We start from the raw sequence: 115,343 nt of genomic DNA on the forward strand, positions 1-115,343 counted from the left end.
CCGCCTTTGCGGTTGCGACGTTGCTGGCGCTGCTGGCGCTGGTCACCCTCGTCTTGAAAACGGCGCTCGAGCTTCGCTACAGCGCCGAGATCGCCGCCAGCCGCAGGCATTGAAAGGTCCGGATCGTCATGGAAGTCCGCGTTCAGAACATACGCAAGGAATTCGGCCGCTTTCCAGCGCTCGACGACGTCTCGCTCGACATCCGCTCGGGCGAACTGATCGCGCTCTTGGGCCCGTCCGGCTCGGGCAAGACGACGCTGTTGAGGCTGGTCGCCGGTCTGGAAAGCCCGACCGCCGGCACGATCTTCTTCGGCGACGACGATGCCTCGCAAAAGACCGTGCAGCAGCGCAACATCGGCTTCGTCTTCCAGCACTATGCGCTGTTCCGTCACATGACGGTGCTCGACAACGTCGCCTTCGGGCTGAAGGTGCGCCCGGCCAACCGCCGGCCGCCGGCCGCCGACATCCGCAAGCGCGCCCTTGACCTGCTCGATCTCGTCCAGCTCTCCGGGCTGGAGAAGCGTTACCCGGCGCAGCTGTCGGGCGGCCAGCGCCAGCGCGTCGCGCTCGCCCGTGCCATGGCGGTCGAGCCGAACGTGCTTTTGCTCGACGAGCCTTTTGGCGCGCTCGATGCCCAGGTCAGGAAGGAACTCAGGCGCTGGCTGCGCGAGATCCACGACCGCACCGGCCACACCACCATCTTCGTCACCCATGACCAGGAAGAGGCGCTGGAACTGGCCGACCGGGTCGTGGTGATGAGCAAGGGGGCGATCGAACAGGTCGGCACCCCCGACGAGATCTACGACCATCCGGTCTCGCCCTTCGTCTACGGCTTCATCGGCCAGTCGAACGCTTTGGCCGTGACGCTGTCGAACGGCGAGATCTGGTTTGAGGCCCGGCCGATCGGCCTGCGCGCCCCGACCGAGCCCGATGGCCCCGCCACCCTCTACTTCCGCCCGCACGACATCGAACTGATCGACGGCTGCGGCGGCTGTCTCGCCGGCCTGGTCACCGCCAGCCGCCGCGTCGCCGGCACCCGCCATCTCGAACTCGACCTCGGCCGCAACCACCCGCATGCCGAAATCGAGCTGCCGCCCGAACGCTCCACAGCCCAGGATCGCGCCAGGGTCGCCTTCCGCCCGACAAAGTGGAAATTGTTCAGGGAAGGGCAACCCCTTGCGAAGCCGAAGCAGAATGAAGCCGAGGCAGAGAAGCCGCGGCTGGTGGCGCAGGCCTGAAACGCGAGGGCGCCGGTAGTACCGGCGCCTCCGCAGTTGATGCTTGCGTATTGCTTCGGCTCTTACTGCCCGACGGGCAGCGACAAGGGCGCGAGATCGCGCATCGGCCGTTTCGCCGGGTCGTTTTCCGGCGCCTTGCGGCACGCATAGTCCTGAGCTTCCTGCAACAGGGCAACAGCTCCGTCATAATCGATCAAAGTCGGGCGGCCATGGCGCACGACGCATTGTCCATCGACGTAGACCTCCTCGATGGCGCGTTCGGCCGCGCAATGAAGCAGATTGCGCAAGGGGTCGTAGACCGGCTGCATAGCGTGATGCTTCAGGTCGACGACCAGAAAGTCCGCTTTCGCGCCGACGGCAACCCGGCCGATATCGTCTCGGCCGAGGGCCCTGGCGCCCGCAAGCGTTGCCGTTCCTAGGATGTCTGCGGTCGACACGTCGAACACGGATTTTCCTGAGAGCCGAGCACAGATCATCGCCTGGCGCATTTCTTCCAGCATGTTGAAGGGATAGCTGTCCGTGCCGAGCGCGACATTGACGCCGGCGCGACGGTAGCGCCCGACCGATTCCAGCGCCATGCCGCTGCGCGAGAAGGTGACGGGGCAATGGGCCACGGTCGTGCGCCGCGCCGCCAGCAGGCCGAGATCGATATCGGTGCGCTGGCGCGTCCAGGAATGGCTGTCGACGAAGATGCAATGGCCGAGGATCAGGTTGTCGTCGAGGATGCCGAGGCTTTCGAGATACTGTACCGCGGTCAGGCCGGTCCGGCGCAGCAGTTCCTCGTGTTCCGCCATCGTCTGGGCAGAGTGGATGGTGATCGGCATGCCGCGCTTGCGCGCCTCAGCTGCCGCATCCTGCAGCAATTCCGCCGAGCAGGTCTCGATCTGCGATGGCGCCACCACGCCACCAAGGCGGCCCGAAGGATGGGCCGCGGCGGCGTCGACGACGTCGAGCGCCCGGGCAAAAGCCTCGCGGCCGCGCGCCTTGTCCCAGATGAAATCCAGGCGATGGCTGTCTTCGACATGCCATTGCGCTTCTCGGAAACCGGGGGCGACAAAGGCGCGGGCGCCGCTTCGCGCCAGGGTTGGCAGCCAGCTTTCATGCGGTCCGGCAATGTCCAGCAGGGTAGTCACCCCGCTGCGCATCAAGTCGCCCAACATCACGGTCAGCGATGCCTCGATCGCGCTGTCGTCGATCTCCAGCAGGTTGGAATATTCATAAAGGGCATTGCCCCAAAGCGCTGCGGTACCCGCGTCTTCGAAAATGCCTTTGGAGATCGGCTCCTCGCCGGAGTGGCAATGCACATTGACGAAACCCGGCATCACCATCCGGTCAGCGCCGGAGGTTTCGCTGGCAAAGGCACCATCGTAATGTCCGCCGACATGGACGAAACCTGCATCGTCATAGGCGACATCGGCGTCGTTGAGGTAGACATGGCTTTTCGTTTCGGTGTCGAAGCCGACGACGGTATGCGCCTTGCGGATAACGTGAATGTTCTCAGTCATGCGTGGTCCTGAAATATTGCTCGAGGAAACGGCTGTAAGCGCCCATAAGAGCACTGAAAAAGAAGTAGACGACGGCAGCAAACACATAGCCTTCAAGCACGGCGATGCCCTGCCATTGCGGATCGCGCATTGCGGTCCGCACGGTATCGAGAAAATCGAGCAGGCCGACGATCGTCACCAGCGTCGTATCCTGGAAGAAGCCGATGAACAGGCCGACGAGCGGCGGGATGACTTTCTTCAAAGCTTGCGGCAGCACGATCTTTCGCATGATCTGCCAGTAGTGCAGCCCGAGCGAATGGCCCGCTTCGATCTGTCCCTTGGGAACCGCCTGCAACCCGCCGCGGACGATCTCGGCGATATAGGCGGCGGCAAAGAGAATGATCGCCACCTGGGCCCGCAGCAGTTTGTCGATGGTGACGCCATCAGGCATGAACAGCGGCAGCATGACGGTTGCCATGAACAGGATGCTGATCAACGGCACGCCGCGGACGATTTCGATGAATCCGACGCCAAGAACGCGGATCGCCGGCAGGCTCGAAGCACGCGCAAGCGCAAGTGCAATCCCGAGCGGCAAGGCGCAGGCGAGCCCGACGAAGGAGAGCATGAACGACAGTGGCAGGCCGCCCCATTGCGTGGTCGGCACGACGGTCAGACCGAACAGGCCGCCGGCCATCAGCGTGTATAGCGTCGGCAGGATCACGACGATCCATGTGACCGCCAGTGCCCTGCCCCAGTTGCGCGGTACCATCGATACGCCGCAAGCGCCAAGGAACAGAAGCATCGCCGTAAGCGGTCGCCACTGCTCGTCGAAGGGATAAAACCCGAAGAAGATATATCGCAGCTTGGTCGACAGGAACGGCCAGCAGGCGCCGCTGGAAGCCTTGCACTCCGCTGGCGTCCCAGAAAAGATCGCGTCGACGAACAGCCAGCCAATCGCGAGCTTGGCGAGCCCGAAGATCGTGCCGAGGCAAAGGATGGTGATCAGCGCGTTGCCCGGCGTTCCGAAGTAGGAGGAAAGCCAGGTGTGGTTGCGTGCTGGCGGGCGCGCGGCCGGCGCCATCAGGGTCGGGTCGGCAACGAAGCCTTCAAACTGGGCCATGGCTCAGCGCTCCCTCAGCGCAACGCGCGCGTTGTACCAGTTCATCACCAGCGAGATCAGGATGGACAGTCCGAGATAGACGGCCATGAAGATGGCAATCGCTTCGATCGCCTGGCCGGTCTGGTTCATGATCGTGTTGGAGACCATCACGAGATCGGGATAGCCGATGGCAATTGCGAGTGAGCTGTTCTTGAAAACCGTCAGATAGGTGTTGGTCAGCGGCGGCACGATGATGCGCAGCGCCTGTGGCAGAATGACGAGCTTCAGCGTGCGGGAGCGCGGCAGGCCGAGGGCCGTGGCCGCTTCCCATTGTCCCTTGCTGACCGCTTGAATACCGGCGCGGACGATTTCGGCGACGTTTGCCGAAGCGCTCAGCGTCAGGCCGATCAGCAGTGCCACGAATTCCGGGCGCACGTGATAACCGCCGGTCAGGCGGAACCGGCCGAGCTCAGGAATATCAAGAGAGACCGAGATATCGGCGAGCAGCGATGTAGCCACGAGGGGCAGCAGGAAGGCGAGCGCCGCGATGGTGGCGATCGGCATCTCCTTGCCCGTGGCGATCCGGCGACGCGCAAGGACGCGTTCGATTACGACGGCGGCGGCGGTGCCGACGAGCAGGGCGATGAGCAGCGCTTCGAAACCGCTTGCCCACCGCATGGCCGGCATGACCAGGCCGCTATTGGACAGGAACACGCCCGGCAGCATCTCGATTGCCTGCCGCACCGGCGGAAACACGGAGATGATCAGCGAATACCAGAGCAAGAGATAGAGGAGCAGCGGAACGTTGCGCAGCGCTTCGACATAGCCAAGCATCAGACGCGACAGAACCGGATTATGCGACAGACGGCCGATACCGACGAGTACGCCGAGGATCGTACCGAAAAGAACCGCGAGCGCCGAAACCTTCACGGTATTGGCGATGCCGACCAGAATGGCCCGGCCGAACGTGTCGGTCGGCTCGTAGGCAATCGCAGTCTCGGTGATGACGAACCCCGCCTGGCGCGCCAGGAAGCCGAAGCCGGTGGCAATATCCTGCTTGGCAAGGTTGGCGCTCGCCGTGCTGAACATCGCCCAGGCGACGAAGACAACGGCGCCGATCGCGATTGCTTGGTAGAGGAACGCGCGGATGCGCGCGTCATAGAACAGGGTCATGGCGACACATCTGCCGGGCAAGGGGAACATCGAAGACGGAAAGGCCCGCGCCAGGGCGCGGGCCGACAACTATCAACGGAACGGCGGTGCGTAGAGCAGACCGCCCTCGCTCCAGCGGGTGTTCGGCCCACGGGTCAGGCCGAGCGCCGTCTTGGTGCCGAGGTTGCGCTCGAACACTTCGCCGTAATTGCCGACGCCCTTGACGATGTTGTAGCCCCACTTGTTGTCGAGGTTGAGCATCTTGCCGAGCTCTTCGCTGACGCCGAGCATGCGCTGGATTTCCGGGTCCTCGCTCTTGGCCATTTCGTCGACATTGGCCTGGGTGATGCCGCGCTCTTCAGCCGCCATCAGCATCCAGACGGACCAGGAAACGATATCGCGCCAGTTGGAATCGTTCTGCCGGACCGACGGAGCAAGCGGCTCCTTGGAAATGGTCTCGGGAAGAACGACGTAGTCGTCGGGATTGTTGGCAACCGCACGGATCGACGCCAAGTCAGACCGGTCGGACGAGATTGCCTCGCAGCGGCCCGAGAAGAAGGCGTTGCGGTTCTCATCCGGGCTTTCAAAGACGACCAGCTCGAACTTGCCGCCGATCGTGCGGAAGAAGTCGCTGAGGTTCTGGGCCGTCGTGGTGCCGGGCAGCGTGCAGATCGCGGCATCCGTCAGTTCCTTGGCGCTGTTGACGCCGAGCGACTTCGGCACCATCAACCCCTGGCCGTCGTAGAACACCGTCGGGCCGAAATCGAGACCGAGCGAGACTTCGCGCGAGAAGGTGTGGGTGGTCTGGCGCGACAGCATGTCGATTTCGCCGGACTGCAGAGCCTGGAACCGGGTGTTGATGTTGGTCAGAACGAAATCGACCTTCTCCGGATCGCCGAAAACCGCCGAAGCGACAGCACGGCAGACATCGACGTCGAAGCCCTGCATATGACCCTTGGCGTCTGCGGTGGCAAAGCCTGGCGTGCTCATTGAGACGCCGCAGATCAGCTTGCCGCGCGCCTTGACCGTTTCGAGCGTGGTGGCGGCGCTTGCAGTCGATGCCATGAGGCCGACGGCAATGCCGGCTGCCGTGGCGCAAAGTTGCAGAATTCTTTTCTTCATTTTCCCCTCCCGATGACTACGACAATCTCGACCCAGCATGGGTCACGCGATCCTCGTCGCATGCCTCCTCCCGCACGGGCCGGCGCCGGGGATGTACCACCAGCGCCAGCAATTGCATACGACAGCCGGATACAAATGGCAACATTATTGTATACAATATTGTCGCGCATATTGAATGGCGCCATCGAGGCTACCGGACATGTTTTGCCGATCCTTTCGGCTTACCTGGGGGGGAGGCAACGTTGTCTGAGAGACCAAGCCGCAGCGAGGTCGTCCATCGGCTGTCGCGCCAGGCCATCCTGGCGCAGCCCCGGAGTCTTCGATCCCGACACGGCGATCTTCGCTGCCCGCGGCGAACTGGACGAGGCCAAACGCAAGGCGATCTATCGCCAGGCGGCAATGATGTTGCGCGACGACGGCGGCGTCATCGTGCCGATGTTCAACAACTACATCGACGCCACCAACGACAAGGTCGGCGGCTGGGTCGATGATCCGAACGGCGAACTGATGGGCGGCCACGCCTTGACGAAATGCTGGGTCACGGCCTGAGCCGAGAGACGGAAAAGCCGGAGCCTTTGATCGGGCGCTCCGGCTTTCATCAGCTTCTCGACGCAGCGCCGCCGATACGGCCCGCGTCGATCAATAATAGCGTTCAGCGACGGCGGCGCAGCGACAGCATGCCGTCGTCGGCAACGCCCGCCTCGATGTCGCTGTAGCGGGCGAGCGTCATGTGCGGCGTGTCGGCGGCTGCGGCATGTGCGCCGGTGATCACGATGATTTCGGCGCCGGCGGCCTTGCCCGCCAGAATTCCGGCGGGAGCATCTTCGAAGACGATGCAGTCTTCCGGCCGCACGCCAAGCCTCTCGGCGGCCAGCAGATAGCCTTCGGGATGGGGTTTTCCGACCGAGACATCTTCGCCGGTAATCATAAGGTTCGGCGTGGGGATGCCTGCGGCGGCGAGGCGGCGAACGGCGAGGTCGAGCGGCGCCGATGTGACGATCGCCCACTTTTCCGGTGGCAGCGAATTGAGGAAGGCGATAGCGCCCTCGATCTCGATGATACCTTCGACGTCGGCGATTTCAGCGAGCGCAAGCTCGTGCGCTTCATGCTCCGGATCGACACCCGGCAATTCGAGCGTGCGGATCGTATCGACGGCACGAACGCCGTGTACCGTCTTCATCATTTCCACGGGATCGAGGCCATTGCGGACAGCCCAGGCGCCCCAGACACGTTCGACGACGGCCATGGAGTTGAGCAGTGTTCCGTCCATATCGAACAGGAGAGCGGCGAAGTTCTTGGCAAAAAGAGAAGAAGGCGCGGTATCCAACGGTAATCCCCTGAAGCTGCGATGATGGGCGAGAAAGCCCGCCCGACAGTCCCGGCACACCTACAGGGTGGGGCCCGGGGGCACAATGCAATTCGGCATGCCGACGATCATCTTCGGCAACGGTTAGTTACGAATGGTCAGCGCCAGGCCCGGTGCTTAGAAAGCCGATCGGACCACCCGGGACGTCATCGTCAAAGATCGCGCAGGAAAGACTGCCGCCGAACACCGCGGCTGAATCGACATTTGTGCGGTTGCCGACAGTGCGCGGGTTGGATCGACTCGGTGTATGGCCATGGCAAAGATGCTTGCCCCAATAGTCGCCCGAGTAATTGTCAGGCCGTCTGATCCAGAGGAAGATTTCGTCGCCCTGTCGCTCCAGCGGCATGGTTTCATCGACGCCCGCGTGGACGAAAATGCGAAAGCGCTCGACGATAATGGAGGGAAGCTGGATCAACCACTTCAGATGCGTCCCCGGAATGACATTGTCGTAGGATGCCAATGTTTCCACGCCGCCGTTGACGAGCCACCAGTCGACATCGCTCTCGCCGCTCCGGGCGCCGAGCAGCATTTCCTCATGGTTGCCTTTCAGCGTTAGCCAGGACCAGCCTTCCTTTTGGGGGCCGGCCATGATCAGTTCCACCACGCCACGGCTATCGGGGCCGCGGTCGATCATGTCGCCGAGAAAAATCACCCTGCCTTCAGGCGCATAGGCTTCGATCTGCCGTAGAAGCGCCTGAAGTTCGGCCAGGCAACCGTGGATATCGCCGACGGCAAAGGTCAGGTGCAGCGCGCTCATGCGCCAGTCCTCCGGAACTCGACGAAAGGGTTGACGCCGTAACGTATGTTCGACGTTTGGATACGAGCGCCGATAGACTGCACGGATGGCGGAAACACGGCAAGGCTGGCAATGATCAAGCCCACACAACAGGCAGCGCGCCGATCTGGGGCAGCGCGTCGCGTTCGGGCCCGAACCGGATCGCGAAACCGCGGCGATTAGCGGCGGGAATTTCCCTTGGCGATCGCCGAACTGGCGATGGAAACCGGATCACTTGCCGGAAAGGTATCTTCGAGACCTTCGTCGAGCTGTTCTTCCATCGTTTCCCGATCATGCGCGGTCCGCGCATTGGGCAGTGGGTGCATCCCGGCTGGGTTCGCGCGCCGCTGATCGGACGCATCCAACAACTTTTCGTCGGCGCCAAGTGCCGCCGACAGAATGTCCTTTGCCCTGGCCACGGCATTCAACCTGTTCAAGGACGCTTCCGCGTCCTGCGGACATGTGACCGTGACGACCTCGCCCTCGGCGCCGACGAACTCGACCGTGAAGCCGGCCTTGCCGGCGCGTTCAGCGGAAACCTGTATTCCGACGACCTGCATCAGTCTCTCCCTCCGCGAAAGGATAGATCGCCGGCGCCGATTGGCGCTGGCGCCTCTACCAATACTCGTTGGCGTCCGCCTTTGCGGACGTAAACAAGTATACATGCAAGGAAGTCTGCAGACCGATGCATTGTTCCGAAAGCCGATCAGATTTGTGCTGGATCCAACAGTCGAACCATTCGTTAGAGCGCCTTGGCGCCCGGCATGGCCGTTGCCGGGACGACCGCTGCCGGCAAGTCTTTTGCCGTATCGGCGGCCTGGAATGTTGACCCGTTTGGTTTGCCTAGCGGGCCTTGCCGGGTGCAGTTGGCAAATGCATCAAGGTCGCGATTGTAGACCTTCGTCTCGACATCCATCATGCCAAGCACGGTGTGGAACAGGTTGTCGTGCGATTTCGGCCGATCCGTCTCTTTGGCAAGGCAGCTCGTGTCGATGCCCATTGCCGCCTGATACGGCTTCGAAAACCAGGAGACGAAAGGAACCTGCGTCTGCTCGCGCGGCGCTATCGCATAGGGCGCTCCGTGCAGATAGATGCCGTTCTCACCGAGGGATTCGCCATGATCGGACATGTAGATCATCGCGCCCGAGATGTCATTCTGATGCTTCTCCAGAAGGCGGGCAACGCTTGCCAGAACATGATCGGTGTAGAGGATGGTGTTGTCGTAGGCGTTGGTGATTTCCTCGACCGAGCATTTCATCAGCTCGGCGGTGCGGCAATCCGGCTTGAATTTCCGGAATTTCTCGGGATAGCGCAGATAGTAGGACGGGCCGTGGCTGCCGAGCTGGTGCAGGACGATGACGCTGTTCGATTTGGTCGCCGCCAGCTTCTTGTCCAGTTCGCCCAGAAAAATCTCGTCAAGGCACTCGCCATTGTTGCACAACGGGCTGTTCTTCTGGTTCGTCATGCTCGCAAAGCTGATGAGATCGGCGATGCCCTTGCTGCCGGTGTTGTTGTCCCACCACGATACGGAAACGCCGGCGCGTGTGAGAACGTTGACGAGGTTTTCGGTCGAGCGGGCCTTCCAGTCCGTATACTCGTTACGCGGATAGACCGAGAACATGCAGGGAAGCGAAATCGCCGTCGCCGTGCCGCAGCTTGTCGTGTCGGTATAGTTGATCACGCCGAGTGATTTGAGTTCCGGATTGGTTTCTCTGTCATAACCGTTGAGCGAGAAATTCATCGCCCTGGCGGTTTCTCCCGCGACGACGACCACGACGACCGGCTTGCCTGCAGCAGCGACACGCGCGCCCTGCCGGGCGTCGGTGCCCAGCGGCTGCACGACAATATTGCGCTCCTTGTAAGTCGACGAAGCATATCGAACGGCAGCGGAAACCGGCCCGGTCGGATTGAACCGCTTCATCAGATCCTTGTGCTCGCGGATGACATAGGCAACGCTGGCGAAATCCGAATAGATCAATCCGCCGCTGATGAGCAGGCACGGAATGATCATGGCAAGATTGATAGCCGCCTTGGGCAGGAGGCGCCGATGGCGGACCTTGACCCAGACCACAAACACTGAAGGGATGACTGCGTAAAGCAGCAATTGCAGCATCAAGCTGCCGGTCAGAAGATGGCTCGCCTCCGCCTGGGTGGTGACGGCTGCATTGCCGATCATGTCCTTGTCGATGATCACGCCGAAGTAATCGACGAAATAGGCAGCGGACGCTGAAACGACGATGAGGAAGATCAGTACCGGTTTCATGACGTATTTGACCGATGCCAGCGTCAAAACCGCAAAGGTGGTGAGCGCCAGTGCGGCGCCGAAGGACAGAAGCGACAACCGCGAATGATCGAAGTAGGTGGCGGCGTGCGACCAGAAGGAATTGTTGGTGATAGCGAGCAAATAGATGCTGACGATTGCACTGAGCGTAATGCTGCCGAGTTCTGGCCGGCGAATTCTTCTGACCATCAAAACAGTCTTCTCCTGCTGCAACTGCCTGACCGTTTTTGATTTGCGGCCAGAGCTGTCGCGGGCATCCGGTTGAGGCGGAGGGCCGCGTCATGCGGGGTCGCCGGTTCGATTGCAGCCTCCCCCTGCCCCGTCGAGATACGCCCGGTAAGCTGTCGAAACCCCGTCAAGATTGCTCATTGCCTGCCCGGCACCCGCTTTGGTTGGCCTGCGCGAGGGAGTTGGCAGCCTCTGAGAAAGCCCATATGGTCGAACCAAGAATGGTCATGCCGAGACGACTCGATGCGCCTGCTCCTGGTTGAAGACAGTCCGCGACTGGTAGAACTGGTCGGAGAAACCATGCGCGATGCGGGCTGGCGGCTCGATGCGGTGTCGAGCGTTTCGGACGCCGAGGCAGCCATCGCGGCCCAGGAACACGATCTGATTCTGCTCGATCTCGGCCTGCCCGATGGCGATGGCCTGGCGCTCTTGAGCCGCGTTCGCCAGGAATATTCGGGCTTGCCCGTCTTGATCATCACTGCGCGCGGATCGGTCGATGAGCGCATCGCCGGACTGGATGCCGGCGCCGACGACTATCTGGTCAAACCCTTTCACCACCGGGAGCTCTTGTCGCGATGTCGCGCGATGTTGCGGCGAAATCCGCAAGCGGTGCAGCCGGTGCTTGAGGCAGGCGCCCTACGCTACGACCCGGCAACCGCAGACCTGACATGTGACGGCATCGTCGTGCCGCTGCCGCCGCGCGAACGCTCGCTGATCGAAATCCTGATGCGGGAAGTCGGCCGCGTCGTTCCCAAGCGCAAGCTCGAAACCGCACTTTCGGAGTATGGCCAGGAGATCAGCCCCAATGCGCTGGAGCTTGCCGTGTCCAGGGTCCGCAAACGGCTGCAGACCCACGAAACCGGCATACAGATCGAGACCGTCCGAGGGATCGGCTATCTGCTCAGGCGAGCCTCATGAAGAGGCCGAACCCATCGCTGATCGGCATCGTCGCCCGTCGCATCGTGGCGTTCTCGCTGCTCGCCATGGCAATCCAGATCGGCGTCGTCTTTGCGGATTATTGGTTCGACGATGACAAGCTCAGCGTTCTCATGCTGCAGCAGGAAACGGAAACGCTTGCGAGCGCCATCCGTGTCCGCGACGGCATTGTGAGTTTCGAGCCGGATCACGAACTGAGCGAGCGCTACCTGGATCGCCATAACCGCGATGGCTCGATCTTCCTGCGGGTGAGAACGGAATCCGGAACGTCGCTCTATTCAAACTGCACGACGGAATGCGCCGAGCATTTTCTTCCACTGAGCATTGACGCGCCGAACTTCTGGAAGCGCGAAATTCAACCGGGTAAGCCATTCAGTATCGCCGGTGGACAAACCTTCGAGTTGGCCGGGGCAACTGTTCTGGTCGAGCTGGCGATTCTGAAGGATCCGAACGGCTTCATGTACAGCGCACTGCTGCACGAGATGTTCGATTCGATGATCGTGCCGATGACGTTGATGTTTTGCCTCGTCATCGGCGCGACGATCTGGTCGATCCGCAGTGCACTAAAACCGGTTGCCATGGCGGCTGCGGCAGCGGACGGGTTGGATCCCCGCGACAGCGCTGCTCGCCTACCGCTCACCCGCATGCCCGAGGAGATCGCCCGCCTGGTCAGTGCCGTCAACCGCATGCTGGCGCGTGTCGCTGACCTAATCCAATCCCAGAAACTGTTCTCCTCTTCCATCGCGCACGAGATCCGGACCCCGGTTTCGATCGCAAAGATGGAACTCAGCCACATCGACGACCCCCGCGCCCGCAATGCCGAGCGTGACCTCGATGCCCTCACGCATATTCTCGAACAATTGACCTCGCTTGCCCGGGCCGACGCCGTCGATCCGTCAGCCTATCAGTCGGCCAGCCTCTCGCAGATCGGCGCGAGCCTTGCAGAGGCGATCGCGCCCTTTGTCTTCGATCACGACAAATCGCTGGAATTCGTCGACGAGGGAACGCCTGCGGTAACCGTTATCCCGGCGCTCGTCGAGAACATGCTGCGCAACCTGATCGAGAACGCGGTCAAGCATAATCCGCCGGGCACCCGCATTGTGCTGACCTGCGGTCCCGGTGCGCTCGTCAGCGTCGAGGATGACGGCAAGGGGCTCGTCGATCTGCCAGAGCATCATGAAGATCTCGGTTACATCAAGCGATCGGGCCAGCTCGGCCTCGGCTTGAAAATCGTCCAGCGCATCAGCGAGCTGCATGAAGCCCCGATCACAATGGAGACCGCGCCGGATCGGGGCACGAAGATTACCATCGACTTCTCTAGCGCGCGATCAGACGGCGTGCAGACGTGACGCCCGATCCGCGGGAGGTCTACGCCATCAATGCTTCCGATGCGGGCGCCGTGCATATGTTTTAATCCGTAGCGTTTTTTTGGATGCAGATTTCCTGCCCAATTCAGCGGCATGTGCTATTGGCCTGGGCAATCAGTCATTCTGCCGCCCGCGAGATTCCATGTCGAAGGCCAGCGCCTACCTCAAGCGTTTCATCCCATCGCTCGTTCCCGTCAGCCATATTGAGCGGCTGCGCGCGTCGCTTGGCGCCCTTGTCGGCATTCTTCTGACCGGCCTCGTCAGCACTCTGGCGCTTGGCGCCGATGCCAGCCTGCCGCTGCTGATCGCGCCGATGGGCGCTTCTGCGGTCCTGCTGTTCGCCGCGCCGTCCAGTCCGCTGGCGCAGCCCTGGTCCATCCTCGGCGGCAACATCGTCTCGTCTCTGATCGGCGTCACCTGTGCGCTTCTCATTCCAGAGCCGGTCGTTGCGGCAGCCGTTGCCGTCGGCCTTGCGATCGCTGTCATGCTGTTGCTGGGCTGCCTTCATCCTCCAAGCGGCGCGGTCGCGCTGACTGCCGTGCTCGGCGGCACGTCTATCCATGAGGCCGGCTACTGGTTCGTGTTGTCGCCGGTCGCGATCAACTCCGCCCTCATCCTCGTCGTCGCGCTGCTGTTCAACAACGCCACCGGCCGGCGCTACCCGCATCTGGCGCCCGCCGGCAATACGCACCGCACCGATGACCCACCGCCGATGCAACGTCTCGGCATCGTGCCGGAAGACTTGCAGGCCGTGCTGGCGCAGTATGGCGAGGTTGTCGACATCAGCCCGGATGAACTCGACGCCCTTATTCACCAGGCGCAGATCCGCGCCTTCAATCGGCGCTCGGGCGAGATCACTTGCGGCGAAGTCATGTCACGCGACGTCGCAACTGCCACGCCGGAAACCACGCTGCGGCAGGCGTGGCAGACTTTGCTGGATCACAACATCAAGGCTTTGCCGGTGGTCACGGAAAAGGACGGCATCGTCGGCATCGTCACCCAAACCGACTTCATCAAACATACCATGCTGGCGCCAAATACCGGGCTGCGGCAGCGCATCGGCAATGTCATCGGCTTGGGACCGAAGGCGCCCCGACTGGTTTCCGAGATCATGACGCCCCGCGTCCAGTCGGCTCTACCGGAGACGATGATCGCCAAGCTCGTCCCGCCGATGGCCGACATGGGGCTGCACCACATGCCTGTCGTCGACGCCAACAATCGGCTGGTCGGAATCGTTACGCAGTCCGATCTGATTGCCGCACTCTTCCAGCGCAGGCTGGAAAATGACGACGAGCGCGACGTCGCCTAGGGCGGCCGTCTATCGAACCGCCCTCCCCGAGCGGCGCTGCCAAGCCATATCTTAGAAAGTGCATTCCGACCTCGCCGGCTGGTGACGTTTCTTGAGTCGCATCACGCCAATTCATTCGATTGACTTAATCGACTGAGTGACGTAATATGCGCACATGATGAAAAACGAAAATTCCCAATCCGCCCCCAGACCCGATCGCGGCGACGCCACGAGAGCGAAGCTGCTTTCAGCGTCCATCGACATCTTCGGACGTTACGGCTTCGATGGCGCAAGCACGCGCAAGCTGGCCGATGCGGCCGGCGTCAACCTGCAGGCGATCCCTTACTATTTTGGCGGCAAGGAAGGTCTCTACATCGCCGCCGCCGAACATCTGGCCGCGATCATCGGCGGACATGTCGCCGATCTGCGAACGTTGATCCTGGAGCGCCTGGCACGACTTGATGCGGAAGGTGCCGCGATGGGCCCGAAGGAGGCACGCGCCTTGCTGACGCAGATGGTCCAGCGCATGGTCGGGCTCTTCGTCAGCCGGCAGTCCGAGAGTTGGGCCCGTTTCATCATCCGCGAACAGATGGAGCCGACGGAAGCCTTCGCACGCGTCTACGAGAATATCATGGGTCCGATGATCTCAATGGCCGGCCGGCTGGTCGGCACGATCCTTGGCGAGGACCCGGCGTCGCAGCAAGTCCGGCTCAGGACGCTGTCCTTCGTCGGTAGCATCCTCGTCTTCCGCATGGCGCATGCCGCACTGCTGCGACAGATGCAATGGGAAGCTGTCGGCCCGGCCGAACTCGAGACGCTGCAGCGCCATGCCGCCAACCTCGTCGAAGTGCTCGGCGAAAATGCGGAGCGCCAGCCATGAGCCGAAAGATACTCATTCCCGTCGTCCTCGTCGCCGGAGCAGTCGCCGCCGGCTGGTGGTTCGAGCTTCCCTCGCGGCTCGGCTGGACCGAGCAGCGACCGGCCTCAGTGCTTTACGGAAATGTCGATATCAGGCAGGTCTCCCTCGGCTTCCGCGTCAGTGGCCGCATAGACAAACTGGCTGTCGACGAGGGCGACCCGGTCAAGGCCGGTGATCTCCTCGGCACGCTCGATGCCACGCCTTTTCAGCAGGCGGTCGATGCGGCCGAGGCGGATCTCGGCGCATTGCGCGCCAATCTCGACAAGCTGAAAGCCGGCGCACGCAAGACCGAGATCTCTCAGGCGCGCGCCGTCCACGAGGAGCGGCTCGCTGAACTCCAGAATGCCGATCTGGCCTATGAGCGCGCTCGGCAATTGCGGCCGAATGGCACGATTTCGCAGGCGAACCTCGATGAGGCGAGCGCCGCGCGGGCCGCGGCTGCCGCACGCACCACCTCCGCTCGCGAAGCGCTCGCACTCCTTGAGGAGGGAAGCCGGGTCGAAGACATCGCCGCTGCAGCTGCTCAGGTTCGGGCTGCCGAAGCCCGGCTCGCGAGCGCACGCACGTCGCTTTCCGATACGCGGTTGCTGGCGCCGAGCGACGGCATCGTGCTTTCCCGCGTCCGCGAGCCCGGCGCCATGGTCGCGCCATCGGATACGGCCTATGTGATTTCGCTGAGTGAGCCCGTCTGGGTTCGTGCCTATGTCGCCGAACCCGACCTTGGGCGTGTGCATCCCGGCATGAAAGTCGAGATCGTTTCGGATACCGCCCCGGATCGGCCGTATGAGGCAACGGTAGGCTTCATTTCTCCCGTTGCCGAATTCACCCCGAAGTCAGTCGAAACGCCGGAACTGCGCACTGATCTCGTCTACCGCCTGCGTATCGTCGTGACGAAGCCGGGAGCGGATCTGCGTCAGGGCATGCCCGTGACCGTGCATCTGCCAGAGACTGAAAGAGGCGCATCATGACTGACGAGCCCTTCGTGCGGATCTCCGGCGTCGTCAAGCGTTTTGGCAAGGGAGCACCCGCGCTCGATCATATCGACGGGGAGATTCTTGGTGGTCGTATCACCGGCCTTGTCGGCCCCGACGGCGCGGGTAAGACGACGCTGATCCGGCTGATGACCGGTCTGATGCTGCCAGACGAGGGAAAGGTGGACGTACTGGGCTTCGACACCGCGAAGGATCCCGCCGGCATTCAGGCGTCTATCGGCTACATGCCGCAGCGCTTCGGCCTCTATGAAGATCTGAGCGTACAGGAAAACCTCGATCTTTACGCGGACCTGCGCGGCCTTCCGCTCGCCGAGCGCACGGCGACGTACGACGAACTGCTCGAATTCACCGACCTCAAACGCTTCACATCCCGGCTGGCGGGCAAACTTTCCGGCGGCATGAAGCAGAAGCTCGGGCTTGCCTGCGCATTGCTGCGCAAACCGCGGCTGCTGTTGCTCGATGAGCCGGGCGTCGGTGTCGATCCGATCTCCCGCCGCGACCTTTGGAAGATGGTCGAAAACCTGACGGCCTCCGGCATCGGCGTCGTCTGGTCGACAGCCTATCTTGACGAGGCGGAAGCCTGCGACGGGGTGCTGCTTTTGAATGAAGGCAAGCTGCTTTTTGCCGGTGCGCCCTCCGAACTCACGGGACGCGTCGCTGATCGTGTCTTCAAGGTTTCCGGCGTCACCGGACGCCGCCGCGAGACGCTCGCGCGCTTTCTTGATAAGGACGGCGTCGTCGATGGCGTCATCCAGGGTGAGGCTATTCGCCTGGTCATGGCGCCCGGGGCAACACCGCCGTCTGCGCCGTCGGAGAATGCGGGGGTCACGCCACAAGCGACTGTGACGCCACCACGTTTCGAAGACGCGTTCATCGACATGCTGGGCGGCGGTCCCGGCGGCCATTCGAAACTGGCAGAGGCACAGAAGCCGTTTGCGAACGAGAGCGGCAAGCCGGTGATCGAGGCTCACGGGCTGACAAAGCGCTTCGGCGATTTCACCGCTGCCGACGATATAACCTTCGACATTCCGCGCGGCCAGATCTTCGGACTTCTAGGCCCCAACGGCGCCGGAAAATCGACGACGTTCAAGATGCTCTGCGGATTGCTGAAGCCGAGCGCCGGCGAAGGTCGGGTTGCCGGTTTCGACCTGCGCCGGGATGCCGCCGAAGCCCGCAACCGCCTCGGCTACATGGCGCAAAAATTCTCGCTCTACGGCGATCTGAGCGTCGCGCAGAACCTGAATTTCTTTGCCGGTGTCTATGGCTTGTCCGGCGAGCGCAAGAAGGAGCGGACACAGCTAATGGTCGAGATTTTCGGTTTTGGCCGCCTGCTGGCTATGTCCGCCAAGGACCTGCCGCTCGGCCTCAAGCAGCGCCTCGCCCTTGCTTGTGCCGTTCTGCACGAACCGGAAGCCCTGTTTCTCGACGAGCCGACTTCGGGCGTCGACCCGATCACCCGGCGCGAGTTCTGGACCCATATCAATGGCCTCGTCGAAAAGGGCGTGACCGTGCTGGTCACCACCCATTTCATGGACGAGGCGGAATATTGCGATCGGATCTCGCTCATCTATCGCGGCCGATCGATCGCACTCGGCTCGCCCGACGACTTGAAAAAGCAGGTGGCCGATGCGGCCTGTCCCGACCCAACGATGGAAGACGCCTTCATCGCCCTGGTGCAGAGGTCGGAAGAAAGGCAGGCGGCAGCATGAGTTCGCCCGCACCGATCGCAGCGCCGACAACCGGGCGCGGACGCCGCTTTGCCGCGCTGGTGCGCAAGGAAAGCTACCAGATCGTGCGCGACCCGAGCAGCATTCTGATCGCCTTCGTCCTGCCGCTGATCCTTCTGTTCCTGTTCGGCTATGGCGTATCTCTCGATACCACGCAAACGCGCATCGGCCTCGTGGTGGAACAGGAGACGCCACTCACGCGCGATCTCGCCGCTGGCTTCCAGGCATCGCGCTACTTCTCCGTCAGCCTTGGGCGCGACCGCCGCGATTTCGAAGACGATCTCGTGCTCGGGCGTATCCGCGGCCTCGTCATCATCCCAGCCCGCTTTGAGGCCGATCATGCGGCGGGCCAGCACCCCACATTGCAGGTTCTCGTTGACGGCTCGGACCCGAACACGGCCAACTTCGTGCAGAACTATGCGCAGGCGACAGTCGCCAACTGGGAGCGCCAGCGGCTCGAACAGGACGCCGGTCGTCCACCGGCGATCTCTACCGAACAGCGTTTCTGGTTCAATCCGGAGCTGACGAGCCGGAATTTCCTTGTCCCCGGTTCGATCGCCATCGTCATGACCCTCGTCGGCACGCTTTTGACCTCATTGGTCGTGGCGCGCGAGTGGGAGCGCGGCACAATGGAAGCGATGATGGCAACGCCGGTATCGGCCGCTGAGCTGCTGGCCGGCAAGCTCCTGCCCTATTTTCTCCTCGGTCTGACATCGATGACGCTCTGTGTACTCCTCGCCGTTTTTCTCTTCGGCGTGCCGTTCCGGGGCTCGGTTGCCGCACTTTATGCGCTGTCAGCAACGTTCCTGATGCCGGCACTCGGCCAGGGCCTGTTGATTTCCGCGGCGACCAAGAACCAGTTCCTGGCCTCGCAGCTTGCGCTGATCTCAGCCTTCCTGCCAGCGTTCCTGCTGTCCGGCTTCCTGTTCGAGATCAACTCGATGCCGACGGTCATCCAATGGATCACCTTCATCGTGCCGGCACGCTATCTCATTCCGAGCCTGCAGACGGTGTTTCTGGCCGGCGACATCTGGCCGATGTTCCTGCAGTCGATTGCCGTCATGCTGCTGATCGGCTGCGTCTTTTTCGTGCTCGCGGCACGAAGCACCCGCAAGAGGATCGGTTGACATGTGGTGGACTCGGCTCAAGGCGCTGATCGTCAAGGAACTGCTGGCGGTGCTGCGCGACCCCAAGGGCCGCGCAATCCTGATCGGGCCGCCGATCGTGCAGCTGCTGGTCTTTTCCTATGCGGCGACGCTCGAGGTGACGAATGTCGACGTCATGGTTCTCAACCGCGACAATGGCCATTGGGGCCAGGAGCTCGTCGAGCGGATTGACGGCTCTCCGACGTTTCGAAGTATCGCATTCACCGACGATCAAAACGAGGTTCGCGACGCCATCGACAGGCAACGCGCCATAGCCGCCGTGGAGATCGGCCCGACCTTCTCGCGCGACATCGAAGCGGGCCGGCCGGCTGAGGTCCAGATCATTCTCGACGGGCGTCGGTCGAATGCATCGCAGATCGTCTCGGGATATCTCGGACGCATCGTCGGCACGCTCGCCGCCGATACGCCGGCCGGCGAGCGCACGGCTTCCGAGACCATTGCAGTCGTTGCGCGAAACTGGTTCAATCCCAACCTCACCTATCAGTGGTTCATGGTGCCCAATCTCGTTGCCAGCATCGCGCTGTTGATCGGACTGATCGTCACTGCGCTTTCGATCGCGCGCGAACGGGAGCTGGGCACCTTCGACCAGTTGATGGTATCGCCGTTGCGCACGCATGAGATCCTGATCGGCAAGCTGATACCGCCGATGATGATCGGGCTGTTTCACATCACGGTCTATATTCTCGCCGCCGTCTTCATCTTCGGCGTGCCGCTGCGTGGTTCGCTGTTCCTGCTCTACGGCAGCGCGGTGTTCTATCTTGCAGCGGTGGTCGGGCTCGGCCTGTTCATTTCCGCACTGTCGATGACACAGCAGCAGGCAATCCTCGGCGCCTTCCTGTTCATGGTGCCGGCGATGTTGCTCTCCGGTTTCGCAACGCCGATCGAGAACATGCCGACCTGGCTGCAGCCCGTGACGTTGGTCAATCCGCTGCGCTACTTCCTGGTGATCGTGAAGGGGGTGTTCCTGAAGGATATCCCGCTGGCCGAGGTCGTGCGCCAGACGATTCCGCTTTGCGTCATCGCCCTCGTCACGCTCTCGGCCGCGTCATGGTTGTTCCGTCGTCGGCTGGAGTGAACATCAACCTTTGATGAAACGTTCGATCGCGGAGATTTCATTCTGCCGGATGTCATGCCCGCCGGCATGCCATTCGAGATCGGTGCTAGTGCCCTGTGCATTGAAGTAGTCCGCCAGGGCCTGTGTTTGCGCTGCCGGGCAAATCGGGTCGCGCTCCCCGGCCGTGATCAGCACATGGCGCCCCGTAAGTGCTGCATTGTCTCTGGGGCGGAACGGGATCAGCGGATGCATCAGGATCGCCCTGTCGAAAAGGCCGTTCTCGAAAAGCACATTGGCAAGAATGTTCGCCCCGTTCGAGTAGCCGAGGCCAATAATCTCCGAGGCCTGATGCTCCTCGGCCAGGACCTTGACGAAGCCGGCCATCTTTTTCGTTGCTCGGGACAAGTCCGCCATGTCGTAAACGCCTTCGCCGGTCCGCTTGAAGAAGCGGGCAGCGCCATGCTCCGACACGTCACCGCGCGGCGATACGACCGTTGCTTCGGGCAAAAGTTGCGTGCCGAAGGTGAAGAACTGGTTCTCGTCACCGCCCGTGCCGTGGAAGACGAAGAAGATCGGATTGCCGGGTTGGCCGGCCTTCAGTTTGTGTACGTAGCCGTGATCGGCCATGGAAATCTCCTTGTTGCTTGCCGGAAGTGGCGGCGGGGGGTCGCCCCGGCCGCCGTGCGCTTTAGGCTTCCAGCTTCTGCAGATGGCTTTCGAGAACCCGGCGCAGGGGCTTGTGCTGCTGCGGCAGCTTCAGCGCCTCCCCGGGGTGGGCCAGATCCTCGTCGCGATTGAAGCCCGGTTCGTTGGTGGCGATCTCGAACAGCACCCCGCCCGGGGTGCGGAAGTAGATCGCCCAGAAATAATCGCGATCGATCACCGGCGTGACCTGATAGCCGGTGTCCATCAGAGCCTTGCGCACTTCGAGCTGTTTTTCGCGATTGTCGACGGCAAAAGCGATGTGATGCACGGAGCCCGCTCCCTGGGCAGCCCGGTTGACGTACGGCATGGTCTCAAGGTCGATCAAGCCCGCGCCATTTCCATTGGGCATGACCAGGCGGGTGACGCCGTCCTTGCGGTCCAGTTCCTCGTAGCCCATGAACTTCAGAAGCTCCGCTGTCGCCCCTTCGTCGCGCAGCCGCATGGCAGCCGAGTGGAAACCGCGGATCGCATGATCTTGCGAAACGCCGCCTTCCGCCCAGGGCGCCCGCGGATCGTCGCGCACTTCGACAAGTGCAAAGCCGTCGCCGTCCGGGCCTGCGAAGTTCAATCGTTTTTCACCGAAGGTCTGTTCGTCCTTGAGCCCGGTGACGCCGAGGTTCGAAAGCCGTTCGCGCCAAAAGCCGAGTGAGCCCCCGGGAACGGAAAAAACCGTCGTCCCGACTTCGCCGGTACCCGCACGTCCGCGCGGCATCTGCGGAAAGGGAAAATAGGTCATCACCGTGCCGGGAGTGCCGGCTTCATCGCCATAGTAGAGATGATAGACATCAGGGGAATCGAAGTTCACCGTCTTCTTGACGCGGCGCATGCCCAGCGTCTTGGTGAAGAACTGGTTGTTGGTGAAGGCGTCGTCCGCCATCGACGTAACGTGATGCAGGCCTTTGATCTGATTGAGCATTGCCGTGATCCTTTCCGCCCGCCAAGACCGGGCTTTGTCATGACGCATAGATGCGCTCATCCGGACCGTTGCGAAAGACGGCCGCGACCAAACGCATTGTCAACGCATTATTGACGATCGAACAAAATCGTTGAACGAACAATGAGCAAAGACGCCCTGCCTTGTGGGCGGAGCGGGCGCTGCTTAAGATCGGTGGAGCCAAAATGCTGGCTGTCGGGAACGTGCGGGAGGAGGAGCCCAGACATTCCGTGAAGTACCGCCTGGTCGTTGCTGTCATCCTGTTGCCGCTGGCGGTTGCCGCGCTCGCCTGGCAAGGCAATGCCGTGGCCACGCGCAGCTATCTCGACGAAGCCTCGGCACAGGCAAATACGGCTCTCCGGCTCGCCGTGGCGGCCCTGGACGGCCACCTCAACCGCTACCAAGCCCTGCCCGCCTTAATCGCCGATCACGACGACATCCAGGAGCTTGCCACCCGCCCGCGCGACCGGCGGCTGAGAGAGGCCGTGAACGCTTACCTCAAGGATATCAATGCGCTTCTCAACTCATCCGATATCTATGTGATCACGCCTGACGGCGACACGATTGCCGCCAGCAACTATGACGGTCCGACGAGCTTCGTCGGGCAGAATTTCAGCTATCGGCCCTATTTCCAGGAAGCTCTGCAGGGGCAGCAGTCCCGGTTCTATGCGCTTGGCACGACCTCGCTGAAACGCGGCTACTATTTCGGCTCGCCAATCCGCGTCGGCGAGGACATCCGCGGCGTCATCGTCTTCAAGGTCGACATCGAGAGCATCGAGGCATCCTGGCAGGGAGGTGAGTACAAGATCTTCGTTTCCGACCCGGAGGGCATCATCTTCATGTCCGGCACGCCGGAATGGCTCTATGCATCCGTCCTGCCGCTGACGCCGGAGCGGCTTACACGCACCGAGACATCGCGGCGCTACGCCAATGCGACGTTGCGAGCGCTGCCTATGACGCCCGGCCGCCTGACCGATCACGACCTGATTACGATCGCTACCGGCGATACGAGCCGGGAGTATCTGCTTCTGTCGCATTACATGGCCGATGCCGACTGGACGGTGAACGTTCTGACCGACACGGCATCCGTTCGGACCCAGGCGCTGACCACCGTCATCGCCGCCTTGCTGCTCCTATGCCTCACCGGCCTTGCAGCCGCCATTCTCTGGCAGCGCCGCGCCCGGCTTAACGAGCGCATCTCGATGCAGGCGGAAGCGCAGGCCGAACTCGAGCGACGCGTCGACGAACGGACGGCCGACCTTGCTCGCGTCAACGTGCAGATCGAAGAGGAAGTCGCCGAACGGCGCCAGACCGAGCAACAGCTGCGCCGGACCCAGGCCGACCTCATCCAGGCGGGCAAGCTCGCCGGCCTCGGGCAGATGTCGGCAGCGCTGTCGCACGAATTCAACCAGCCGCTGGCGGCGGCAAAGACCTATGCCGACAGCGCAGCCTTGCTGATCGAGCGCGGGCGCGCCGAAGAGGCGAGCGACAACATCCGGCGCATTTCCGGTCTGGTGGACCGCATGGCGGCAATCAGCCGGCATCTGCGCAATTTTGCGCGCAAGCCGAACGAGAAGCTGGGGCCGGTGCTGATCGAGGATGTCGTACGCGACACGATGGAGATCGTCGCTGTCAGGCTCAAGGCGGCGGCGGCCGAAATCGACATCGATCTCGGTGACGTGCCGCTGGTGGTTCGCGCCGGGTCAGTTCGTCTGCAGCAGGTTCTGGTCAATGTAATCTCCAACGCTGCCGACGCCGTCGAGGGCCTGGACGATCGCCGCATTCGCCTTCGCGCCAGGAGCGAAGGCGACAAGGTTGTGCTTGCGATCAGCGACCGTGGTCCCGGCGTGCCTGCCGCAATCGCCGAGCGCATCTTCGACCCGTTCTTTTCAACCAAAGGCGTCGGCAAGGGACTGGGTCTTGGCCTGTCGATTTCCTATAATATCGTCAAGGACTTCGGCGGCAGCCTGATTGCCACGAACCTCGCTGAGGGCGGTGCGGAATTCCGCATTGAGCTTCCCGTCGCCGATGACCTGGGCCAGGAGGCCGCCGAATGATCGAAAGCCGTGTCCTGCTCGTCGACGACGAAGAGGAGTTGCGCCATTCGAGTGCGCAGGCGCTGGAGCTCGCCGGCTTCCGCGTCGAGACATTCGCCAGCGCCGAACATGCCCTGGAGTTCATCGGTTTCAGCTTTCCCGGCGTGGTCATCAGCGACATCCGCATGCCTGGGATGGACGGGATGACCTTCCTCCAGCGCATTCGCGAAATCGACGTCGAGGTGCCGGTAATCCTTGTCACCGGCCACGGCGATGTGCAACTGGCCGTCCGCGCCATGCGCGAAGGTGCCTATGATTTCGTCGAGAAACCCTTCACCGCGCAGATGCTCGCCGGCACCATACGCCGCGCGCTCGACTGGCGCGCACTGGTGCTCGAAAACCGTCGCTTGAAGGCGGTTGCCGGCAAGCGCGACGACATCGAACAGCGCTTGCCCGGTCGCAGTCAGGTGATGGTCGATCTTCGCTATCGGGTGCGCGCGATCGGCGCCTCCGACGCCGACACGCTGATCATCGGCGACACCGGCGTTGGCAAGGAGGTCGTGGCTCGCACACTACACGATCTGAGCGGCCGGGCGAACAGTCCCTTCATCGCCATCAACTGCGCCGCACTGCCCGAAAACCTGATCGAGAGCGAGCTTTTCGGGCACGAGCCCGGGGCATTTCCCGGCGCGATCCGTCCACGCTACGGCAAGTTCGAACATGGCCGCGGAGGCACCATCCTGCTCGACGAGATCGGCTCGATGCCGATCGACCTGCAGGCCAAGTTTCTGCGCGTGCTGCAGGAGCGCGTGATCACGCGGCTCGGCTCCAATGAAGTTGTGCCGCTCGACGTTCGTTTCATCGCCACCAACAAGGTGGATCTCGAGCAGGAAGTGGCCGCCGGCCGCTTCCGGCCCGACCTTCTCTATCGCCTCAATGTTGCGACGCTGCGCGTGCCGCCGCTGACGCAACGTCGTGCCGACATTCCGCTGCTGTTCCTGCAGCTCGTGCGGGAATCCGCGGCTCGTTACGGCCGGGACGAAGTGGACGTGTCACAGAACCTGCTGGCCGAGATGGCGGAACGCAACTGGCCGGGTAACGTGCGCGAATTGCGTAACGCCGCCGAAAGGCTGGTGCTCGGGCTCGATACGACTTCCTACGAGATCGCTTCGTCCGAGCCGAATGGTAGCCGTCTGGCGGAAAAGGTCGCAGCTTTTGAAAAGGGGCTGATCGCCAACGCCATAGCCACCCATGGCGGCGCGCTGAAGCCGGTCTACGAGTCGCTCGGCATCTCCCGCAAGACGCTCTACGAAAAGATGCAGAAATTCGGGCTCGACAAGAAGCTCATTGCGACGGACCTGTCCGGCGAAAGCGACGGGCGGTAGCGTCGCGTAGCACAGCAAGCCTGCTCGAGAGAAAAATGACCGCGGCATCCGGTCCCAAACGAAAACAGGGGCGCGGATGCCGCGCCCCTGGAAAGCAATGATCGAGGCTCTCGCCTTAGACGTTGAAGGCCGCCCCGATCAGCGTCTTGGTGTAAGGTTCCTTCGGAGCATCGAAAATCCCGTCGGTATGGCCTTCTTCGACGATCTTGCCGTTCTTCATGACGATCACGTAGTCCGACATCGCCTTCACCACCGACAGATCGTGGCTGATGAAGATGTAGGACAGGCCATGCGAGCGCTGCAGATGGCGCAGAAGCTCGATCACCTGGCCTTGCACCGAGCGGTCCAACGCCGATGTCGGCTCGTCGAGAATGACGACCTTCGGCTTCAGGATCACCGCCCGCGCAATCGCGATGCGCTGCCGCTGGCCACCCGAAAACTCGTGCGGATAACGGTTGCGCGACGCAGGGTCGAGGCCGACTTCCTTGAGCGCCTCGATGGCGCGACGGTCGCGATCGGCACGGCTCAGCCCGGGCTCGTGCACCTGAAGACCTTCGGTGATGATTTCACCGACGGTGCGGCGCGGCGAAAGCGAGCCGTAGGGATCCTGGAAGACGAGCTGCAGCGCACGCCGCAGCGGACGCATCTGGCCGCGGTCGAAGCCGGAGATGTCGGTGGTACCGAAGCGGTAGTAACCGCTGCTCGGCAGAAGCCGCAGCAATGCACGCCCGAGCGTCGATTTTCCGGAGCCGGATTCACCGACCACGCCGATCGTCTGGCCTTCGCGAAGCCGCAGGTTGACCTTGTCGACCGCCCGGAAGACCGCGCTGCCTCGGGTGAAGAAGCCGCCGCCAATCGCGTAGTCGACCGAAACGTCCCTGCCTTCAAGGATGATCGGCGCGTTGTCGGCCGGAGGTGCCTTGCGGCCGCTCGGTTCCGCCGCCAGAAGCATCTTCGTGTATTCGGCCTGCGGCCGCTCGAAGATGTCGGCGGTCGCTCCCTGCTCCACCACTTCGCCACGGCGCATCACCGCAACACGTTCGGCAAAATGCTTGACGATGCCGAGATCGTGCGTGATCAGCACGATCGCCATGCCGAAGCGCTGCTGAAGCGACTTCAGCAGATCCAGGATCTGAGCCTGGATCGTCACGTCGAGCGCCGTCGTCGGCTCATCGGCAATCAGTAGATCCGGTTCGTTGGCAAGCGCCATCGCGATCATCACACGCTGGCGCTGACCGCCCGAAAGCTCGTGCGGATAGCTGTCGATACGTCGACCCGGTTCCGGGATGCCAACCAGTTCCAGCAGTTCCAGCACGCGTTTGCGTGCCTGTTTGAACGTGCCGCCGCGGTGGTGCACGATCGGTTCGGCGATCTGCCGGCCGATCGTGTAGAGCGGGTCGAGCGACGTCATCGGCTCCTGGAAGATCATGGTGATCTTGGAACCGCGCACGCCGTTGAGCGCCTTGGGCGAAAGCCCCACCAGCTCCTGACCGCGGTAGCGGGCAGAACCGGTAACGGTGCCGTTCTTGGCGAGCAGTCCCATGATGCCCATCATGGTCTGGCTCTTTCCCGAACCGGATTCGCCCACGACCGCGAGCGTCTCGCCGGTGCGCACATCGAGATCGATGCCCTTGACCGCTTCGACTGTGCCGTCTGGCGTCGAAAAATTCACCTTGAGGCCGCGAACGGCCAGAATGGTTTCGTTGGTGTCTGCCATATCAGCGGTCCTTCGGGTCGAGCGCGTCGCGCAGGCCGTCGCCGACGAAGTTCAGCGAGAACAGCGTCAGAACAAAGAAGATGGCCGGGAAGATCAGCAGCCAGGGTGCCGACTGGATGTTGTTGGCGCCTTCCGAGATCAGCGCGCCCCAGCTCGTCAGCGGTGCCTGGACGCCGAGGCCGAGGAAGGAGAGGAAGCTCTCGAGCAGGATCACCTTCGGCACAACGACGGTGACGAAAACGATAACCGGCCCGATGGTGTTCGGAATGATGTGCCGGCGAATGATCTGCCAGTCCGTCAGACCGAGCGCCTGCGCTGCGCCGACGAATTCCCGTCGTTTCAGTGCCAGCGTCTGACCGCGCACGATACGGGCCATATCCAGCCATTCGACCGCGCCGATCACCAGGAAGATCAGGATAAACGAGCGTCCGAAGAAGACCACGAGAACGACGACGAGGAAGACGAAGGGCAGAGAATACATGATCTCCACCAGTCGCATCATGACGTTGTCGACGCGGCCGCCGATGTAACCCGAGGTCGCGCCGTAGACGACGCCGATGCCGAGCGACACCAGACTTGCCAGCAGACCGACGGCAATCGAGATCTGGCCGCCGAGCATGACGCGCACCAGCAGATCGCGGCCGTTCGAATCGGTGCCGAATGGGAAATACTCGCGGTTCACCTGGCCGGTCACCTTGAGCGTACGACCTTCGTCCTCGGTCGCCACCACCTGGGTGTCGCGGAACTCGTTGGCACGGTCGAAGTAGCGCGTTGCGCGCGCATCGATCGGCTGCTCCGAGGTAATCGTTGCGGTGAAGGTCTCACCGTCGATGTTGAACTCCTTGAGCGTGACGCGTGCGCGTGTCGCGATCCCTTCCATCACCCCTTGCAGGGTGGACGTATCCGGACGCGGCTCGAGGCTCGGGCCGATAGAGACGTAGGACGGGAACACCTGATCGTAGGTGTGCGGCGAAAACAGCGGGCCCAAAAACGAAAATATCGCGATCAGGGCCAGCATGACGCAACCGGCCATGGCGGCGCGGTTGCGCTTGAAGCGCATGGCCGCCAGTTGGAAGAGGCTGCGCCCCTTGGTTTCCGGCGTTGCCGCCGGCGTCTGGGCGATATCAGTCATGGCGAACCCTCGGATCGAGCAGGCCGTAGAGAATGTCGACCAAAAGATTGAAAACGATAACGAAGATGGCGACGAGAATAACCGTGCCCATCACCAGCGTATAGTCGCGGTTGATCGCCCCAAGGACGAAGTAGCGGCCGACGCCCGGAATGGTGAAGATCGTCTCGACCACAGCCGAACCGGTGAGCAATGCCGCCGCGCAAGGCGCCAGATAGGAGACGACCGGCAGCATCGCACCGCGCATGGCGTGCGTGACGACGACTGTCCTGGCCGGCAGGCCGTAGGCCTTGGCGGTTCGGATATGGTCGGTATGCAGTGCCTCGATCATCGAGCCACGTGTAAGGCGTGCGAACACCGCGAGCTGCGGTAGTGCAAGCGCGATCATCGGCAGAATCAGGAAGCGCATCGAACCGTCGCCCCAACCGCCGGCCGGCAGCCAGGCCAGGACAATGGCGAAGACCAGCGTCAAGACAGGACCGACGACGAAATTCGGCACGGTGACGCCGAGCGTCGAGACCGACATGATCGTGAAGTCGAGGATGCTGTTTTGCCGGAGTGCGGCGATCGTGCCGGCGATGACGCCGCCGATCACTGCAAACAGCAGCGCATACAGGCCGAGCTCCATCGAATAGGGCAAGCCCTTGCCGATCAACTGCGCGACGTTGTTGTCCTTGTAGATATAGCTCGGGCCAAAGTCGCCGGTCACTGCATTGCTGAGATAGTGAACGTATTGGCGCCACAGGGGCTGGTCGAGCTGATACGTCGCCATCAGGTTCGCCATCGTTTGCGGCGGAAGGGGACGCTCGAGGTTGAAGGGGCCGCCAGGGGCAAACCGCATCAGGAAAAAGGAAATGGTGACGACGATAAACAAGGTCGGCACCGCACTCGCCAATCGGCGAAGGATGAAGGAAATCATGGACGTGCTCCGGAGGCGACGCGCGGCCTTTTCACCGCGCGTCGTCCCTGTTCGTTATTCGGCGACGCTCAGGAACCGGCTCAGGTGCTGGTTCGGCGAGTTGTCCTGCCAGCCCTTGACGCGGTCGGAGACCAGCCACAGATCGGCCTGGGTCAGAAGCGGAGCGATCGGCTGTTCCTTCATCAGCAGAGCTTCGGCTTCATGCAGCAGCTTGGAGCGAGCTGCCGGATCCTGCTCCTCGTAGGACTTCTTCATCAGGCCGTCGAAGTCAGCGTTTTCGAAGTGGCCGTAGTTGAAGGTCTTGTTGGAGCTGAGGCTGAGAGCCAGGAAGTTCTCGGCATCGGCGTAGTCGGCAACCCAGCCGGCGCGCGCAACGTTGAACTTGCCGCCTTCCTGCAGATAGGCGTAGTGCGAGGACACGTCGAGGTTCACCAGCGACACCTTGGCGCCGAAGGTGTTCTTCCACATGTCGGCAACGGCCGTTGCAACGCGCTCGTGGTTCGGGTTGGTGTTGTAGCGCAGCTCGATTTCGAGCGGCTTGCCACCTTCGCCGTAGCCGGCTTCCTTCATCAGGGCCAGCGCCTTGTCTTCGCGATCGAGCTGCGACACGGTGCCGAACTCGGCCTTGGACGGCTCACCGTAGCTCTCGATGCCCGGAGGCACCATCGAGTAGGCCGGCAGCTGCGAACCAGCGTAGATTTCCTTAGCGAGGAAGTCACGGTCGACGGCCATCGACAGGGCCTGGCGAACGCGAACGTCGCTATAGGGCTCCTGGCGGGTGTCGAAGGCGTAGTAGTAGGTCGCGAGCGTCGGCGAAACATGGACCTGGTCGCCATGGGACTTGCGCAGACGATCAAGCTGATCGGCCGAGAAGTTGTAGGCGAGGTCCATTTCCTTGGCTTCGAAGCGGCGAACCGAGGCGGCCTGGTCGTCGATCGGGTAGAAGATGACCTTGTCGAGCTTGACGTTAGCGGCATCCCAGTAGTTGGCGTTCTTGACGACGGTCAGGCTGTCGTTCGGTACGTGCGCGGCGAGCGTGAACGCGCCGTTCGAAACCATGACGCCCGGCTTGACGAAGTCCACGCCGTTCTTCTCGACGCTTGCCTTGCTGACCGGAAGCGCGGTCTGGTGCGCCAGCAGTTCCAGGAAGAACGGGGTCGGGCGCTCAAGCGTGATTTCGAGCGTCTTTTCGTCGACCGCCTTCATGCCAAGCTGATCGACCGGCACTTCGCCCTTGTTGACCTTTTCGGCGTTCTTGATCGGGAAGAGAATGTTGGCATAGCCGGCGGCGACCTTCGGGTCTTCGACACGGCGGAACGAGAAGACGAAGTCTTCTGCCGTTACCGACGAACCGTCGGACCACTTCGCGTCAGCGCGCAGCTTGAAGGTATAGACCGTACCGTCGTCCGAAAGCTCCCACGTTTCGGCAGCACCCGGGACAATCTTGCCCGAGGCGTCATAGATCGTCAGGCCTTCGTAGAGATCCTTGAGGATGAACTCTTCGATATTGATCGACGTATGGGCCTGGTCCAGCGTCTGCGGCTCACCGGCGTTGCCACGATGCAGGACAGCTTCGGCAAGAGCCGGGCTTGCTCCGATGAGCAGCGAGCCGATCAGCGCGGCGGCGCTAAGGTTGAGTTTCAGTGAGGCCATTTCGTTTCTCTCCTTCCCCTTTTTTGGGTTTGTGATCGCAGGAGAGAAGTGCAAATCTTTCTCAAACGCAAGGCGGATTCTGCAACCCGCTGCATCTTTATCTATAGACCCGCAACTTTGCGAAATCAAAAGTTGTATTTCGTTTGCGATCGTTTTCGTCGTTTTTGCGACGCGGATGTGACAACCGGGCGGCAATCCACGCGTTTCTACTGTAACGTTTTAGGTGCAAGCTCGGCCTTGCCGGCTTGCCGCCCGGAATCAACCGCCATGCAAACTTCGTGAATTCCACGCGCAGTTTACGTAATGTGCGGAAAGAAAAGGAGGCTTTGCCGCAATCTTCTTGCAGAACGTTCATCGCGCGATGACACAGTGTTTCCCTATAGCCCGTTTTGACCCCGGTGCAAGCCGCCATCCGTGCACGGGAAAGTGGCATTTGACCAACTCGGCCCGCCGGTCGGTGACGCACCACTAGAAAGCGAAACGGTTAAATCCACCCTGTTGCATCCAGTCCACAGTAAAATCGATTGAAGCGGGTTCGCCACCCCTCGCACCCGGCCTCCGGGCCGTTGCCAAACCACTTTGATGAACTATTGTGCGCCAGACTTCGGTGGGCGCGACCATTTCGCGCGCGTTGTCGCGTCGCACAGCAAATCCGGCCATCGACAGGCGTCGATGAAACCATGTGCGGCGTCCTGGCCGGACCATTTTTCGTGGCGCACCAAGCTGTGCCGAAACACTAAAGGGAGATATCGAATGGCATTGATCACATTGCGGCAACTGCTCGACCATGCGGCGGAGAACGACTACGCGCTGCCGGCGTTCAATGTGAACAATCTCGAATACATTCAGGCCGTCATGCGCGCTGCTGACGCCACTGATTCTCCTGTGATCCTGCAGGCAAGCCGCGGTGCTCGCTCCTATGCGGGCGATGCCTTCCTGCGCCACCTCATCCTGGGTGCCGCGGAAGAATATCCGCACATTCCGGTTTGTCTGCATCTCGATCACGGCGATCAGCCGTCGACCTGCATCTCGGCAATCACCAACGGCTTTACCTCGGTCATGATGGACGGTTCGCTCGAGAAGGACGGCAAGACCGTCGCCAGCTATGAATACAATGTCGCCGTCACCGCCGAAGTCGTGAAGATCGCCCATGCGGCCGGCGTTTCGGTCGAAGGCGAACTCGGCTGCCTCGGCAACCTGGAAACCGGCGCCGGTGACAAGGAAGACGGCCACGGCTTCGAAGGCAAGCTGTCGCGCGAGGAACTGCTGACCGATCCGGAACAGGCTTTCGATTTCGTCACCAAGACCGGTGTCGATGCGCTCGCCGTCGCCATCGGCACCAGCCATGGCGCCTACAAGTTCACCCGCGAGCCGGACGGCGAGATCCTGTCGATCGAAACGATCGCCAAGATCAACAAGCGCCTGCCGAACACCCACCTCGTCATGCACGGATCGTCCTCCGTTCCGAAGGACCTGCAGGACCTGTTCAACACCTATGGCGGCAAGATGAAGCCAACCTGGGGTGTACCGGTCTCGGAAATCCAGAAGGCGATCCCGCTCGGTGTCCGCAAGGTCAACATCGACACCGACCTGCGCCTGGCCATGACCGGCACGATCCGCAAGAACTTCGCCGAAAACCCGGAGAATTTCGACCCGCGCACCTATCTGAAGCCGGCGACGGCTCTCATGACCGAGGTTTGCAGGGAGCGTTTCGAAGCCTTCCGCACCGCCGGCAAGGCATCGAAGATCCGCACCCTGCGCCTGCCGGAGATGGCAAAGCGCTACGCAGCCGCCTGATCCGCGAACCGGCCCGCCCCTCTTCCCAATGGAACGAAGGGAAGGGGGTGGCCTGTTCGAGCGCTTGGCGACAGACAACAGTCGGCGCGCGGCCCGTGATCAAGCGGACCGCGCGCCGATTTCGTTTCGATCACGATGGCTGGTTCGGCGAGCGGACGCAAGGCCACGCGATATCCAAGTGCGCGCTCAGGCCCAGCGCTCACTTGGGCCCAGTGCTCATTCAGGCGCGGCGCTCGCCCGCCGCTTCGTGCTCGTAAAGCTGATCCATGCTCAAGGTGGCCACGTCAGCGAAAGGCGTCTGGCTTTTCACCCGGCCACCGCCGAGGATGACGACCTCGTCGCAGAATGAAATCGTGCTGCGGTGATGGCTGATGACTATGGTCGTGCGGTGCCCGGCCCTCGATTTCAGCGTCTCGACGATGGCCGCTTCGGACAGGCCGTCGACCGCGTTGGTGGCTTCGTCCAGGATCAGGATCTCGGGGTCGCGCACGAGGGCTCTGGCCAGCGCAACCCGCTGCCGCTGCCCCGCCGAGAGGCTGGCGCCTCTGTATCCGACGACGGTTTGATAGCCCTGCGGCAGGCTTTCGATGAAGCCGTGTGCTTCGGCCATCCTGGCCGCGTGCTCCACTTCTGCGGTGGAAGCCTCCCGGCCGTAGGTGATATTCTCCAGGATCGTACCATCCACCAATTCCAGGTCCTGGCTGGCGAGCGCGATCTGGCTCCGCCACTGAACCGGGTCTATCCGGTTCAGGGGAATACCATCGACGAGGATCTGTCCCTCGTCCGGTTCGACGAAGCGGCATAACAGATTGACGATCGTCGTTTTCCCGGCACCGGACCGGCCGATGACCGCCGTCGAGCAGCCGCCACGGATTTTGAATGTCGCGGCATGCAGCACCACGGCACGCGAGCCCGAACTCGGATATCGGAAGGTCACCCCATCAAATCTCAGCTGCTGTCGCAGACAATCGAATGGCTCCTCCCCCTCGGGAGGCTTTGGCTTGTCGGATGCGTCCAACAGCCACCGCACCTCCTCCAATGACCCACTCCAGCCCTGGATCTGGCTCCAGGACAATTGCAGCGCACGCACGTGCGGCTGCAAGCGATAGAGCAGGACCACGAAGGCAACGATGACGGGAAAGCTGACGCCGACAGACCAGGCGGCGACAACCACAGCCAGGAAGAGGGCGGAGTGAAGCGTCTCGGTGAGTGGCGGCAGCACGCTTTGACGGGCCTGTAGCGAGAACCCGGCGCGTCTGACGGCATCCGACGCCGCATCGAACACGGCCTTCTCCCGCGCCTCCTGGCCGAATATCCGTATCAAACGGCCGGCATGAACAAGATGAAGCATTCGAGCCGCAAGCTCGCTGTTGAAGGAGGTGACTTCTCGGCTCGGCCCCTTGAGGGTTGCAGACAGGGCGTAGTGCACGAGCTGGACGAGAACGAGGCCGAGGGCCACGAACAACGTCATCTGCCAGGACAGAAGTAGGAGGAACGCCAGGAGAATGACGGCGGCCGAGCCATTCACGAGCGCCGCAAGAACAGTCTGTATTGCATCGGAGGCCCGCCAGGATTCATTTGAAATGATGTTGAGCAGCCGCCCCGGATTCTCCTTCATGAAGAAGGGAAAACCGACCCGCAGGAGCTGACCCGACAGGGCGCTGCGGATCGAGTGTCCTGCCTTGCCGTAGATGAAGGTCGCGAGCACGGTGTTGGCAAAGGCGAGGACGTTCTTAAGGCCGATCAGGGTAAAGGCAGCGCCGGCGATGACAATCAGCCGCTCGCCGTCATCCAATCCCGATCCGACCTGTTGGAACAGCGAGGAGACGCCGTTCAGTGCCGCCGGATCCTGATCGCCGGCAATGATGCCGAGCATGGGGATGATGAGGCCGATACCAACGCCCTCGAGTGCTGCGCTGCAAAGGCCGAGAATCACCACGGCGGGAAGCAGACGCATTTGTCCGCCCAGCGCATCGCGCAATAGCTGCAGGCCCGGCAAGAAGATTCTGAACATGGCGACCGTCCTCAGCGGTGGAGTTGCTCTTCGGCCCGTTGCTCGGCCGGACCTGGTGACCGCTCGGCGACGAACAGGCCCACGAACTTGAGGGCACCGAGCAGGTTCATGAAAACGATCGGCCAGTGCGACAGGTGCAAGACGGGGTCGAACCGGGCGCCACCGAAGATTTCCCCGAACGCCGACCTAACGGTCCAAAAGAAATGCCGCAGCAGCCACGGCGCGGTGCGCAGGTGCTTCAGGCAAAGCGCGCCATTGCCGAAGCTGTAGTTGCAATGAAGCGTCTCGATTGCCGCCCGTGCGCGACGGCCGTGATGATGGAAGACGACCATGTCGGGGACATATTCGACGGGGATACCAAGCCGATCGGCGCGCACGAGATAATCGGTGTCCTCGGCCGACAGCAACGGCGCGCCGGCGCCAAACCGTTCGTCGAAGGGGCCAACGCGCGATGCGACATCACGATGCATCGTCATGTTGCACCCCAGCACGAAGCCGCCTGGATGAACCTCATGCGTCAGCCGTTCGCGCACGTTCGACCGTTTGATGGTGAACGGCAAGTCGGCGGGGTTGCCGAGCTCGACGCGGCCGCCGCGGATCACCCCGCCCTCGCCGCCTGCACAGTGGCGTTCCAGATCGCGCAGATAGCCGACGTCGACTTCGCAGTCATCATCGATGAAGATCAGGATCCTGCCGCGCGCATATGCCATTGCCGTATTTCGGGCGACAGCCAGGCCCGGTCGGGTCTCGACGGCATGCGTGATCGCCATGGGTGACGCGGCCGCAATCCGGCTGATGCGATCGGGCGTGCCGTCTGTGGAGCCGTTATCCACCACAACAAGCTCGCATCGACCTACGGCATGGGAGCGGCACGCCGCCTCGATCGATCGGATACAGGCATCGAGCGCCTCGACGCGGTTGCGCGTGCAGACGATGAAGCTTGCGAAGGTCTCTTCGCGCGCGGCCGACGTCGGCACCCACGGCATGTCCGTCGCGTTCGCGCGTTCCGTTGCCGCCCATGCCGGGCGTTCGACTGTCATACTAGAACGGGCCATGACGGGGAAGGACGTTGGATGCCGGCACGGACTGCAGGTATCGCGACAGGGCATCCATGCGCCTCATCGCAGCCAGCGACAGGCTGCTGCACCAGGGCGCATGAACGCCTGCGATGAGGCCGTATCGCTCCCGGCGCCGGATAAGCCCCCATTTTCCCGTCCGCGTCAGGAACTCATGGGTGAGCTGCGGCCGCCGCTCGTCGCTGACAAGCTGGTAGAGGAAATAGAAGAGGTTCAAGGCGCCCTCCTCATAGCCGGCGCGGCTTTGCTGCGGGTACCTGGAAATCCTGTCTTCGAGCGCCAGTATGCAGTTCGCGGCATTTCCGATCGTCTCGGACGTGACGGCAAGGCCGATGTCATTGAGCGCCTGGGGATCGTCGCAAAGACGTTCGCGCTCGAGGTTTTCAGCAACAATCTGCAGGTGGGTGCGGCGCATTTGGCGCTTGTGCTTGTTCGTCACGCTGTTGCCATGGATACGATAGGCGACCATGGCCTCGTCGATCATCATCGCCGGAAAACGGTCGGTGACGCGCCGGAAGAGATCGAAATCCTCCGCATGCACATAAAGCGCGTCATAGGTGAGCATATCCTCCGGAATGACATGCCTGTTGTAGACGACGGTCGAGTGCATGAAAATCGTGAAGAACATCGACAGCGCCTTCAGGTTCTCCGGTCGATAGATCGGATTGGGCGTGCCGCGGACGATACGATCGCCGATGAGCGTATCGATGCGGGTGCCGCACAGCGCGAGCTGCGGCTGTTGCATGAACAGCGACACCTGCCGCGACAGCCGTGACGGATAGGAAATGTCGTCGGCATCCATCCGGGCGATGAGATCGCCCTTTGCCAGAGCGAGACCTTCGTTCAAGCTCGCGATCAAACCGCGGTTTTCGCGGGAGATGATGGTGACGCGGCCGTCGGCCTTTTGATAACGCCGCATGATTTCCAGTGAGCGATCACGCGAACCATCGTCGATGGCGATGATCTGCAGCCGTTCGTAGTCCTGCCTCAGAATACTCTCAAGCGCCGCGGCGAGATAGGACTCGGCGTTGTAGACGGGCAGCAGGACGGAAACCAACGGAACGGTCATGAACAATCTCGAACGTTATTGCAGATCTGAGGCTTGAAGCGCGTTTCCCCGGCCAGCGGCGTCCGCGCGATGAGCCGGATGCGGCAGCTCGTCCCTTCGCCCTTGAAACCAGTCGACAGTGCTTCTAGCGCTCGCGGCCGGTGCACTTGGCCGACCGTTGGCACGAAGATAGGGAAAGTGCCGCTTCAAGGCGTTGAGCGGCTTCTCCAACGCCAGCCAGGAGAACGCCGCCACGACCAAAGTGGCGGCACCTGCGACGACCAAACGCCCGACGCCCTGTTCCGAAACGTTGACCGGTATCCACCCCTGCGCCTTGACGACCAGCGCCAGCACGACCGGATGAAACAGGTAGACGCCATAGCTGACGCGCCCGAGCGCCGTCAGCGGCGGGAATTCCAGCAACCTGCCGAAATCGCCACGAAACCCGGCGGAAGCGCTGCCGACCAACATTGCAAGCGGGACGAGAGGCAAAACTTCGAGACCGATCCAAACGACCCAATCGAGCACCGGCCCCACCGGCATCGATCGACCCCAAAGCAGCACGAGGGATAATATGGAAAGCGGCAGCCAACTGACTGTCATCCATCGCGGCCAGGCCGTGGCCGTCAACCGGTGAACTGCCAAGAGGGCACCAGCCGCCAGCGCATCCATCGATGCAGGAGGCAGAAGGTCTCGTGCAAGCGAGGGCTCCCCCGTGAGCGGCCAATAAAAGCGGTATGCCAGCGAACAGGCGATGACGCCGACGCAGAGCCGCCCGATCCAGCGGCACGGCGTCAGCAGAATAAGGAGCGGCCAGACGATGTAGAATTGTTCTTCAATGCTCAGGCTCCAGGTGTGGCAGAGCACCCACGGCGTCCACGCATCCTTGAGCGCGTACCAAAAGTTCGAGAGATAAAGCGCGTGCCATGCCCAGCCTTCCCTGGCGCCTTCCAGATTGACCAGCCACACGAGGCCCAGCATGCCGAAATAGGGTGGGAAGATGCGCAGGGCACGGCGAATATAGAACGACCTGAGGGCCGTCGCTGCTTCGAACTGCGCCGCGGAACGCGCGTCGAGGAGCAGCCGCGTTATCAGAAAGCCGCTGAGCACGAAGAACAGCCGCACGCCGACATGCCCCCAATGGGAATCGTCGGCGGCAAAGAAATGCGCGTACAGCACCATCGAAACGGCAGCGGCTCTCAATCCGTCCAGTTGCCGGTCGCGCATAGTCAGCATTAAATGTCCCCTCGGAGTTCCGACCGCTGCGGTCTACTTCCTGTGGAGCCAACTCCGTGGTCAGCTACGATTTTTGCCGCGAGGTTGCCATTTGCTTCCAAGAAGCGCGAAGGGTCCGGTCGGTCGCAAGACGCGTTGAGGGCGGCCCCCAAAACCTTAGGGCCGATTAGGGCCAAACTTTGACCGCTCGATTGGCAACCGCGCGCGTATACCGTCGGCTGACGGCTGACGCGACGCCCGCGAATTCGATCGCTGCTGCAGAACCGAACCGCAAGCGCTTGTTTCGTTTCAGAAACAAACATCCTCAAGTCAGCCCGAGGCTCAGAATGTCGGCGGCGTGTTGATCCAGAGGAGAACCGTTTCGCCGTCATGCCGGTTGGTCCAGGCATGGCGGCGTTTACTTTCAAAGTAGAGCGAATCGCCGACGCTCAGGTCGTAGAACTGGTCACTGTCGAGAATGAACTCGACGCGCCCCGAAAGCACGTAGACGAATTCTTCCCCGTCATGCCGATAGGCGCCTTCGCTCGAAGCACCCGGCTCGAGCACGAAGCGATGGCAATCCATCTGGTTACGACCATCGGCCAGGAGCTGCACGGTGACGCCGGGCGTCGTCTTCGGCCAGCTTCGCCACTCTCCCGCACGGACGACGGCCCGGGCATCGGCCTCTTCCTCACCGGAAAGGCTCGAAACCGTCGATCCGAAATATTCGGCGATATTGTGCAGGACGGCGACCGAAACCCCCTGCGAGGTTCTTTCGAGCGTCGAGAGGACGGAAGCGGCAATGCCAACTTCGCCTGCAACCTGCTCCAGCGTCCTGCCGGCGGCATGCCGCAGACTGCGCAACTTGCGGCCGACCTGATTGTCAATACCGCTCTCGCCCGCTGCAGGCGCGTCGTCATCCCCGACCCCTTCGGCTTCGAGTGCTTCTCTGATGGCAGCGGGATTGAGACCGCGCTCGACCCGGAACCAGGAGATGCGTTTCAGCCGGGCAAGATCACCTTCGGTGTATTGCCGGTGGCCGGTCGGCGAGCGCTCGGGCACCACCAGTCCTTGCGTTTCCCACAAACGGAGCGTCGAGGCGGATACACCCGCCAATCGTGCAGCCTCGGCAACCTTGTAGCGCACGCCGCCCATTTTCTGTTTCCCTGTTTCGATCGCGGGTGCCGGCGCGAATCTGCGCCGCGCCCGCGCATTGGCGAACTTACCTGCCGGGCATGACCTTTTACAAGAATGCGTCATCAGCGCCGGTGTTCTCTCGATCACCAAATTTGATTTGCATTCCATTTTGAAAGATGTACCACTTCCCAAACAATCTTGCAGAAAAAATGCAATATATTGCCTCCGCCAGCAACAGGACACGCGCCATGACTAGCCTCACCGATCGTAAGAACGCTGCCATTTCCCGTGGCGTCGGCATGACCACGCAGATCTACGCCGACCGTGCGGAGAACGCCGAAATCTGGGACAAGGAAGGCAACCGCTACATCGACTTTGCCTCCGGCATCGCCGTCGTCAACACCGGCCACCGCCACCCCAAGGTGATCGCTGCCGTGAAGGCGCAGCTCGATCGCTTCACCCACACCTGCCATCAGGTCGTGCCTTACGAGACCTATGTGCATCTCGCCGAACGCCTCAACGCGCTTGCGCCCGGCGACTTCGCCAAGAAGACGATCTTCGTTACGACCGGCGCTGAAGCCGTTGAAAATGCGGTGAAGATCGCCCGTGCGGCGACTGGCCGCCAGGCCGTGATCGCGTTTGGCGGCGGCTTCCATGGCCGGACCTTCATGGGCATGGCGCTCACCGGCAAGGTGGTGCCGTACAAGGTCGGCTTCGGCGCCATGCCGGGCGACGTCTTCCACGCCCCCTTCCCGATCGAGCTACACGGTGTCACCGTCGAGCAGTCGCTAGCAGCGCTGAAGAAGCTCTTTGCCGCCGATGTCGACCCGGGCCGCGTGGCCGCCATCATCATCGAGCCCGTGCAGGGCGAAGGCGGTTTCTACCCGGCTCCGCCGACTTTCATGAAGGCATTGCGCGAAATCTGCGACCAGCACGGCATCCTCCTGATTGCCGACGAAGTCCAGACCGGTTTTGCCCGGACAGGCAAGATGTTCGCGATGGACCATCATGAGGTTGCGCCCGATCTGATGACGATGGCAAAAAGCCTGGCCGGCGGTTTCCCGCTCGCTGCCGTCACCGGCCGCGCAGAGATCATGGACGCGCCGGCGCCGGGCGGCCTCGGCGGCACCTATGGCGGCAACCCGCTCGGAATTGCTGCGGCTCACGCCGTGCTTGACGTCATCGCCGAAGAGAAGCTTTGCGAACGCGCCGAGCAACTCGGCGGCCGCCTGAAGCAGCGCCTTGCGGCGATCCGCGAGCAGGCACCCGAGATCGTCGACATCCGCGGCCCCGGCTTCATGAACGCCGTGGAGTTCAACGATGTAAAGACCAATCTGCCGAGCGCCGACTTCGCCAACAAGGTCCGCCTGATCGCGCTCGACAAGGGCCTGATCCTTCTGACCTGCGGCGTGCACGGCAACGTCATCCGCTTCCTGGCGCCGATCACCATCCAGGATAACGTCTTTGCCGAGGCGCTTGATATCCTTGAGGCCTCGATCCTCGAAGCGCGTGGTTGACGCTTCGCCGGGCGACCGCTAACGCGGTTGTCCGGGCCGATAAAACGGCTCCGGGTGTCGGGAGGATCGACACCCGCAAAAACAAGGAAAAAGCGAGCCTGCCGGGATGCGCCAGGCATCGCTGGAGGATGCCCACCATGACCCTGACGCCGGCTTTGACGAAACACCTGCGCGCTGCCGATCTGTTTTCCGCATTGGACGGAATTGCGCATTCCGCCACGACCTGGGTGGGCGAGACCTTCGACGTCTTCAATCCGTCGACGGGAGAGCTTCTGGCGACGTTGCCGGATATGGGCATCGAACAGGCGAGTGCCGCCATCGATGCCGCCGCCGCCGCGCAGACCCTTTGGGCGGCAATGCCCGCCAAGGATAGAAGTGCGGTGCTTCGACGCTGGCACGACCTGATCATCGACCATGCCGACGATCTTGCCGCCATCCTGACCGCCGAAATGGGCAAGCCGGTCGCCGAATCGAAAGGCGAGGTGCTGCACGCAGCCGCCTATGTCGAATGGTATGCCGAGGAAGCCAAGCGCATCTACGGCGAAACCTTCCCGGCGCCGGCCAATGACCGCCGCATGCTGGTCATCAAGCAGCCCGTTGGCGTCGTCGGCACGATCACACCCTGGAATTTCCCCGCCTCGATGGTGGCACGTAAGATCGCGCCGGCACTTGCCGCCGGCTGCGCCATCGTTTTGAAACCTGCCGAGCAGACGCCGCTCGTTGCCGGAGCCTTGTTCGTTCTGGCGGAGAAGGCCGGTTTCCCGGCCGGCGTCGTCAACCTGCTTTACGCCGCAGAAGGTGCCGCGATCGGGCGCGAGCTCTGCAGCAACCCCAAGGTTCGCAAGATCAGCTTTACCGGCTCGACGGAAGTCGGCCGCCTGCTGATGCGCCAGTGTTCCGATCAGATCAAGAAGGTCAGCCTGGAACTCGGCGGCAACGCGCCCTTCATCGTTTTCGACGATGCCGATATCGACGAGGCGGTCGATGGCGCCGTTCAGGCGAAGTTCCGCAATGCCGGACAGACCTGTGTTTCGGCAAACCGCATCTACGTGCAATCGGCCGTGCATGACGCCTTTGCCGAGAAATTCGTCGCCCGCGTGGCCGAACTGTCCGTCGGCGACGGCTTTTCCGCCGGCGTCACGATCGGGCCGATGATCGACCGGCATGCCATCGAGAAGATCGAAGCCCATGTCGCGGATGCCGTGTCCAAGGGCGCCGAGGTGCGCAGCGGCGGTCATCGCATCGGCACGTCAGGAACCTTCTTCGAACCGACGGTACTAACCGGCATTTCGACCGACATGCGCGTGGCCCAGGAAGAGACATTCGGCCCGATCGCCCCGATCATCCGCTTCGAGACCGCCGAACAGGTGATCGCCGAGGCGAATGATACGATCTATGGCCTGGCCGCCTATTTCTACGCCGAAAACCTCAAGCGTGTGTGGCATGTGGCCGAAGCGCTGGAGTACGGTATGGTCGGCATCAACACCGGCCGCATGTCTTCGGAAGCCGCCCCCTTCGGCGGCATCAAGCAATCCGGCATCGGCCGCGAGGGCTCCCGCCATGGGCTCGAAGACTATCTCGAGATGAAGTATCTCTGCATGGGCAACATCTGAGCGTTGCTTTCCGTTAGAATGTCTCAACCTCTTGCTTCGCCGCCGATTGCAAAGCTTTGTGGACTGCGGCCGGCGTCATGCCTGCCAATGCCCAGCCTGTCATAAACAGCACTTGAAATTGTGAAGCGCGCTTGCCAATTGGGGCACGAACCAGGGACAAGAACCATAGGAGTTGCCACCGCGATGAGCGAAGTTGAAATGTCCGTCGAGAAACATGTCTTTGAAGCCGATGTAGCCAGGCTGCTCCATCTCATGGTGCACTCGGTCTATTCCGACAAGAACGTCTTCCTCCGCGAACTGATTTCGAACGCCGCGGACGCCTGCGAGAAGTTGCGCTACGAGGCGATCGTCTCGCCGGAACTGCTGAACGGCGACACGAGCCCCAGCATCAAGCTGACGCTCGACGAGGAAAACAACCGCCTCGTTGTCGAAGACAATGGCATCGGCATGAGCCGCGACGAACTCGTCGAGGCGCTCGGCACCATCGCCCGCTCGGGCACGCGCGCCTTCATGGAGCGCATCGAAGCGGCACAGGGCAAGGACGGCGCGCAGCTCATCGGCCAGTTCGGCGTCGGTTTCTATTCCGCCTTCATGGTCGCCGACAATGTCGACGTCGTCTCACGCCGCGCCGGCTCGGAGCATGCATGGCTCTGGTCGTCGGACGGCAAGGGTAGCTACACGGTCGCAGCCGCCGATCTTGCAGACGCGCCGGCGCGCGGCACGCGCATCACCCTGCACCTGATGGAAGATGCCAAAACCTACACCTCGCGCTGGACGGTCGAGCGCATCGTCAAGGACCAGTCCGGCCATGTCCCGGTTCCGATCTCGATCGTCGAGAAGCCCGGCGCCGAACCCGTTTCCGTCGGCGATGGCACGGCGCTCTGGACCAAGCAGAAGAGCGAGATTTCCAAGGAAGACTACGCCGATTTCTACCGGGGCGTTTCGGGACAGTACGACGATCCCGCATTGACCGTGCATTTCCGCGCCGAGGGTCGGCACGAATATACGGCTCTCGCCTTCGTGCCGGGCTCCAAGCCTTTCGACCTCTTCGACCCGGACCGCAAGGGTCGGATGAAGCTCTACGTCAAGCGCGTCTTCATCACCGACGAGGCCGAATTGCTGCCGCGTTATCTGCGTTTCGTTCGTGGCCTCGTCGACACGTCGGACCTTCCGCTCAACGTCTCGCGCGAGATGATCCAGGAGAGCCCGCTTCTCTCCAGCATTCGCAAGGGATTGACCAACCGCGTACTGACGGCGATCGAAAAGCTGGCGGAGAGCGACCGCGAGACCTTCGACAAGGTCTGGGAAAACTTCGGCAGCGTGCTGAAGGAAGGCATTTACGAGGACTTCGAACGCCGTGCGCAACTAATCGCGCTTTCCCGCTTCCGCACGACCACCTCGGAAGAGGGCCACCGCAGCCTTGCCGACTACGTCAAGGACATGAAGGACGGCCAGTCGGCGATCTACTACCTCACGGGTGACAACCTCGCCCAGCTCAAGGCATCGCCGCAGCTTGAAGGTTTCCGCGCACGCGGCATCGAAGTGCTGTTGTTGACCGACCCGGTCGATAGCTTCTGGGTGACGTCGGCGCCGGACTTCGAAGGCAAGCCGATGAAGTCGATCACCCAAGGCTCGGCCGATCTCGGCAGCGTCACAAAGCCGGAAGGCAGCGCCGATAGCGCGCCCGAGGCGAGCCAGGCGGTGACCGACTTTGTCGCCTTCGCCAAGGAAACGCTCGGGGAAGCCGTATCGGAGGTTCGCACCTCCGACCGCCTGACGGAAAGCGCCGTGTGCCTGGTGGCGCCGGAGCATGGCCCCGACCGTCAGCTCGAAAAAATGCTGCAGGGCGCCGGCCGCCTCGACAGCGCGGCAAAACCGATCCTCGAGATCAATCCCGGCCACGCGCTGATTGCGGCGATTGCCGCCTGCCCGGCCGATGATAGCGCCTTTCGTGCCGACGCCGTTCAGCTTCTGCTCGATCAGGCCCGCGTTCTCGATGGCGACAAGCCGCAGGACCCGCGCGCGTTTGCCGAGCGCCTGTCACGCGTCTTCAACCGGGCGCTCAAGGTTTAACGCAGCGATCTAACTGCCTGTAATTGCAGAGATGAAGGGTGAGAGGGAGAGATCCCCCTCACCCTTTCGCTTGTTCGGGCGCGGCTGTCATGCCGATCTCGGCCAGCACCTCCGCCGTATGCTCACCCAAGCGCGGAACACCGCGGTCAAGCACCAGCGAGGCATCGGAAAAACGGATCGGCGTGCGGACACCCGGCGACGTTCCGCAGGCCGCACCGGAATGGGGTGTGTCGATCTGCATCTGCCGGTGCATGATCTGCGGATCGGCGAAAACGTCGGCTACCGTGTTGATTGGACCACCCGGAACGCCTGCCTCTTCCAGCAATGTCAAAAGCGTGTCCCGTTCGAACTTTGCCGTTTCAGCCGCAAGCGCCGGTGTCAGGCTGTCGCGATTCTGGACGCGGGACGCGTTGGTCAGATAGCGCTCGTCCGTCGCCAGATCGCCGCGGCCGAGCAGGTTACAGAACTTGACGAACTGTCGGTCGTTGCCGACGGCGACGATCAGGTGTCCGTCCGCCGTCGGAAACACCTGGTAGGGCGCAATGTTCGGATGGGCGTTGCCAAGCCGGCGCGGCGCCTTTCCCGAGACGAGAAAGTTGAGCGCCTGATTGGCGAGCACGCCGGTCATGCAGTCGAGCAGCGCCATGTCGATCTGCTGGCCCTTGCCCGTCCGCTCACGCTGCGCCAACGCTGCCTGCACGGCAATGACGCCATAAAGCCCGGTGAAGATATCGGCGAATGCGACGCCGATCTTCTGCGGCTCGCGATCAGGCTCCCCGGTCAGGTCCATAATCCCGCTCATGCCCTGAACGATATAGTCGTAGCCGGCGCGATGCGCATAAGGCCCATCCTGACCGAAGCCCGTTACCGAGCAATAGATCAGGCGCGGGTTGACCTTCTTCAGGCTTTCGTAATCGAGGCCATATTTCTGAAGGCCGCCGACCTTGAAATTCTCGAGCAGGACGTCGGACTGCGCCACCAGCCGGCGCACGGCTTCCTGCCCTTCCTGGGTCGTGAAATCGAGCACGACCGAACGCTTGCCGCGATTGCAGGCGTGGAAATAGGCCGCATCGAGCTTCTCCCCATCCTCGCCGGCAACGAAGGGCGGTCCCCAGGTGCGGGTGTCGTCACCCGCCGGGCTTTCCACCTTGATGACGTCGGCGCCGAGATCGGCCAGCGTCTGGCCGATCCAGGGACCCGCAAGAATGCGGGCGAGCTCAAGAACGCGAATACCCTTCAGTGGCGCTTCCATGATCGGCCGCTCAGAAGAAAGCCTGGAGGCCGGTCTGGGCGCGGCCGAGGATCAGTGCATGAACGTCGTGCGTGCCCTCATAGGTGTTGACCGTCTCAAGGTTCACCATGTGGCGCATGACCTGGTACTCCTCGGAAATGCCGTTGCCGCCGTGCATGTCGCGCGCCATGCGGGCGATATCGAGCGCCTTGCCGCAATTGTTGCGCTTGACGAGCGAGATCATTTCCGGCGCCATGCGCCCTTCGTCCATCAGGCGACCGACGCGCAGCGAGCCCTGAAGCCCGAGCGAAATCTCGGTCTGCATGTCGGCAAGCTTCTTCTGGAAGAGCTGCGTCTGGGCGAGCGGGCGGTTGAACTGCTTGCGATCGAGACCGTATTGACGGGCGGCATGCCAGCAGAACTCGGCAGCACCGAGCGCGCCCCAGGAAATGCCGTAGCGGGCGCGGTTGAGGCAGCCGAACGGGCCCTTGAGGCCTTCGACGTTGGGGAGCAGCGCATCTTCGCCGACCTCGACATTGTCCATGACGATTTCGCCGGTGATCGAGGCACGCAGCGACAGCTTGCCGGCAATTTTTGGCGCCGAAAGGCCCTTCGTGCCCTTGTCGAGCACGAAGCCGCGAATGGCATTGCCATGGGCTTCCGACTTTGCCCAGACGACAAAGACATCGGCGAGCGGCGCGTTGGAGATCCACATCTTCGAGCCGACGAGGCGGTAGCCGTTTTCCGTCTTGATGGCGCGGGTCTTCATGCCGGCCGGGTCGGAACCGGCGTCTGGTTCGGTCAACCCGAAGCAGCCGATCCATTCGCCGCTGATCAGCTTCGGCAGATACTTCTGCTTCTGCTCTTCCGAGCCATAGGCGTAGATCGGGTAGATAACGAGCGAAGACTGAACGCTCATCATCGAGCGGTAACCGGAATCGACGCGCTCGACTTCGCGGGCGACGAGACCATAGGCGACATAGGAAGCGCCGACGCCGCCATAGGTCTCCGAAACGGTCACGCCGAGCAGGCCGAGGTCGCCCATCTCGCGGAAGATCTCGGGATCGGTCGATTCTTCGCGATAGGCAGCAATGACGCGCGGCTGCAGCCGATCCTGCGCATAGGCCCGCGCGGTATCGCGGATCATGCGCTCGTCCTCGGTCAACTGATCTTCGAGGAGGAACGCGTCATCCCATTGAAATTGCGTCTTGCCGGTCATGTTTCTCTCCCATCGGATTTTTCCACTTGCGGTTATGGCAAGCAGAACCAAGGCTTTCAAACGAAATTGAGGCACCGCCTCATGCGTCCGCGGAATGGCCCCGGGGCGATCTTAACCTTGTTTAGTGAAGCCTCATGGACCGCCGGTTATGGTTGTCATACTCTTAACGGGACATTTATGGGAGCGCGTCCGTCATGGATCGTCAAATCTGCAATGTCCGATTGACACCCCTGCTCTGGTTCATAGCAGTGATGATTGCCGGCCTGATCGCAATCCATTGTTTCGTCATGGTTTGCTGGACGCTGAAGAGCTGCGGGCCCTTCACTGCCAGCGTGACGAATTACGGCCATCTCTTCGATCTCAATCGCGAGCTGAACATCCCGACCTGGGCGAGTTCCGCTCTGATTGTCATGGTCGGCGGCGCCTGCGCGTTGGTCGGGCTTGCCGAACGGCAGCAGGGCGGCCGGGCGTGGCCGTGGTGGGGACTCGGTGTTGTCTTTGCCTATATGTCAATGGACGAAGCGGCCGAGTTGCATGGGTTGCTCGCCAACGAGAAACTGGCGCTGCCGGGCATGACGGGCGCTGGATTCGCATGGCTCGTCCCTGGGCTTATCCTGGCCGCGATGGTCGCCCTGGCCTATCTGCGTTGGGTGCTGAGACAACCCACCGAAGTACGTAACCTTTTCTTCGTCGCCGGCACTGTTTACGTCACCGGCGCCCTCGGCTTCGAAGCGTTGGGTGGCCTCTTGGCCGATCCGACCTACTTCAACCCTGCCTATCTCGTGGCTTCGACAATCGAGGAAACGCTCGAGTTCCTCGGTATGCTGATCATGCTCTACGCCGTGCTGCGTCGTCTGGATATGTTCGGCCTAGCCTTCGGCTTTACCGTGTCCCGTCCACGTCAGGCGACAACGACCGAGGACGCGGTCCAGCAGAGGGACTTTGGCGGAGCAACGGCTGGCTGAGTCTTCTCGGTGGTAGGCGATCGCAATCCGACCGCTTGGTTTTCTCCGCCTTGCCGCGCAAGACGCGCCTTCGGCGAGCGCGCATGTTGCAAATCCGCGCCAATATGACGACAAGGCTGAAGGGCAGTCTGCTGAGACCGCCGAATGCCGACCCACCCGAAAGAGATCCACCGTAGTCCACCGCCATGGCCAATGACCGTCTGGAACGCTTCGCCCACAATCTCGACTGGAACCTGCTGCGCACCTTCGTCGTCGTGGTGGAGGAAGGCAGCATTACCGCCGCGGCCAATCGGCTCCTGCTGCAGCAACCGGCTGTCAGCATGGCGCTCAAGCGGCTCGAACAGACCGTTGGACAGAAGCTCATTGATCGCCGTCCGGGCCGCTTCGACCTGACCGATGCGGGCGCCAGGTTGCACGCTCAGTGCCGCGACATCTTCGCAGCCGTCATCCGGCTTCCCAACGTCCTTGAAACGGCGGGCGAGGAAATCACCGGCCATCTCAACATTCATGTCGTCAGCCATGCCCACAACCCCGCCTGGGACCGGAGGCTCGCGACCTTCTTCAGCAAGCACCCGAAGGTGACGATATCGGTGACCGTGGCCACGACCGTCGATGTGCTGAGCGCGGTCGAACGCAATATCGCAACCATGGGGCTGTGCGACGGCAACATCCCCGGCTGGCTGAACAAGAGCTTCCATGTTCGTGAGCGCTATGCGCTTTACTGCGGTCGCGACCACCCCCTGTTCGGTGTCGAGGGAGTCGATTTCAACGATCTGCGCGGCAATCCTTACATTGCCTTCATCGCCGATGTGCTTGGCGGCCAGCACATGAACTCCGTGACGGCGGTGCGCGCCATAGGCTCATTCGGCCAGCAGGTTCGGGCCGTGTCGTGCAATGTCGAGGAAGTCATGCGGCTGATCGCCTCCAACATCGGCATCGGCATGCTGCCGGATCATCTTGCAGCGCCCGCCGTCGCCGAGGGTCGACTTTGGCAGCTCCCACCCTATGACAACCTGCCGACGACGGATGTGTTTCGCATCTCCAACCCGAACTCGATTCTCAATCCCGCCGAAGCCGCCTTCCTCGCGCATGTGGCCGACACCGCCCCGCTCGACCACTGCCTCGACCATCATCCAAATTGATAGTGACATTTCCGGTTATAAATTTGAACGCGTAGCGCGCGCTACCTATGGTCCGGCCAAATCAGAAGCGGGGTCGGGACATGCGTGAATTTGATGTGGCAATCATCGGCGGCGGCATTGCCGGTCTGTCGCTTGCCTATTTCCTGGCACCGCACCGTTCCGTTGCCATCATCGAAAGGGAAGACGGGCTCGGCTATCACAGCACCGGACGCTCCGCCGCGGAATTCGTGCTGCGTTACAATGCCCCTGAAGTGTGCAAGCTCGCGGCGATCTCCAAAACCTTTTTCGACCAACCGCCGGAAGGGTTTTCCGACATACCGCTGTTGAAGCAGCGCGGCGGAGTGATGATCGCCAACGCGGAAAAAGCTGCGCGGCTGGAGACTGTGTTTGCCGAAGAGAGCGCTGCCAATCCCGACCTCAAAAGACTGACCGTCGATGAAGCGATCGCCCGGGTGCCGATCCTGCGCCGCGATTATGTGGCCAGTGCATTCTACGATCCCAATTTCTGGGACATCGAGGTCGACAACCTGCTGCAAGGTTACCTGCGCGGCGCACGTCGGCATGGCGCCGAGGTGATCGAGCGTAGCGATGTCACGGCTGCGCGCCGCGAGGCGGATGGCTGGGTGCTTTTGACAAGCGCCGGCGAAATCCGGGCGCAGGTCATCGTCAATGCCGCCGGCGGCTGGGCCGACCCGGTCGCAACCCTCTTCGGCGTCCCGCCGGCCGGCATCGTCCCACATCGCCGCACCGCGATCACCGTCGACCTCCCTGCAGAAATCGATGCCCTGGCCCTGCCCGAGATCAACGAGATCGACGAGGACTTCTACATGAAGCCCGAAGGCGGGCGGTTGCTTGCCTCCCCCGCTGACGCCACGCCGTGCGAGCCGGCCGACGTCCAGCCGGAAGAAATCGATGTCGCCTGGGCCGCCCACTATGTCGAGGAGGCGACGACTGTCCCGGTCCGTCGCATCTTCAAAAGCTGGGCTGGCTTACGCAGCTTTTCACCGGACAAGCTGCCGGTGATTGGTTATGCGAAGGATCGATCGGACTTCTTCTGGCTCGCCGGCCAGGGAGGCTACGGCATCCTGACATCGCCGGCATTGGGCGCACTAGTCGCCAACCTGCTCATCGGCGCACCGGCACCTGAAAGCTTCGCCGCCAACGGCCTCACCCCCAACGCGTTCAGCCCGGAGCGCTTCCTGAGGTAGCGGCGACGCACCTCCGTCCCGCTGCAATTGTCACATTCCGTTAAGGATGTCGGCGAGGCTGTGAACTGTAACAGAAACGACAAGAAACTGACATTTCGCTTTCATGAAGCGCCGATATGGCAGGTGTCATACCGATGACCGGTCTCCCCGAAAGAGGACCTGCTAGAAATGTTTCAGTTGAAGAACGTAACCCGCCAGTTCGGCAAGAAGACAGCCGTGAGCTCGGTTACCTTCGACATTCCCCAGGGCCAGATGGTCGGCGTGATCGGCCGCTCCGGCGCTGGCAAGTCGACGCTCCTGCGGATGATCAATCGCCTTGTCGACCTCTCCTCCGGCTCGATCGAGTTTGCCGGCACGGAAGTCTCGTCGCTGCGGGGAGCAGCCCTTCGCCACTGGCAGCGCGACTGCGCGATGATCTTCCAGCAGTTCAATCTGGTACCGCGCCTCGATGTGTTGACCAACGTGCTGCTCGGCCGCCTCAACCATCGCTCGACGGTGCTGAGCGTCCTCAACATGTTTACCCGCGAAGAGCGCATCATGGCGATCGGCGCGCTGGAGCGCCTCGGTATCGAACAGACCGCGCTGCAGGCCGCCGGCACCCTGTCGGGTGGCCAGCAGCAGCGCGTGGCCATCGCCCGTGCGCTGATGCAGCAGCCGAAGGTTCTGCTCGCCGACGAGCCGATCGCCTCGCTCGACCCGCTCAACGCCAAGATCGTCATGGATGCGCTGCGCGACATCAACGAGCGTGACGGCATCACGGTGATTACCAATCTCCACACGCTCGACACTGCGCGCAACTATTGCGAACGCATCATCGGCATGGCGCATGGCCGCGTCGTCTTCGACGGCCAGCCAAAGGATCTGACGGCGGCTGCCGTCGCCGAGATCTATGGCGCCGACACTGGCATCGAGGAATCGATGACCTCGACAAGCATCAATATTCCAGCGGCAGTCCCGCAGGAACAAACGGTATCTGCCGGCCTCCAGCCGCTGGCACTGGCCGGCATCTGACGCCCGCCAGGATCGAAGGCCCACGTCAAGGGCACCTCTTTGAAACCGAATATCATCCGGCACAGCCGGAGAAACGGGAGAACCTTATGCTGAAGAAAGCTCTTCTGGGCACTGTTGCCCTGCTCGCCCTCGTCGGCCACGCCCAGGCTGAAGACCTCAAGGAATTCCGCGTCGGCATCATCGGCGGCGAAAACGAAGCTGACCGCCTGCGCAACTTCCAGTGCATCGTCGACAAGCTGCCGGCGGCAATCGGCGTCGAAAAGGTCTCGCTGTTCCCGGCCGCCGACTATGACGGCGTCATCCAGGGCCTGCTCGGCGGCACACTCGACTATGCCGAGCTCGGCGCTTCGGGCTTTGCCAAGATCTACCTCGCCAAGGCCGACGCGGTCGAGCCGATCCTGACGACGGTCCAGACCGACGGCTCGACCGGCTACCATTCGATCATGGTCGCCCGCAAGGATTCCGGCATCACCAAGCTCGAAGACCTGAAGGGCAAGAAGCTCGGCTTTGCTGATCCGGACTCGACCTCGGGCTACCTGATCCCGCTCGTCACCCTGCCAGAAACAATCGGCGCGCCGGTCAAGGAATTCTTCGGTGAAACCGGTTTCGGCGGCGGCCACGAAAACCTCGTTCTCGAAGTCGTCAAGGGCACGTTCGATGCCGGCACGACCTTCGGTTCGGGCGTCGGCGAGTTCAAGGACGGCTACACCTCGGGCAACCTGAAGAAGATGGTCGACAAGGGCATCCTCGACATGAACGACCTCGTCGAGCTCTGGAAGTCGCCGCTGATCCCGAACGGCCCGATCGTCGTCCGCTCGACGATGAACGACGACATGAAGGCCAAGTTCAAGCAGTTCATGCTTGACCTGCCGAAGACCGACGCCGCCTGCTTCTCCGCCATCCAGGGCGGTGATTTCACCGGCTTCACCGAAGTCAACGCCGACTTCTACAAGCCGATCATCGACGCCCGCAAGGCAACGATCGGCGGCTGATTTTCCGTATCATTCAAGGACGCTGGCCGCCAAAGCGGCCAGCGTTCGCCTTTTTGCTAGGGCGCTTGGCGCGCCTGTCGACAGAGGCCGGCATTGCCGGAACATTCATGGCAACTTCCATGCTCCCGAGGCATCTGAGTGAAAACGGCGCGCTGGTCGAGCGCCATTGGCAGGAATTGAACTCCCGGCGCCGGCTTTACTCCTGGCTCGGCTTCGCCGTGCTAGTGCTCGCCCTTTCCGGCTCGCTCTGGTTTGCCAACGATTCCAATGCCGGCAAATTCTTCGACCGCCTGCCGCACTTCTTCGATTTCGTTGGCGATCTCGCGCCGCGTGACGGTCTGGAAATCTTCCGCGCCATGTTCGATCTGCCCTCGCCCTATGACGACGGCAGCTTCAAGTACAACTACCCCGACGGTCGGCTCTACCTGACCGAGAGCTTCTACATCCCCGAATATGTACACAAGATGCTGGAGACCGTGAACATCGCGATCTTCTCGACCGTCATCGGCACCTTCTTCGGCTTCATCTTCTGTTTCCTCGCCGCCCGCAACCTGATGCCCAATCCGTGGGTGCGTGGTTTCGTGCGCCGGCTGATGGAAATCCTGCGCGCCTTTCCAGAAGTGGTCATCGCCGGCTTCTTCCTGGCGATCCTTTCGCTCGGGCCGATACCGGCGATCGCCGCCGTTTCGATCCACACCGTCGGCGCCCTCGGTAAGCTGTTCTTCGAGGTGGTCGAGAACGCCGACATGAAGCCGGACGAGGGTCTGCGCGCCGCCGGCGGCAACTGGATCGAACGGGTCTGGTTCGGCATGGTGCCGCAGGTGCTGCCCAATTTCGCCAGCTATTTCCTGCTGCGTCTCGAGATCAACGTCCGCGCCTCCACCATCATCGGTGCCGTCGGCGGCGGCGGCATCGGCGAGCTGCTGCGTCTGTCAATCGGCCAGGGCCATCAGGCAAAGACATTGGCGATCGTCATCCTGCTGTTTGCAACGATCTTCGCCGTCGACCAGTTTTCCGCATGGCTGCGCCGTCGCCTCGTCGGCGACCAGGCCTTCCAGCTTGCCCAGTAGGTGCGCATCATGACCTCTACGACCAGACTCAGCGCTCTCGAAATGGATGCGATCGCATTGCGCCACCCGCATCTGCTGCGGGGTTCCTCGAACAAGCGCCTGCGCACGATCCTCATCAGTGTCGGCCTCGTCGCCTATCTCATCTTCAGCTGGTGGTTCTTTTCGATCGGCCACGTTCTGGGTAACGCCAATTGGGGTATTGCCGGAACCTATCTCGCCGATTGGGTCTCTTACGAGGTTCGCCCCGAGATCAAGATCGCCCGCGATAAAACGATGACGCTCGATTACCAACGCAACTCGCCGCTCGGGCACAATCCCAATCCGGCATGGGTGGAACTCGACAAGGAAACCGTGACGCGGATAGTCGAATTGCCGGCTGCTACCGCGCAGACTGCAAAACCGAAGACGTCGTCGTCGTCGTTCAGCTTCATGGCGCCGGGTGCAGCGCTCGGCACAGCCAGCACGGCAACCGAACAGAACCGCGTCGAGACGCGGACCGAGGAGATCATCACCAGGGCCGTCATCACCTATGACCGCTCGACGAAGATTGAAATTGCCGCTGGCCTCGTCAAGGCAACTCATCGCGGTGAGACGCTGACCATGGCCGTCGATGGCCAGGACACGGTAACGCCTCAGGGTGCGCTCCCCGCGTGGGCCACGCAGAAACGCCCCGGTGAAAAGATCACGCTCGCCTTCGGGGCGACCGGTTGGGCCGACGTCGAAGGTGACGATGTCTCGATCCGCAATCGCTTCTTCGGCTGGGCCAATTTCCTCTTCGACACCAACTCGCCCTTCTTCGGCAAGAGCTATGGCGACGTGCTTTCGCTGATCACGAGCGGCGAGCGCATAGATCCCGCGCGTTCGAACCTGTCGCTCGCCTGGAACAACATCCTCTTCAACGCCGAATGGCAACATCTGGACGTGTGGACCAAGCTGATGCAGACCGTGGTCATGGCCTTCGTCGGCACGCTTTTCGCGTCGCTGGTGGCGTTCCCGCTCTGCTTCCTGGCAGCGCGCAACATCACCCCGAATTTCCTGACCAACCAGATCGTCAAGCGCTTCTTCGACTTCCTGCGTTCGGTGGACATGTTCATCTGGGCATTGTTCTTCACGCGCGCCTTTGGTCCGGGACCGCTAGCCGGCATGTCGGCAATCTTCTTCACCGACACCGGGACCTTGGGCAAGCTCTACTCCGAGGCGCTGGAGAACATCGACGACAAGCAGCGCGAAGGCGTAAAATCCGTCGGCGCCACGCCGCTTGCCGTCCAGCGGTTCGGCGTCCTGCCGCAGGTGCTGCCGGTCTTCGCCAGCCAGGCGCTCTATTTCTGGGAATCCAACACGCGTTCGGCAACGATTATCGGTGCCGTCGGCGCCGGCGGCATCGGCCTGAAACTCTGGGAAGCGATGCGCACCAACTCGGATTGGGAAAATGTCGCCTATATGGTGCTTCTGATCTTGCTGGTTGTGTTTATTTTCGACAGCATCTCGAACGCCTGCCGCTCGCGGCTGATCGGACAGAAAACGCATTGACGAGAATGAGCCTTTTGCACCGTAGCCATCATGATGTTGTCATGGAAATCGGCTAGCTGCGCATCGCATCCCGCGAACAATCGACCCGCCGTTCCGGCGGGCCGGTCGATACAAGAAAGTGAAGACCGTGCGTTATGCAATCTACTTCGCGCCGCCGGCGGACGACCGGCTGTCGCAGACGGCAGCCCGTTGGCTCGGCCGTGACGCCTTTACCGGCCAGACCAACGAACTTCCGGCTCTCGCCGGCCTCGATGCCGACACACGACAGGCTTTGACCGCCGATCCTCGGCGCTACGGCTTTCACGGCACCCTCAAGGCGCCCTTCGCTCTTGCCCAAGACCGCAACGAAGCCGAGCTGATCGCAGCCTTCGAAGGGTTTGCCGCTGATCTCGAGCCTTTCGAGATACCGGAACTCACGCTGCATCAGATTGGCCCATTCTTCGCCTTGGTCTCTGCGACCCATTGCGAGCCGCTGCAGGATTTCGCAGCGCAGGCGGTACAATCCTTCGAGCTGTTTCGGGCGCCTCTGTCGGACACGGATATGGCACGGCGCAATCCGGACAAACTGCCGTCGCGGCAGAGAGAATACTTGAAAGAATGGGGCTATCCCTATGTTTTTGAAGAATTCCAGTTTCATTTGACGCTGACCGGGCCAGTCCCGGCCGAGACGACGACAACCATGCGGACAGTGCTTGAGAGCACCTTTTCCGAGCATATCGGCAAGCCGCTTGACGTTGCGTCAGTTGCGCTCTTCGTCGAGCCGCACCGTGGCGCACCGTTTCTGGTCCATTCCCTGCTGCCTCTGGGCGGCGCGACACAACGAAAGATCGCATGAGATGAGCAAAGAACAAGTCCTGACCAACGCCCGCATCGTTCTCGAGGACAGCATCCTCGACGGCTCGGTGCTGATCCGCGACGGCAAGATCGCCGATATCTCGAAGGGCACCACCAGCACCGGCGAAGACTTCGAAGGCGACTATCTGCTCCCCGGCCTGATCGAACTGCATACCGACCATCTCGAGGCCCACTATTCGCCGCGGCCCGGCGTTCGCTGGCTGAAGATCGCCGCGATCCAGGCACACGACGCCCAAGTGGTCACGTCGGGCATCACCACGGTCTTCGATTGTCTGCGCCTCGGTTCGGACGAAGACGGCGGTTTCCAGAAGGGCGAGATGCGCAGCATGGCCGACGCCTTGGCCCAGGCCAAACAGGAAGGTCGTCTACGTGCAGACCACCTGATCCACCTGCGCTGCGAGGTTTCGACCTCCGACGTGCTCGACCACTACGAGGACTTCCAGAACGACCCGCAGGTGAAGCTCGTTTCGCTGATGGACCACGCGCCGGGGCAGCGCCAGTTCCAGACGATGGACCAGTACACGCTCTACTACAAATCCAAGCGCGGCCTGTCGGATGCCGAGTTCGACAAGTTCGTCGAACGCCAGCAGGCGCTTTCGGCGAAATATGCCGGCCCGCACCGCGATGCACTTGCCAAGGCCTGCGCCGAGCGCGGCATCACCATCGCCAGCCATGATGACGCCACGATCGACCATGTGGACGAATCGATCAGCTACGGCATCAAGCTCGCCGAGTTCCCGACCAGCTTCGAGGCGGCCGAGGCCTCCCATCGCGCCGGCCTCAGCGTGCTCATGGGCGCGCCGAACATCGTGCGCGGCAAGTCGCATTCGGGCAACATCGCAGCGCGCGACCTTGCCGACCGCGGCGTGCTCGACGTGCTTTCGTCGGATTATGTGCCCTTCAGCCTGATCCACGCGCCGTTCGTGCTGGCCGACGAGCTTGAAGCCATCGACCTGCCGAAGGCGATCGCCATGGTCAGCGCCACCCCTGCCCGCACCGTCGGGCTCGACGATCGTGGCCGCATCGCCGTCGGCCTGCGCGCGGATATTGCGCGTGTCCACCGGCAGGAAGGCATTCCGGTGGTGCGTTCGGTCTGGCGCGAAGGTCGGCGTGTCGCATGAGCCAGGTCGAACTCAGACGCGGCGCGCTCGTCGTCGTCGTCGGCCCGAGCGGGGCCGGCAAGGACAGTGTTATGGGCTTTGCCGCCCGGCACTTTTCCGATTGCGCCGATATCCACTTCGTTCGCCGCGTGATCACGCGGCCGTCGGACGCCGGGAGCGAGGTGCATGAAAGCGTTTCGCTCGCGGAGTTCGTCGACATGGAGCAGGCAGGAGCCTTCGCCGTGTCCTGGGATGCGCATGGCCTGAAATACGGCATTCCCGAAGACGTTCGCCGCAATGTCGAAAACGGTGCCACGGCAATCGTCAACGGCAGCCGCAGCGCCCTGCCGGCATTCCGCGCCGCCTTCGGCACTATCGCCGTCACGGTGATCACAGCCGAACCGGCCGTCCTTGCCAAGCGTCTTGCCGAGCGCGGGCGCGAAAGCGAAGAGGATGTGCTGCGCCGGCTCTCCCGACAGGTGCCTGATGTTACATCGGGGCCGGACGTCACGCTCATCGACAACAGCGGTCGCCTTGAAGTTGCCGGGCGTCGCTTCGTCGACCTCGTCGAGCGATTGCGCATGAGTGCCGTCCATCCGGCCTGAACGGCGAGTTTTCATCGACGCCATTTTGAAAGACCCCGGAACTCCGGGGTCTTTTGCGTTTGAACCCCGTCGTTCAGCATCAATCCCTTGCGCCGTCCCCTTCCTTTTTCCAACGGCAAGCCAATTTTTCTCTTGTCGAGACGATTATTATGTATATACATTATATCCAACGAAAGGGGATCGGCTGATGAGTCAATTTTCGACCAACGCAAACGCGTCCGGCATCTGGCGCAATCTCCGCCTTGCGACCCTGCGTCCCGATCGAGACGGCCTCGGCATGGTCGAAAAAGGCGCGGTGGCTGTCGTCGACGGACGCATCGCCTTTGCCGGTGCCGAGAGCGACCTTCCCACCGATCTGTCCCGCACACTTGAAGCCACGGATTGCGAAGGCCGGGTGATGACGCCCGCCTTCATCGACTGCCACACGCACCTCGTCCACGGCGGCAACCGCGCGCGCGAATTCCAGATGCGGCTCGAAGGTGCGTCCTATGAGGAAATCGCTCGCGCCGGCGGTGGCATCGTCTCCTCGGTCAAGGCGACCAATGCGCTCTCCGTCAACGCGCTCGTCGAGAGCGCCCTGCCGCGGCTCGACACCCTCCTGGCCGAAGGCGTTTCGACGGTCGAGATCAAGTCCGGCTATGGCCTCAATATTGATGCCGAACTCAACATGTTGCGCGCCGCGCGCAAGCTTGGCGACAAACGTCAGGTTCGGGTCGTTACAAGCTATCTGGCAGCGCACGCGACACCCTCCGAATACAAGGGGCGCAACGACGACTACATTGCCGAAGTGGTGCTACCAGGCCTTGATGCCGCCCACGCCGAGGGGCTGGTCGATGCCGTCGACGGCTTTTGCGAAGGCATTGCCTTTTCGACCGCCGAGATCGCCCGCGTCTTCGACCGTGCCAAGGCCCTCGGCCTGCCGGTCAAGCTGCATGCCGAACAGCTTTCGAACCTCGGCGGCGCCAAGCTTGCCGCCTCCTACGGCGCATTGTCTGCGGACCATCTCGAATATCTTGATGCTGACGGCGCGCAGGCTATAGCCAAATCGGGCACTGTTGCCGTGCTGCTCCCCGGCGCGTTTTACGCGCTGCGCGAGAAGCAGCTACCGCCGGTCGAAGCACTGCGCGCGGCCGGTGCGCATATTGCCATCGCGACGGACTGCAATCCCGGCACCTCGCCGCTGACCTCGCTGCTACTCACCATGAACATGTCGGCAACATTCTTCCGGCTGACGATCGCCGAGTGCCTCGCCGGCGTCACCCGCGAGGCGGCACGTGCGCTCGGGCTTCTCCCCGAAACCGGCACTATCGAAGTCGGCAAATCTGCCGACCTCGCACTCTGGAACATCGAGGATCCGGCCGAGCTCGTTTACCGCATCGGCTTCAATCCACTTCATCTGCGCATCTTTAGGGGCGAAAGGACCGGTCTATGACCATCATTCTGCATCCGGGCTCGGTTCCGCTGAAGGACCTCGAGACCATCTATTGGACCGGCGAGCCTGCCCGCCTGCATCCGTCGTTCGACGCTGGCATCGAGAAGGCAGCCAAGCGCATTGCCGAGATCGTCGCTGGCAACGCGCCTGTCTATGGCATCAACACCGGCTTCGGCAAACTGGCGTCGATCAAGATCGACAGCGCCGATGTTGCCACCTTGCAGCGCAACCTGATCCTGTCGCATTGCTGCGGCGTCGGTCAGCCGCTCGCCGAAAACATCGTCCGCCTGATCCTGTCGCTGAAACTCGTTTCTCTCGGCCGTGGCGCATCCGGCGTGCGGCTCGAACTGGTGCGCCTGATCGAGGCGATGCTCGACAAGGGCGTGATCCCGGTCATCCCGGAAAAGGGCTCGGTCGGTGCATCCGGCGATCTGGCGCCGCTCGCCCATATGGCGGCCGTCATGATGGGACACGGCGAGGCGTTCTTTGAAGGCAGCCGCATGTCCGGCGCGCAGGCCCTTGCGAAAGCCGGCCTGACGCCGGTCGTGCTTGCCGCGAAGGAAGGACTGGCGCTGATCAACGGCACGCAGACCTCCACTGCGCTTGCGCTCGCCGGCCTCTTCCGCACCCACCGGGCCGCCCAGGCGGCGCTGGTCACAGGCGCGATGTCGACCGATGCGGCGATGGGCTCGTCTGCGCCCTTCCATCCGGACATTCATACCCTTCGTGGCCATCAGGGCCAGATCGATACCGCCGCCGCCCTTCGCGCGCTGCTATCGGGCTCCGCCATTCGCGAAAGCCATATCGAAGGCGACGAGCGGGTGCAGGATCCCTATTGCATTCGCTGCCAACCACAGGTGGACGGTGCCTGCCTCGACCTGTTGCGCTCGGTTGCGCGCACCCTCGAAATCGAGGCGAATGCCGTTACCGACAACCCGCTCGTGCTCTCCGACAATTCCGTCGTCTCCGGCGGCAATTTCCATGCCGAGCCCGTGGCGTTTGCGGCCGACCAGATCGCGCTTGCGGTCTGCGAGATCGGGGCGATTTCGCAGCGGCGCATCGCGCTGCTTGTCGATCCTGCCTTGTCCTACGGCCTTCCGGCCTTTCTCGCCAAGAAGCCGGGCCTCAACTCCGGCCTGATGATCGCCGAGGTGACGTCGGCCGCATTGATGTCGGAAAACAAGCAGCTTTCGCATCCGGCCTCCGTCGACTCCACGCCGACGTCGGCCAATCAGGAAGACCATGTGTCGATGGCCTGCCATGGCGCACGCCGCCTGCTGCAGATGACCGACAACCTGTTCTCGATCGTCGGCATCGAGGCGCTGACAGCCGTCCAGGGCGTCGAGTTCCGCGCGCCATTGGCCACAAGCCCCGAGCTGCAAAAGGCAGCCGCAGCTCTGCGCGCGGTTTCGCCGGCGATCGAAGAGGACCGCTACCTCGCCGATGATCTGCAGGCTGCCGGCGAGCTGATCGCTGCTGGCACGCTGAACGCGGCTGTTTCTGCCGGCATTCTTCCGAAGCTGGAGGCTTGAGATGAGCGTTTTCGAAGTCCGCCAGGGCACCTCACCCGTCATCCTCGGCTTTCCGCACACCGGTACGGATGTGCCAACGGAGATCTGGGAGCGTCTCAACGACACCGGGCGCCTGCTTGCCGACACCGACTGGCACATTCACAAGCTCTATGAAGGCTTGCTGCCGGACGCCACGGTCGTCCGCGCCACCTTTCACCGCTACGTGATCGATGCCAATCGCGATCCGGAAAATGTGAGCCTATATCCCGGGCAGAATACCACCGGGCTCATTCCGGAGACCGATTTTGACGGGTTGCCGATCTGGAAGGATGGTGAGGCTCCGACGGAGACCGACACGGCAGAACGCCTGCGCCAATTCCATGCGCCCTATCACGCCGCGTTTCTGGCGGAGATCGAGCGGGTCAAGGCCATCCATGGCATCGCCGTCGTATACGACTGCCATTCCATCCGCTCGCATATCCCGTTCCTGTTCGACGGCAAGCTGCCGGACCTGAACATCGGCACGGACATGGGCCGCACCTGCGCGCCGGCCATCGAGAAGGCCGCCGTTGATATCGCCGCCTCGGCCGAGGGCTACACGAGCATTCTCAACGGCCGTTTCAAGGGCGGCTGGACGACCCGCCATTACGGGCGACCGGAAACCGGCGTGCACGCCATCCAGATGGAACTGGCGCAATCGACGCATCTTGCCGCCGAGGAGCCCCCTTTCGTGCTCGACGCGAGCAAGGCGGAGCGCCTGCGCGCGCCCCTTCGGGCCATTCTTCAACGCATCGAAAACACCGCATTCGACCTTAAAACGCTGACAGGGAGCGAGGCATGACCATGAACAATCCGCGCCACAATATTCGCGACGTGCGCGCCCCGCAGGGCACCACGCTCAACGCCAAGAGCTGGATGACCGAAGCGCCGCTGCGCATGCTGATGAACAACCTCGACCCGAACGTCGCGGAAAACCCGCATGAGCTGGTGGTCTATGGCGGCATCGGCCGCGCCGCCCGCACCTGGGCCGACTTCGACAAGATCGTCGAAACCCTGAAGGACCTCAACGAGGACGAGACCCTGCTGGTGCAGTCCGGCAAGCCGGTCGGCGTCTTCCGCACCCATAAGGATGCGCCGCGCGTTCTGATCGCCAACTCCAACCTGGTGCCGCATTGGGCCACTTGGGACCACTTCAACGAGCTGGATAAGAAGGGTCTGGCGATGTACGGCCAGATGACGGCCGGCTCTTGGATCTACATCGGCACGCAGGGCATCGTTCAGGGCACCTACGAAACCTTCGTCGAGGCCGGCCGCCAGCATTATGGCGGCAGTCTTAAGGGCAAGTGGGTGCTGACGGGCGGTCTCGGCGGCATGGGCGGCGCGCAGCCTCTGGCCGCCGTCATGGCCGGCGCGTCGTGCCTCGCCGTCGAGTGCAATCCGGACTCGATCGACTTCCGCCTTCGCACCCGCTACGTCGATGAAAAGGCAGAGACGCTCGACGAGGCGATGGAAATGATCGCCCGCTGGACCAAGAACGGCGAAGCCAAGTCCGTCGGCCTGCTCGGCAACACCGCCGAAATCCTGCCGGAAATGGTTCGCCGCGGCATCCGCCCTGACATGGTCACCGACCAGACCTCGGCGCACGATCCGGTCAACGGCTACCTGCCCAAGGGTTGGACCATGGCCGAGTGGAAGGCAAAGCGCGAGAGCGACCCGAAGGCTGTCGAAAAGGCTGCGCGCGCCTCGATGCGCGAACATGTCGAAGCCATGATCGCCTTCCAGGACATGGGCATCCCGACCTTCGACTACGGCAACAACATCCGCCAAGTCGCCAAGGAAGAGGGCCTCGAAAACGCCTTCGCCTTCCCCGGTTTCGTACCAGCCTATATTCGCCCGCTCTTTTGCCGCGGTATCGGTCCGTTCCGCTGGGCCGCACTCTCCGGCGACCCTGAGGACATCTACAAGACGGATGCGAAGGTCAAGGAACTGACCCCTGGCAACACCCACCTGCACAACTGGCTCGACATGGCGCGCGAGCGCATCTCGTTCCAGGGCCTGCCGGCGCGCATTTGCTGGGTCGGCCTCGGTGATCGTCATCGCCTTGGCCTCGCCTTCAACGAGATGGTCAGAAATGGCGAGCTCAAGGCCCCTGTCGTCATCGGTCGCGACCACCTCGATTCCGGCTCGGTCGCCTCGCCGAACCGCGAGACCGAAGCGATGAAGGACGGCTCCGATGCCGTCTCCGACTGGCCGCTGCTCAACGCCCTGCTCAACACCGCCTCTGGCGCCACCTGGGTGTCGCTGCATCATGGCGGCGGCGTTGGCATGGGCTTCTCGCAGCATTCCGGCGTCGTCATCTGCTGCGACGGCTCGGACGAGGCCGCACGTCGCGTCGAGCGGGTTCTTTGGAACGACCCGGCAACCGGCGTCATGCGCCACGCCGACGCCGGTTACGACATCGCGCTCGACTGCGCCAAGGACAAGGGCCTGCGCCTGCCCGGCATTCTCGGCAATTGACGAAGACATTGGGGCGCCGATCCGGCGCCCCTTCCTCTCGCTCTCACGGTGCGGCCGCGGATTTCGGGCTGCCCCCTTCGAGGAAGAGCAGCAGCCCGAGGCCTGCTAGTCCGCCGAGACCCCCAAGAAGTGCAGTTCCGGAATAATCGCTGAGGCGTGTGCCGAGCGCAAAAAGGGCCGCACAAAGACCGCCGCTCATGAAGATGTTGACCGAGATCAGCGAGCTTCCGAGCCCCGGGCGGTCGGCGATCAGTTCCTGCAGGTAGGTAATGGGGATCGTGATGAGTGCGGCAGCGCCAAAGGCGCTGATCAGCGTCAGCGCATAGATGTGCCACGGCGCCGACGACAGCCCAAGCAGGACCATGTAGCCGATATAGATGACGGTACCGAGCGCCAGCGCCTTGGCTGGCGGCAGGTTCACCTGGATGCGCGCCCAAACGAGGATGAAGACCACCTCGAGGAACGCGACGACGCCGACGATGATGCCGATATCCGTGACGCTGCCGCCGACGGCATCGGTCACGATCAACGGCAGTACAGCCGCGTTGATATGCAATGTCGAGGTGATCATCGCCACTGCAACCACCCGGGCGAAGATGCGCGGCGCGAGGATCTCGCCGAAGGACGTCCAATAGGAAAGGCGCCTGCCCTGGCCCGGATCGACGCCACGCTCGTTCGGCATGGAGAAAAAGACCAGGAGCAGGTTGGCCGCGCATCCGAGACTGGCAAGCAGATAGGCGGGAAGCATGCTCTTGCCGCCGGCGAGCGCAAAGCCCACCAGCCCCGGCACCAACACCCAGGCAAGCGAGATCGCCGCGCGCGCACCGGTCGTCAAGGCGCCGGCATCCTGTCCACTCATGCGTCGGGCGACACTGCGCACATTGGCAAAGAGCAGCGTGTAGAGGGCGCCGTAGATCGGCAGGAACAGAAGCACGCTGACGACAAAGCTCGATTGATACGGCAGGACATAGACGATGCCGTAGCCGACCACGCCGAACAGGATCGCGGTCGACATCAGCACACGATAATTGCCTATGCGATCGGCAAGGATGCCGATTGAAACGCTGACGATGACGTTTACCGTCGCGGCTATCAGAATGAGAAGCGAATAGAGCCCGTCACTCAGGCCCAATTCGTTGATGCCGACCACGGATTGATAGGGCGACGTAGCTGCCCCGGCGAAGCCGAAAAGAAAGATCGCCAGCATGCTGACCCGGATCGAAGGGTTGCGCATGGCGCTGAAAAGCGACGAAGTCATAATGATGCACGCCCACGAAGGAAGCGATGTCAGGGGGAAGCTTGGCGCCGGCAGGTCGCACCGGCGGTTGTATTGCGGGGAACTGCTTACACCGATTCCGCCCAGCGCGCCGAGAGTTTTGCCTCAGGCGTAAAGTCGAATTCCTGGTCGAAGGGAAAGACGGGACGGAAGCGGTGCAGGCTTGCAAGATGGGCGATGTCCTGGTTGACGACACCATCGGTCAACGCCATCAGGTTGGGGTTGGCGATCGGCGCCAGCTCCGGCGAGAGATAGCCGGATTTGACCACCAGCAGCCGCACCGATTGCGGGTCGAGACCCAGCCGTCGGAAATCCTCGATGTTGTGATAGGGCCGGCGTCGCGCCGAAAGCACGATGTCGATCGCACCGACACGCACGACCGCCTGGCGCTCCTTTTCCGGACCGGGATCATCAAGCCGCACGACTTCCACCAGCATCTCGGCAACCGGGCTTGCCGGATCGAGGCTGCCGCCGATCTTCAGCATCAGATTTTCGCCCACGCCGGCAGCAAAGCAGGCGTCGACTGCGGGACGATCGGCGATACCGGCGATCAGTGCGCCGCGCCACCGCCGCGCAAGCAGGGCTTTCAGGACATCCGCTCTGTCGCCGACACCGCCGCCGGTCGGGTTGTCGCCGGAATCGGCAAGGATGATGGGGGTTGTCGTCGCCTTTTCGGCGATATCAAGCATGGCGTCGAGCGAGCCCGTCACCGGACCGAAGCGGAAGTTGCGACGCCCTGCCCAGTATGCTGCCGCGATGTCGACGGCCGCCTGCTCCGCAGCAGCCCGATCTGTCGCGGTAATCACGGCGCAGGCCGTTGCACGCGGCTCGTCCGCCCAGACGTAACCGACCATCAGGTTGGCATCGAGCACACCCGGTCGCCCGTCGATATCGGGCAGCTGCCGGTAGAGGCTTTTGGCCGGTTCGTCCTCCGTCGAGGTACATTCCCCCGGCAGCAGCACGGGAATCTTGGCCCACGCGACGCCCGGGAGCGTGCCGCTGCGCAGCGCCGAAACGAGCATCGTCCAGGCACGGATCATCGTTTCGCGCGTATCGATGTGCGGCGCCGTGCGATAGCCCGCAAAGATATCGATCTGGTCGATGATGCGCTGACTGACATTGCCGTGCAGATCATAGCTGGTGGCGATCGGGCAGTCCGGCCCGACGACGGCTCGAGCGGCAGAGATCCAATCCCCCTCCGCATCCTCCATGCCGTCGACCTTGATCGCCCCGTGCATGGCGAGATAGAGACCGTCGATTGGCATCACCTGCTGCAACCGGTCGAGAAACTCCGCCTTGAAGGCGTCATAGGTCGGCCGTGACACCGGCCCGCCGGGCACGGCGCGGGCGTGCAGGAGCGGTAGATGCTCTATGCCGTCAGCGTCGAGAAAATCGAAATACTCCGCCTGCAGCAGATCCGCGCCACGTAACACCCGAAAATCCTCAGGAACCATCAGCACCGGCGAATAGGTGCTGCACTCCGTATGGATACCGCCGACGGCAATGCGCATAAAAGCTCCTGTCACAGTTTTGGGCTCAAGGGTGCGATCGCGGCAAAGCGCTGCCAGTCCTTAGCGGATTTCGGGGTCCATGCGGCTTCGGCGATCGCACAAAGTCTCGGGAAGACAAGATGGTTGAAATAGCCATGCGACAGGAAATGCTCCGACCAGATGCAGGCCTGGACGCCCTTCATGCGGGCCTTCAGCTCTTCCGGAAACTCGCCTTCGGCCTCGTAGCCGTAGGTATGCGCCGGCGTCGCCGTCCCGGCCCAACTCGCGCCTGGCTCCTGCCAGGCGTCGGCCTGCGCCATGTCGAGGTAATAGGCCTGGCCGGGAGTCATGACGACGTCATAGCCTTCGCGCGCGAGGTCGATGCCGACCTCCGGCCGCTCCCACGCCATTAGCAAGGTGTCCTCGGTCGAGACGCCGCCGCCATGGGCGACCTCGTTCCACCCGGCAAGCTTGCGGCCGCGGGCCGTCAGCATCTGCTTGACCCTCTTCAGGAAGAAGGATTGCAGCGCGAAGGTGCCGGAAAGGCCCTCCTTTTCCATCAGCTTCTTCGCCAGTGGAGAGGCAAGCCAGGAACCGTTGGCAACCTCGTCGCCGCCGATATGGATATACTGGCTCGGGAACAGCTCGACGATTTCGTCGAACACCTTCTCGAGGAAATCATAGGTAAAGGCGATCGCCGGGTTGAGTGCATTGTTCGGGTAGCCCTGAACCGAATGATAGCTCTCCGGCGCCTCCTGACCATCCGTCAGATCAGGCAGGGCAACGAGCGTGGCCGCGCTGTGGCCGGGAATGTCGATCTCGGGCACGATCTCGACGTTAAGAGCGGAGGCCTGCGCGACCAGAGCTTTCACATCGGCATGGCTGTAGAACCCACCGGTCGGTTCTGCGCCATTGCCGAGTTGCGGCAACAGAGGTTCATCGGGACCGCGCATGACACCGAGCGTCGTCAAAGCAGGAAACGCCTTGATCTCAAGCCGCCAGGCCTCGTCGTCGGTCAGATGCCAATGGAAGATGTTCAGCTTGAACCAGGCAAGAATATCGATGAGGCGGGAAATGTCCGACGTCGGATAAAATTGCCGCGACACGTCGAGATGGCAGCCGCGCCAGCCATAGCGCGGCGCATCGGAAATCGTGCCCTGCGCGGGAAAGCGGAACAGGTCTGGATGCGTGCGCGCGCCGTTCATGAGCTGCGCCAAGGTCGTCAGCGCGTATTGCCGGCCGGCTGCACCGCCATAGGCCAGGCGGATCTCCTTGGTCGAGAACGCAAGTTCGTAGGCTTCGGGGGCGAGTGCTGCATTCTTCGTGAAAGCAATTGGCCTACCCTGCCCGGAGCCGACAAGGCTAAAGGGCGCGTGACCCGCTGAGAACAGGCGGTGAAAGAGCGCAAGTACGCTGCCGACGGCGGCCACATCGTCGGACGCCGCACCCGATGTTGGATAAAGCACAACAGGAAAGCTGTCGCCGGCCCACGCGTCGACATGCGCTGGCCACGGCTGCATTGAAAACGGCAGATCGAGCCTGCCTTGCGGCAAACGGGCCGGCGGCGGTTCGCTGGCCGCATTCTCCAGCAGCAGATCGGAGACGGCGACTGGCACATGCTCGCCGTTGGAAAGTGTGAGGTAGGCCGACTTCGCACCATCAGTGCAGTGCCTTGCCTGCCGATGCAGGCCACTCACCGTGAACGTCCAGCATTCGCCGGGGCCAAGCGTCAGCCCGGCGGGTGGCGCGAATTCGTGAAAGTTGGCGTTGCGGCGCAGGAAAGTGGCGTTATCGCAGGCCTCCGGCACGATGACACGCGTCAGCGAGGTATAGACCAGCCGAAAGCCCGTGAGCGACGCTTGCGAAAAATTGAAGAGCGTGAAGGTGAACCGGCCAAATGCACCGCCATCCGGCTGCCAGGACGCTTCGAGACGATAGGAAACGGGCGTCATGATCTTCCTCCCAGAAGTCTTTCGGTCAGTAGTGGCTTGATTGCGAGAACGTTCGCGCCAGTTCGGCCTGGCCGGCGGTCAGCCCGCAGTCGACTGGTAGGCACACGCCGGAAATCGCCGCCGCCATCGGACCTGCGAGGAAGTGTACGGCGTTGGCGACATCCTCGGGATTGACGATGCGCTGCAGCGGATACCAGCGACGCGCTTCCTCGAAGACCTGCGGATTGGCGGCGGCACGCGCTTCCCACGCCTGCGTGCGAACCGTCCCTGGTGCAACGGCGTTGGATCGAATGCCGAACTTGCCGTATTCGACGGCGATGAGGCGCGTCAGGTGCAGGAGACCGGCCTTGGCGACGCTGTAGGCAGGATGGCCGAAGACATTCATGCCGTTGACGGAAGCGATATTGATCACCGAACCGCGGCTTTCCTTCAGCATGTCTTCGACTGCGCGGAAGCACAGGAAGGCCGCTTCGAGGTTCAACGCATTGTCCATCCGCCAGATATCCGGCGTCGTGTCGTGCAGGCTGACAGCGCGGGCAGCGCCGGCATTGTTGACGAGCGTGCGCACGGTACCCTGCGTGCCCGCCGCCGCGGCCAGTTTGCCGACGCTGTCAGCGTCCGTCACATCACACGCGATCGGCACAAAACGCTCGCCATCCCCGAGATCCTTCGCCGCTTTCTCTGCGGCCGCGTTATCGATGTCGGCAAGCAGGACGACATCATGATCCTCGCCAAGCCGCCTGGCGATTGCGCGACCGATATCGCCGGCTGCACCGGTGACAATGGCGACAGACTGCGTCATGCGGGAACCTTTCGCGGCACGTCAGTCTCCCAGCAGCTGGCGGTCGTCACCGTCGCGGTGGGTCACCAGCTGTTGCTTGATGCGCCGAAGTGTGACGGTTGCCTGCGGCTGGACCCGGTAGGCAACGAGACTTGAGAGGATATCGAGCAGCGCCAGATAGGCGATGCGGGTGGAAGTGGGGCGATAGATGTTGTTGCCCTCAGGCAGATCGACAGGAACCGTGATCGTCGCGGCAGCCGCGACCGGGCTGTTGCTCTGGGTGAGCGCAATCGTCGGCACCTTGAGTTCGCGCGCTAGGGTGAAAGCACGCACCAACTCGGCGTTGCGGCCCGAGAAGGATGAGCCAATCAGCACATCCGTCGGGCGGGCGGCCGCGGCCATCATCAGCTGCATGCTGTGGTCGGAACTGGCGGTAACCCGCAGGCCATAACGAAAGAGCCGGTTCTGCAGCTCGCTGGCAATCATCGAAGAATTGCCGCCCGAGCCGAAGGCATAGATCATTTCTGCGGCCGCGATGCGCTCCACCGCCTGTTCGATTGACGCCAGATCAAGCGAACGGTGCAGCAGGAACAGCGCATTCTGCGCCTTGGTGATGATGTCCTGGGCGACATCGCCGGTTTCCCGGCTCTTCGGCTCCGGCTTCAGGTAGCGCATGCCGATATAGGCGGTGCGCGCCAACTGCACCTTGAAGTCGGAGAAGCTGTCGCAGCCGAGCCGGCGGCAGAAGCGCGTGACCGTCGGCGGAGAGACATCGGCCTTGCCGGCCAGCTCGATGATCGACGCATTCACCGCGAACTCGAAGTCGTTCAGAAGAATATCGGCTATGCGGTTCTCGGATTGCGAGAGCCGGCCTTTTTCTTCCTGAAGTGTCGCGAAAATATCCATCGGCTGATGTCCCCGGGTCTATCGGCCTTCCTTCGGTTTGTAGGCGACGCAGTCGATCTCGACCTTGCAATCTACCATCATCGCCGACTGGACGCAGGCCCGGGCCGGTGGATGCACACCGAAATACTCCTGATAGATCTTGTTGAATGTCCAGAAGTCACGCGGATCATCGAGCCAAACCCCGCAACGCACCACGTGCTCGGTACCGTATCCGGCCTCTTCCAGAATGGCCAGAAGATTGGCGATCGCCTTGTGCGTCTGAGGGATGATGCCGCCCTCGATGATCTCGCCCTTTTCCATGGCGACCTGGCCGGAAACATGCAGCCAACCGTCCGCCTCCACCGCGCGTGCAAAGGGTAATGGCTTACCGCCCGCACCGACTTGCTCGGTGCCATACCGTTTGATGGTCATGTGTGCCTTCGTGCAAATTATTTTCTTTGATCGTTGACAAGTGACCATAGAAAGCTGAATTTGACCAGAGAAAAACACCATTCATGAAAAGAATTTCAATCTAGGGCGAAAACATGCGGGATCCCTTCCTCAATCCGTTCCCCTCTTCCGACACCGCGCGCCATGCCATCTGGGAGATGCTGGTTCCGCGCGATATTGACGCTTTTCTTTCTGCCGACTGGTCGATGGTCGCCGGTGATTTTGTCGAAGACGGCTTCATCGGCATCGACGGACGTCGCGAGACCAATTCCGACAATTGGCGCCTTACCTTCCCGTCGCTTTCGGCCTATCGCGACGAGTGGCTGCGCCAGGCGAAAGACTTCGCCGGCCTTTCCTTCGCCGAGGACGCCCGCGCGGCAATCTTCACCACGACGACGCTTGAGGACATCGAGGTCAACGGCGACTTCGCGCTCGCGCGCAAGAAGTTCGATGGCGGCTTGAAGAAGTCGGACGGCAGCTTCGACGTGATGAAATGGCAGACCGTATATTACTGCCGACTGCACGAGGGGCGCTGGAAGATTTCCGGCTTCACCGGCTACCTGCCGAACCCGATGGGACCGGCTTAAAAAGCGCGCACGAGAAAAGGCGACGGCATTGCGGATCTTCACAGCAGCGCTCGCGACGGAAACCAATACCTTCTCACCCGTCTGCATAGATCGTCGCGCCTTCGAGGCGTCGCTCTATGCGCCGCCGGGCGAGCATCCGGAGACGCCGACGCTCTGCACGGCGCCGATCACGGTCGGCCGCCGCGTTGCCGCTGAGAAAGGCTGGACGCTGATCGAAGGCACCGCCACCTGGGCGGATCCGGCCGGCCTCGTCAACCGCCAGACCTATGAGAGCCTGCGCGACGAAATCCTCGATCAACTGCGCGCCGCACTCCCTGTCGATGCCGTCGTTATGGGTCTGCACGGCGCCATGGTTGCTGCGGGTTACGAGGATACCGAAGGCGATCTTTTGACCTGCATTCGCGAGATCGTCGGCCCCGATGTTCTCGTCTGCGCCGAGCTGGACCCGCACAGCCACCTGACCCAAAAGCGCGTTTCGGCGGCGGACTTCTTCGTTTTCTTCAAGGAGTTTCCGCACACCGACTTCGTTGATCGGGCCGAGGATCTCTGGCGGATCGCCATCGATACGCTGGAAGGCCGCGTGATGCCGGTGATGTCCGTATTCGACTGCCGCATGATCGACGTCTATCCGACATCGCGCGAACCGATGCGTTCCTTCGTCGACAAGCTGATGCGCATCGAGGCAGAAGATCCGGAAGTCCTGTCGCTGTCGGTGGTGCACGGATTCATGGCCGGCGACGTCCCGGAGATGGGAACGAAGGTGCTTGCCGTGACAAACGGCAAACCGGAGAAGGGCGAGGCCCTGGCACGGGACCTCGGGCTGGAGCTCTTTTCGAAACGCGGAACCTTCATCATGCCGCAGATCGACGAAAAACAGGCCGTCGCCGATGCGCTAGCCGCGACCGAGGGCCCGATCGTCATCGCCGACGTCTGGGATAATCCGGGCGGTGGAACCGCGGGCGATGCGACAGTATTGCTCGAAGAATTACTGGCACAAGGCGCTACCAATGCCGCCGTCGGAACGATCTGGGATCCGATGGCCGTGCAGATCTGCATGGCCGCCGGCGAAGGGGCGGAAATTCCGTTGCGTTTTGGCGCCAAGTCGGCGCCGGGGACTGGCAACCCGGTCGACGGCATCGTCAAGGTGATCAAGCTGGTGCGCGATGCGCAGATGCAGTTCGGCGAGAGCTTCGCACCTTTTGGCGACTCTGCCCTCATTTCCTATCGCGGCATCGACATCATCCTGAATTCGACACGGGCGCAAAGCTTCGATCCCAGCCTCTTCTCGGTGATGGGCGTCGATCCGCAGGCAAAGAGCATCCTGGTTATCAAGTCGACCAATCACTTCTACGCATCCTTCTCCAAGATCGCCGCGCAGATCCTCTATTGCTCGGCCGGAACGCCCTATCCGAACAATCCCGCCAAGACCGCCTATCTCCGCGCATCCGGGAATATCTGGCCGAAGATTGCCGATCCGCATGGCCTTGGAAAGGGAGCGGCCTGAACCGAGCCAGAGCGTTTCATGTACACACGGAATCGTGGAAACGCTCTATCCCTCTGTTTTTACGCAATTGCGAGCTCTAGGTTTGCGCAGCCAGCCCGACTGAGGCGGCCAGCCAGCACAGACGTGCCTTTTGATCTGGCCTGCTCTACTGCCAGTGACAAAAACGGCCGCCGTCCTGATCATGGACGGCGGCCGATTGCATTGGCGAGGCTATCTCAGGCCGCAGCCGGGTCGAGCAAGCCCATGTCGATATCGGTGAGTTCGACACGCCGCTCGAGCGCCATGCCTGCCTCATCGAACAGGTGGCAATCGGCGGCACGAATGCCCGTCAGCACCTGTTCTTCCGGGCGGATTGCGACGGTGCCCGGCAGCATCGCGCAATAGTTTTCCCCTTCGCCATTGAGGGCCGCATAGGCGACGGTGTGGGCGCCGAGGCGCTCGATCACCGTCGGCGTAACGGTCAGCGACAGGTCGCCGGCGCCGAGCAGAATGTGCTCGGGCCGCACGCCCAGCGTCAATGTCCGCCCGACCAGACCGTCATGCGGCCCGACCGGGACGACAGCAGTCTGCCCCTTGTAGTCGACCTCCACCCCGGCATCGCTGACACCTTTGCAGGTGACCGGCAGGAAGTTCATCTTCGGATTGCCGATAAAGCCGGCAACGAAGATATTGGCAGGCTTGTGATAGAGTTCGAGCGGTGCGCCTGTCTGGGCGATTTCACCGGCATTAAGGACGACGATCCGGTCCGCCATCGTCATCGCTTCGACCTGGTCGTGCGTGACGTAGATCATCGTGGCCTGCAATTGCCGGTGCAGCTTCGCCAGTTCAATGCGCATGTCGGCGCGCAGCGCCGCATCGAGATTCGACAGTGGCTCGTCGAAGAGAAAGATCTTCGGTTCGCGCACGATCGCCCGGCCGATCGCCACCCGTTGGCGCTGGCCGCCGGACAGCATTCCCGGCTTTTGCTGCAGCCGTTGGTCGAGATGGAGGATGCGGGCTGCATGTTCCACCTTGGCCTTCAGTTTCTCTTCCGGCATCTTTTCCACGCGAAGTGGAAAGGCAATGTTCTCGAAGACGGTCATGTGCGGGTAGAGCGCATAGGACTGGAAGACCATGGCGATTCCGCGCTTCACGGGCGGCAGGTCGTTGACGCGTTTGCCTTCGATCAGGATGTCCCCCGAGCTGGTCTCGTCGAGACCGGCTATCATCCTGAGCAATGTCGACTTGCCGCAACCGGAGGGTCCGACGAAAACGACGAACTCACCGTTTTTCACCTCGAGCTCGATGCCTTTCAGCACCTCGAACGTCCCGTAGAATTTCTGAACCCTATTGAGATTGAGCTGTCCCAAGAAACTGTCTCCGGCCACCGGCGTGAAGCGGCCCGTTCGTAGCGGATTGGTTTGGGCCGCGAACCCAAGGATCCGCGGCCCGATGATCTTACTTGTACTCTTCGAGGTCGGAAGCCGCCTTCTTCAGGGCGTCGGCGGGTTCGGCCTTGCCGGTCACCACGGCCTGGACCATCTCGATGATGACGTTCTGGAAGCCCTTGTAGTCGGTGAAGAGCGGCTCCGGACCACCGAAGGAGATGCCGTCGATGAACGGCTTCCAATAGGGATCCTTCTTGACGAACTCGTCGACCATCGGCGATGGGCGCAGCGGCGTCAGGCCGGCGCCGCCCTGCAGCTCATATTCGCCCTGCGGACCCGGGGAGGTGATGAACTTGGCGAATTCTGTCGCCTTCTCCTCGACACCCGAACCCTTGAAGATCGCCAGGCTGTCGGTAATGAGCAGCGTTCCCTCGCCCTTGGCCGAGGGGCCGAGCGGCAGTGGCGCAACACCCCAGTTGACCTTGGTTTCCTTCAGGCGAACGGCGGCGCCCGACCCGCCTTGGATCATGCCGACCTTGCCATCAAGGAAGATGGCGCGGACCTCGTTCTGTTCGTAGGCGGTCGCTCCTTCAACGGAATAGGGCGTGATGTCCTTGTAGGCCTGGAGCGCAGCAAGAACTTCCGGGCTGTCGATGACGATCTTGTCGCCGTCGATCACCTTGCCGTTGTTGGTGTACACCCAGTGCATGAACTGGTGCATCGTGTTGTCGAAGGTCTTGGCCGGAAGGCCGTAACCGGCGATGCCCGTCTTTTCCTTGATCGCCTTGGCAAACTCGATCTCTTCGGCCCAGGTCTTCGGTGGCGTCTCCGGATCAAGGCCGGCCTGCTTGAACAGGTCCTTGTTCCAATAGAGCGCCTTGGTTGAGAAGGCCACCGGAACGCCCCACTGGTTGCCGTCGAAGGTCACCGTGTCGACGATGTTGGGGTAGTAGGTCTTCTTTTCCTCGTCCGTCATCGGCACGGGAACGATAAGGTCGTTCTGGGCGAACTCCTTCAGCGTGCGCGAGCCGACATAGGCCATGGCGACCGGCGTCCCGGCAGCGGCTAGCGTCGTCGCCTTGTCCTGGCACTGAGCCCAGCCGACAACTTCCGGCGTGACTTTCCAGCCTGGATTCTTTTCCTCCCACTGCTTGATGTATTTCGCGTGAACCGCATCCATGGTGTCGCCGCAGTAGATCCAGCTGATCTCCTGGTCGGCCGCCTGGGCGGTGACGGCGCCAAGCGCGGTCGAACCGAGCAGGGCCAGGGCGAGTACCCCTGTCTTGAATTGAATTGACACGTTGCAAGCTCCCGTTCTCTGGTGGTTGGTTGGTCTTATTGTTTCACCGCGCCTGCGGTCAGCCCGCTGACGAGATACCGTTGTAGGAGGAAGATCACGACGACTGCCGGCGCGATGCCGACGAAGCTCGCCGCCATGAGCTCGTTCCAGATCACCTCCTGGCGACCGAAATAGGCGAAGAGCCCAACCGGTAGCGGCATGTATTCGGTCTTGGAATTGAAAGTCAGAGCGTAGATGAATTGCTGGGCATAGGCGCCGATGAAGGTAGTGATCGCCACCACCGTGATGCCCGGCATGGCGATCGGCAGGATCACCCGGCGCAACGTATAAAAATGGCTCGCGCCGTCGACAAAAGCGGCCTCGTCCAGCTCGCGCGGGATGCGCATCATATAGGTGCGCAACAGCCAGATCGCCGACGGGATAAGGAAAGCGACGCCGGGCATAATCATGGCAAGATAGGTGTTGAGCACGCCGAAGCTGCGCATCAGCCGGAACAGCGGGATGAGCAGCACGGCGCCGGAGAACATGTTGACCGCGAGGAACGCACCGAGCAGCGCGCCGCTACCGCGGAAATTGAACCGGGCAAAGGCATAGGCGGCCGGAATGACCAGTATCAGCACGATGGCCGTCACGATGGTGGAGATGAAGAAGGAGTTGAAGATGTATCGGGCAAAGCCGGGCACGCTCTCCCACATGGTGACGTAGGCCGCGAAGGAACCGTTTTCCGGCCAAAACTTGTAGGGCGACGAAAAAAGCAGACCCAACGGCTTCAGCGAGACCAGGAAGCCTTCGACGAACGGCGCCAGAATGAAACCCAGAAACACAAGAATACCGGCATAGATGGCGACGAGTTCATACCAGCGATAGCGGTTGATCATGGCAGGCTGGCTCATTTCTGTTCCCCCGCGGCGAGGCGACTGGTGACCCGGAAATAGGCGAAGCAGAAGATCGACAGGAAGATGCAGATCAGCACGGCACGCGCAGCACCCTCCCCGTATTTCTTCGACCCGATGGCGGTCCGGTAGGTATCGATGATCATCGTGGTGGTCTCCCCGTTCGGGCCGCCCTGGGTGAGGATCCAGATGATGTCGAAAGAATTGAAGGTGGCGATCAGCGACAGCATCGACATCGTGATCAGCGAAGGCACCAGAAGCGGCAGCGTGATGCGGCGGAAGCGATAGAAGCGCCCTGCCCCGTCCGTCCAGGCCGCCTCATAGAGGTCCTGCGGGATCGCCTGCATCGCAGCCAGCATATAGAGCGTGACCAGCGGCACGCCGATCCACACGTCGGTGATGATCGTCGCCCAGAAGGCCGTCTCGCCGCGTGCAAGGAAAGCGATCGGTCCGTCGATGAGCCCCCAGTTCTGCAGCACGCCGGAAATCATGCCGAACTGGCCGTTGTACATCCAGCCCCACATGAAGATGCCGATGGCCATCGGCACGATCCACGGCGGCATGGTGAGCAGGCGGAAGACCGCACGGCCGGGCACGGCCGCATTCAGCATCGTCGCGCCGAAGACACCGATGATCATTTTGATCGAGACCGAGAAGAAGGTCCAGATGAAGGTGCGGAAGATGACCTCGGCGAAGGTTTCGTTGAAAATCTTGTCGTAGTTGGCCCAGCCGACCCAATTCGTCGTCTTTTTCAGCGACGCGTCGGTGAACGACAGGATGAAGGTGTCGACAAGGGGATAGGCGACGATGACCGTGACGTAGAGCACGGCGGGCAAGAGCAGGATCCAGGCGAAGATGACCGTGCTGCGTTGAACACTCATCCCGCTACTCCCCTCAAGCCGCGCGCGAATGCAAGGCTTCGTCGAAACGATCCCAGATCGGCCGCAGATCGATCACGCTTCGCTTGCGCCGTGCCTCGTCCATCGACAATGCGAGGATACCCGCTTCGAGCGCATCGATGGTCGAGACCGGCAGCGGTCTTCCGTCGCGCACATGGCCGATGATATCGCTCGCCATCTGCTCGTCGGCGCCGTAGTGCTGCGACAGTTCGGTGGCCGCGTATTTGTTCTCGATGACCTTCTTGCCGGTCAGCATCTCGTGCACGTCGAAGTAACCGCGGATGAAATCGCCCTCGGCCATGCCGCGCGATCCCATGATGCAGAAGCGGCGGAATTGGTCCGGCACATTGAGATTGGTGTGGAAGTTCATCCCGACACCGTTGGCGTATTCGACGATCGCAACCTGATAGTCGATGATGTCGCCGTCGCTGTCGAACACCTTGTCGGACCCCATCCAGCCGCTCGGCTTGCGATGGAAGAGTTCGAGGTCGTTGATGCCCTCGCGTGCGGGATCGTTGGCCGGGATGAAGCTCTTGCGGCCGCCGAAACTGGCGACGCGTTCCGGCCTCGCACCGATAACGCCGTTGTAGAGATCGAGGTCGTGGCAGCATTTCTCCAGCATGAAACTGCCGGAATAGCGCTCATAGCGACGCCAGTCGCGCATGAAGAAGGCGCCGTGGTAGGGCTCGATATGTTCGGACGCCTCGATCGAGACGACCTGGCCGAGTTTGCCTTCCGCAAGGGCCGCGCGCAGGTCGCGGTACATCGGCGCGTAGCGCAGCACGAGGCCGACCATCAGCCGTTCATGGCCGAATTTCGCCATCAAGTGCGAAAGCTCCAGGCTCTCCTGGACCGTCGTCACGATCGGCTTTTCGCTGAACACCTTGAGACCGGCTTCAAGCCCGATCCGGATATGATCGAGGTGCATGTGGTTCGGCGAACCGATCATCAAGAGGTCGAGCTTCTCGTTGGCGATCAGTTCTTCCGGCGTCGCATAGGCCGTGCCGGCGGAGATGCCTTTTTCCGTCAGGCCCGGCAGTCCAGCCGGATTCGGATCGACGTATCCGGCGATCTCGAAGTTCTCATCCATGGCTTTGAAAACGTAGCCCAGATATCCCAGGCGGAATCCGAGTCCGATTATCCCGACTTTCATGCTCGCACTGTTCCCTTGCCTTATGGCGTAATTTATTTTCGCAGACTGGTGCAGTTTTTTCAGGCCGTCAACCCAAATCCGCGTATTTTGTAAAATTGTGAAATTCATTTTCATAACGCGAAGCAAATGCCGCTAAAGCAGGCATTTCGCGGACAACCAACGAGGGTGCGATCGCCGCAACTCTCCGAGAGGAAGAAAGCGGTCCAGACCACTGCACGTTGCGTGGATGGTTTCTGATCAGTTCAGGCTTTTCTGAACAGGCGGTTGCGCCAGTGCAGCAACCGCAGCAACGGCCGGGCCAGATAGGGTGGCGGTATCTTGGGATGGTCGCCAACCGTCCCCTGCCGCGCGACAGGCGCATTTGGATCAATCAGGAACGCAACGATCAGCGAACTGCGAGTGGCCAAAAGGTCCAAAGGCTCGTCCGAGAGAAACAGCCCCTGATCGCCTTCGCCAAATCCGACACCCCCGACCTGCACCGAGCCGGAAAAGAGATAGAAGTAGAGGTGTCGCCCCTCCGCCCAGGGAAATTTAGCTTTTGCCTCTGCCTCGAGCCTGAGGTCGAATATGTCGACGGCGCTGCGCACGAAAAACGGCGCCATGCCACCTTCCGCCCCAACAAGATGCCTCCATTGATTGCCGGGTACGGCTGCAATGGGGCCGTGCTGGATGTTGGGCGGGAGATCGAGACTATGGGGGCGCACGAGAATTTGGAGCATTCGGAGCGGCGGATCGCTCGGCAATGTCTCCTCCGAGTGCCAGAAGCTTTGTCCAGCGTTCATCACCATGAGGTGCGCGTTGTCGGTGATCAGCCGGCCGGTAACACGGTCATCGTGACGCATGACCCCATCTGGCACCCATGACAGGATTTCATCGTTGCGGTGCTCGTGCATGGCGATAAGCCTGCCTGGCTCCAGCATCGACTCGACGACCATCGCCAGCGGGCCATAACCATGATCGCGTGGTCTGGGCAACAGCCATCCGGGCATATTGAGCCTGGTCTTGAACCCGCCCATATCCCTGACAACAGGACTTTTGGCGCCTCGGTACAGCACGCACCATTCTAGCACGTAGCACCGTATTTTGGTGCAGCGCGTTGTCAGCGACTTTTGTCGTCTTGCCGGGGTTGCAGCGTATGCCCTATCGCCCCATCCGGGAACCGAGGCTTCGTTCGGCCGCCTGCAGGGCATCGTGGATCAGCACTGCGAGCACCGCAACGATGAGGCCGCCCTGGACGACGAAGGCAAGGTTGTTCGACTGGAGGCCGGCGATGATCACTTCACCGAGCGTTCTTGCCGCCACCGTCGAGCCGATCGTCGCGGTTGCCAGGCTGATGACGACTGAGAGCCGGATGCCGGCGAGGATCACCGGCATCGCCAGAGGCAGTTCGATTTTCAAGAGCCGCTGGCGACCGGTCATGCCGGTGCCCCGCGCCGCCTCCATTATCGATTGCGGCAGGGTGGTCAGCCCGGTCAGAGCGTTCTCGAAGATCGGCAGGAGGCCATAGAGGAAGAGCGCGATGAGCGTCGGCTTTTCGCCGAAGCCGAAGATCGGCACGGCGAGCGCCAGCACGGCGACCGGCGGAAACGTCTGGCCGATATTCACAAGGCTGCGCGAGAGCGGCAGGAATTCTGCACCCGATGTCCGCGTCACCAGGATCGCCAAAGCCAGTGCGACCACGGTTGCGCCAGCCGTTGCAATCGCGACAGTGCGCAGATGCAGCAGCGTCAGTTGCAGCAGGCTGCCCTGATTATAGATTGCCGGCGCGTTCTCCTGCACCAGCGGCCGCAGCAGCGGCTCGAACCATTGCGGCTGAACCAGGAAAGCGATCAGAACTGTAAGAGCGAGCAGCCGAAACAGGTTGGGAAGACGCAGCATCACGATCGTCCCGCCGCACGCTGCGCCAGACCATCAAGGCTGACCTTGCCAAGGAGAACACCATCGGGACCGACGACGGGAAGAGCCTTGCGGCCGGACCAGAGCAGCGTCGACAGGGCCTCGCGCTGGCTGGCGGCGCTCGAAATCGCCTCTCCTTCTGCCGTACCGGGTTCGACAGCACTCGCGACGGCTTCGATCGCCAGCAGCCGAAACGGGCGTTCGCCGGCCCCTATCAGGCTCTCGACGAAACCGGTCGCCGGTTTTACGAGCATCTCGGCCGGCGTTGCGTATTGCACCACTTCGCCCTTGTCCATCACCGCGATCCGGTCGGCCAGATGGAAGGCTTCCTCCATGTCGTGCGTGACAAGGACGATTGTCGTTTCGAAATGCTTCTGGATCGCCAGCAGATCGTCCTGAGCCTTGGCGCGAATGATCGGATCGAGTGCACCGAACGGCTCATCCATCAGCAGCACCTTCGGCTCTGCCGCAAGCGCGCGGGCAACGCCGACGCGCTGCTGCTGGCCGCCGGAGAGTTCGTGCGGATAGCGCGGGCCGAACGCAGCCGGATCGAGCTGAAACAGCGTCAGCAGCTCGGCGACCTTCGCGTCGATGCGGGCGCGGTCCCAGCCGAGCAGCGTCGGCACGGTGGCGATGTTCTGCGCGACGGTTCGATGCGGAAACAGCCCGTGACCCTGGATCGCATAGCCGATCCGCCGGCGCAGCTCGTAGCCCGGCAGCGACCGGTTGTCCTCGCCGTCGAGCCTGATCTTGCCCGATGTCGGTTCGACCAGGCGATTGATCATCCGCAGCAGCGTCGTCTTGCCGGAGCCGGACGTGCCGACGATGACGGTGACCGTGCGTGGTGCGATCGTCAGGCTGACATCCCTGACGACGGTGGTTTCGCCGTAGCGCTTGGTGATGCCTTCAATCTCGATCATGCGCTTTGCACCTGGTTGCGGTTTGGTGTGGCCATCTCGATCAAGGCATCGAGGACAATTGCGGCCGTGAACGCCAGGACGACGGTCGGAACCGCCCCGAGCAGCACCAGATCCATCGCCGTCTGCCCGACCCCCTGGAAAACGAAGACGCCGAAGCCGCCGCCACCGATCAGCGCAGCGATCGTCGCTAGTCCAATGTTCTGAACGAGGACGATGCGAATGCCGGTGAGAATGACCGGGAAGGCCAGCGGAAATTCGATGCCGGCGAGGCGCTGGAAATCCGTCATGCCGATGCCGCGTGCCGCATCGTTGGCCTCTCTCGGCACACCGGCAAGCCCAACCACGGTATTGGCGACAACAGGCAGAAGCGAATAGAGGAAAAGGGCGACGAAGGCCGGCGCTGCGCCGATCCCGCGGATGCCGATGGCGGCGGCGCCGGGAACATGAATTGCGATCCAGCCAAGCGGCGCGATCAAAATGCCGAAAAGCGCGATCGACGGGATCGTCTGGATCGCATTCAAGACGCCGAGCAAGCCGTCGCGCAGGCGCGTCACGCGATGGCAGAGAACGCCGACCGGAATGCCAATGATGGTTGCGGCCGCAAGCGACCCCAAGGCGAGCATCACATGCTTGCCGGCCTCGGCCCAGAACGTGTCGGCGCGGCCGGCGTATTCCTTGAGGAGCGACAGGCCGTCCCAGGTGCCTGACATCAGGACAGCGGCGATAAAACCAAGCACGCCGCAAAGAAACAGGACCCGCACCAAGGGCGACGGCCGCAGCCGGGTCAAGGCGTCGGCGGCCAGCAGACCGAGCGCAAACAGCAGAACCCAGAACCCGGAAGCCGGAGAAACACGAGCATAGCTGTTTTCGGGTGGTGTCAGGTGGCCGGCGGCAGCACCGATGCCCAGCGCCAGGGCGGCAAGCGTCGAGAAGGCGATGGCAAGGCGCAGCGAGCTTGGCGTTTTCAGAACGGCGACAATTGCTGCAGCAATGACGAAGAGAAGGATGATGGCGGCCCACACCGGCGGCAGGGCTTCGCTGATCGACCTCGCCTCACCTGCGACGATGCGATTGGCGCGAAAGGTCGCGAAAGGCGCCAGGAATGCGCCGTAGGCGGCAAGTGCGGCAATGATCACGCCAAGCTTGTCCACGCGGAGCTGCATCAGATCCCTTTTTCTCGCCCGGCTTCCGCTCGACGGACCCTGGTTGTTCTATGCTCAGAAAAGAAAACGCTGGCCGGATGAGCGCATCCGACCAGCGTCGAGCTTTTGCGTCAACCTATTTCAGGAAGCCGTTCTTCTTCAGGAAGTCTTCGGCAACCGTCTTGGCCGGCTCGCCGCCGACCTGGACGCGGCCATTCAGTTCCTGAAGCGTCACCAGGTCGAGTTTCTCGAAAACCGGCTTCAGCAGGGTCTCGATCTTAGGGTTCTCCTTCAGCACCGCCTCGCGAATGATCGGAGTCGGCTGGTAGACCGGCTGCACTGCCTTGTCGTCCTCGAGGACCACGAGGCCGGAGGGCGCGATACCACCATCGGTTCCGTAGACCATCGCGGCATTGGCGCCATTCGTCTGGTTGGCCGCCGCAGCGATCGTCGCCGCCGTATCACCACCGGAGAGGGTGATGAGTTGCTCCGGCTTCAGCGTGAAGGCATAGGTCGTCTGGAATGCGGGAAGAGCTGCGGCCGAGTTGACGAACTCGGACGATGCGGCGAGCACGACGTTTCCGCCGCCAGCGACATATTTGCCGAAATCAGACAGCGTCTTCAACTTGTTGGCCTCGGCCACATCCTTGCGTAGCCCGATCGCCCAGGTGTTGTTGGCGGGCGACGGCGTCAGCCAGACGATCTTGTTGGCATCATAGTCGAGCTTCTTGGCGGACTCGTAGGCCTTCGCCGCGTCCTTCCAGACCGGGTCATCCGCCTTTTCGAAAAAGAAGGCGGCATTGCCCGTGTATTCCGGATAGATGTCGATCTCGCCGGCGGTAATCGCCTTGCGCACCACCGGCGTGGCACCGAGCTGCACCCGGTCCACCGTCTTGATATCATTGGCATTCAACACGGCCAGGATGATGTTGCCGAGCACACCGCCCTCCGTATCGATCTTCGAGGACACCACAACGTCGGCGTTGGCGGCCGCTGCGGTGAGCGTGAAGGCAAAGGCTGTCCCGATAAGCAGTTTGGTCAGGCGCATGGAGTTCTCCCTCGAAATTCGGTCCCGCAGTTTGATCACGGAATATTCGCGTCGTCCGGGCAAGCCATTCCATATATGTCAGTCTTCGACGAAAAATAGAGCTGCACGCAGAGAGTGCGGCACGCGAAAAATTCCAAACGTCGAGTGACGCCATCGAAAGCATAGACTACTGCCTGAGGCGACACACGATTGGGCGTTGCAATCGGCAGCGTTGTCGGCCACTCTGATTGAGGCCCGCCAGAAACATCCGCTTTCACTCTTGGTTGCGATGCCGCTCGATCCGAACCGCTTGGGGGCTGGCGGCGCGGGTGCGCCCGGCGAACGTTCGGGGAATTGATGTCGATCTATCTTCTCGCGCTTCTTATTGGCGTGGTCGCCGGCCTTCGCACAATGACAGCACCTGCTGCCGTCAGCATTGCCGCTGCCGCCGGCTGGCTGCCGCTTTCCGGCACCTGGGCAACCTTCATGGGCTTCCGGTTCACGCCCTATATCTTCGGGCTCCTGGCCCTGGTCGAATTCGTCACCGACCAGTTGCCGAGCACGCCGAGCCGCAAGGTACCGCAGCAGTTCGGCACACGCATCGTCAGCGGCGGTTTCTGCGGTGCGGTCCTTGGCACTGCCGGCGGCTCGCTGATCGGCGGCTTGATTGCCGGCATTATCGGCGCAGTGATCGGAACGCTTGGCGGCTATGAGGCGCGCAAGCGGCTTGTCGCAGCGACCGGCGGCAAGGACCTGCCGATCGCGCTGCTCGAAGACGTCGTTGCGGTGCTGCTCGCACTTTGGGTGGTGTCCTCGGTGCTATGACAAAACATTTCGACGCCATCATCATCGGCGCTGGCCAGGCGGGACCATCATTGGCCAGCCGTCTGGCCGCTACGGGCAAGACGGTCGCGCTTGTCGAGCGCAAACTCTTCGGCGGCACCTGCGTCAACACCGGCTGCATGCCGACCAAGGCGATGGTCGCGAGCGCCTACGCCGTGCACATGGCACGCCGCGGCGCCGACTTCGGCGTGACGACCGGCCCGGTTTCTGTCGATTTCAAGCGCGTCATGGCACGAAAGGACAAGGTGCGTACCGACGCCCGTTCGGGCGTCGAAAGCTGGCTCAAGGGGATGGAGAACTGTACCGTCTTTGAAGGCCATGCCCGATTTGAGGACCCGCACACGATCCAGGTCGGCGAGCAAAGCCTCAGCGCCGACCAGATCTTTCTGAACACCGGCGGGCGGGCGGCGACGCCGGACTTTCCGGGTGTCGGCGACGTGCCGTTCCTCACCAATGTGTCGATGTTGGACCTCGACGTTCTTCCCAGGCATCTCGTCATCGTCGGCGGTAGCTACATCGGTCTTGAATTCGCACAGATGTTCCGCCGCTTCGGCTCCGAAGTGACGGTGATCGAGAAAGGCCCGAGGCTTATTGCGCGCGAAGACCCTGACGTCTCCGATGCCGTTCTTGCGATCCTTGAGAAGGAGGGCATTCGGTTTCGGCTCAATGCCGAATGCATCCGCTTCACCAGGCAAGGCGCGGATGTCGCCGCCGGCGTCGACTGTACCTCCGGCGCGCCCGAGGTCATCGGCTCGCATCTGCTGCTTGCGACCGGACGCCGCCCAAACACCGACGATCTCGGGCTCGACAGGGCGGGCGTGAAGACCGATGCGCGCGGCTATGTCGAGGTTGACGACGCCTTGTGCACGAATGTGCCGCATATCTTCGCCATGGGCGACTGCAACGGGCGCGGCGCCTTCACCCACACTGCCTATAACGACTTCGAGATCGTGGCTGCCAACCTGCTTGACGGCGAGCCGCGGCGCGTCAGCGACCGCATCTCCACCTATGCGCTCTATATCGATCCGCCGCTCGGGCGTGCCGGCATGAGCGAGACCGAGGCGCGCAAGACTGGCCGAAACATCGCCGTCGGTAGGCGGCCGATGACCCGCGTCGGCCGTGCGGTCGAGAAGGGTGAAACCGAAGGATTTATGAAAGTGGTCGTCGACGCCGACAGCAAGGAAATCCTCGGTGCGTCGATCCTGGGCACCGGTGGCGACGAAGCGGTTCAGAGCATTCTCGACGTCATGTATGCCAAGAAGCCCTACACCACGATCACCCATGCCATGCACATTCACCCGACGGTGTCGGAGCTCATCCCGACGGTCTTCGGCGACCTCGCACCGGCAAGCTGACGGTCGGAAGGCCGACCGTCAGGCCTCCAGTCACACCAGTGCAGAGCGCGCGAGATGGTAGAAATACATCGCACCGCGCTCGAGGATGTCGTCGTTGAAGTCGTAACGCGTCGTGTGGAGCCCACTTGAGTCACCATTGCCGATCAGCACATAGGCGCCGGGAACCTCTTCCAACAGGAAAGAAAAGTCCTCGCTGCCCATCAGCGGCTGGGCGAGTTCGACAAACGACTCCTCGCCGAATTTTTCGATGATCACGGCGCGCGCCTCACCGACCGCATCCGCGTTGTTGATGGTCGCGGGATAGCCGACCTGCCAGCCGAAGGTGACATCGACATTGAAACTCTGCGCCTGGAACTGGGCGATCTGCTCGACGCGCTCCTGCAACTGTTTACGAACGACCGGGTCGGTTGCCCGCATGCTGATCTCCAGCACGGCCGTGTCGGGAATGATGTTCGAGGCAGAGCCCGATTGGAACGAGCCGACGGTGACCACCGAAGGCTGATGCGGCGAGACGTTGCGCGACACGAGCGTCTGCAGCGCCATGACGATGCTGGAGCCGACGACGACGGGATCGACCGTCAGTTCCGGCTGCGCCCCATGGCCGCCCTTGCCCTTGATCGTCAGCGTCAGCACGTCAATCGACGCGGCCACGGCGCCCGCACGCGTCGAGAAGGTGCCGGCCTGCAGACCCGGCCAGTTGTGAAGCGCAAAGACGCGCTCGCAGGGAAACCGCTTGAACAGGCCATCCTCGATCATCAGCTTGCCGCCGCCGAAATTTTCTTCGGCCGGCTGGAAGATCAGATGCACGGCGCCGTTGAAGCTTTCATCCTGCGACAGTAACCAGGCAGCACCCAGCAGCATGCTCGTGTGGCCATCATGGCCACAGGCATGCATCGCGCCGGGATGCTTGCTTTGATAGGCAAGACCGGTTTCCTCCTGCATCGGCAGCGCATCCATGTCAGCGCGAAAACCGATCGAACGGTTGCTGTTGCCGCGCTTCAGCGTCGCGACCATGCCGGTCGTCGCCAGTCCGCGTGTCACTTCGAAACCCCAGGACTGCAGCAGGCCGGCAACGAATTCCGAAGTCTTCACTTCGGACAAGCCGATTTCGGGCATCTCGTGCAGTTTGTGGCGGATGTTGACGAGTTCGGGCAGGAATTCCGCCAAGGTTGCGTCGCGCATGGTTCTCTCCTCAGGCCATCTGCAGGAACTGGCGCAGGCGCGCCGATTTCGGATCGCGCATGACCTGTGACGGGGCGCCGCGTTCCTCGACGAGCCCCTTGTGAAGGAAGATGACTTCGCTTGAGATCTCCCGCGCCAGCGACATTTCGTGCGTCACCATCACCATGGTGCGCCCCTCCTCCGCCAGTTTCTTGATGACCAGCAGCACCTCGTTGACGAGTTCCGGGTCGAGCGCCGAGGTCGGCTCGTCGAAGAGCATGACATCGGGCTTCATCGCCAAAGCCCGGGCGATTGCCGCGCGTTGCTGCTGGCCGCCCGAAAGCTGGTTGGGATAGTGATCGCGCTTCGGCGTGATGCCGACCTTCTCCATCAGCACTTCCGCCTCGCCGACGGCGTCCTTGCGCGTCATGCCGAGCACATGCATCGGACCTTCGATGATGTTTTCGAGGATGGTCTTGTGCGACCAGAGATTGAAGCTCTGGAACACCATGCCGAGACGGGTGCGGATATGCTCGAGCTGCCGCTTGTCTGCGGCAACGAGCTTGCCGTCCTTGCCCTTCAAGGTCCGGATCACTTCGCCCGACACCGAGATTTCCCCCTCGTCCGGCGTCTCGAGATAGTTGATGCAGCGCAGCAGCGTGCTTTTGCCCGAGCCGCTGCTGCCGATCAGCGAAATGACATCGCCGGATCTCGCTTCGAACGAAACGCCCTTGAGCACCTCGACCGAGCCGAAGCTCTTGTGGATGTTCTTCACAGACAGTGCGGTTGCGACCATCGTCGTTCCTCCCGTGGCGCCTTGCGCGCCTTGTGCTTATGCCTTCGCCGTACGGTAGCGGGTCAGCCGCTTTTCGACGACGTTCATCACCCGCGTCAGGATGAAGACGACGGTGAAATAAATGATGCCGGCCGCGATCAACGGCTCGAAGATCAAGAGCGACTGGCGCTGCAGCATACGTGCGGTGCCCATGACCTCGAGAATGGTGATCGTCGAGGCGAGCGAGGTCGTCTTCAACAGGATGATGAGATCACCCGTCAGAACCGGCAGGCAGGAACGCAGCGCCTGCGGCAGCGTGATGCGTCTGAGGATCAGCGACGACCGCATGCCGATCGACTTCGCCGCCTCGATCTGCCCGCCCGGGATCGCCTTGATCGCACCGCGGATGACTTCCGCGTTGTAGGCCGCCTGATTGAGGCTGAGCGCGAAGATCGCATACCACAGGCCGTCGCGAAGATAGGGCCACAGGAAGCTGTGGCGAACCCAGGTTCCAGGCAGGACCTGTCCGAGGCCATAATAGACGAGGTAGATCTGCACGAGCAGCGGCGTGCCGCGGAACGCGAACGTGAAGACATAGGCCGGCATCGACAGGATGCGGCGGGTCGAAAGCCGCGCGAGCGCGACAAGCGTGCCGATGGCCAGGCCGAAGACGCCGGCAACGGCCGTCAAAAGCAGCGTCAGCGGGGTTGCCTTGATGAGCGCCGGCAGGAAGCCGATAACGTTGGAGATCGTTTCCATCAATGGTGCCCCCGGTTAAGGCGGCGTTCGATCTGAGCGATCACCAAGGCGGAGACGAGCGTGATCAAAAGGAACAGGACGGCCGTCAACCCGTAGAAGAAGATGTATTGCTTGGTGCCAGCGGCAGCGCGGTAACCGGTATAGAGCAGTTCGCTAAACGAGCCGAGCACACTGATGATGGCGCTTTCCTTGGTGATGGAAAGCCACAGATTGCCCATGCCGGGCACGGCGTGGCGCATCATCTGCGGCAGCACGACGCGGGTGAAGACCTTGCGCGGCCGCATGCCGATCGAAACCGCAGCCTCGATCTGTCCCGGCGGAACAGCAAGGAAGGCCGAACGCAGCACTTCCGTCATGAAGGCGCCGGAGACGAAGGCAAGAGCGATGATGGCCGCCCAGAACGAGCTGAACTGGAACGTCTCGGCAACGAGACCGAAATGCTTCAGCAGCCGCTCAGCACCGCTTGCCACCGAGAAATAGAGAAGCAGGATGACCAGTAATTCGGGAAGCGAACGCACGACGGTGGTGTAGATATCGGCCAGCAGCCGCGGCAAGCGGTGCTTCGACAACTTTCCGGCAGCACCCAGCAACCCGAAGACGACCGCGACCGCATAGGCGACCACGGAGACCTGCAGCGTCATCACCAGGCCCCAGGCGAAATCGTCGCCCCAGCCCTCGCCGCCCCAGGCAAGCAATTGCCAGTAATAGTCCATCCGTCGTTACCTGTTCCCGATTGGTGTCGTCAGCCAAAGGCTACGATGATGCCCCGGACGCTGCGGTCCGTTCGGCAATCGAGGGCGAAGGGGCTCAGCCCCTCGCCCTCGATAAAATCAGTGACTACTTCTTGCCGAAGATCCACTTGTCGACGAGCGTCTTGACCTGTCCGTCCTTTTCGAGAGCGGCGAGACCGGCATTGACCTTTTCGAGCGTCGCAGCGTCACCCTTGCGCACGGCATAGGCAACACCTTCGCCGAGAACGGCATTCTTCGGCACTTCGACCTTGACTTCGTAGTCGGCGCCGTCGGGCGACTTGAGGAACGTCTGGATGTAGAGGTCCGGGATCAGAACGTAGTCAACGCGGCCGGCGACGAGATCGGCAACGGAGTTGTCGGCGGTGTCGTAGCTCTTCGCCTCGGCGCCCGGCAGATACTTGGCAACATAGGCCGACTGCACGCTCGACGTCTGGACGCCGATGATCTTGCCCTCGACGCTGGCCGGATCGATGATCTGGCCGGTGCCATCGGCAGCGTCGATCGTCTTGATCTCGCTGGTGTCGGACTTGGCACCGACGAAGGACGTGCCCTCGGTGTAGTAAGGCGTCGAGAAATCGACGACCTTGCGGCGTTCATCGGTGATAGAGAACGCGCCGATGATGAAATCGACCTTGTTTTCCTTCAGCGAGGGAATGAGACCATCCCATGCCATCTGGTTGATGTCGCACTTCACCGCCATCTTTTCGCAGAGCGCGCGCGACAGGTCGGCCTCAAGGCCTTCCCATTCGCCGCCGGCATTGACCTGCGTGAAGGGCATGTATGGCTCAGGTGTCATGCCCAGACGCACCGTGTCTTCAGCGAAAGCGGCGCTCGCCGCCATGGAAAGGGCGATCCCTGCGAACAGGGCCGACTTGAACGTTCTCATGATATTTCCTCCGCGAATATGTGTTTGGATCAGAGCGTGTTGCTGAACCAGCGCAGCGACATGCAGGACAGGCCTGCATCGATCTTGCCGATTTCGGTGGTCTTCAGCGGTGCGACCTTGTAGCCGAGCTTGTCGAGCATCTCGATCGTGCGCGGGAAGTCGGAACCAACCATGACGACATCGTTGACGCGCAGCGCGTTGGCCGCCGGCTCTTCGCCTTCCGGAATGATGACCTGCTTGAAGCGGTCGAACACGCCCGACTTGGCGAGACGAGCGGTCGAAAGCACGGTTTCCTCATCGAGCAGCGAGCAATCGGTCTTGAAGTGCAGCACGCCTTCAGGGGTGGCGACGATCTCGCTCTTGCGGCCGAGCTTGTCGAGGCAGGCCTGCAGCGCTTCCGCACCGACCTTGTCGGTGCGCGCCGAAAGGCCGATCATCACGCTTTCGCGGGTCGTCAGCACGTCGCCGCCGTCGGCAAGGCCGCTACCCGGCAGGTCGAGAACCGTCTCGAACATGGCGCGAAGGGTCGGCTCGATCTCGATCGTTTCCTTGACGCGGGTCGCAGCGCCCGGACGCAGGAGGATCGCACCTTCGGTGAAGACCAGCGCCGGATCTTCAACGAAGATCGAATCCGGGAAGGCTTCGAGTGCCGGAAGAACGGTGACCTTGACGCCCGCATCCTTCATCGCAGCGATGTAGGTATCGTGCTCGGCCTTCACGCCCTCATAGGTCGGATTGCCACGATCGTCGGCGCGCAGGCCGTTGACGACGGTGGTCGACGGCGTACGGACGATGATGTTGTTGAAATTGTAGACGGGGCGTGCTTGCGACATTTGTAGTACCTTTGGCTTGGATGAGGTGCTTCTATCGATCGGATGTGGCGGCGTAAAGCTTTTGCGTACCGGCCGGTTCTCTGCGCGACAAATGAACGCCGGCGAGCATGCAGCGCACGGAGCCGCCGGCAAGCTCGATGGTGGGCACGTCGAAGGCGAGCACACGGGCCGAAGCCTCAAGCGCCTTGATCTGATCCGGGCGGAGCGACGCAAGCGCGCGCGCCGACATCACGACGACACGCCCATCGGCACCATCGAGTTCTATCGCGTTGCCGGCAAAGTTCTCGATCTGATCGATCGTGAGGTCGATGACCTGCCGGCCGGTTTCTTCCAACCGCGCGCAGATCTCCTGGCGCCGTGCAGCATCGGGGATCATGCTGGTGCCAATCAGTGCAAAGTCGGTGCCGATGCACATCAGCACATTGGTGTGGTAGATCGAATTGCCGTTGCGATCGACCGCGCCGAAGACCATCGGTTCGAAATTGAAGTGGGTGCAGAAACGTTCCAGCGCCACCTCGTTGGTGCGGTTCGACCGCGCCGCATAGGCCACGCGACCGATATGGTCGAGCACCATGGCGCCGGTACCTTCGAGATAGACGCCGTCCTTTTCGAGGCCCGAATAGTCGATCACGTCCTGGACGCGGTACTCGTTCTTGAGCATCTCGATGATATCGGAGCGGCGCTCGCTCTGACGACTTTCCGAATACATCGGATAGATCGCCACGTGCCCACCCGAATGGGTGGAGAACCAGTTGTTCGGAAACACCGAGTCCGGACGCGTCATCGTCTCGTCCTCGAACAGATGGACGGCGACGCCGGCGGCCGACAGGCCGTCAGCCATGCGCGTCACTTCGTCGAAAGCAGCCGTTGCGATCGCCGAAGGCTGACGCGCCTCGTCGTTCGACTGAAAGGCATTGTCCTTGGCCGTCATCGGGTTCGGGCCGAAATGGTGCGGACGGATCATCACGACGCCCTTGGGCGCCTGCACGGACAGTCTCTTCATTTCAGGCAACGCTCCGCTCGGCAAGGGCAGCGGCAACCGGCTGCTTGAACAGACCATAGAGGTCACGCGGATGCTCCGGCTGCGTTGTCAGGTCGAGCTCGGTGTAGAAGGCCGTGCCCTGAATCCTGTCGCGAAGGAAGCGCAGCGCCGAGAAGTCCTCAGTGGCAAAGCCGACGGAATCGAAGATGGTGATTTGGGAGCCCGACCGGCGCCCTTCCGCCTCGCCCACAATCACGCGCCAAAGCTCGGTTACCGGGAAGTCCGGCGCCATCTGCTGGATTTCGCCTTCGATCCGGGTCTGCTCCGGATATTCGACGAAGACGTCGGCGCGACGCAGGATATCTCCCTGCAGTTCGGTTTTACCGGGGCAATCGCCACCAACGGCGTTGATGTGCACGCCAGCGCCGACCATGTTGTCGGAGAGGATCGTCGCGTTGCGTTTGTCGGCTGTCACCGTCGTGATGATATCGGCTCCGGAAACAGCCTCTTCGGCGGTCTTCGCCACAACGATATCGAAATCCATGTCGGCGAGGTTCTTCTGGAACTTGTCCGCCGCTTCGATATCGATATCGAAAACCTGCAGACGCTTGATGCCGAGCAATGCCCGGAACGCCAGCGCCTGGAATTCAGATTGCGCGCCAAGGCCGATGATCGCCATCGAGCGGGCATCTGGGCGAGCGAGGTATTTTGCCGCCAGCGCCGAGGTCGCGGCGGTGCGCAGACCGGTCATGATCGTCATCTCGGAGACGAGACAGGGATAACCCGTGCTGACATCGGAAAGAACGCCGAAGGCCGTGACCGTCTGCAGGCCGACATTCGGGTTCTTCGGGTGGCCGTTGACGTATTTGAAGCCGTAATGCTCGCCGTCAGACGTCGGCATCAGTTCGATGACGCCCGTCTTCGAATGGCTCGCAAGCCGCGGGGTTTTCTCAAAAGCGTTCCACCTGCGGAAATCGTCTTCGATATATTCCGCAAGACCCAACAGGAACGTTTCAATGCCGATCGATTTGACCAGCTCGATTACGTTGCCGACACCGACATACTGAACCACGATTCCAACTCCATCGGGAAATTCGATGAAGTCAGCCTAGGCATGCAAGAAGCGAGTTGAAATTTTAAACTTGCGTAATATTTGAAGAAAGATTGCGCAATTTGCGCAATTACGCTATACGATTTTCATGCATATCTTCGATGATCTTGACCATCAGCTTATCTCGCTACTGCGAGAAGACGGCCGAGCGCCCTACTCCAAGGTCGCCTCGGTTCTCGGCATATCACGGGCGACGGTGCAGACGCGCATCGACCGGCTGCTCGAGACCGGTGCGGTGCTGGGTTTCACGCTGCGCGTGCGCCAGGATTACGACCAGCGCGCTATCCGTGCGATCATGATGATCGAGGTCAGCGGGCGCACAACCACCAAGGTCATCAAGTTCCTTCGCGGCCTGCCCGAACTCTATGCTCTCCACACCACCAATGGCGCCTGGGACATGGTGGCCGAAATCCGCGCCAACAGCCTCAGCGACTTCGACCGCATTCTGCGCGAAGTCCGCGACGTCGAAGGTGTGCTCAACAGCGAGACGAGCATTCTTCTCAGCACCATCTGACATCGGCGCATCCCCGCGCCCCGCAAACACAGGCATGACCGTGAGCCATATTCCGCAGATCGATTACGACACCGCGCCCGACGCTATCCGTTCCGCCCATGACGAGGAGGTCCGCGTCCGTGGGCGGATGACCAACATGAAGCGCACCCTCTTACATTCGCCGACAGCGCACCGGATCTACGCGGAGTGGTTCACGCTGAGGGAGGAGTTGCGGCCGGCGCTCGACGATCGGGCAATCTGGTTGCTCTCGCATGCGATCTCCGAGGCGATGCAGTCACCGATCGCCATGGGCTTCTTCCGCCGCGCCTTCGCCAATTCCGGCGTCGATTTTCATTCGCTCGTACCGACGGCAGACGAACAGCGGCTGATCGACTTCGGCCGGGCGATCGTCGCCAATTCCAATGCGGTACCCGCAGATATCTGGGATGGGTTGAAAGCACGCTACGACAATGCGGCGCTCGTCAACCTCGTGGCGTTTGCGGGGATCATGGTTGCAACCGCGTTGTTCAACAATGTCGTCGAAGTCGAATTCGACCCGGAATTGGCGCCGTTCATGGACTGAGTGAGCAGTGGTCCGAGGCAGTCGGGCTGCACATAAACAGCGCCCGCGCGTCAAACACGACGCGCTAAGGACACTGCAATCCCATTAAACGTGCCGCATAATTTCCGCCTCAACTCGATTCCGACGTAAGGCATTGTGCAGCAAGGCGGATCAATCGGCGTATCGGGTGGTGAATTCCGGGTTGCCGCGCAAGGTGTTGCTGACGGTGCAGATTTCGTTTTCGGCAGCCTCGGCGATCGCATGCCGGGTCGCCTCGTCAAAGTCGCCCTTGATATCGAACAGGATGTCGAATTTCGCGATGCGTGACGGTTCGTCATGGGCTTTCTCGCCCGTCACCTTGGCGCTGACTTCGGTCAGCCGGTCGAGCACGCCAAAGCGGCTAGCGGCAATGCGGGCGCTCAATACCAGGCAGCTTGCGAGCGAGGCGTAGAGGAGATCAAGCGGTCCGTAGCCGGGCTGCGATGGTCCCGTCACGATATCCAGTTCACCACCCGTCACCGAGGTCACATGCGGGAAGCCGGTTTTGCCAACCGTGGCCGTTGCGCCTGTTTCTCGCGTCCGTACCTTCACATCTGCCATTTTATTCGCCTTCTCCGATATTCGCGAAATCGGTCTCAACGCTTACGCAGTAGTCCCGATCCGGCCGTCATGCCGTGGGCCACTTGTGGCCCACGGTTCTGATATGTCCGCGCTCCGTCGCTGGCGCAAGTGAGCGCGCGCTGGAATCAGTCCTTCTTGACGAGGCGGTAGAAGACGAAGTCGGAGGTGGCGCCGTTGACGTAACCTTCAACCTTGTCCTTCATTGCAACCTGCGTTGCAGCCTGGAACGTGATCACGATCGGCGACTTCTCCTGCACCTTGCGCTGCAGGTCGACATAGAGCGCCGAGCGCTTGGCCGGATCGGCTTCCTTCAACGCAGCTTTCGTCGCTTCGTTGAGTTCGGCCGGGACCGCCCAGCCGTTACGCCACGTGGTCGTCGACTGATACTTGTCGTCCGCATTGTCTTCGTTATAGGCGAAGGCCTTGGCGTTCGAATGCGGGTCCATGAAGTCCGGACCCCAATAGAGCAGCATGGCTTCGTGGGTACGGGCGCGGTACTTGGTGATGACCTGGCTGCCGGTTCCCGGGATGATCTCGAAGTTGATGCCGGCCTCGGCGAAGGAAGCCTGCAGCGACTGTGCCATGTCGGTGAACGGCGTCGAGTTGATGACGTCGAGCGTCACCTTGATCGGCGTCTGGATGCCCGCGTCAGCGAGGATCTTCTTCGCCTTTTCGACATCGTACGTGTAGGGGGTTTCGTCGAGTGAGCCCGGGAAACCCTTCGGCCAGAAGGCCTGGTGGACCTCCATCTGGCCCTTGAGGAAACTGCCGGTCATGCCCTTGTAGTCGACGAGATAGCGGGCTGCTTCCCAGACGGCTTCCGGCTGCAGCGCTGCGGCCTTCTGGTTGAACGACAGGAAGTGAACGGCTGCCTGCGGATAGGATTCGACCTTCATGCCGCCCTTGGCTGCAAGGCTTGCGACCTGGTCGGGCGTCAGGTTCTTCGCCATGTCGACGTCGCCGGTTTCAAGCATCAGTTGCTGCGTTGCGGCTTCTGCGACGTGACGGATGATCACGCCCTTGATTGCCGGAGCGCCACCGAAATAATTCGGGTTGCTCTGCAGGTTCAGAAGTTCGCCGGCGCGGAAGGCCTTCAGCACGAACGGGCCGGATCCGGCCGAATTCGCCTTGAGCCAGGCATTGCCATAGTCGCCGTCGGCTTCATTTGCTTTGACGGCTTCCGCATCGACGACCGAAGCCGGACGTGCCGCCAGCACGTTGAGCACGAAGGCCGACGAGAAGTCGCCCTCATATTTGATCGTGACCTTGTTGCCATCGGCAGTCACCATCTTGTCGATGTTCTCAGGGGTCCAGCCGAGCTGCGTCAGGATGAAGGCAGGCGCTTTGTTGAGCACGACGACGCGCTTGAAGGAGTAGACGACATCTTCGCCGCGCAGCGGGTTGCCCGAGGAGAAGGTCACGCCGTCACGCAGGGTGAAGGTGATCGTCTTTGCCGCATCGTCAGCGGTCCATTCGCTGGCAAGTCCCGGTGCAAGCTTCAGAACGTCAGGCGCATCATATTGCACCAGACGGTCATAGGTCTGCGTCACATATTCGCCGGACGAAAACTCATAGGCCTCAGCCGGATCGATGCTGACGATATCGTCGATGTTCTGGGCAACCACCAGCACTTCGGCGGGTGTCTCCGCCAAAGCTGCCGGAGACACGCTCAGCATTAAGGACGCCGCGAAAACCGCGGCCTTGAACATTCTCATCATCGCTCTCCTATTTTCGATGAGGTTTGGTTTTTGTTGTCGTCGCCGGCTTGGTCGCCGCCTGGGGCATGCCGGTCTCGTTGGGCAAGGGTGCGCGGGACCGGAACAGCGGCAAGGTGCCGGTCCAGATCAGCCGGACGGGCGTATCCGTCCTGTTCCACCAGTAGTGTGGCTGGATGCCGCGAAAATGCAGGCCGTCGCCGGGGGTAAGCGTGGTCTCGTCATCATCGAGGCCGAACAGGATTTCGCCTTCGAGCAGATAGACCAGTTCCTCGCCCTCATGGCTGAACACCTCTGAGCGGTGCCCGGCGGGGATGGTGATGACAAAGCTGGACAGCTGGTTTCCAGCAAAATCCGCGCCGATCCGCTCATAGGACACCGGCGAACCGCCGACGGAAAAGACCATGCGTTCGCCGGCACGCGACAGACCGGTATCGATCGCCGGCGCCAGGATGAAGTGGTTGAGCTCGGCGTTCAGCCTCTGGGCGATCTGCGCTAGGGTGCCGAGCGAGGGCATGGCGAGGTCACGTTCGATCTGGCTGAGATAGCCGACCGAGACGCCGGCCGCATCGCTGAGCGCCTGCAGCGTCATATGCATCTGCCGTCGCCGCGCGCGCACCAGCGCGCCGATCCGCGGCTGGCCCGCAGTCGCGGTCCTGGCGGATGCGGTCTCTGCATCCTCAGATGGCACGGTCACGATGGCTTCTCCTCACCAGTAAAATTTTTTTGATTTAAGCAAACTTATTTATATACTCCAAGCGAATTCTTGCGCTATCGACAGCCGCGACCGCAAGCGAACGAGGGATGGAATCGCCACGTGGCAAATAACAACACGACTACAGCGCCCGCGCCGACGCGCCGCGCCAGGGCGCAAAGCCCGGGCAGACGACGCCTTTTTTCGTTCCTGGGTTTTCTCGTCACGCTTGGCGTGACCTTCATCGGGCTGCTCGCAATCACCTTCTTCATCGGCCGTATCGTGCCGATCGATCCGGTGCTCGCCGTCGTCGGTGACCGCGCCCCCGTCGCCGTCTATGAGCGTGTCCGCGAGGAGATGGGGCTTGACCGGCCGCTGGCCGCCCAGTTCGTCAGCTATGTCGGCGACGTGGTGACCGGCAACTTCGGCACTGCGGTTTCGACAGGAAAGCCTGTGATCGAGGATCTCGCCCGGGTCTTCCCGGCGACCCTGGAGATGGCGACGCTCGGTATCATCCTCGGCGTGCTGATCGGCGTGCCGCTTGGCGTCGTCGCCGCAAGCCGTCGCGGTTCCTGGCTCGATCAGGGCATCCGCGTCATCGGCCTGCTCGGTTACTCCGTCCCGGCCTTCTGGCTCGGCCTCGTCGGGCTGGCTGTCTTCTACGCGAAGCTGAAATGGGTTGGCGGCCCCGGCCGGGTCGACATCTTCTATGACGGCGTCGTCACTCCGATCACCGGCCTTATCCTCGTCGACAGCATCATTGCCGGCGACCGGGAGATCTTCCGCAACGCGGTCTGGCACCTCGTCCTGCCGGCGTCCTGTCTCGGCTTCTTCTCGCTGGCCTATATCGCCCGCATGACGCGATCCTTCATGCTGGACCAGTTGAGCCAGGAATATGTGACCACGGCGCGGGTCAAGGGCGTACCGGAACGGCTCGTCATCTGGCGCCATGCCTTCCGTCCGATCCGCGTGCCGCTGATCACCGTCATCGGCCTTTCCTATGCCGGCCTGCTCGAAGGCTCCGTAATGATCGAGACGATCTTTTCGTGGCCTGGCATCGGCAACTACCTGACCGTCGCCTTGCTCAACGCCGACATGGCAGCCGTCCTCGGCTCGACCCTGGTGATCGGGGCGGTCTTCATCGGCATCAACAAGATATCGGACGTGCTCTATCGCGTGCTCGATCCGCGTGCGCGCTAGGGAGAAGCGGACATGACAACACTTCGCGACTGGCTGATCGACGACAGCCCCGCCTCGCCGATGCAAGCGCGCCTCGGCAGATTCTACCGGATTTTCGGCGCGCTGATGCACAACCCGCTCGCCGTGGTCGGCGCGATCATCATTCTGGTGCTCGTTTTGACGGCGCTGTTTGCGCCCTGGATCGCAACGCATGATCCGCTGCGCCAGGCGCTCGGCGAACGCCTGCTGCCGCCGAGTGCTGCCCATTGGATGGGAACTGACGAACTCGGCCGGGATATCTGGTCGCGCGTCGTCTACGGTGCACGCATCACGCTTGCGATCGTGACGCTGGTCGCCGTGCTTGCAGCACCCGCCGGCCTGGTGATCGGCGTTGCCGCCGGCTATTTTGGCGGGTGGGTCGATCGCATCCTAATGGGCATCACCGACATTTTCCTATCGCTGCCCAAGCTGATCCTGGCGCTTGCCTTTGTCGCGGCCCTGGGACCAGGCATCGAAAACGCGATCATCGCCATCGCCATTACCTCCTGGCCTGGCTATGCCCGCGTTGCCCGCGCCGAAACGCTAACCTTCAAGAACTCCGAATTCATCTCGGCCGTGCGGCTGCTCGGTGCGTCGAGCCTCCGGGTCAATCTCGGCCACGTCCTGCCGCTCTGCACCTCGTCGATGATCGTGCGCGTCACGCTCGATATGGCAGGCATCATCCTGACTGCCGCCGGCCTCGGTTTCATCGGGCTTGGCGCCCAGCCGCCGCTGCCTGAATGGGGCGCGATGATCTCGCGCGGTCGCTCCTTCATTCTCGACCAATGGTGGGTGGCAACGATGCCCGGCTTTGCGATCATTCTCGTCAGCCTCGGCTTCTGCTTCCTCGGCGACGGCCTGCGCGACGTGCTCGATCCGAAGAGCGGGGAGCAACGCTGATGAACCCGCTTCTCGAAATCGAAAACCTGCGCGTCACCTTCCCGACGCCGCGCGGCGACCTGGAGGTCGTGCGGGGTCTGTCCTTCACGCTCGGCCGCGAACGCCTCGGTATCGTCGGCGAAAGCGGTTCGGGAAAATCGATGACCGGCCGCTCGATCCTCAAGCTGGTGCGTGCACCCGGCCGAGTGACGGCAGACAGACTGACCTTTGACGGCATCGACCTGCTGACGCGCTCCGAACGGCAGATGCGCGCCATCCGCGGCGCGCGCATCTCGATGGTGATGCAGGACCCGAAGTTCTCGCTGAACCCGGTCATGACCATCGGCGAACAGATCGCCGAGGCACTGCTGACGCATCAGCGCCTGCCGCGCCGTGAGGTGAACAACCGCGTTTTCACCATGCTGGAATCTGTCCGGATCGCCGATCCGGAGCGTGTGGCCAAGCTCTACCCGCATGAAGTTTCCGGCGGCATGGGCCAGCGCGTGATGATCGCGATGATGCTGATCCCCGAACCGGATCTGCTCATTGCCGACGAGCCGACATCTGCGCTCGACGTCTCGGTGCAGGCCCAGGTGCTCGACATCATCGATGAACTGGTTAAGCGCAAGGGCAAGGGCATGGGCCTGATCTTCATCAGCCACGACCTCAATCTGGTTTCGAGCTATTGCGACCGCATCCTGGTGATGAACACCGGCGAGGTGGTGGAAGAGTGCAAGGCGGGCGAGTTGATGAATGCCACGCACCCCTACACCCGCGGCCTCATCGCCTCCATCCCGCGTCTCGATGAAACCCGGAACGAGCTCCCTGTGCTCGACCGCAGCGCATGGGCAACGAAATGACGGCGCTTTCTCTGAAGAACCTCGACATCTCCTATGGCGACGTGCAGATCACCCACGACGTCAACCTCGAGATCGCCGATGGTGAGAGTTTTGCTCTCGTCGGCGAGAGCGGCTCGGGCAAGTCGACGGTGCTGAAGGCGATCGCCGGCCTTGCTCCGGAATGGACCGGGGAGATCAACGTCTTCGGCAAGCCGCGCAGCCACGGCATCGAGCGTGCCTTCTCCCGTCAGTGTCAGATGGTGTTCCAAGATCCCTACGGCTCGCTGCATCCGCGCAAGACCGTCGATGCCACGCTCGGCGAAGCGTTGACGATCCACGGCATCGGCGATCGCAGTGCGCGCATCGAAGAGGTGATGGCCTCCGTCGGCCTGGACCGGAAATTCCGCTTCCGCTTTCCGCACCAGCTCTCCGGTGGCCAGCGCCAGCGCGTCGCCATCGCCCGGGCGTTGATGCTGAAGCCGAAGGTGCTTTTACTCGACGAGCCCACCTCGGCGCTCGATGTGTCGGTGCAGGCAGAAATCCTGAACCTGCTTAAGCGATTGCGGCAGGAGCAGAACCTTACTTTCCTGATGGTCACCCACAATCTGCCGGTCGTTTCCTTCCTCTGCGATCGGCTGGCCGTCATGCGGCAGGGCCGCATTGTGGAGGTGGCAGATGTCGCCGACCTCAAGCGCGGTGACCTCAAGGACCCCTATTCGCGTGAACTGATGCACATCAGCGCAGCGCACGCGAATTAATCAACATTCCAAGGACATATGATGAACAGTGAACAGATCGCTGCCGCGTTGGCTGAATTCGACGCGGCGATTGCCAGGGACATCGACGCGGACGCCGTATGGGGCGCGCTTCAGACGCTTTGCCGCCAGGTGATCGGCGCCAAGCTCTTCACAATCATGACCGTCGACATGGTCAACGAGGTCGCCTGTCGTGCCTATACCTCGCATCCCGAGGAATACCCGACGTCCGGCACCAAGCCGATCCGTTACGACAGCTGGTTCGACATCGTGCACAAGGCGCATCAGACATTCGTCGCCAATACGATTGTCGATATCTCCAAGGTGTTCGGCGACCACGAGACCATCTGGGCGCTCGGCTGCGGATCGGTTACCAATATCCCCGTTGTCGTCGGTGGCGAGCTGCTCGGAACTGTGAACTGCCTCGACGTCGAAAATCATTACACACCAGAGCGCGTTGCCCTTTCGAAACACCTGGAGATGCCGGCAAAGCTGGCGTTCCTTGCCGCCGCACGCTCGGCCAAGAACTGATTCTTCGAGACCGGGGGCATCCATTGCCCTCGGTCTTGATCTTTGCTTCAGCGACCGATCGCCATCCCTGTCTGCTTCAGGAAGAAATGCATCTTCTGCGCCTCGATCGGCACCTCGATCGTATCGTCCGGCCTGACACGCGATGCCGCATGTATCTGTCCAGTGAAGGCCGCTTGGCCCACCCTCCCGAGCGCCAGCGTATGCGGCCCAAGCGGCTCGATATCACGCACCTGTAGCGTGAGCTTCGGCGCATCGGCCTCCGACGACATCGTGTGCTCCGGCCGAATGCCGAGCACGACCGCCTGACCGACGAAAGCGCCGAGCTTGTCGGCACGAGCGTCCGGGATGTTGACCGCGATACCCCCATCCGCCTTGAACCACAGCCCACCATTGCCACGTTCGAGCAATCCTTCGACGAAGTTCATGCTCGGAGCGCCGATGAATGCGGCGACGAACAGATTGCTCGGCGCTTCGTAGAGCGTGATGGGATCGGCGGCCTGCTCAATGCGTCCCTGGTTCATGACAACGACACGGTCGGCCATGGTCATGGCCTCGACCTGATCGTGGGTAACGTAGACAGCGGTCGTCTGAAGACGGCGGTGCAACAGCTTGATTTCCGTGCGCATTTCAATGCGCAGCTTGGCGTCGAGGTTCGATAGCGGTTCGTCGAACAGGAAGACATCCGGCTGGCGGACGATCGCGCGACCGATGGCGACGCGCTGGCGCTGGCCACCGGAAAGAGCGCTCGGCTTGCGATTGAGATAGGCGCCCAGATTGAGAATACGGGCCGCCTCGGCGACGGATTTTTCGATGTCGGCCTTCGAGGTGCCCCGGACCTTCATGCCGTAACCGATGTTCTCCGCCACCGTCATATGCGGATAGAGCGCGTAGTTCTGGAACACCATCGAACAATTGCGCAGGCCCGGGCGCAAATCGGTTACGTCACGTTCGCCGATCCGAACCGCGCCCGAGGATGCGGTCTCAAGGCCCGCAATCATGCGCAGGGTGGTGGTCTTCCCGCAACCGGACGGCCCGACGAGAACGACGAACTCCCGGTCGGCAATTTCAAGATCGAGCGGCGGGATGACGGTGACGCTACCGAAGGACTTGGTAATCTGCTCCAACCGGACCTGGGACATGCTGACGCCTTTTCTGCTGACGATAACCGGCGCGACGGTCGGCCGGGACACTGCATAATTCCTCAAATCAGCATCGATTTAAGGAGAAAATTATGCAGCAGGTTTCAAGCGCTACAGCGTCCTTAGCGCGTCATATTTGACGCGCGGCGCTGTAGTGTGCCTGCGACCGGTGTGCCCCGGTCGCAGGCATCAGGAAATCCGTTCCGATTGCTTCGGAGCGGATGGGTTGTCTCATCCTACTTCTGCGGCAGGCCCATTGATGCGCGATAGGCAGCGAGCTGCTTGTCGCGACCGAACTCGTCCGTCAGCTGGTTCCACTGCTCAGCGACGCTATCGAGCGCCTGTTGTGGTGTGACTTCTCCGGCAAGCGCCTTGGAGAGTTCGATCTCAAGCACTTCGGTATAGGAGAAATAGCCCGGCAAACGCATGTCGAGCGCGATGTTCTTCGCGGTGACCGCGTCCTTCTGCGCGCCGAGATACTCCTTGGCTTCACGCTCGGAGAAGATCTTCGACCAGAGATCGAGATTGGTCGTGTGGGAGATGCGATAAGGATTGACGCCGGTACCGCCGGTGATCGCCGCCTGGCCGGAGACGGCAGGGCTCGACAGATACTGGATGTAGTTCCAGGCCGCTTCCTGCTTGGTGGATGATGCGGGCACCGCCGCCTGCCAGCCGCCGAAGGCCATGAAGGAGGTCTGCACGACGTGGTCGAACTTGTCCCACTTCTTGGTCTTGTAGTTCCAGATCTCGTCCGAGCCCGGCAACGGTGCCGAGCCGACACTGCCTGCCACCTTCGACTGCTTCGGGTCGGCGCCGATGACGCCGGTATCGCCCCAGCCGATCGACTCGGCAACCTGGCCGCCGGCAAAGGCCGCGTTCACTTCGCCGAAGGAGAAGTTTAGGGCATTCGGCGGCGCGAGCTTCGACGCGCGGATATATTCTTCGAGGCCGCGGATCCAGCCGGGATTGTTGACCTGTGCATCCATCGTGTCCGGATCGAAGAACATTCCGCCCGGATTGTCGGGGTGGCTGGTGTAGCCGGCGACGTGGCTGAAGAGGAACCAGAACTGCTGACCGCCGCGGCGGAAGGCCTCTGCGGTTCCCCACAGGTTGTTGGAGGGCTGGTTGAAGTACTCAGCAATATCGAGATACTGCTTCCAGCTCTTCGGCGGCGCCAGATCGTAGCCGTATTTCTCCTTGAAGGCCTTCTGGTTGTCGGCGTTCTCGAACAGGTCGATGCGGTAGCTGTAAGTATGGGCGTCACCGTCCATCGTCTGTGACAGGATCTTGCCGTTCCAGACCATCAGCTGCTCGCGATAGACCGGCGCGATATCCTCCCAATCAGCGCCCTTCTGCATATCAGCGGGCATTTCCGACAGGAAATCGGTGAAGTCCGGCGCCCAGGCCGGCGCAAAGGCAATGACGTCAAAGGCATCTTCACCCGATGTCAGGGACGTGACGATTTTCGGGTAGAGTTCCGACCACGGAAACTCGACGACCTTCACCTTGCCGCAGGTCTTTTCCTCCCAACCCTTGGCCGCAAGTTGCAGCGCGGACGCGATATAGGGCCCGGTCTGCGTGGTCGCCGTCAGTTCGACGCCGGAATAATCGGGGTCGCAGGCGAGTGCCGTGCCGGTGCTTGCCATGGCAAGAACACCCAGCGACGCTGATGCTAGTAGCAGTTTCCTCATTCTTTCCTCCCTTGAATGAATTGTTGCCGAAAAACAGGTCGTTATTTGATCGCCCCCAGGAGCAGACCGGAGCGCATGAGCCGGCTGAGAAGCCCGGCCATGATCATCATCGGAATGATCGCCACCAGAGCGGCTGCGGAAATCGCCCACCATTCGTCGCCGCGCTGGCTGTTCTGACCGGCAACGAGGATCGGCAACGTCTGCCATCTCGAATTGGTCAGGAACAGCGCGAACAGGAACTCGTTCCAGACGAAGGCAAGCGTGATCATGAAGGTCGCGATCAGCCCCGGCTTCGACATCGGCAGGACGATGCCGAAGAAGATCCGCCAGGACGGAACGTTGTCGACCATGGCCGCCTCTTCGACCTCCACTGGCAAAGCCTCGAAAAAATCACGCATCAGCCAAATGACGATCGGCAGCGAGAAGGCCACATAGGCGAAGGTCAGGCCGATATAGCTATCGACCAGCTTGAAGCCGAGCTTGCCCATCTCTGTGTACATCAGATAGAGCGCGAAGGCGGCCACGATCGGCGGGAACATGCGCTGGCTCACGAACCAGAAGACGATGTCGTTGTTGCCGAGTTCCGGTCCCGGCAGCCGGAAACGGCTGGAAAATACGGCCAACGCCAGGGCGGCGATGAAGGCATAGATCAGCGAGATCCCCTGCCCGAAACCGAGCACATTGCGACCGAGCAGGAAGCCGCCGAAGGCGATGACGACGAAGATCAGGGCCGACAGCAACCGAAAGCGGAACGTGAAGCGCACCAGCGCATAGGCTGCCATCGCGCCGATGCCCGTCGCGAGGATCGACGCCGAAAGGCCGATGATCGTCGAGGCCAGGAAGGTGTTGTAGAACTGGCCGCGCTGGCCGGACAGAAGCTCGCGCCAGGCCGTCAGGCTCGGCTCGAAATCGACGAAAGGCAGATAGGTCGGGCCGCCGACGACGGCGATCGGCGTCTTGAACGACGTGATCAAGACCCAATAGAGCGGGAAGAAAGTGATGGCGAGCCAGACGAGGCAGCCGCCGAGCGCGACCCAGCGCCGTTTTCCCTTAAGAGTGCGCACGCTCATTTGTGCTTCTCCAGGTACGGCTTGAGGATGGCGAGATACACGAGGCCGATCACGGTGATGACAATCAGGAACAGGAACGACAGCGCCGAGGTGTAGCCGAGATTGAATTTCTTGAAGCCCTCCTGATAGGCAAAGAGCGTCAGCGTCTCGGTCGAGATTCCAGGTCCACCCCCGGTCATCACGAACACGGTATCAATGATCTTGTAGCTTTCGATCAGCCGGATGAAGACGACGGCAACGGAGATCGGCAGGAGCATCGGAAAGGTGATGTCGCGGAACTGTTGCCAGGGCGTGGCATTCTCCAGCGCCGCTGCCTCGTAGACGTCATCGGGCAGCGTTTGCAGTCCGGCCAACATCATCAGGATGACGAAGGGCGTCCATTGCCAGACCTCGACGGCGATGATCGACCCGAGCGCCCAGCTCGTCTGCGTCAGGAAAGGCAAATTGGGAAAGCCAAGCGCGCTCATCAGCTCGTTGAGCGGCCCCATCGTCGGGTTAAGCACCTGACGGGCAATGAGCGCCACTGCGACCGGCGCGACCAGCATCGGCAGGAGAAAGCTGACGCGAAAGATGCCCTCGCCCGGAACCCGGGAATTGAGCGCAAGCGCGACAGAAAGGCCGATCGCATATTGCAGGCCGACGGAGATGAAGGCGATCAGCGTGGTCGTCCCAGCCACATGCCAGAAACGTGGGTTCTGTAAGAGGTCGGCATAGTTGCCGAAGCCAACGAAACGCGCGGGCACCGGCGGCACAAGCCGCATGCTCATGAAGCTGGTGGTCAGCGAATAGACCAGCGGAAAGATAGAGATCACCAGAACGATGATGAGAGCCGGCCAGATGAAGAAGTGCTTGATCGGGTCGTTGCGCGTGGTCATGCGGCCGCCCCTTGCGCAAGGAGAGCCTCGATCTCCGCAAGCGTCGGCATGGCAGGTGCCGTGCCGCGACGGGTGACCGAGATCCCGGCTGTCGCGCAGCCGAAGCGCGCTGCGTCGACCGGGGCCAATCCTCGCGCCAAGGCCGCTGAGAACCCACCGACGAAGGCATCGCCCGCACCGGTCGTGTCGATCACAGGGCCGCTTGCCATCGCCGGGACGAAAACGGACTGGCTTTTATCGTGGAGAAGAACACCTCGCTCACCGAGGGTGATCAGCGCCGTCTTGGCGCCCTTCTTCAAAAGTGCATCCCCGGCCCGCCGCGCATCGTCAGCCGTGGCAATCGCAAATCCGACCAGCGCCGCCGCTTCGGTCTCGTTCGGCACGATGTAATCGCAGAGCGGGTAGATCGTATCCGGGAAGGGTTCTGCCGGCGCCGGATTGAAGACTGTGATCACGCCTGCAGCATGTGCGATTTCCAGCGCTCTCTGGGCGGCAGCCGCGGGCTGTTCGAGCTGGGTAACGAAGATGCGCGATGCTTCGATCGTTTCGCGCGCCGCCTCGACATCGTCGATACCGATCGAGCCGGCCGCGCCGGGATAGACAATGATAGCGTTCTCACCATTCTGGTCGTTGACGTAGATGAAGGCTGCCCCGGTCGGCAGCTCGTCCATCTGGACGATCTTCGGTGTCACTCCCGCCTCCGCATAGGTGCGAAGCGCCATGTCGCCGAATGTGTCGCGCCCGAGCTTCGAAATGAAAGAAACCTGGCTGCCGGCGCGTGCCGCGGCAACCGCCTGGTTCGATCCCTTGCCACCCGGGCCGACCGAAAAGCCGCTCCCGGTGATCGTTTCGCCGACGACCGGCATCCGCCGCGCCAGATAGGCCGTATCGGCCACGAAGATCCCAAGGATCGAAACACCAACCTTCATTCCTGCCTCCCGCGGGTACGTCACGAGAATGACGACACCAGACAAACGTTTGCGATTTCAAGATGTTATGGTGACAAGCTTAGACGAGCCGATCGCAGGCTCACGTTACGTCAGCTAGGTCGTTTCGGGCGGAATGACGCCCTTGGTGAAAAGGAAGCAGCCATAGAAGCGCGTCTCCCCGGTGGTAATGACGCAATAGGCCTTCTTGGCTTCCTCATAGAAGGCGAAGCGTTCGATGCCGTACATCGGCGCAGGCTTGCCCTCGGCGCGGTCGATTTCGGCCTGGACCTCCTGTTGCACACCAGGGATTTCCGTCGGTGCCCCCATGATCTCCATGCGTCCGGCCGATGGCTGCAACGGAGTGTCGAGCGGCAGGACCGACAGGATCGCCTTCACGGCACGGGCGGCAGATACATTGTCGATCCGCAAAAGCTTGCCGAGCGTGGTCTGTCTGGCGATCGCATCGGACGGGAAATTGGTGTCGGAAATGACCAGCGTATCGCCGTGCCCCATGGACCGAAGCGCGTGCAAAACATCGGCATTGAGTGCCGGGTCCAGATTTTTCAGCATCGACAACCCTCCTCCAGACGCCCGCTCGCATGCTTGCGAGTGGCGTGAAACTGTGTAACGCCATGTCGGCGCCACGCTCTCCCAAATTTCCCTTGCAACGTTGCAGCCGCTGCATTCTCGGGCCGGCTCCCCCCGCCCCGAGATGTGGACCCCTTACTCTCCGTAAGGGATCCAGATGTTCTTGACGTCGGTGGCGCGGCGCAGATACGCCTGCCCCTCTGCCGCCGAGCGATCGAACCAATCGGTGGCCTTGCCATAGTCGACGAAGGTCCGCTTCAGGTTGCCGGCTGAGAGCCTTTCGACCACCGTCGAAAGCTCCTGCGTGCCGAAGGCCCAGAGCGCGTCGACGTCGTTGTGGCTTGCCAGCGTTTTTGCCAGTTCCATCGCCGAGCCCGTGACGATGTTGACGACCCCGGCCGGAACGTCCGACGTCTCGAGGATCGAATAGAAATCCGTCGCCGCCAGCGGGTGCTGTTCGCTCGGTACTGCAACGACGCGGTTGCCGGTGGCGATCAACGGCGCCACGAGGCTGATGAAGCCGAGCAGCGGCGCTTCCGCAGGGCAGACGACACCGACGACACCGATCGCTTCGGGCATGGCGAGAGCCACACCCCGCAGCGGTGGCTGATGGACCACGCCTTCGTACTTGTCGGCCCAGGCGCCGTAGCTGAAGAGCCGGGCGATCGACGCCTCGACCTCCGCCTTCGCGTTGGCTGCCGATGCGCCGGTCATCGCGACGATACGGTCTGCGAATTCATCGGCCCGACCACTCAGGTTTTCGGCGATGTAGTAGAGGATCTGTGCCCGATTGTGCGACGTCGCCGACGCCCAGCCGGAAGCAGCGTGCGCGGCAACCACGGCGTTGCGGATATCCTTGCGGTTACCTTCGCCGACCTCGCCGATCACCTTGCCCTTCGGGGAGAGCACGGCACGCGAATAGTTGCCATCCGGACGGGCCTGCTTGCCGCCGATGAAAAGCTTGGCCGTGCGGTCGAGCGACGGAGCCGAGAAATCGCCGGACGCCGGCTTCAACACCGGCTCTGCTGGCGCTGCACGCAGCTTGCGACCCACCCAGGCCTTAGGCTTCAGATATTCGTAGCAACCTTCGCGGCCGCCCTCGCGGCCGAAACCGGATTCACGCTTGCCGCCGAAACCAGCCGCAGCGTCGAAAAGATTGGTGGCATTGACCCAGACGACGCCGGCCGCAAGCTTGGCGGCGACATGCAGCGCCAGGCCGATCGTTTCGCTCCACACGCTTGCGGCCAGACCGTAGCGCGAATGGTTGGCGAGCTGGATTGCCTCTTCCGGCGTGCGGAACGTCATCGACACGGCAACGGGGCCGAAGATTTCCTCGGTCGCGACGATCGATGTCGGCTGCACGTTGGTGAGCAAGGTCGGCGGATAGAAGCTGCCGCGCTTGGGCAGCTCGATCTTCGGCTGATGAAGCTTTGCACCTTCGGCGACACCCTTGGCGACCAGACTCTCGATGCGCTGCAGCTGCACCGGCGCGACGATCGCCGCCATGTCGATTGCCTTGTCGAGCGGGTGGCCGACACGCAGGGTTTGCATGCGCCGCGTCAGGCGCTCGTAGAAGAGCGGTGCGACACCTTCCTGCACCAGAAGCCGCGAACCGGCGCAGCAGACCTGCCCCTGGTTGAACCAGATCGCGTCCACCACACCCTCGACCGCACCGTCGATATCGGCATCATCGAAGACGATGAACGGCGACTTGCCGCCGAGCTCGAGCGTCAGCGATTTGCCGGTGCCCGCGGTCTTCTCCCGGATCAGACGGCCGACTTCCGTCGAGCCGGTGAAGGCGATCTTGTCGATATCCGTATGCTCGACGATCAGCGCGCCGGTTTCGCCCTCGCCGGTCACGACGTTCAGCACGCCCGCCGGCAGACCCGCGGCAGTGGCGAGTTCGGCAAAGAGCAAGGCCGTCAGCGGCGTGAACTCGGCCGGCTTGAGGATGACCGTGTTGCCCAGCGCCAAAGCGGGCGCGACCTTCCAGGCGAGCATCAGGAACGGAAAATTCCAGGGAATGACCTGGCCGACGACGCCAACCGGCACCTGATCGGCAAACTCGGTTTCCTGCAGCTGCGCCCAGCCGGCATGATGGTAGAAGTGGCGCGCCGCCAGTGGGATGTCGATATCGCGTGTCTCGCGGATTGGCTTGCCGTTGTCGATCGCCTCGACCACCGCAATCAGGCGCGCATGGCGCTGGATCAAACGGGCAAGGGCATAGAGGTGGCGGGCACGGGCGTGGCCCGGCAGCTTGGCCCAGGACCCTTGCGCCTTTCGCGCCGCGGTGACCGCATCATCCACGTCCTTGGCGCCGCCAAGGGCTACCTTCGCCAGAAGCGCACCGGTTGCGGGCTCAAAGGTATCGAAGGTCTTGCCGGAGGAAGACGCAACAAAAGCACCATTGATGAAGTGGCCGAACTCGCCCTTGTGGCGCGCCAGCCACTGGCGGGCCTCGGTATCGGCTTCCGGCGCGGGACCATAGGACATTTCGTCAAAATACCTTGCGACTGTCATCGGGATCATCCAATCGGGTGTCGGTTGAGGGCCGAGTAGGCGCCGGTCACGTGGTGCTCCAGCTGCCGTTCGATATCGCCGAGCAGGCTCGATGCGCCGATGCGGAAAAGATCCGGCTCGAGCCACTCGCGACCGAGTTCGTCCTTCATCAGGAACTGGTAGTTCAGGATATCCTTGGCGGCGGAAATGCCGCCCGCCGGCTTGTAGCCAACCTTGATGCCCGTGCGCTCCTGATAGGCGCGGATCATGCGCAACATGACCAGCGTCACCAGCAGGGTGGCGTTGACGCCTTCCTTGCCGGTGGAAGTCTTGATGAAATCGGCGCCCGCCATCATGCAGACGAGCGAGGCGCGGGCAACGTTGCGCAGCGTCTTCAGATCGCCGGTCGCCAGGATCGCCTTGACATGGGCATCGCCGCAAGCGGCGCGGAAATCCCGCATCTCATCATAGAGAGCCTGCCAATTGCCGGTGAGCACATGCTCACGGGTGATGACGATATCGATTTCCCTGGCGCCGTCGGCAACGGAAGCCTCGATTTCGCGCAGTTTGACGTCGTGCGGAATGAGACCGGCAGGAAAGCCGGTGGATACGGCAGCAACCGGAATGCCCGAGCCTTCAAGCGCTTCGACGGCAGTCGAAACGAAACGGTGATAGACGCAGACGGCACCGGTCGTGATACCGCGGTTGCCCATGCCGAGCGCGTCGAGAATGTCCTGGCGCACCGGCTGGCGCGCCTTGGCGCAGAGCCGCTTGACGCGTTCTGTCGTGTCGTCGCCGTTGAGCGTCGTCAGGTCGATACAGGTCACGGCCTTCAGAAGCCATGCGGCCTGCGCGTCCTTCTTCACCGTCCGGCGACCGGGCAGCGTCGAGACGCGCCGTTCGGCAGCCGACAGATTGACACGCTGGTCGACGACCCAGCCGAGATCGAGTTCCGTGCCGTCGTTGCGCGGCCAGTTGTGACCCGAGGCCACCGGTGCCACGACTTTCGCGGTCACATTCTTCACAGCAAGGTCTTCCAAGCGATTGCTCCTCGAACTCCCTGACATCGCAACACGATACCACAGGGGGCACTTTGTCGGTTGCAATTCTCAATTTTGTTATTTTTCTATCGGATATTTGTGAGCATTCCATCAATAACGCCGAGTGTCAAGCGACGCATGTCACGTTTCTGCCCATTGATATTATTTTTTCAGAATATGCTCAGACGGCAAGCGTAGGCGTTTCGCCGTCTTCGGTAATCACTGAGCGGAATACGCTCATGGGCGCAAAGAAAGCCGGCTTCAGCTTGCCGATCTTGCTCCGATCGACGACGAGATAATTTTCGCGGACAAGGGAAATGACCTTCTGCTTCACCGCGACTTCGTGGAAGTGGACGCAGGTCGCCCCCCGTCCTGGATCGACGCCTGCGGCCGAGAGAAAAGCAACATTGATCCCGAGCGAATCGAGCGTTTCCAATCCCGAATTCCCGGAGAACGACGCGGACGACGGATGATAGACGCCACCGAGCATGACGATGCGGACATTGGGCTTTCGCGTCAGCCTGTCCGCGACATTCAGTGAATAACATACGGCGGTGATTGAATAATTTTCGGGAATGAGGTCGACCAGATATTCGAGCGTCGTGCCGCAATCGATAAAGATGGTTTCGTCGGGACGGATGTGCCGGGCAGCATGAACACAGGCCTCACGCTTTGCCGCCGCATGGCTGTCGGCTTCGCGTGCCAGTTCATACGGCATGTCGCCGTCGATATCGCCCGCCGGCACGATGTGACCGCCGAGGAAGGTGAATTGCCCCGGATTATCGGCGACGTCTCGCCGAACAGTCATCTCGGAAACCCCGAGCAAAGCCGCGGCATCGCGCAGGTGGAGAACGCGACGGCCGGAAAGCGCGTCGGCGAGTTGAATGATGCGGGCTGTCTTGCGGTTGACCATGATTGTTCCGTATGTCCGGTCGTTCGAGCAGTAGAGATGGTCGAACAATATTTGTGATAATTATCACAAAGTGTCGTTATTCGACAAGTAAGTTCACACGACCCTGCAAAGACAGACCGCGGAGGCTGCAACGCACGCCTCCGCGGTCCTAAATCTTCGCTTTTGGAACAGCCAGGGGCGGTCGCTCATTGAAACCCACCGCCCCTATTCGTTCGGCTAACTGCCGATCGGGGCGGTGCGCGCTGCCAGCCACGCCGCGGTCTGCGGATCAAGCAAGCCTTCCATCGTCCTGGCGACACGCCAATGATAGGCGTCGATCCATTCCTTTTCGGTTTCGCTCAACAGCCTGCTATCCACGAGCCGCAGATCGATCGGCACCAATGTCAGGCTGCGGAAGCTCATGAAGCCGTCGCCGTCGTCGATCACTTCCACCTGGTTCTCGATACGGATGCCGTATTCCCCAGCCTTGTAATAACCGGGCTCGATGGTTGTCACCATGCCCGGGCGCAGTTCGATCTCGTTGACGCGGCGGTCGAAGCGCTGCGGCTGCTCGTGCACCGACAGGAAATGGCCGACGCCGTGGCCGGTACCGTGATCGTAGTCGAGCCCGAGGTCCCAAAGCGGCCGGCGCGCGAAGGCGTCGAGGTGATGGCCGTAGGTCCCTTTCGGAAATTTGAGCGAGACCATGGAAATCAGCCCCTTGAGGACTGCCGTATAGGCACGCCTGATCTCATCGTTGACAGGCCCAATTGCCGTCGTGCGTGTCGCATCCGTCGTGCCGGTGAAGTATTGCCCACCGGAATCCAGCAGATAGACGCCACGTGAGGTGATCGGCGCGTTGCTCTTTGCGCTCGCCGCGTAATGGCACATGGCGGCATGGCCGGCGGCGGCCGAGATCGATCGGAAGCTCGGCTCGACGAACGTCTCCTCCATCTGCCGGAAGGCGAGGATACGATCCTCCGCCTCCATTTCGGTCACGGGCCGTCCCTCCTGCTCCCGCTCGGCCGCATTGGCCTCAAGCCAGGCGAAGAACTTGATCCACGCGGCGCCGTCATGGCTGTGGCAATCGCGAAAGCCCTGGAGTTCGACCGGGTTCTTCAGCATCTTGGCAAGCGTGATCGGGCTGCGCAAAAGGCGGACGTTGCCGCCGGCCCCACGCGTCGCATGGGCGACTGCCGATGGGGCGAAGCCGGGATCGACGAGCGCTACACGCCCGGCGGCGACCGTCCGGACGCGGTCAAGAAGCACTTCCGGCGCGGACATCGTCACGCCGTCGAGCTCGAAGTTCGAGAGATCGTTGGACAGTTTGCGGTGGTCGACGAGCCATTCGACCCGACCATCCCTGTCGGCGATCATGAAAGATTGCGGCATCGGATTGAAGGCCACGTCGCGACCGCGGACGTTCAGGAACCAGGCGATATTATCTGGCTGCGCCTCGATCAGGAGATCGGCACCGTGCTCCTCCAGCATCTGGCCAATGCGGCGCTTCTTGTCGGCGACGCTTTCGCCGGCATAGTCGCGCGACAGGGCAATGACATTGCCAAGCGGGCGTTCGGGCTGGTCCGACCAGATCGCGTCAACGAGATCATCCGTCACGGCAACCCACTCGGCGCCGGCGGCGGCGACGGATTGGCCGCAATCGACATCCCAGGTCGACGGCAGCAGCATCGAATTGAAGCCGACGCGTTCGCCCTTGCGCAGGTTCTTTCGCAGCCAGTCCTTTAGAGGTGCATCGTAGAAATGCTCGATTGCGAAGCTGTCGACGTCGATCTCCTGCCGAACCTGCACCTGGTAGCGGCCGTCGACAAAGATGGCCGCGCGGTCGCGCATGACGATCGCCACGCCTGCCGATCCGGTGAAGCCGGTCACGAAGGCGAGCCTGTTGTCATGGGGCGCACAGTATTCGCCCTGATGCTCGTCGAACCGCGGGATGACGTAGCCGTCCAGTCCTTGCTCGTCGAGTTCGCGGCGCAGGGCCTCGATCCGACCGGAGGCGTCCTGCCTGTCTTTCGATGTCATGTCGTCTTTCCCTGTTGGATAATGGTCTTCACACGCCGCCGATCGCTTCTGCGAAGTGACAGGCGGTCAAGCCGTTGCCGACTGGCCGGAGTGCCGGCTTTTCCCGACGGCAAAGCTCGGTGGCGTGCGGGCAGCGGACGTGGAAGGGGCAGCCCGGCGGAATGTCGAGCGGGCTCGGCAACTCGCCGGATAGCGCCGGCGCTCGGCGCCGCTCAGTCGGATCGAGCGAAGGGGCTGCCGCCAGCAGGGCTTGCGAATATGGATGCATTGGCTTTGAAAAGAGCGCCTCCGACGGACTGATCTCAACGATGGCGCCGAGATAGATCACCGCCACACGATGGGAGACATGGCGCACCAGTCTGAGGTCATGGGCAACAAACAGCACCGTCAGCCCGAGATTGTCCTGCAGCTCGAGCAGCAGATTGACGACCTGCGCCTGAACGGAAACGTCGAGCGCGGAAACCAGCTCATCGGCGACAAGGCAGGTCGGCTCCAGCGAAAGCGCCCGCGCGATGCCAATGCGCTGACGCTGTCCCCCGGAAAATTCGTGCGGATATTTGTCGGCCGCGCCGTCAGGCAGCCGCACCAGTTCAAGCAGTTCGTCGACGCGGCGGTCGATGCCGGCGCCATCGCGCATGCGATGGACCGTGATCGCCTCCCGCAGGGTGTCGCGCACGGTCATGCGCGGATTGAGCGACGTATAGGGATCCTGGAACATCATCTGGACGCGCTTGTTGTAGCCGCGTCGCCTGGCGCCCTTGAGGTCGATGACACTTTCGCCTTCGAAGCGGATATCGCCTGATGTCGGCCGGTGCAGGCCGGCGATGCAACGCGCGAGCGTCGACTTGCCGCAACCGGATTCGCCGACGATGCCGAGTGTTTCGGCCGGCATTACGTCGAGGTCGACGCCGTTCAACGCCGACACGACCTGCCGCGGCCGTCCGGCAAGCGTGTCCGACAGCGAGCGACGCTTTTCAAACCGCATGAAAAGATCGCGAATGGAAAGCAGCGGCGTGGCCGCCTGATGCGTTGTTTGGCTCATTGCGCCGCCTCCCGCGCGCTGAAATGGGCGAGTGCTTCCTCGCGGTGATGGCAGGCGACCTGGCGCTGTCGTCCGGCAGCTTCCAGGCTCGGGCGAACATCGAGGCATTCCGGGCCGGCCACGGGACAGCGGGCCGTAAACGCACAACCAGCCGGTAAGGCGTTCAATGCCGGCGGTGCACCGGGGATGGAATAAAGCGGCGTGCGCGGTGCTACGTCACGTGGGATGGAGCGCAAAAGCCCGAGCGAATAGGGATGCCGAGCGTCGCCGATGACATCAGCCGTTGGTCCCGTTTCGCACAGTCGCCCGCCATACATCACCGCCACCCGATCGCAGGTCTCTGCCACGACGCCCATATCATGGGTGACGAGGATCACGGCCATGCCGAGATCGCGGCTGAGCGCCTGAATGAGGCGCAGGATCTGGTCCTGAATGGTGACATCGAGCGCCGTCGTCGGCTCGTCGGCCAAGAGCAGCTGCGGGTTGGAAGCAAGGGCAATGGCGATCATCACCCGTTGCCGCATGCCGCCGGAAAACTCGTGCGGATAGTCGCCGAGCCTGTTGCGCGCCGCGGGAATGCCGACCATGTCGAGCAGTTCAATCGCGCGAGCCTTCCGCGCCTTCGCATCCAGCTCGGTATGAGCGGCGAGGTTTTCCGAGATCTGCAAGCCGACGGTCAGAAGCGGGTTGAGCGACGACATCGGCTCCTGAAAGATCATCGCGATCTCGCGTCCGCGCACCCGTCGCAGCGCCGCCTCGTCAAGCGGCACCAGATCCCTTCCCTTCCAGAGAATTTCACCGCTGACGCGGCCGCGCGGCCGCGCAATGCCGAGGATCGAACGCAGGGTGATGCTCTTGCCCGAGCCGGATTCGCCGACAAGCCCCAGGATTTCCCCGGTCCTCACCTGAAACGACACATCGTCGACAGCGACCAAAGGGCGCTCGGCCAAACCGAATTCGGTTCGCAGGTGCCGGACGTCCAGAACCATTTCTTTTTCAGCGTGGCTCATGTCAGCGCCCTTTCGGTCGAAGCAGATCGGCCAGTGCATCGCCGACAAGGCTGAAGCCGAGGCCGGTGAGCACGATCGCGATGCCCGGCATCAGGCTCATCCACCAGGCCGTCAGCAGGAAATTGCGGCCCTCGGCGATCAAGACGCCCCATTCGGCTGCGGGTGGTTGTGCGCCCAGGCCGAGATAACCGAGCGACGAGCCGAGCAGGATGGCGAGCGCCATATCGGTCATCCAGTAGACGATGATCGGCGATGTCGCGTTGGGAAGCAGATGCCGGAAGATGATGCGCCGGTCGGAATAGCCGAGCACGCGGCCGGCCGCGGCATAGTCGTTGGCCTTCTGCGCCATGATCTCCGCCCGCGTCAGACGGGCATAATAGACCCAGTTCACCGCCGTGATCGCCACATACATGTTGACGAGGCCAGGCCCGAGCACCGCAACGATGGCGATGACCAGCACGAGGAAGGGAAAGGTGATGATCGCATCGACGCAGCGGCCGAAGATGGTGTCGGCGATGCCGCCGTAATAGCCGACGAAGGCGCCGACGGTCACCCCGATCAGAAGCGCAAAGATCGTGGCGAAGAAGGCCATCTGCATATCGACACGATAGGCCCAGATGACTCGCGAGAGCACATCGCGGCCGAAATTGTCGGTGCCGAAGGGATGGGCAAGGCTCGGCCCTTGCTGGATC

Annotated in this window: 102 protein-coding genes and 1 pseudogene (1 of these 103 running past the window's edge); 42 read left to right on the forward strand and 61 right to left on the reverse strand. The window is 62.1% G+C overall.

What is annotated here, in order from left to right:
• Together cysW and AC244_RS11395 are read left to right on the forward strand one after the other, a co-directional pair.
• A pseudogene (cysW, locus tag AC244_RS36365) lies at window positions 1-113 on the forward strand (sulfate/thiosulfate ABC transporter permease CysW); the annotation flags it as partial.
• Between the two features lie 15 nt (window positions 114-128).
• A complete protein-coding gene (locus AC244_RS11395) occupies window positions 129-1,238 on the forward strand; it encodes a sulfate/molybdate ABC transporter ATP-binding protein (protein ID WP_053248949.1) in 1,110 nt (369 codons plus the stop codon).
• Window positions 1,239-1,300: 62 nt separating this feature from the next.
• Here the strand turns inward: AC244_RS11395 and AC244_RS11400 are convergent, their stop codons facing one another.
• The 4 genes from AC244_RS11400 to AC244_RS11415 all read right to left on the reverse strand — a co-directional run bounded on the left by AC244_RS11400 (window position 1,301) and on the right by AC244_RS11415 (window position 6,095).
• Window positions 1,301-2,743 carry an amidohydrolase family protein gene (locus AC244_RS11400; RefSeq protein ID WP_053248950.1) on the reverse strand — a complete coding sequence of 481 codons (1,443 nt, stop codon included), beginning with the start codon at window positions 2,741-2,743 and terminating at the stop codon, window positions 1,301-1,303.
• Window positions 2,736-3,842 (reverse strand): amino acid ABC transporter permease, encoded by a 1,107-nt coding sequence (locus tag AC244_RS11405; protein ID WP_234716916.1) that lies wholly within the window; start codon window positions 3,840-3,842, stop codon window positions 2,736-2,738. Before AC244_RS11405 ends, AC244_RS11400 begins: the two co-directional genes overlap by 8 nt.
• A gap of 3 nt (window positions 3,843-3,845) precedes the next feature.
• Entirely contained in the window at window positions 3,846-4,994 is a 1,149-nt protein-coding gene (locus AC244_RS11410) for an amino acid ABC transporter permease (RefSeq protein WP_082366822.1), read from the reverse strand.
• Between the two features lie 72 nt (window positions 4,995-5,066).
• Window positions 5,067-6,095 (reverse strand): amino acid ABC transporter substrate-binding protein, encoded by a 1,029-nt coding sequence (locus AC244_RS11415; RefSeq protein ID WP_053248951.1) that lies wholly within the window; start codon window positions 6,093-6,095, stop codon window positions 5,067-5,069.
• Window positions 6,096-6,230: 135 nt separating this feature from the next.
• On the opposite strand from AC244_RS11415, the gene AC244_RS38835 reads away from it, so the two are divergent.
• A complete protein-coding gene (locus AC244_RS38835) occupies window positions 6,231-6,644 on the forward strand; it encodes a hypothetical protein (RefSeq protein WP_414735911.1) in 414 nt (137 codons plus the stop codon).
• Window positions 6,645-6,747: 103 nt separating this feature from the next.
• Here the strand turns inward: AC244_RS38835 and AC244_RS11425 are convergent, their stop codons facing one another.
• The 4 genes from AC244_RS11425 to AC244_RS11440 form a co-directional block, all read right to left on the reverse strand.
• Complete coding sequence (locus AC244_RS11425; RefSeq protein ID WP_053248953.1) at window positions 6,748-7,422, reverse strand: HAD family hydrolase; 675 nt, start codon at window positions 7,420-7,422, stop codon at window positions 6,748-6,750.
• 127 nt (window positions 7,423-7,549) lie between these two features.
• Window positions 7,550-8,218 (reverse strand): metallophosphoesterase family protein, encoded by a 669-nt coding sequence (locus tag AC244_RS11430; RefSeq protein WP_053248954.1) that lies wholly within the window; start codon window positions 8,216-8,218, stop codon window positions 7,550-7,552.
• Window positions 8,219-8,415: 197 nt separating this feature from the next.
• On the reverse strand, window positions 8,416-8,796 hold the full coding sequence (locus tag AC244_RS11435; protein ID WP_053248955.1) for a hypothetical protein: 381 nt from the start codon (window positions 8,794-8,796) through the stop codon (window positions 8,416-8,418).
• A gap of 182 nt (window positions 8,797-8,978) precedes the next feature.
• The gene (locus AC244_RS11440) at window positions 8,979-10,709 is read right to left on the reverse strand and encodes a phosphoethanolamine transferase (RefSeq protein ID WP_053248956.1); all 1,731 of its coding nucleotides are present in this window, start codon (window positions 10,707-10,709) and stop codon (window positions 8,979-8,981) included.
• Between the two features lie 279 nt (window positions 10,710-10,988).
• Here AC244_RS11440 and AC244_RS11445 point away from each other — a divergent pair, with 279 nt between their 5' ends.
• The 8 genes from AC244_RS11445 to AC244_RS11480 all read left to right on the forward strand — a co-directional run bounded on the left by AC244_RS11445 (window position 10,989) and on the right by AC244_RS11480 (window position 20,215).
• Window positions 10,989-11,663, forward strand: coding sequence for a response regulator transcription factor (locus AC244_RS11445; RefSeq protein ID WP_053248957.1), 675 nt, complete (start codon window positions 10,989-10,991; stop codon window positions 11,661-11,663).
• Window positions 11,660-13,030, forward strand: coding sequence for a sensor histidine kinase (locus tag AC244_RS11450; protein ID WP_053248958.1), 1,371 nt, complete (start codon window positions 11,660-11,662; stop codon window positions 13,028-13,030). Before AC244_RS11445 ends, AC244_RS11450 begins: the two co-directional genes overlap by 4 nt.
• Before the next feature lie 160 nt (window positions 13,031-13,190).
• Entirely contained in the window at window positions 13,191-14,357 is a 1,167-nt protein-coding gene (locus AC244_RS11455) for an HPP family protein (protein ID WP_053248959.1), read from the forward strand.
• 154 nt (window positions 14,358-14,511) lie between these two features.
• A complete protein-coding gene (locus AC244_RS11460; protein WP_053248960.1) occupies window positions 14,512-15,216 on the forward strand; it encodes a CerR family C-terminal domain-containing protein in 705 nt (234 codons plus the stop codon).
• Window positions 15,213-16,223: a secretion protein HlyD gene (gene hlyD, locus AC244_RS11465; protein WP_053248961.1), complete on the forward strand. Its 1,011-nt coding sequence runs from the start codon at window positions 15,213-15,215 to the stop codon at window positions 16,221-16,223. The genes AC244_RS11460 and hlyD overlap by 4 nt, the downstream gene beginning before the upstream one ends.
• Window positions 16,220-17,956 carry an ATP-binding cassette domain-containing protein gene (locus AC244_RS11470; protein WP_053248962.1) on the forward strand — a complete coding sequence of 579 codons (1,737 nt, stop codon included), beginning with the start codon at window positions 16,220-16,222 and terminating at the stop codon, window positions 17,954-17,956. Before hlyD ends, AC244_RS11470 begins: the two co-directional genes overlap by 4 nt.
• Complete coding sequence (locus AC244_RS11475; RefSeq protein WP_053248963.1) at window positions 17,953-19,101, forward strand: ABC transporter permease; 1,149 nt, start codon at window positions 17,953-17,955, stop codon at window positions 19,099-19,101. The genes AC244_RS11470 and AC244_RS11475 overlap by 4 nt, the downstream gene beginning before the upstream one ends.
• Window position 19,102: 1 nt before the next feature.
• Window positions 19,103-20,215, forward strand: coding sequence for an ABC transporter permease (locus tag AC244_RS11480; RefSeq protein ID WP_053248964.1), 1,113 nt, complete (start codon window positions 19,103-19,105; stop codon window positions 20,213-20,215).
• A gap of 3 nt (window positions 20,216-20,218) precedes the next feature.
• Here the strand turns inward: AC244_RS11480 and AC244_RS11485 are convergent, their stop codons facing one another.
• On the reverse strand, window positions 20,219-20,821 hold the full coding sequence (locus tag AC244_RS11485; RefSeq protein WP_053248965.1) for an alpha/beta hydrolase: 603 nt from the start codon (window positions 20,819-20,821) through the stop codon (window positions 20,219-20,221).
• A 61-nt stretch (window positions 20,822-20,882) separates the two neighbouring features.
• Window positions 20,883-21,815 (reverse strand): VOC family protein, encoded by a 933-nt coding sequence (locus AC244_RS11490; protein WP_053248966.1) that lies wholly within the window; start codon window positions 21,813-21,815, stop codon window positions 20,883-20,885.
• Window positions 21,816-22,063: 248 nt separating this feature from the next.
• Here AC244_RS11490 and AC244_RS11495 point away from each other — a divergent pair, with 248 nt between their 5' ends.
• Window positions 22,064-23,890 carry a sensor histidine kinase gene (locus AC244_RS11495; RefSeq protein WP_053249126.1) on the forward strand — a complete coding sequence of 609 codons (1,827 nt, stop codon included), beginning with the start codon at window positions 22,064-22,066 and terminating at the stop codon, window positions 23,888-23,890.
• On the forward strand, window positions 23,887-25,254 hold the full coding sequence (locus AC244_RS11500; protein ID WP_053248967.1) for a sigma-54-dependent transcriptional regulator: 1,368 nt from the start codon (window positions 23,887-23,889) through the stop codon (window positions 25,252-25,254). Before AC244_RS11495 ends, AC244_RS11500 begins: the two co-directional genes overlap by 4 nt.
• A gap of 115 nt (window positions 25,255-25,369) precedes the next feature.
• On the opposite strand, the gene AC244_RS11505 is transcribed toward AC244_RS11500, so the two are convergent.
• From AC244_RS11505 to AC244_RS11520, 4 genes are read right to left on the reverse strand one after another with little or no spacing between them, the layout of a single operon-like run.
• Window positions 25,370-26,971 (reverse strand): ABC transporter ATP-binding protein, encoded by a 1,602-nt coding sequence (locus AC244_RS11505; protein WP_053248968.1) that lies wholly within the window; start codon window positions 26,969-26,971, stop codon window positions 25,370-25,372.
• Between the two features lies 1 nt (window position 26,972).
• Window positions 26,973-28,103, reverse strand: a complete 1,131-nt coding sequence (locus AC244_RS11510; protein WP_053248969.1) for an ABC transporter permease — start codon at window positions 28,101-28,103, stop codon at window positions 26,973-26,975.
• A complete protein-coding gene (oppB, locus tag AC244_RS11515; protein WP_053248970.1) occupies window positions 28,096-29,019 on the reverse strand; it encodes an oligopeptide ABC transporter permease OppB in 924 nt (307 codons plus the stop codon). The genes AC244_RS11510 and oppB overlap by 8 nt, the downstream gene beginning before the upstream one ends.
• A 54-nt stretch (window positions 29,020-29,073) precedes the next feature.
• Entirely contained in the window at window positions 29,074-30,672 is a 1,599-nt protein-coding gene (locus AC244_RS11520; RefSeq protein WP_053248971.1) for a peptide ABC transporter substrate-binding protein, read from the reverse strand.
• A 753-nt stretch (window positions 30,673-31,425) separates the two neighbouring features.
• On the opposite strand from AC244_RS11520, the gene fba reads away from it, so the two are divergent.
• Window positions 31,426-32,469: a class II fructose-bisphosphate aldolase gene (gene fba, locus AC244_RS11525; RefSeq protein ID WP_053248972.1), complete on the forward strand. Its 1,044-nt coding sequence runs from the start codon at window positions 31,426-31,428 to the stop codon at window positions 32,467-32,469.
• 220 nt (window positions 32,470-32,689) lie between these two features.
• On the opposite strand, the gene AC244_RS11530 is transcribed toward fba, so the two are convergent.
• The 5 genes from AC244_RS11530 to AC244_RS11550 form a co-directional block, all read right to left on the reverse strand.
• Window positions 32,690-34,483, reverse strand: a complete 1,794-nt coding sequence (locus AC244_RS11530) for an ABC transporter ATP-binding protein (protein ID WP_053248973.1) — start codon at window positions 34,481-34,483, stop codon at window positions 32,690-32,692.
• An 11-nt stretch (window positions 34,484-34,494) separates the two neighbouring features.
• Window positions 34,495-35,469, reverse strand: a complete 975-nt coding sequence (locus tag AC244_RS11535) for a glycosyltransferase family 2 protein (protein ID WP_053249127.1) — start codon at window positions 35,467-35,469, stop codon at window positions 34,495-34,497.
• 55 nt (window positions 35,470-35,524) lie between these two features.
• Window positions 35,525-36,628 carry a glycosyltransferase family 2 protein gene (locus tag AC244_RS11540; protein ID WP_053248974.1) on the reverse strand — a complete coding sequence of 368 codons (1,104 nt, stop codon included), beginning with the start codon at window positions 36,626-36,628 and terminating at the stop codon, window positions 35,525-35,527.
• 15 nt (window positions 36,629-36,643) lie between these two features.
• Entirely contained in the window at window positions 36,644-37,843 is a 1,200-nt protein-coding gene (locus tag AC244_RS11545) for an acyltransferase family protein (RefSeq protein ID WP_053248975.1), read from the reverse strand.
• A 321-nt stretch (window positions 37,844-38,164) separates the two neighbouring features.
• Entirely contained in the window at window positions 38,165-38,977 is an 813-nt protein-coding gene (locus AC244_RS11550; RefSeq protein ID WP_053248976.1) for a MerR family transcriptional regulator, read from the reverse strand.
• Window positions 38,978-39,207: 230 nt separating this feature from the next.
• Between AC244_RS11550 and AC244_RS11555 the strand changes: the two genes are divergently transcribed.
• The 3 genes from AC244_RS11555 to htpG all read left to right on the forward strand — a co-directional run bounded on the left by AC244_RS11555 (window position 39,208) and on the right by htpG (window position 44,162).
• Window positions 39,208-40,476 (forward strand): 4-aminobutyrate--2-oxoglutarate transaminase, encoded by a 1,269-nt coding sequence (locus tag AC244_RS11555; RefSeq protein WP_053248977.1) that lies wholly within the window; start codon window positions 39,208-39,210, stop codon window positions 40,474-40,476.
• A 137-nt stretch (window positions 40,477-40,613) separates the two neighbouring features.
• Window positions 40,614-42,089 carry an NAD-dependent succinate-semialdehyde dehydrogenase gene (locus AC244_RS11560; RefSeq protein WP_053248978.1) on the forward strand — a complete coding sequence of 492 codons (1,476 nt, stop codon included), beginning with the start codon at window positions 40,614-40,616 and terminating at the stop codon, window positions 42,087-42,089.
• 183 nt (window positions 42,090-42,272) lie between these two features.
• Window positions 42,273-44,162, forward strand: coding sequence for a molecular chaperone HtpG (gene htpG, locus AC244_RS11565; protein WP_053248979.1), 1,890 nt, complete (start codon window positions 42,273-42,275; stop codon window positions 44,160-44,162).
• A gap of 58 nt (window positions 44,163-44,220) precedes the next feature.
• On the opposite strand, the gene AC244_RS11570 is transcribed toward htpG, so the two are convergent.
• Both AC244_RS11570 and AC244_RS11575 read right to left on the reverse strand, forming a co-directional pair.
• Window positions 44,221-45,414 (reverse strand): CaiB/BaiF CoA transferase family protein, encoded by a 1,194-nt coding sequence (locus tag AC244_RS11570; protein WP_053248980.1) that lies wholly within the window; start codon window positions 45,412-45,414, stop codon window positions 44,221-44,223.
• A gap of 10 nt (window positions 45,415-45,424) precedes the next feature.
• Complete coding sequence (locus AC244_RS11575; protein ID WP_053248981.1) at window positions 45,425-46,612, reverse strand: acyl-CoA dehydrogenase; 1,188 nt, start codon at window positions 46,610-46,612, stop codon at window positions 45,425-45,427.
• 194 nt (window positions 46,613-46,806) lie between these two features.
• On the opposite strand from AC244_RS11575, the gene AC244_RS11580 reads away from it, so the two are divergent.
• The 14 genes from AC244_RS11580 (at window position 46,807) to hutU (ending at window position 62,550) form a co-directional block, all read left to right on the forward strand.
• Complete coding sequence (locus tag AC244_RS11580) at window positions 46,807-47,577, forward strand: hypothetical protein (protein ID WP_053248982.1); 771 nt, start codon at window positions 46,807-46,809, stop codon at window positions 47,575-47,577.
• 185 nt (window positions 47,578-47,762) lie between these two features.
• Window positions 47,763-48,719 carry a LysR family transcriptional regulator gene (locus AC244_RS11585; RefSeq protein WP_053248983.1) on the forward strand — a complete coding sequence of 319 codons (957 nt, stop codon included), beginning with the start codon at window positions 47,763-47,765 and terminating at the stop codon, window positions 48,717-48,719.
• Between the two features lie 80 nt (window positions 48,720-48,799).
• Window positions 48,800-49,927, forward strand: a complete 1,128-nt coding sequence (locus AC244_RS11590; RefSeq protein WP_053248984.1) for an NAD(P)/FAD-dependent oxidoreductase — start codon at window positions 48,800-48,802, stop codon at window positions 49,925-49,927.
• Window positions 49,928-50,095: 168 nt separating this feature from the next.
• Window positions 50,096-50,938, forward strand: a complete 843-nt coding sequence (gene phnC, locus AC244_RS11595) for a phosphonate ABC transporter ATP-binding protein (protein ID WP_053248985.1) — start codon at window positions 50,096-50,098, stop codon at window positions 50,936-50,938.
• Window positions 50,939-51,024: 86 nt separating this feature from the next.
• Entirely contained in the window at window positions 51,025-51,930 is a 906-nt protein-coding gene (phnD, locus tag AC244_RS11600; RefSeq protein ID WP_053248986.1) for a phosphonate ABC transporter substrate-binding protein, read from the forward strand.
• A 107-nt stretch (window positions 51,931-52,037) separates the two neighbouring features.
• Window positions 52,038-53,000: a phosphonate ABC transporter, permease protein PhnE gene (phnE, locus tag AC244_RS11605; protein WP_053248987.1), complete on the forward strand. Its 963-nt coding sequence runs from the start codon at window positions 52,038-52,040 to the stop codon at window positions 52,998-53,000.
• Between the two features lie 9 nt (window positions 53,001-53,009).
• The gene (gene phnE, locus AC244_RS11610) at window positions 53,010-54,530 is read left to right on the forward strand and encodes a phosphonate ABC transporter, permease protein PhnE (RefSeq protein WP_053249128.1); all 1,521 of its coding nucleotides are present in this window, start codon (window positions 53,010-53,012) and stop codon (window positions 54,528-54,530) included.
• Between the two features lie 127 nt (window positions 54,531-54,657).
• Entirely contained in the window at window positions 54,658-55,365 is a 708-nt protein-coding gene (locus AC244_RS11615) for a DUF1045 domain-containing protein (protein WP_053248988.1), read from the forward strand.
• Between the two features lies 1 nt (window position 55,366).
• Window positions 55,367-56,506 (forward strand): alpha-D-ribose 1-methylphosphonate 5-triphosphate diphosphatase, encoded by a 1,140-nt coding sequence (locus tag AC244_RS11620; protein WP_053248989.1) that lies wholly within the window; start codon window positions 55,367-55,369, stop codon window positions 56,504-56,506.
• Window positions 56,503-57,090: a phosphonate metabolism protein/1,5-bisphosphokinase (PRPP-forming) PhnN gene (phnN, locus tag AC244_RS11625; protein ID WP_053248990.1), complete on the forward strand. Its 588-nt coding sequence runs from the start codon at window positions 56,503-56,505 to the stop codon at window positions 57,088-57,090. Before AC244_RS11620 ends, phnN begins: the two co-directional genes overlap by 4 nt.
• A 187-nt stretch (window positions 57,091-57,277) precedes the next feature.
• Window positions 57,278-58,522: an imidazolonepropionase gene (hutI, locus tag AC244_RS11630; RefSeq protein WP_053248991.1), complete on the forward strand. Its 1,245-nt coding sequence runs from the start codon at window positions 57,278-57,280 to the stop codon at window positions 58,520-58,522.
• Window positions 58,519-60,054 carry a histidine ammonia-lyase gene (hutH, locus tag AC244_RS11635; RefSeq protein ID WP_053248992.1) on the forward strand — a complete coding sequence of 512 codons (1,536 nt, stop codon included), beginning with the start codon at window positions 58,519-58,521 and terminating at the stop codon, window positions 60,052-60,054. Before hutI ends, hutH begins: the two co-directional genes overlap by 4 nt.
• A gap of 1 nt (window position 60,055) precedes the next feature.
• Window positions 60,056-60,874 carry an N-formylglutamate deformylase gene (gene hutG / locus AC244_RS11640; RefSeq protein WP_053248993.1) on the forward strand — a complete coding sequence of 273 codons (819 nt, stop codon included), beginning with the start codon at window positions 60,056-60,058 and terminating at the stop codon, window positions 60,872-60,874.
• Window positions 60,875-60,876: 2 nt separating this feature from the next.
• A complete protein-coding gene (hutU, locus tag AC244_RS11645) occupies window positions 60,877-62,550 on the forward strand; it encodes a urocanate hydratase (protein WP_053249129.1) in 1,674 nt (557 codons plus the stop codon).
• A gap of 43 nt (window positions 62,551-62,593) precedes the next feature.
• On the opposite strand, the gene AC244_RS11650 is transcribed toward hutU, so the two are convergent.
• The 6 genes from AC244_RS11650 to AC244_RS11675 all read right to left on the reverse strand — a co-directional run bounded on the left by AC244_RS11650 (window position 62,594) and on the right by AC244_RS11675 (window position 69,366).
• Window positions 62,594-63,808, reverse strand: a complete 1,215-nt coding sequence (locus AC244_RS11650; protein WP_053248994.1) for an MFS transporter — start codon at window positions 63,806-63,808, stop codon at window positions 62,594-62,596.
• An 86-nt stretch (window positions 63,809-63,894) separates the two neighbouring features.
• Window positions 63,895-65,337 (reverse strand): M81 family metallopeptidase, encoded by a 1,443-nt coding sequence (locus AC244_RS11655; protein ID WP_053248995.1) that lies wholly within the window; start codon window positions 65,335-65,337, stop codon window positions 63,895-63,897.
• Window positions 65,338-65,348: 11 nt separating this feature from the next.
• Window positions 65,349-67,268: a beta-N-acetylhexosaminidase gene (locus AC244_RS11660; protein WP_053248996.1), complete on the reverse strand. Its 1,920-nt coding sequence runs from the start codon at window positions 67,266-67,268 to the stop codon at window positions 65,349-65,351.
• Between the two features lie 25 nt (window positions 67,269-67,293).
• Entirely contained in the window at window positions 67,294-68,070 is a 777-nt protein-coding gene (locus AC244_RS11665; RefSeq protein ID WP_053248997.1) for an SDR family oxidoreductase, read from the reverse strand.
• A 21-nt stretch (window positions 68,071-68,091) separates the two neighbouring features.
• The gene (locus AC244_RS11670) at window positions 68,092-68,955 is read right to left on the reverse strand and encodes a MurR/RpiR family transcriptional regulator (protein ID WP_053248998.1); all 864 of its coding nucleotides are present in this window, start codon (window positions 68,953-68,955) and stop codon (window positions 68,092-68,094) included.
• Window positions 68,956-68,973: 18 nt separating this feature from the next.
• Complete coding sequence (locus AC244_RS11675) at window positions 68,974-69,366, reverse strand: RidA family protein (protein ID WP_053248999.1); 393 nt, start codon at window positions 69,364-69,366, stop codon at window positions 68,974-68,976.
• A 113-nt stretch (window positions 69,367-69,479) separates the two neighbouring features.
• Between AC244_RS11675 and AC244_RS11680 the strand changes: the two genes are divergently transcribed.
• Entirely contained in the window at window positions 69,480-69,971 is a 492-nt protein-coding gene (locus AC244_RS11680; protein ID WP_053249000.1) for a hypothetical protein, read from the forward strand.
• 28 nt (window positions 69,972-69,999) lie between these two features.
• The gene (locus tag AC244_RS11685) at window positions 70,000-71,475 is read left to right on the forward strand and encodes a M81 family metallopeptidase (protein WP_053249001.1); all 1,476 of its coding nucleotides are present in this window, start codon (window positions 70,000-70,002) and stop codon (window positions 71,473-71,475) included.
• A gap of 215 nt (window positions 71,476-71,690) precedes the next feature.
• Here the strand turns inward: AC244_RS11685 and AC244_RS11690 are convergent, their stop codons facing one another.
• The 10 genes from AC244_RS11690 to AC244_RS11735 all read right to left on the reverse strand — a co-directional run bounded on the left by AC244_RS11690 (window position 71,691) and on the right by AC244_RS11735 (window position 82,093).
• Window positions 71,691-72,824 carry an ABC transporter ATP-binding protein gene (locus AC244_RS11690; RefSeq protein WP_053249002.1) on the reverse strand — a complete coding sequence of 378 codons (1,134 nt, stop codon included), beginning with the start codon at window positions 72,822-72,824 and terminating at the stop codon, window positions 71,691-71,693.
• 88 nt (window positions 72,825-72,912) lie between these two features.
• Window positions 72,913-74,142, reverse strand: a complete 1,230-nt coding sequence (locus AC244_RS11695; protein ID WP_053249003.1) for an ABC transporter substrate-binding protein — start codon at window positions 74,140-74,142, stop codon at window positions 72,913-72,915.
• Between the two features lie 35 nt (window positions 74,143-74,177).
• Window positions 74,178-75,035, reverse strand: a complete 858-nt coding sequence (locus AC244_RS11700; protein WP_053249004.1) for a carbohydrate ABC transporter permease — start codon at window positions 75,033-75,035, stop codon at window positions 74,178-74,180.
• Window positions 75,032-75,916 (reverse strand): carbohydrate ABC transporter permease, encoded by an 885-nt coding sequence (locus AC244_RS11705; RefSeq protein ID WP_053249005.1) that lies wholly within the window; start codon window positions 75,914-75,916, stop codon window positions 75,032-75,034. Before AC244_RS11705 ends, AC244_RS11700 begins: the two co-directional genes overlap by 4 nt.
• Window positions 75,917-75,929: 13 nt before the next feature.
• The gene (locus tag AC244_RS11710; RefSeq protein ID WP_053249006.1) at window positions 75,930-77,087 is read right to left on the reverse strand and encodes a Gfo/Idh/MocA family protein; all 1,158 of its coding nucleotides are present in this window, start codon (window positions 77,085-77,087) and stop codon (window positions 75,930-75,932) included.
• A 242-nt stretch (window positions 77,088-77,329) separates the two neighbouring features.
• Window positions 77,330-78,142 (reverse strand): pirin family protein, encoded by an 813-nt coding sequence (locus AC244_RS11715; protein ID WP_053249130.1) that lies wholly within the window; start codon window positions 78,140-78,142, stop codon window positions 77,330-77,332.
• An 85-nt stretch (window positions 78,143-78,227) separates the two neighbouring features.
• Window positions 78,228-78,965 (reverse strand): ABC transporter permease, encoded by a 738-nt coding sequence (locus AC244_RS11720; RefSeq protein WP_053249007.1) that lies wholly within the window; start codon window positions 78,963-78,965, stop codon window positions 78,228-78,230.
• A complete protein-coding gene (locus AC244_RS11725; RefSeq protein WP_053249008.1) occupies window positions 78,965-79,903 on the reverse strand; it encodes an ABC transporter ATP-binding protein in 939 nt (312 codons plus the stop codon). Before AC244_RS11725 ends, AC244_RS11720 begins: the two co-directional genes overlap by 1 nt.
• The gene (locus AC244_RS11730) at window positions 79,900-81,066 is read right to left on the reverse strand and encodes an ABC transporter permease (RefSeq protein WP_053249009.1); all 1,167 of its coding nucleotides are present in this window, start codon (window positions 81,064-81,066) and stop codon (window positions 79,900-79,902) included. The genes AC244_RS11725 and AC244_RS11730 overlap by 4 nt, the downstream gene beginning before the upstream one ends.
• Before the next feature lie 115 nt (window positions 81,067-81,181).
• Window positions 81,182-82,093, reverse strand: a complete 912-nt coding sequence (locus AC244_RS11735; protein ID WP_053249010.1) for an ABC transporter substrate-binding protein — start codon at window positions 82,091-82,093, stop codon at window positions 81,182-81,184.
• Window positions 82,094-82,429: 336 nt separating this feature from the next.
• Here AC244_RS11735 and AC244_RS11740 point away from each other — a divergent pair, with 336 nt between their 5' ends.
• Both AC244_RS11740 and AC244_RS11745 read left to right on the forward strand, forming a co-directional pair.
• Window positions 82,430-82,897, forward strand: coding sequence for a hypothetical protein (locus AC244_RS11740; protein ID WP_053249011.1), 468 nt, complete (start codon window positions 82,430-82,432; stop codon window positions 82,895-82,897).
• A complete protein-coding gene (locus tag AC244_RS11745; RefSeq protein WP_053249012.1) occupies window positions 82,894-84,270 on the forward strand; it encodes an FAD-containing oxidoreductase in 1,377 nt (458 codons plus the stop codon). The genes AC244_RS11740 and AC244_RS11745 overlap by 4 nt, the downstream gene beginning before the upstream one ends.
• Window positions 84,271-84,300: 30 nt before the next feature.
• On the opposite strand, the gene AC244_RS11750 is transcribed toward AC244_RS11745, so the two are convergent.
• From AC244_RS11750 to AC244_RS11785, 8 genes are all read right to left on the reverse strand, one after another.
• A complete protein-coding gene (locus tag AC244_RS11750; RefSeq protein WP_053249013.1) occupies window positions 84,301-85,452 on the reverse strand; it encodes a M20 aminoacylase family protein in 1,152 nt (383 codons plus the stop codon).
• Window positions 85,453-85,462: 10 nt separating this feature from the next.
• Window positions 85,463-86,227, reverse strand: coding sequence for an ABC transporter ATP-binding protein (locus AC244_RS11755; RefSeq protein ID WP_053249014.1), 765 nt, complete (start codon window positions 86,225-86,227; stop codon window positions 85,463-85,465).
• 36 nt (window positions 86,228-86,263) lie between these two features.
• A complete protein-coding gene (locus tag AC244_RS11760) occupies window positions 86,264-86,965 on the reverse strand; it encodes an ABC transporter permease (protein ID WP_053249015.1) in 702 nt (233 codons plus the stop codon).
• Window positions 86,965-87,678 carry an ABC transporter permease gene (locus AC244_RS11765; protein ID WP_053249016.1) on the reverse strand — a complete coding sequence of 238 codons (714 nt, stop codon included), beginning with the start codon at window positions 87,676-87,678 and terminating at the stop codon, window positions 86,965-86,967. The genes AC244_RS11760 and AC244_RS11765 overlap by 1 nt, the downstream gene beginning before the upstream one ends.
• 124 nt (window positions 87,679-87,802) lie before the next feature.
• Window positions 87,803-88,603, reverse strand: a complete 801-nt coding sequence (locus tag AC244_RS11770; protein ID WP_053249017.1) for a transporter substrate-binding domain-containing protein — start codon at window positions 88,601-88,603, stop codon at window positions 87,803-87,805.
• 29 nt (window positions 88,604-88,632) lie between these two features.
• The gene (locus AC244_RS11775; RefSeq protein ID WP_053249018.1) at window positions 88,633-89,436 is read right to left on the reverse strand and encodes a dimethylarginine dimethylaminohydrolase family protein; all 804 of its coding nucleotides are present in this window, start codon (window positions 89,434-89,436) and stop codon (window positions 88,633-88,635) included.
• Between the two features lie 31 nt (window positions 89,437-89,467).
• Entirely contained in the window at window positions 89,468-90,439 is a 972-nt protein-coding gene (gene ctlX, locus AC244_RS11780) for a citrulline utilization hydrolase CtlX (protein ID WP_053249019.1), read from the reverse strand.
• Window position 90,440: 1 nt separating this feature from the next.
• Window positions 90,441-91,493 (reverse strand): ornithine cyclodeaminase, encoded by a 1,053-nt coding sequence (locus tag AC244_RS11785; protein WP_053249020.1) that lies wholly within the window; start codon window positions 91,491-91,493, stop codon window positions 90,441-90,443.
• A 124-nt stretch (window positions 91,494-91,617) separates the two neighbouring features.
• Here AC244_RS11785 and AC244_RS11790 point away from each other — a divergent pair, with 124 nt between their 5' ends.
• A complete protein-coding gene (locus tag AC244_RS11790) occupies window positions 91,618-92,043 on the forward strand; it encodes an Lrp/AsnC family transcriptional regulator (RefSeq protein WP_025428636.1) in 426 nt (141 codons plus the stop codon).
• Between the two features lie 40 nt (window positions 92,044-92,083).
• The gene (locus AC244_RS11795) at window positions 92,084-92,605 is read left to right on the forward strand and encodes a hypothetical protein (RefSeq protein WP_053249131.1); all 522 of its coding nucleotides are present in this window, start codon (window positions 92,084-92,086) and stop codon (window positions 92,603-92,605) included.
• 150 nt (window positions 92,606-92,755) lie between these two features.
• On the opposite strand, the gene AC244_RS11800 is transcribed toward AC244_RS11795, so the two are convergent.
• The 3 genes from AC244_RS11800 to AC244_RS11810 form a co-directional block, all read right to left on the reverse strand.
• Window positions 92,756-93,184 carry an OsmC family protein gene (locus AC244_RS11800; protein WP_053249021.1) on the reverse strand — a complete coding sequence of 143 codons (429 nt, stop codon included), beginning with the start codon at window positions 93,182-93,184 and terminating at the stop codon, window positions 92,756-92,758.
• Window positions 93,185-93,330: 146 nt separating this feature from the next.
• Window positions 93,331-94,920: an ABC transporter substrate-binding protein gene (locus AC244_RS11805; protein ID WP_053249022.1), complete on the reverse strand. Its 1,590-nt coding sequence runs from the start codon at window positions 94,918-94,920 to the stop codon at window positions 93,331-93,333.
• A gap of 10 nt (window positions 94,921-94,930) precedes the next feature.
• Window positions 94,931-95,617: a helix-turn-helix domain-containing protein gene (locus tag AC244_RS11810; protein ID WP_053249023.1), complete on the reverse strand. Its 687-nt coding sequence runs from the start codon at window positions 95,615-95,617 to the stop codon at window positions 94,931-94,933.
• Between the two features lie 120 nt (window positions 95,618-95,737).
• Here AC244_RS11810 and AC244_RS11815 point away from each other — a divergent pair, with 120 nt between their 5' ends.
• Genes AC244_RS11815 through AC244_RS11835 form a run of 5 tightly spaced genes read left to right on the forward strand, consistent with a single transcriptional unit; the run spans window position 95,738 to window position 99,836 of the window.
• The gene (locus tag AC244_RS11815) at window positions 95,738-96,814 is read left to right on the forward strand and encodes an ABC transporter permease (protein WP_152975921.1); all 1,077 of its coding nucleotides are present in this window, start codon (window positions 95,738-95,740) and stop codon (window positions 96,812-96,814) included.
• Between the two features lie 12 nt (window positions 96,815-96,826).
• Window positions 96,827-97,732, forward strand: a complete 906-nt coding sequence (locus tag AC244_RS11820) for an ABC transporter permease (protein WP_053249024.1) — start codon at window positions 96,827-96,829, stop codon at window positions 97,730-97,732.
• Window positions 97,732-98,571 (forward strand): ABC transporter ATP-binding protein, encoded by an 840-nt coding sequence (locus AC244_RS11825; RefSeq protein ID WP_053249025.1) that lies wholly within the window; start codon window positions 97,732-97,734, stop codon window positions 98,569-98,571. Before AC244_RS11820 ends, AC244_RS11825 begins: the two co-directional genes overlap by 1 nt.
• Complete coding sequence (locus tag AC244_RS11830) at window positions 98,568-99,308, forward strand: ABC transporter ATP-binding protein (RefSeq protein WP_053249133.1); 741 nt, start codon at window positions 98,568-98,570, stop codon at window positions 99,306-99,308. The genes AC244_RS11825 and AC244_RS11830 overlap by 4 nt, the downstream gene beginning before the upstream one ends.
• A gap of 21 nt (window positions 99,309-99,329) precedes the next feature.
• Window positions 99,330-99,836 carry a GAF domain-containing protein gene (locus AC244_RS11835; RefSeq protein WP_053249134.1) on the forward strand — a complete coding sequence of 169 codons (507 nt, stop codon included), beginning with the start codon at window positions 99,330-99,332 and terminating at the stop codon, window positions 99,834-99,836.
• Between the two features lie 47 nt (window positions 99,837-99,883).
• On the opposite strand, the gene AC244_RS11840 is transcribed toward AC244_RS11835, so the two are convergent.
• From AC244_RS11840 to AC244_RS11900, 13 genes are all read right to left on the reverse strand, one after another.
• On the reverse strand, window positions 99,884-100,975 hold the full coding sequence (locus tag AC244_RS11840; RefSeq protein WP_053249135.1) for an ABC transporter ATP-binding protein: 1,092 nt from the start codon (window positions 100,973-100,975) through the stop codon (window positions 99,884-99,886).
• A gap of 236 nt (window positions 100,976-101,211) precedes the next feature.
• Entirely contained in the window at window positions 101,212-102,666 is a 1,455-nt protein-coding gene (locus AC244_RS11845; RefSeq protein ID WP_053249026.1) for an ABC transporter substrate-binding protein, read from the reverse strand.
• A gap of 41 nt (window positions 102,667-102,707) precedes the next feature.
• Window positions 102,708-103,736, reverse strand: coding sequence for a carbohydrate ABC transporter permease (locus tag AC244_RS11850; protein ID WP_053249027.1), 1,029 nt, complete (start codon window positions 103,734-103,736; stop codon window positions 102,708-102,710).
• A complete protein-coding gene (locus AC244_RS11855) occupies window positions 103,733-104,611 on the reverse strand; it encodes a carbohydrate ABC transporter permease (protein WP_053249028.1) in 879 nt (292 codons plus the stop codon). The genes AC244_RS11850 and AC244_RS11855 overlap by 4 nt, the downstream gene beginning before the upstream one ends.
• The gene (gene rbsK / locus AC244_RS11860; protein WP_053249029.1) at window positions 104,608-105,540 is read right to left on the reverse strand and encodes a ribokinase; all 933 of its coding nucleotides are present in this window, start codon (window positions 105,538-105,540) and stop codon (window positions 104,608-104,610) included. The genes AC244_RS11855 and rbsK overlap by 4 nt, the downstream gene beginning before the upstream one ends.
• A gap of 114 nt (window positions 105,541-105,654) precedes the next feature.
• A complete protein-coding gene (locus tag AC244_RS11865) occupies window positions 105,655-106,110 on the reverse strand; it encodes an RbsD/FucU family protein (RefSeq protein ID WP_053249030.1) in 456 nt (151 codons plus the stop codon).
• Between the two features lie 153 nt (window positions 106,111-106,263).
• Window positions 106,264-108,648, reverse strand: coding sequence for an aldehyde dehydrogenase family protein (locus tag AC244_RS11870; protein WP_053249031.1), 2,385 nt, complete (start codon window positions 108,646-108,648; stop codon window positions 106,264-106,266).
• Window positions 108,649-108,653: 5 nt separating this feature from the next.
• Window positions 108,654-109,667, reverse strand: a complete 1,014-nt coding sequence (deoC, locus tag AC244_RS11875) for a deoxyribose-phosphate aldolase (RefSeq protein WP_053249032.1) — start codon at window positions 109,665-109,667, stop codon at window positions 108,654-108,656.
• Between the two features lie 181 nt (window positions 109,668-109,848).
• The gene (locus AC244_RS11880) at window positions 109,849-110,580 is read right to left on the reverse strand and encodes a DeoR family transcriptional regulator (protein WP_053249033.1); all 732 of its coding nucleotides are present in this window, start codon (window positions 110,578-110,580) and stop codon (window positions 109,849-109,851) included.
• A 216-nt stretch (window positions 110,581-110,796) separates the two neighbouring features.
• The gene (locus AC244_RS11885; protein WP_053249034.1) at window positions 110,797-112,599 is read right to left on the reverse strand and encodes an aminopeptidase P family protein; all 1,803 of its coding nucleotides are present in this window, start codon (window positions 112,597-112,599) and stop codon (window positions 110,797-110,799) included.
• A 28-nt stretch (window positions 112,600-112,627) separates the two neighbouring features.
• Window positions 112,628-113,641, reverse strand: a complete 1,014-nt coding sequence (locus AC244_RS11890) for an ABC transporter ATP-binding protein (RefSeq protein WP_053249035.1) — start codon at window positions 113,639-113,641, stop codon at window positions 112,628-112,630.
• Window positions 113,638-114,651 carry an ABC transporter ATP-binding protein gene (locus AC244_RS11895; protein WP_053249036.1) on the reverse strand — a complete coding sequence of 338 codons (1,014 nt, stop codon included), beginning with the start codon at window positions 114,649-114,651 and terminating at the stop codon, window positions 113,638-113,640. The genes AC244_RS11890 and AC244_RS11895 overlap by 4 nt, the downstream gene beginning before the upstream one ends.
• Window position 114,652: 1 nt before the next feature.
• A protein-coding gene (locus AC244_RS11900; protein WP_053249037.1) for an ABC transporter permease crosses the window boundary here: on the reverse strand, window positions 114,653-115,343 show its 3' portion. Its footprint extends 179 nt past the window's final position; only the last 691 of its 870 coding nucleotides appear in the window; its start codon lies beyond the right edge, outside the window — the gene reads right to left on this strand; the stop codon is at window positions 114,653-114,655.

It is taken from the genome of Ensifer adhaerens (genome assembly GCF_001270265.1).
Lineage (GTDB): Bacteria > Pseudomonadota > Alphaproteobacteria > Rhizobiales > Rhizobiaceae > Ensifer > Ensifer adhaerens_B.

Bases quoted from the DNA above. Each gene is read 5' to 3' on its own strand.
- AC244_RS11395 (WP_053248949.1), top strand. From the start codon at position 129: ATGGAAGTCCGCGTTCAGAACATACGCAAGGAATTCGGCCGCTTTCCA.
- AC244_RS11400 (WP_053248950.1), bottom strand. From the start codon at position 2,743: ATGACTGAGAACATTCACGTTATCCGCAAGGCGCATACCGTCGTCGGC.
- AC244_RS11405 (WP_234716916.1), bottom strand. From the start codon at position 3,842: ATGGCCCAGTTTGAAGGCTTCGTTGCCGACCCGACCCTGATGGCGCCG.
- AC244_RS11410 (WP_082366822.1), bottom strand. From the start codon at position 4,994: ATGACCCTGTTCTATGACGCGCGCATCCGCGCGTTCCTCTACCAAGCA.
- AC244_RS11415 (WP_053248951.1), bottom strand. From the start codon at position 6,095: ATGAAGAAAAGAATTCTGCAACTTTGCGCCACGGCAGCCGGCATTGCC.
- AC244_RS38835 (WP_414735911.1), top strand. From the start codon at position 6,231: ATGGCAACATTATTGTATACAATATTGTCGCGCATATTGAATGGCGCC.
- AC244_RS11430 (WP_053248954.1), bottom strand. From the start codon at position 8,218: ATGAGCGCGCTGCACCTGACCTTTGCCGTCGGCGATATCCACGGTTGC.
- AC244_RS11435 (WP_053248955.1), bottom strand. From the start codon at position 8,796: ATGCAGGTCGTCGGAATACAGGTTTCCGCTGAACGCGCCGGCAAGGCC.
- AC244_RS11445 (WP_053248957.1), top strand. From the start codon at position 10,989: ATGCGCCTGCTCCTGGTTGAAGACAGTCCGCGACTGGTAGAACTGGTC.
- AC244_RS11450 (WP_053248958.1), top strand. From the start codon at position 11,660: ATGAAGAGGCCGAACCCATCGCTGATCGGCATCGTCGCCCGTCGCATC.
- AC244_RS11455 (WP_053248959.1), top strand. From the start codon at position 13,191: ATGTCGAAGGCCAGCGCCTACCTCAAGCGTTTCATCCCATCGCTCGTT.
- AC244_RS11460 (WP_053248960.1), top strand. From the start codon at position 14,512: ATGATGAAAAACGAAAATTCCCAATCCGCCCCCAGACCCGATCGCGGC.
- hlyD (WP_053248961.1), top strand. From the start codon at position 15,213: ATGAGCCGAAAGATACTCATTCCCGTCGTCCTCGTCGCCGGAGCAGTC.
- AC244_RS11470 (WP_053248962.1), top strand. From the start codon at position 16,220: ATGACTGACGAGCCCTTCGTGCGGATCTCCGGCGTCGTCAAGCGTTTT.
- AC244_RS11475 (WP_053248963.1), top strand. From the start codon at position 17,953: ATGAGTTCGCCCGCACCGATCGCAGCGCCGACAACCGGGCGCGGACGC.
- AC244_RS11480 (WP_053248964.1), top strand. From the start codon at position 19,103: ATGTGGTGGACTCGGCTCAAGGCGCTGATCGTCAAGGAACTGCTGGCG.
- AC244_RS11485 (WP_053248965.1), bottom strand. From the start codon at position 20,821: ATGGCCGATCACGGCTACGTACACAAACTGAAGGCCGGCCAACCCGGC.
- AC244_RS11490 (WP_053248966.1), bottom strand. From the start codon at position 21,815: ATGCTCAATCAGATCAAAGGCCTGCATCACGTTACGTCGATGGCGGAC.
- AC244_RS11500 (WP_053248967.1), top strand. From the start codon at position 23,887: ATGATCGAAAGCCGTGTCCTGCTCGTCGACGACGAAGAGGAGTTGCGC.
- AC244_RS11505 (WP_053248968.1), bottom strand. From the start codon at position 26,971: ATGGCAGACACCAACGAAACCATTCTGGCCGTTCGCGGCCTCAAGGTG.
- AC244_RS11510 (WP_053248969.1), bottom strand. From the start codon at position 28,103: ATGACTGATATCGCCCAGACGCCGGCGGCAACGCCGGAAACCAAGGGG.
- oppB (WP_053248970.1), bottom strand. From the start codon at position 29,019: ATGATTTCCTTCATCCTTCGCCGATTGGCGAGTGCGGTGCCGACCTTG.
- AC244_RS11520 (WP_053248971.1), bottom strand. From the start codon at position 30,672: ATGGCCTCACTGAAACTCAACCTTAGCGCCGCCGCGCTGATCGGCTCG.
- fba (WP_053248972.1), top strand. From the start codon at position 31,426: ATGGCATTGATCACATTGCGGCAACTGCTCGACCATGCGGCGGAGAAC.
- AC244_RS11530 (WP_053248973.1), bottom strand. From the start codon at position 34,483: ATGTTCAGAATCTTCTTGCCGGGCCTGCAGCTATTGCGCGATGCGCTG.
- AC244_RS11535 (WP_053249127.1), bottom strand. From the start codon at position 35,469: ATGCCGTGGGTGCCGACGTCGGCCGCGCGCGAAGAGACCTTCGCAAGC.
- AC244_RS11540 (WP_053248974.1), bottom strand. From the start codon at position 36,628: ATGACCGTTCCGTTGGTTTCCGTCCTGCTGCCCGTCTACAACGCCGAG.
- AC244_RS11545 (WP_053248975.1), bottom strand. From the start codon at position 37,843: ATGCTGACTATGCGCGACCGGCAACTGGACGGATTGAGAGCCGCTGCC.
- AC244_RS11550 (WP_053248976.1), bottom strand. From the start codon at position 38,977: ATGGGCGGCGTGCGCTACAAGGTTGCCGAGGCTGCACGATTGGCGGGT.
- AC244_RS11555 (WP_053248977.1), top strand. From the start codon at position 39,208: ATGACTAGCCTCACCGATCGTAAGAACGCTGCCATTTCCCGTGGCGTC.
- AC244_RS11560 (WP_053248978.1), top strand. From the start codon at position 40,614: ATGACCCTGACGCCGGCTTTGACGAAACACCTGCGCGCTGCCGATCTG.
- htpG (WP_053248979.1), top strand. From the start codon at position 42,273: ATGAGCGAAGTTGAAATGTCCGTCGAGAAACATGTCTTTGAAGCCGAT.
- AC244_RS11570 (WP_053248980.1), bottom strand. From the start codon at position 45,414: ATGGAAGCGCCACTGAAGGGTATTCGCGTTCTTGAGCTCGCCCGCATT.
- AC244_RS11575 (WP_053248981.1), bottom strand. From the start codon at position 46,612: ATGACCGGCAAGACGCAATTTCAATGGGATGACGCGTTCCTCCTCGAA.
- AC244_RS11580 (WP_053248982.1), top strand. From the start codon at position 46,807: ATGGATCGTCAAATCTGCAATGTCCGATTGACACCCCTGCTCTGGTTC.
- AC244_RS11585 (WP_053248983.1), top strand. From the start codon at position 47,763: ATGGCCAATGACCGTCTGGAACGCTTCGCCCACAATCTCGACTGGAAC.
- AC244_RS11590 (WP_053248984.1), top strand. From the start codon at position 48,800: ATGCGTGAATTTGATGTGGCAATCATCGGCGGCGGCATTGCCGGTCTG.
- phnC (WP_053248985.1), top strand. From the start codon at position 50,096: ATGTTTCAGTTGAAGAACGTAACCCGCCAGTTCGGCAAGAAGACAGCC.
- phnD (WP_053248986.1), top strand. From the start codon at position 51,025: ATGCTGAAGAAAGCTCTTCTGGGCACTGTTGCCCTGCTCGCCCTCGTC.
- phnE (WP_053248987.1), top strand. From the start codon at position 52,038: ATGGCAACTTCCATGCTCCCGAGGCATCTGAGTGAAAACGGCGCGCTG.
- phnE (WP_053249128.1), top strand. From the start codon at position 53,010: ATGACCTCTACGACCAGACTCAGCGCTCTCGAAATGGATGCGATCGCA.
- AC244_RS11620 (WP_053248989.1), top strand. From the start codon at position 55,367: ATGAGCAAAGAACAAGTCCTGACCAACGCCCGCATCGTTCTCGAGGAC.
- phnN (WP_053248990.1), top strand. From the start codon at position 56,503: ATGAGCCAGGTCGAACTCAGACGCGGCGCGCTCGTCGTCGTCGTCGGC.
- hutI (WP_053248991.1), top strand. From the start codon at position 57,278: ATGAGTCAATTTTCGACCAACGCAAACGCGTCCGGCATCTGGCGCAAT.
- hutH (WP_053248992.1), top strand. From the start codon at position 58,519: ATGACCATCATTCTGCATCCGGGCTCGGTTCCGCTGAAGGACCTCGAG.
- hutG (WP_053248993.1), top strand. From the start codon at position 60,056: ATGAGCGTTTTCGAAGTCCGCCAGGGCACCTCACCCGTCATCCTCGGC.
- hutU (WP_053249129.1), top strand. From the start codon at position 60,877: ATGAACAATCCGCGCCACAATATTCGCGACGTGCGCGCCCCGCAGGGC.
- AC244_RS11650 (WP_053248994.1), bottom strand. From the start codon at position 63,808: ATGACTTCGTCGCTTTTCAGCGCCATGCGCAACCCTTCGATCCGGGTC.
- AC244_RS11655 (WP_053248995.1), bottom strand. From the start codon at position 65,337: ATGCGCATTGCCGTCGGCGGTATCCATACGGAGTGCAGCACCTATTCG.
- AC244_RS11660 (WP_053248996.1), bottom strand. From the start codon at position 67,268: ATGACGCCCGTTTCCTATCGTCTCGAAGCGTCCTGGCAGCCGGATGGC.
- AC244_RS11665 (WP_053248997.1), bottom strand. From the start codon at position 68,070: ATGACGCAGTCTGTCGCCATTGTCACCGGTGCAGCCGGCGATATCGGT.
- AC244_RS11670 (WP_053248998.1), bottom strand. From the start codon at position 68,955: ATGGATATTTTCGCGACACTTCAGGAAGAAAAAGGCCGGCTCTCGCAA.
- AC244_RS11675 (WP_053248999.1), bottom strand. From the start codon at position 69,366: ATGACCATCAAACGGTATGGCACCGAGCAAGTCGGTGCGGGCGGTAAG.
- AC244_RS11680 (WP_053249000.1), top strand. From the start codon at position 69,480: ATGCGGGATCCCTTCCTCAATCCGTTCCCCTCTTCCGACACCGCGCGC.
- AC244_RS11700 (WP_053249004.1), bottom strand. From the start codon at position 75,035: ATGAGCCAGCCTGCCATGATCAACCGCTATCGCTGGTATGAACTCGTC.
- AC244_RS11705 (WP_053249005.1), bottom strand. From the start codon at position 75,916: ATGAGTGTTCAACGCAGCACGGTCATCTTCGCCTGGATCCTGCTCTTG.
- AC244_RS11710 (WP_053249006.1), bottom strand. From the start codon at position 77,087: ATGAAAGTCGGGATAATCGGACTCGGATTCCGCCTGGGATATCTGGGC.
- AC244_RS11720 (WP_053249007.1), bottom strand. From the start codon at position 78,965: ATGCTGCGTCTTCCCAACCTGTTTCGGCTGCTCGCTCTTACAGTTCTG.
- AC244_RS11725 (WP_053249008.1), bottom strand. From the start codon at position 79,903: ATGATCGAGATTGAAGGCATCACCAAGCGCTACGGCGAAACCACCGTC.
- AC244_RS11730 (WP_053249009.1), bottom strand. From the start codon at position 81,066: ATGCAGCTCCGCGTGGACAAGCTTGGCGTGATCATTGCCGCACTTGCC.
- AC244_RS11735 (WP_053249010.1), bottom strand. From the start codon at position 82,093: ATGCGCCTGACCAAACTGCTTATCGGGACAGCCTTTGCCTTCACGCTC.
- AC244_RS11740 (WP_053249011.1), top strand. From the start codon at position 82,430: ATGTCGATCTATCTTCTCGCGCTTCTTATTGGCGTGGTCGCCGGCCTT.
- AC244_RS11745 (WP_053249012.1), top strand. From the start codon at position 82,894: ATGACAAAACATTTCGACGCCATCATCATCGGCGCTGGCCAGGCGGGA.
- AC244_RS11750 (WP_053249013.1), bottom strand. From the start codon at position 85,452: ATGCGCGACGCAACCTTGGCGGAATTCCTGCCCGAACTCGTCAACATC.
- AC244_RS11755 (WP_053249014.1), bottom strand. From the start codon at position 86,227: ATGGTCGCAACCGCACTGTCTGTGAAGAACATCCACAAGAGCTTCGGC.
- AC244_RS11760 (WP_053249015.1), bottom strand. From the start codon at position 86,965: ATGGAAACGATCTCCAACGTTATCGGCTTCCTGCCGGCGCTCATCAAG.
- AC244_RS11765 (WP_053249016.1), bottom strand. From the start codon at position 87,678: ATGGACTATTACTGGCAATTGCTTGCCTGGGGCGGCGAGGGCTGGGGC.
- AC244_RS11770 (WP_053249017.1), bottom strand. From the start codon at position 88,603: ATGAGAACGTTCAAGTCGGCCCTGTTCGCAGGGATCGCCCTTTCCATG.
- AC244_RS11775 (WP_053249018.1), bottom strand. From the start codon at position 89,436: ATGTCGCAAGCACGCCCCGTCTACAATTTCAACAACATCATCGTCCGT.
- ctlX (WP_053249019.1), bottom strand. From the start codon at position 90,439: ATGAAGAGACTGTCCGTGCAGGCGCCCAAGGGCGTCGTGATGATCCGT.
- AC244_RS11790 (WP_025428636.1), top strand. From the start codon at position 91,618: ATGCATATCTTCGATGATCTTGACCATCAGCTTATCTCGCTACTGCGA.
- AC244_RS11800 (WP_053249021.1), bottom strand. From the start codon at position 93,184: ATGGCAGATGTGAAGGTACGGACGCGAGAAACAGGCGCAACGGCCACG.
- AC244_RS11805 (WP_053249022.1), bottom strand. From the start codon at position 94,920: ATGAGAATGTTCAAGGCCGCGGTTTTCGCGGCGTCCTTAATGCTGAGC.
- AC244_RS11820 (WP_053249024.1), top strand. From the start codon at position 96,827: ATGACAACACTTCGCGACTGGCTGATCGACGACAGCCCCGCCTCGCCG.
- AC244_RS11825 (WP_053249025.1), top strand. From the start codon at position 97,732: ATGAACCCGCTTCTCGAAATCGAAAACCTGCGCGTCACCTTCCCGACG.
- AC244_RS11830 (WP_053249133.1), top strand. From the start codon at position 98,568: ATGACGGCGCTTTCTCTGAAGAACCTCGACATCTCCTATGGCGACGTG.
- AC244_RS11835 (WP_053249134.1), top strand. From the start codon at position 99,330: ATGAACAGTGAACAGATCGCTGCCGCGTTGGCTGAATTCGACGCGGCG.
- AC244_RS11840 (WP_053249135.1), bottom strand. From the start codon at position 100,975: ATGTCCCAGGTCCGGTTGGAGCAGATTACCAAGTCCTTCGGTAGCGTC.
- AC244_RS11845 (WP_053249026.1), bottom strand. From the start codon at position 102,666: ATGAGGAAACTGCTACTAGCATCAGCGTCGCTGGGTGTTCTTGCCATG.
- AC244_RS11850 (WP_053249027.1), bottom strand. From the start codon at position 103,736: ATGAGCGTGCGCACTCTTAAGGGAAAACGGCGCTGGGTCGCGCTCGGC.
- AC244_RS11855 (WP_053249028.1), bottom strand. From the start codon at position 104,611: ATGACCACGCGCAACGACCCGATCAAGCACTTCTTCATCTGGCCGGCT.
- rbsK (WP_053249029.1), bottom strand. From the start codon at position 105,540: ATGAAGGTTGGTGTTTCGATCCTTGGGATCTTCGTGGCCGATACGGCC.
- AC244_RS11865 (WP_053249030.1), bottom strand. From the start codon at position 106,110: ATGCTGAAAAATCTGGACCCGGCACTCAATGCCGATGTTTTGCACGCG.
- AC244_RS11870 (WP_053249031.1), bottom strand. From the start codon at position 108,648: ATGACAGTCGCAAGGTATTTTGACGAAATGTCCTATGGTCCCGCGCCG.
- AC244_RS11880 (WP_053249033.1), bottom strand. From the start codon at position 110,580: ATGGTCAACCGCAAGACAGCCCGCATCATTCAACTCGCCGACGCGCTT.
- AC244_RS11885 (WP_053249034.1), bottom strand. From the start codon at position 112,599: ATGACATCGAAAGACAGGCAGGACGCCTCCGGTCGGATCGAGGCCCTG.
- AC244_RS11890 (WP_053249035.1), bottom strand. From the start codon at position 113,641: ATGAGCCAAACAACGCATCAGGCGGCCACGCCGCTGCTTTCCATTCGC.
- AC244_RS11895 (WP_053249036.1), bottom strand. From the start codon at position 114,651: ATGAGCCACGCTGAAAAAGAAATGGTTCTGGACGTCCGGCACCTGCGA.